Origin of the sequence: Streptococcus sp. M143 (assembly GCF_000162495.1) — a bacterium.
In the GTDB taxonomy this organism is placed as follows: Bacteria; Bacillota; Bacilli; order Lactobacillales; family Streptococcaceae; genus Streptococcus; species Streptococcus dentisani.
This window is the reverse complement of the sequence record NZ_GG730093.1, coordinates 109,861-224,147: the sequence shown is the minus strand read 5'-3', so window position 1 is coordinate 224,147 and position 114,287 is coordinate 109,861. Positions and strand designations below refer to the sequence as shown.

The 114,287-nt window shown below is 42.0% G+C and carries 124 protein-coding genes, 2 pseudogenes and 1 riboswitch (1 of these 127 running past the window's edge); of the genes and pseudogenes, 22 read left to right on the top strand and 104 right to left on the bottom strand.

Annotation, left to right across the window (positions count from 1 at the left end):
- The 3 genes from ruvB to HMPREF0850_RS05355 form a co-directional block, all read right to left on the bottom strand.
- Positions 1-558: the 5' portion of a Holliday junction branch migration DNA helicase RuvB gene (gene ruvB / locus HMPREF0850_RS05365; RefSeq protein ID WP_000086804.1), read on the bottom strand. Its footprint begins 441 nt before the window's first position; 558 of the gene's 999 nt are visible here — the first part of the coding sequence; it begins with the start codon at positions 556-558; the stop codon falls past the left edge of the window.
- 184 nt (positions 559-742) lie between these two features.
- On the bottom strand, positions 743-3,154 hold the full coding sequence (locus HMPREF0850_RS05360) for a flavocytochrome c (protein WP_000779590.1): 2,412 nt from the start codon (positions 3,152-3,154) through the stop codon (positions 743-745).
- 25 nt (positions 3,155-3,179) lie between these two features.
- Entirely contained in the window at positions 3,180-3,788 is a 609-nt protein-coding gene (locus HMPREF0850_RS05355) for an NADPH-dependent FMN reductase (protein WP_000779601.1), read from the bottom strand.
- A gap of 218 nt (positions 3,789-4,006) precedes the next feature.
- Here HMPREF0850_RS05355 and HMPREF0850_RS05350 point away from each other — a divergent pair, with 218 nt between their 5' ends.
- Positions 4,007-5,206, top strand: a complete 1,200-nt coding sequence (locus HMPREF0850_RS05350; RefSeq protein WP_000665261.1) for an L-lactate MFS transporter — start codon at positions 4,007-4,009, stop codon at positions 5,204-5,206.
- Positions 5,207-5,281: 75 nt separating this feature from the next.
- Positions 5,282-6,160, top strand: coding sequence for an AraC family transcriptional regulator (locus HMPREF0850_RS05345; protein ID WP_000785196.1), 879 nt, complete (start codon positions 5,282-5,284; stop codon positions 6,158-6,160).
- Positions 6,161-6,551: 391 nt separating this feature from the next.
- On the opposite strand, the gene HMPREF0850_RS05340 is transcribed toward HMPREF0850_RS05345, so the two are convergent.
- The 60 genes from HMPREF0850_RS05340 to uvrA all read right to left on the bottom strand — a co-directional run bounded on the left by HMPREF0850_RS05340 (position 6,552) and on the right by uvrA (position 54,195).
- Positions 6,552-6,968: a GNAT family N-acetyltransferase gene (locus HMPREF0850_RS05340; protein ID WP_000633852.1), complete on the bottom strand. Its 417-nt coding sequence runs from the start codon at positions 6,966-6,968 to the stop codon at positions 6,552-6,554.
- Between the two features lie 11 nt (positions 6,969-6,979).
- A complete protein-coding gene (locus HMPREF0850_RS05335; protein ID WP_001144883.1) occupies positions 6,980-7,675 on the bottom strand; it encodes a GNAT family N-acetyltransferase in 696 nt (231 codons plus the stop codon).
- Positions 7,676-7,868: 193 nt separating this feature from the next.
- A complete protein-coding gene (gene leuS, locus HMPREF0850_RS05330; RefSeq protein WP_000011805.1) occupies positions 7,869-10,370 on the bottom strand; it encodes a leucine--tRNA ligase in 2,502 nt (833 codons plus the stop codon).
- Positions 10,371-10,528: 158 nt separating this feature from the next.
- A complete protein-coding gene (locus tag HMPREF0850_RS05325; RefSeq protein ID WP_000049295.1) occupies positions 10,529-11,221 on the bottom strand; it encodes a histidine phosphatase family protein in 693 nt (230 codons plus the stop codon).
- A 236-nt stretch (positions 11,222-11,457) separates the two neighbouring features.
- The gene (locus tag HMPREF0850_RS05320) at positions 11,458-12,795 is read right to left on the bottom strand and encodes a PFL family protein (protein WP_000354877.1); all 1,338 of its coding nucleotides are present in this window, start codon (positions 12,793-12,795) and stop codon (positions 11,458-11,460) included.
- A gap of 9 nt (positions 12,796-12,804) precedes the next feature.
- Positions 12,805-13,071, bottom strand: a complete 267-nt coding sequence (locus HMPREF0850_RS05315; protein ID WP_000644108.1) for an ACT domain-containing protein — start codon at positions 13,069-13,071, stop codon at positions 12,805-12,807.
- A 263-nt stretch (positions 13,072-13,334) separates the two neighbouring features.
- Positions 13,335-13,721: a 50S ribosomal protein L17 gene (rplQ, locus tag HMPREF0850_RS05310; RefSeq protein ID WP_000331493.1), complete on the bottom strand. Its 387-nt coding sequence runs from the start codon at positions 13,719-13,721 to the stop codon at positions 13,335-13,337.
- An 11-nt stretch (positions 13,722-13,732) separates the two neighbouring features.
- The gene (locus HMPREF0850_RS05305; RefSeq protein WP_000568993.1) at positions 13,733-14,668 is read right to left on the bottom strand and encodes a DNA-directed RNA polymerase subunit alpha; all 936 of its coding nucleotides are present in this window, start codon (positions 14,666-14,668) and stop codon (positions 13,733-13,735) included.
- Between the two features lie 42 nt (positions 14,669-14,710).
- Positions 14,711-15,094 carry a 30S ribosomal protein S11 gene (gene rpsK, locus HMPREF0850_RS05300; RefSeq protein ID WP_001118385.1) on the bottom strand — a complete coding sequence of 128 codons (384 nt, stop codon included), beginning with the start codon at positions 15,092-15,094 and terminating at the stop codon, positions 14,711-14,713.
- A gap of 17 nt (positions 15,095-15,111) precedes the next feature.
- Positions 15,112-15,477, bottom strand: a complete 366-nt coding sequence (gene rpsM / locus HMPREF0850_RS05295; RefSeq protein WP_000090781.1) for a 30S ribosomal protein S13 — start codon at positions 15,475-15,477, stop codon at positions 15,112-15,114.
- Between the two features lie 17 nt (positions 15,478-15,494).
- A complete protein-coding gene (rpmJ, locus tag HMPREF0850_RS05290) occupies positions 15,495-15,611 on the bottom strand; it encodes a 50S ribosomal protein L36 (RefSeq protein WP_001808836.1) in 117 nt (38 codons plus the stop codon).
- Positions 15,612-15,635: 24 nt separating this feature from the next.
- The gene (infA, locus tag HMPREF0850_RS05285; protein ID WP_001029883.1) at positions 15,636-15,854 is read right to left on the bottom strand and encodes a translation initiation factor IF-1; all 219 of its coding nucleotides are present in this window, start codon (positions 15,852-15,854) and stop codon (positions 15,636-15,638) included.
- Positions 15,855-15,970: 116 nt separating this feature from the next.
- Positions 15,971-16,609: an adenylate kinase gene (locus HMPREF0850_RS05280; RefSeq protein ID WP_001050453.1), complete on the bottom strand. Its 639-nt coding sequence runs from the start codon at positions 16,607-16,609 to the stop codon at positions 15,971-15,973.
- Positions 16,610-16,755: 146 nt separating this feature from the next.
- Entirely contained in the window at positions 16,756-18,066 is a 1,311-nt protein-coding gene (gene secY, locus HMPREF0850_RS05275) for a preprotein translocase subunit SecY (RefSeq protein ID WP_000465383.1), read from the bottom strand.
- An 11-nt stretch (positions 18,067-18,077) separates the two neighbouring features.
- Positions 18,078-18,518: a 50S ribosomal protein L15 gene (gene rplO, locus HMPREF0850_RS05270; RefSeq protein WP_000766092.1), complete on the bottom strand. Its 441-nt coding sequence runs from the start codon at positions 18,516-18,518 to the stop codon at positions 18,078-18,080.
- Positions 18,519-18,661: 143 nt separating this feature from the next.
- Positions 18,662-18,844, bottom strand: a complete 183-nt coding sequence (rpmD, locus tag HMPREF0850_RS05265) for a 50S ribosomal protein L30 (RefSeq protein ID WP_000057241.1) — start codon at positions 18,842-18,844, stop codon at positions 18,662-18,664.
- 13 nt (positions 18,845-18,857) lie between these two features.
- On the bottom strand, positions 18,858-19,352 hold the full coding sequence (rpsE, locus tag HMPREF0850_RS05260) for a 30S ribosomal protein S5 (protein ID WP_000874204.1): 495 nt from the start codon (positions 19,350-19,352) through the stop codon (positions 18,858-18,860).
- A 17-nt stretch (positions 19,353-19,369) separates the two neighbouring features.
- Entirely contained in the window at positions 19,370-19,726 is a 357-nt protein-coding gene (gene rplR, locus HMPREF0850_RS05255) for a 50S ribosomal protein L18 (protein WP_000624044.1), read from the bottom strand.
- Between the two features lie 83 nt (positions 19,727-19,809).
- Entirely contained in the window at positions 19,810-20,346 is a 537-nt protein-coding gene (gene rplF / locus HMPREF0850_RS05250) for a 50S ribosomal protein L6 (protein WP_000086628.1), read from the bottom strand.
- Positions 20,347-20,538: 192 nt separating this feature from the next.
- A complete protein-coding gene (rpsH, locus tag HMPREF0850_RS05245) occupies positions 20,539-20,937 on the bottom strand; it encodes a 30S ribosomal protein S8 (protein ID WP_000245504.1) in 399 nt (132 codons plus the stop codon).
- Positions 20,938-21,150: 213 nt separating this feature from the next.
- Positions 21,151-21,336 (bottom strand): type Z 30S ribosomal protein S14, encoded by a 186-nt coding sequence (locus HMPREF0850_RS05240; RefSeq protein WP_001085697.1) that lies wholly within the window; start codon positions 21,334-21,336, stop codon positions 21,151-21,153.
- Positions 21,337-21,353: 17 nt separating this feature from the next.
- Positions 21,354-21,896 (bottom strand): 50S ribosomal protein L5, encoded by a 543-nt coding sequence (gene rplE / locus HMPREF0850_RS05235; protein WP_000013542.1) that lies wholly within the window; start codon positions 21,894-21,896, stop codon positions 21,354-21,356.
- 23 nt (positions 21,897-21,919) lie between these two features.
- Positions 21,920-22,225: a 50S ribosomal protein L24 gene (gene rplX / locus HMPREF0850_RS05230; RefSeq protein ID WP_000497690.1), complete on the bottom strand. Its 306-nt coding sequence runs from the start codon at positions 22,223-22,225 to the stop codon at positions 21,920-21,922.
- A 78-nt stretch (positions 22,226-22,303) separates the two neighbouring features.
- A complete protein-coding gene (gene rplN, locus HMPREF0850_RS05225; RefSeq protein WP_000616548.1) occupies positions 22,304-22,672 on the bottom strand; it encodes a 50S ribosomal protein L14 in 369 nt (122 codons plus the stop codon).
- A 25-nt stretch (positions 22,673-22,697) separates the two neighbouring features.
- Positions 22,698-22,958 carry a 30S ribosomal protein S17 gene (gene rpsQ / locus HMPREF0850_RS05220; protein WP_000440801.1) on the bottom strand — a complete coding sequence of 87 codons (261 nt, stop codon included), beginning with the start codon at positions 22,956-22,958 and terminating at the stop codon, positions 22,698-22,700.
- 24 nt (positions 22,959-22,982) lie between these two features.
- A complete protein-coding gene (rpmC, locus tag HMPREF0850_RS05215; RefSeq protein ID WP_000772918.1) occupies positions 22,983-23,189 on the bottom strand; it encodes a 50S ribosomal protein L29 in 207 nt (68 codons plus the stop codon).
- Between the two features lie 9 nt (positions 23,190-23,198).
- Positions 23,199-23,612 carry a 50S ribosomal protein L16 gene (gene rplP, locus HMPREF0850_RS05210; RefSeq protein ID WP_000960948.1) on the bottom strand — a complete coding sequence of 138 codons (414 nt, stop codon included), beginning with the start codon at positions 23,610-23,612 and terminating at the stop codon, positions 23,199-23,201.
- Between the two features lie 3 nt (positions 23,613-23,615).
- On the bottom strand, positions 23,616-24,269 hold the full coding sequence (rpsC, locus tag HMPREF0850_RS05205) for a 30S ribosomal protein S3 (protein WP_000529936.1): 654 nt from the start codon (positions 24,267-24,269) through the stop codon (positions 23,616-23,618).
- Positions 24,270-24,281: 12 nt separating this feature from the next.
- Entirely contained in the window at positions 24,282-24,626 is a 345-nt protein-coding gene (gene rplV, locus HMPREF0850_RS05200) for a 50S ribosomal protein L22 (RefSeq protein ID WP_000818137.1), read from the bottom strand.
- A gap of 11 nt (positions 24,627-24,637) precedes the next feature.
- On the bottom strand, positions 24,638-24,919 hold the full coding sequence (gene rpsS, locus HMPREF0850_RS05195) for a 30S ribosomal protein S19 (protein WP_000533766.1): 282 nt from the start codon (positions 24,917-24,919) through the stop codon (positions 24,638-24,640).
- Positions 24,920-25,022: 103 nt separating this feature from the next.
- Positions 25,023-25,856 (bottom strand): 50S ribosomal protein L2, encoded by an 834-nt coding sequence (rplB, locus tag HMPREF0850_RS05190; protein WP_000512905.1) that lies wholly within the window; start codon positions 25,854-25,856, stop codon positions 25,023-25,025.
- Positions 25,857-25,873: 17 nt separating this feature from the next.
- Positions 25,874-26,170 (bottom strand): 50S ribosomal protein L23, encoded by a 297-nt coding sequence (locus HMPREF0850_RS05185; protein ID WP_001055347.1) that lies wholly within the window; start codon positions 26,168-26,170, stop codon positions 25,874-25,876.
- Positions 26,170-26,793: a 50S ribosomal protein L4 gene (rplD, locus tag HMPREF0850_RS05180; protein WP_000024537.1), complete on the bottom strand. Its 624-nt coding sequence runs from the start codon at positions 26,791-26,793 to the stop codon at positions 26,170-26,172. The genes HMPREF0850_RS05185 and rplD overlap by 1 nt, the downstream gene beginning before the upstream one ends.
- 24 nt (positions 26,794-26,817) lie before the next feature.
- Positions 26,818-27,444, bottom strand: a complete 627-nt coding sequence (gene rplC / locus HMPREF0850_RS05175) for a 50S ribosomal protein L3 (RefSeq protein WP_000160197.1) — start codon at positions 27,442-27,444, stop codon at positions 26,818-26,820.
- 82 nt (positions 27,445-27,526) lie between these two features.
- Positions 27,527-27,835, bottom strand: a complete 309-nt coding sequence (rpsJ, locus tag HMPREF0850_RS05170) for a 30S ribosomal protein S10 (protein ID WP_001284513.1) — start codon at positions 27,833-27,835, stop codon at positions 27,527-27,529.
- 215 nt (positions 27,836-28,050) lie between these two features.
- Complete coding sequence (locus HMPREF0850_RS05165; protein WP_000725969.1) at positions 28,051-28,716, bottom strand: uridine kinase family protein; 666 nt, start codon at positions 28,714-28,716, stop codon at positions 28,051-28,053.
- The gene (gene nrdG / locus HMPREF0850_RS05160; protein ID WP_000220159.1) at positions 28,713-29,309 is read right to left on the bottom strand and encodes an anaerobic ribonucleoside-triphosphate reductase activating protein; all 597 of its coding nucleotides are present in this window, start codon (positions 29,307-29,309) and stop codon (positions 28,713-28,715) included. The genes HMPREF0850_RS05165 and nrdG overlap by 4 nt, the downstream gene beginning before the upstream one ends.
- A 5-nt stretch (positions 29,310-29,314) precedes the next feature.
- Positions 29,315-29,815 carry a GNAT family N-acetyltransferase gene (locus HMPREF0850_RS05155; protein WP_000423436.1) on the bottom strand — a complete coding sequence of 167 codons (501 nt, stop codon included), beginning with the start codon at positions 29,813-29,815 and terminating at the stop codon, positions 29,315-29,317.
- A 9-nt stretch (positions 29,816-29,824) separates the two neighbouring features.
- The gene (locus HMPREF0850_RS05150) at positions 29,825-30,325 is read right to left on the bottom strand and encodes a GNAT family N-acetyltransferase (protein WP_000423389.1); all 501 of its coding nucleotides are present in this window, start codon (positions 30,323-30,325) and stop codon (positions 29,825-29,827) included.
- A gap of 44 nt (positions 30,326-30,369) precedes the next feature.
- Entirely contained in the window at positions 30,370-30,510 is a 141-nt protein-coding gene (locus tag HMPREF0850_RS05145) for a hypothetical protein (RefSeq protein WP_000521625.1), read from the bottom strand.
- Positions 30,511-30,521: 11 nt separating this feature from the next.
- On the bottom strand, positions 30,522-32,729 hold the full coding sequence (gene nrdD / locus HMPREF0850_RS05140; protein ID WP_000636185.1) for an anaerobic ribonucleoside-triphosphate reductase: 2,208 nt from the start codon (positions 32,727-32,729) through the stop codon (positions 30,522-30,524).
- Positions 32,730-32,845: 116 nt separating this feature from the next.
- Positions 32,846-34,402, bottom strand: a complete 1,557-nt coding sequence (locus tag HMPREF0850_RS05135) for a hypothetical protein (RefSeq protein WP_001103705.1) — start codon at positions 34,400-34,402, stop codon at positions 32,846-32,848.
- A 36-nt stretch (positions 34,403-34,438) separates the two neighbouring features.
- Positions 34,439-34,582: a hypothetical protein gene (locus HMPREF0850_RS13015; RefSeq protein ID WP_000934021.1), complete on the bottom strand. Its 144-nt coding sequence runs from the start codon at positions 34,580-34,582 to the stop codon at positions 34,439-34,441.
- Positions 34,583-34,656: 74 nt separating this feature from the next.
- The gene (cls, locus tag HMPREF0850_RS05130; protein ID WP_000126971.1) at positions 34,657-36,189 is read right to left on the bottom strand and encodes a cardiolipin synthase; all 1,533 of its coding nucleotides are present in this window, start codon (positions 36,187-36,189) and stop codon (positions 34,657-34,659) included.
- A gap of 135 nt (positions 36,190-36,324) precedes the next feature.
- On the bottom strand, positions 36,325-37,269 hold the full coding sequence (locus tag HMPREF0850_RS05125) for a 3-oxoacyl-[acyl-carrier-protein] synthase III C-terminal domain-containing protein (RefSeq protein WP_000141189.1): 945 nt from the start codon (positions 37,267-37,269) through the stop codon (positions 36,325-36,327).
- Positions 37,270-37,283: 14 nt separating this feature from the next.
- Complete coding sequence (locus HMPREF0850_RS05120) at positions 37,284-38,546, bottom strand: F390 synthetase-related protein (RefSeq protein WP_000724364.1); 1,263 nt, start codon at positions 38,544-38,546, stop codon at positions 37,284-37,286.
- Positions 38,524-39,339, bottom strand: coding sequence for an MBL fold metallo-hydrolase (locus HMPREF0850_RS05115; RefSeq protein WP_000034624.1), 816 nt, complete (start codon positions 39,337-39,339; stop codon positions 38,524-38,526). Before HMPREF0850_RS05115 ends, HMPREF0850_RS05120 begins: the two co-directional genes overlap by 23 nt.
- Entirely contained in the window at positions 39,314-40,294 is a 981-nt protein-coding gene (locus HMPREF0850_RS05110; RefSeq protein WP_000757310.1) for an NAD-dependent epimerase/dehydratase family protein, read from the bottom strand. The genes HMPREF0850_RS05115 and HMPREF0850_RS05110 overlap by 26 nt, the downstream gene beginning before the upstream one ends.
- Positions 40,295-40,297: 3 nt before the next feature.
- Positions 40,298-41,566 carry a glycosyltransferase gene (locus HMPREF0850_RS05105; protein WP_009013846.1) on the bottom strand — a complete coding sequence of 423 codons (1,269 nt, stop codon included), beginning with the start codon at positions 41,564-41,566 and terminating at the stop codon, positions 40,298-40,300.
- Between the two features lie 87 nt (positions 41,567-41,653).
- Entirely contained in the window at positions 41,654-42,805 is a 1,152-nt protein-coding gene (locus tag HMPREF0850_RS05100) for an iron-containing alcohol dehydrogenase (RefSeq protein WP_000190427.1), read from the bottom strand.
- A 185-nt stretch (positions 42,806-42,990) separates the two neighbouring features.
- On the bottom strand, positions 42,991-43,434 hold the full coding sequence (locus tag HMPREF0850_RS05095; protein WP_000853127.1) for an SP_0198 family lipoprotein: 444 nt from the start codon (positions 43,432-43,434) through the stop codon (positions 42,991-42,993).
- A 90-nt stretch (positions 43,435-43,524) separates the two neighbouring features.
- Positions 43,525-44,775, bottom strand: a complete 1,251-nt coding sequence (locus HMPREF0850_RS05090; RefSeq protein ID WP_000464320.1) for a bifunctional folylpolyglutamate synthase/dihydrofolate synthase — start codon at positions 44,773-44,775, stop codon at positions 43,525-43,527.
- Between the two features lie 207 nt (positions 44,776-44,982).
- Positions 44,983-45,288, bottom strand: a complete 306-nt coding sequence (locus HMPREF0850_RS05085) for a DUF1292 domain-containing protein (RefSeq protein ID WP_000017625.1) — start codon at positions 45,286-45,288, stop codon at positions 44,983-44,985.
- A 15-nt stretch (positions 45,289-45,303) separates the two neighbouring features.
- Positions 45,304-45,723 (bottom strand): Holliday junction resolvase RuvX, encoded by a 420-nt coding sequence (ruvX, locus tag HMPREF0850_RS05080; RefSeq protein WP_002876031.1) that lies wholly within the window; start codon positions 45,721-45,723, stop codon positions 45,304-45,306.
- A gap of 3 nt (positions 45,724-45,726) precedes the next feature.
- Positions 45,727-45,993: an IreB family regulatory phosphoprotein gene (locus HMPREF0850_RS05075; RefSeq protein ID WP_000507060.1), complete on the bottom strand. Its 267-nt coding sequence runs from the start codon at positions 45,991-45,993 to the stop codon at positions 45,727-45,729.
- An 87-nt stretch (positions 45,994-46,080) separates the two neighbouring features.
- Complete coding sequence (locus HMPREF0850_RS05070; RefSeq protein WP_000724879.1) at positions 46,081-46,650, bottom strand: SP0191 family lipoprotein; 570 nt, start codon at positions 46,648-46,650, stop codon at positions 46,081-46,083.
- 63 nt (positions 46,651-46,713) lie between these two features.
- Positions 46,714-47,112, bottom strand: a complete 399-nt coding sequence (gene spx, locus HMPREF0850_RS05065; protein ID WP_000591165.1) for a transcriptional regulator Spx — start codon at positions 47,110-47,112, stop codon at positions 46,714-46,716.
- Positions 47,113-47,246: 134 nt separating this feature from the next.
- Entirely contained in the window at positions 47,247-49,907 is a 2,661-nt protein-coding gene (mgtA, locus tag HMPREF0850_RS05060; RefSeq protein ID WP_000858868.1) for a magnesium-translocating P-type ATPase, read from the bottom strand.
- A gap of 195 nt (positions 49,908-50,102) precedes the next feature.
- Positions 50,103-50,254: riboswitch (M-box (ykoK) riboswitch) on the bottom strand.
- Between the two features lie 55 nt (positions 50,255-50,309).
- A complete protein-coding gene (locus HMPREF0850_RS05055) occupies positions 50,310-51,371 on the bottom strand; it encodes a M24 family metallopeptidase (RefSeq protein ID WP_001042873.1) in 1,062 nt (353 codons plus the stop codon).
- Positions 51,364-54,195, bottom strand: a complete 2,832-nt coding sequence (uvrA, locus tag HMPREF0850_RS05050) for an excinuclease ABC subunit UvrA (protein WP_001152851.1) — start codon at positions 54,193-54,195, stop codon at positions 51,364-51,366. Before uvrA ends, HMPREF0850_RS05055 begins: the two co-directional genes overlap by 8 nt.
- Positions 54,196-54,331: 136 nt before the next feature.
- On the opposite strand from uvrA, the gene HMPREF0850_RS05045 reads away from it, so the two are divergent.
- The 5 genes from HMPREF0850_RS05045 (at position 54,332) to HMPREF0850_RS05025 (ending at position 57,977) form a co-directional block, all read left to right on the top strand.
- The gene (locus HMPREF0850_RS05045) at positions 54,332-55,276 is read left to right on the top strand and encodes a magnesium transporter CorA family protein (protein ID WP_000815620.1); all 945 of its coding nucleotides are present in this window, start codon (positions 54,332-54,334) and stop codon (positions 55,274-55,276) included.
- Between the two features lie 11 nt (positions 55,277-55,287).
- Positions 55,288-55,965: a DUF1129 domain-containing protein gene (locus HMPREF0850_RS05040; RefSeq protein ID WP_000077995.1), complete on the top strand. Its 678-nt coding sequence runs from the start codon at positions 55,288-55,290 to the stop codon at positions 55,963-55,965.
- Between the two features lie 15 nt (positions 55,966-55,980).
- Entirely contained in the window at positions 55,981-56,328 is a 348-nt protein-coding gene (locus tag HMPREF0850_RS05035) for a TfoX/Sxy family protein (RefSeq protein ID WP_000331825.1), read from the top strand.
- Between the two features lie 277 nt (positions 56,329-56,605).
- Complete coding sequence (locus HMPREF0850_RS05030; protein WP_000255135.1) at positions 56,606-57,640, top strand: S66 family peptidase; 1,035 nt, start codon at positions 56,606-56,608, stop codon at positions 57,638-57,640.
- Positions 57,641-57,713: 73 nt separating this feature from the next.
- Positions 57,714-57,977 (top strand): SemiSWEET family transporter, encoded by a 264-nt coding sequence (locus HMPREF0850_RS05025; protein WP_000166112.1) that lies wholly within the window; start codon positions 57,714-57,716, stop codon positions 57,975-57,977.
- Positions 57,978-58,048: 71 nt separating this feature from the next.
- On the opposite strand, the gene HMPREF0850_RS05020 is transcribed toward HMPREF0850_RS05025, so the two are convergent.
- From HMPREF0850_RS05020 to ruvA, 3 genes are read right to left on the bottom strand one after another with little or no spacing between them, the layout of a single operon-like run.
- A complete protein-coding gene (locus HMPREF0850_RS05020) occupies positions 58,049-58,723 on the bottom strand; it encodes a CPBP family intramembrane glutamic endopeptidase (RefSeq protein ID WP_000987439.1) in 675 nt (224 codons plus the stop codon).
- A complete protein-coding gene (locus HMPREF0850_RS05015; protein ID WP_001126066.1) occupies positions 58,724-59,284 on the bottom strand; it encodes a DNA-3-methyladenine glycosylase I in 561 nt (186 codons plus the stop codon). It lies immediately after the preceding gene.
- Between the two features lie 9 nt (positions 59,285-59,293).
- Positions 59,294-59,887 carry a Holliday junction branch migration protein RuvA gene (gene ruvA / locus HMPREF0850_RS05010; RefSeq protein ID WP_000273414.1) on the bottom strand — a complete coding sequence of 198 codons (594 nt, stop codon included), beginning with the start codon at positions 59,885-59,887 and terminating at the stop codon, positions 59,294-59,296.
- Positions 59,888-60,045: 158 nt separating this feature from the next.
- On the opposite strand from ruvA, the gene HMPREF0850_RS05005 reads away from it, so the two are divergent.
- On the top strand, positions 60,046-60,543 hold the full coding sequence (locus HMPREF0850_RS05005; protein WP_000761360.1) for a helix-turn-helix domain-containing protein: 498 nt from the start codon (positions 60,046-60,048) through the stop codon (positions 60,541-60,543).
- 150 nt (positions 60,544-60,693) lie between these two features.
- Here the strand turns inward: HMPREF0850_RS05005 and mutL are convergent, their stop codons facing one another.
- The gene (gene mutL, locus HMPREF0850_RS05000; RefSeq protein ID WP_000018193.1) at positions 60,694-62,643 is read right to left on the bottom strand and encodes a DNA mismatch repair endonuclease MutL; all 1,950 of its coding nucleotides are present in this window, start codon (positions 62,641-62,643) and stop codon (positions 60,694-60,696) included.
- A gap of 207 nt (positions 62,644-62,850) precedes the next feature.
- On the opposite strand from mutL, the gene HMPREF0850_RS04995 reads away from it, so the two are divergent.
- The gene (locus HMPREF0850_RS04995) at positions 62,851-63,291 is read left to right on the top strand and encodes a LytTR family DNA-binding domain-containing protein (protein ID WP_000861949.1); all 441 of its coding nucleotides are present in this window, start codon (positions 62,851-62,853) and stop codon (positions 63,289-63,291) included.
- Complete coding sequence (locus HMPREF0850_RS04990; protein WP_000745057.1) at positions 63,288-63,746, top strand: DUF3021 domain-containing protein; 459 nt, start codon at positions 63,288-63,290, stop codon at positions 63,744-63,746. Before HMPREF0850_RS04995 ends, HMPREF0850_RS04990 begins: the two co-directional genes overlap by 4 nt.
- Positions 63,747-63,785: 39 nt before the next feature.
- Here the strand turns inward: HMPREF0850_RS04990 and mutS are convergent, their stop codons facing one another.
- Together mutS and argR are read right to left on the bottom strand one after the other, a co-directional pair.
- Positions 63,786-66,320 carry a DNA mismatch repair protein MutS gene (gene mutS / locus HMPREF0850_RS04985; RefSeq protein ID WP_000206074.1) on the bottom strand — a complete coding sequence of 845 codons (2,535 nt, stop codon included), beginning with the start codon at positions 66,318-66,320 and terminating at the stop codon, positions 63,786-63,788.
- A 50-nt stretch (positions 66,321-66,370) separates the two neighbouring features.
- Positions 66,371-66,817 (bottom strand): arginine repressor, encoded by a 447-nt coding sequence (argR, locus tag HMPREF0850_RS04980; protein WP_001227366.1) that lies wholly within the window; start codon positions 66,815-66,817, stop codon positions 66,371-66,373.
- 147 nt (positions 66,818-66,964) lie between these two features.
- Between argR and argS the strand changes: the two genes are divergently transcribed.
- From argS to HMPREF0850_RS04965, 3 genes are all read left to right on the top strand, one after another.
- Positions 66,965-68,653 (top strand): arginine--tRNA ligase, encoded by a 1,689-nt coding sequence (gene argS, locus HMPREF0850_RS04975; RefSeq protein ID WP_000104869.1) that lies wholly within the window; start codon positions 66,965-66,967, stop codon positions 68,651-68,653.
- Between the two features lie 354 nt (positions 68,654-69,007).
- On the top strand, positions 69,008-69,253 hold the full coding sequence (locus tag HMPREF0850_RS04970) for a hypothetical protein (RefSeq protein WP_000084853.1): 246 nt from the start codon (positions 69,008-69,010) through the stop codon (positions 69,251-69,253).
- A gap of 197 nt (positions 69,254-69,450) precedes the next feature.
- Positions 69,451-70,713 carry an NRAMP family divalent metal transporter gene (locus HMPREF0850_RS04965; RefSeq protein ID WP_000084739.1) on the top strand — a complete coding sequence of 421 codons (1,263 nt, stop codon included), beginning with the start codon at positions 69,451-69,453 and terminating at the stop codon, positions 70,711-70,713.
- A gap of 83 nt (positions 70,714-70,796) precedes the next feature.
- Here HMPREF0850_RS04965 and nrdI read toward each other — a convergent pair whose 3' ends face one another.
- The 5 genes from nrdI to HMPREF0850_RS04940 form a co-directional block, all read right to left on the bottom strand.
- Complete coding sequence (nrdI, locus tag HMPREF0850_RS04960) at positions 70,797-71,267, bottom strand: class Ib ribonucleoside-diphosphate reductase assembly flavoprotein NrdI (RefSeq protein ID WP_000724245.1); 471 nt, start codon at positions 71,265-71,267, stop codon at positions 70,797-70,799.
- 78 nt (positions 71,268-71,345) lie between these two features.
- Complete coding sequence (locus HMPREF0850_RS04955) at positions 71,346-71,879, bottom strand: ABC transporter permease (protein ID WP_000729040.1); 534 nt, start codon at positions 71,877-71,879, stop codon at positions 71,346-71,348.
- Between the two features lie 60 nt (positions 71,880-71,939).
- A complete protein-coding gene (locus HMPREF0850_RS04950; protein WP_000278911.1) occupies positions 71,940-73,226 on the bottom strand; it encodes a response regulator transcription factor in 1,287 nt (428 codons plus the stop codon).
- A gap of 12 nt (positions 73,227-73,238) precedes the next feature.
- The gene (locus tag HMPREF0850_RS04945) at positions 73,239-74,909 is read right to left on the bottom strand and encodes a sensor histidine kinase (RefSeq protein ID WP_000800549.1); all 1,671 of its coding nucleotides are present in this window, start codon (positions 74,907-74,909) and stop codon (positions 73,239-73,241) included.
- Entirely contained in the window at positions 74,887-75,501 is a 615-nt protein-coding gene (locus HMPREF0850_RS04940) for a YesL family protein (RefSeq protein ID WP_000514452.1), read from the bottom strand. Before HMPREF0850_RS04940 ends, HMPREF0850_RS04945 begins: the two co-directional genes overlap by 23 nt.
- A 133-nt stretch (positions 75,502-75,634) precedes the next feature.
- On the opposite strand from HMPREF0850_RS04940, the gene HMPREF0850_RS04935 reads away from it, so the two are divergent.
- Positions 75,635-76,204 (top strand): MptD family putative ECF transporter S component, encoded by a 570-nt coding sequence (locus HMPREF0850_RS04935; RefSeq protein ID WP_000739517.1) that lies wholly within the window; start codon positions 75,635-75,637, stop codon positions 76,202-76,204.
- 174 nt (positions 76,205-76,378) lie between these two features.
- Here the strand turns inward: HMPREF0850_RS04935 and dltD are convergent, their stop codons facing one another.
- From dltD to HMPREF0850_RS04850, 17 genes and pseudogenes are all read right to left on the bottom strand, one after another.
- On the bottom strand, positions 76,379-77,551 hold the full coding sequence (dltD, locus tag HMPREF0850_RS04930; protein ID WP_000593507.1) for a D-alanyl-lipoteichoic acid biosynthesis protein DltD: 1,173 nt from the start codon (positions 77,549-77,551) through the stop codon (positions 76,379-76,381).
- 47 nt (positions 77,552-77,598) lie between these two features.
- Positions 77,599-78,753, bottom strand: a complete 1,155-nt coding sequence (gene dltB / locus HMPREF0850_RS04925; RefSeq protein ID WP_001105740.1) for a D-alanyl-lipoteichoic acid biosynthesis protein DltB — start codon at positions 78,751-78,753, stop codon at positions 77,599-77,601.
- Between the two features lie 171 nt (positions 78,754-78,924).
- Positions 78,925-79,617: a methionine ABC transporter permease gene (locus tag HMPREF0850_RS04920; RefSeq protein ID WP_000134269.1), complete on the bottom strand. Its 693-nt coding sequence runs from the start codon at positions 79,615-79,617 to the stop codon at positions 78,925-78,927.
- 1 nt (position 79,618) lies between these two features.
- Entirely contained in the window at positions 79,619-80,680 is a 1,062-nt protein-coding gene (locus HMPREF0850_RS04915) for a methionine ABC transporter ATP-binding protein (protein ID WP_000085650.1), read from the bottom strand.
- A complete protein-coding gene (locus HMPREF0850_RS04910; RefSeq protein ID WP_000231771.1) occupies positions 80,673-82,046 on the bottom strand; it encodes a M20 family metallopeptidase in 1,374 nt (457 codons plus the stop codon). The genes HMPREF0850_RS04915 and HMPREF0850_RS04910 overlap by 8 nt, the downstream gene beginning before the upstream one ends.
- Before the next feature lie 118 nt (positions 82,047-82,164).
- Positions 82,165-83,019: a MetQ/NlpA family ABC transporter substrate-binding protein gene (locus HMPREF0850_RS04905; RefSeq protein WP_000694540.1), complete on the bottom strand. Its 855-nt coding sequence runs from the start codon at positions 83,017-83,019 to the stop codon at positions 82,165-82,167.
- A 154-nt stretch (positions 83,020-83,173) separates the two neighbouring features.
- Entirely contained in the window at positions 83,174-84,016 is an 843-nt protein-coding gene (locus HMPREF0850_RS04900; protein ID WP_000724970.1) for an amino acid ABC transporter substrate-binding protein, read from the bottom strand.
- Between the two features lie 102 nt (positions 84,017-84,118).
- Positions 84,119-84,442, bottom strand: a complete 324-nt coding sequence (locus HMPREF0850_RS04895; RefSeq protein ID WP_000253911.1) for an AzlD domain-containing protein — start codon at positions 84,440-84,442, stop codon at positions 84,119-84,121.
- Positions 84,432-85,127: an AzlC family ABC transporter permease gene (locus tag HMPREF0850_RS04890; RefSeq protein ID WP_000659751.1), complete on the bottom strand. Its 696-nt coding sequence runs from the start codon at positions 85,125-85,127 to the stop codon at positions 84,432-84,434. The genes HMPREF0850_RS04895 and HMPREF0850_RS04890 overlap by 11 nt, the downstream gene beginning before the upstream one ends.
- 143 nt (positions 85,128-85,270) lie before the next feature.
- Positions 85,271-85,876 carry a hypothetical protein gene (locus HMPREF0850_RS04885; protein ID WP_000673208.1) on the bottom strand — a complete coding sequence of 202 codons (606 nt, stop codon included), beginning with the start codon at positions 85,874-85,876 and terminating at the stop codon, positions 85,271-85,273.
- Positions 85,877-86,066: 190 nt separating this feature from the next.
- The gene (locus HMPREF0850_RS04880) at positions 86,067-86,741 is read right to left on the bottom strand and encodes a CPBP family intramembrane glutamic endopeptidase (RefSeq protein WP_000676513.1); all 675 of its coding nucleotides are present in this window, start codon (positions 86,739-86,741) and stop codon (positions 86,067-86,069) included.
- 185 nt (positions 86,742-86,926) lie between these two features.
- A complete protein-coding gene (locus tag HMPREF0850_RS04875; protein WP_000720890.1) occupies positions 86,927-87,595 on the bottom strand; it encodes a CPBP family intramembrane glutamic endopeptidase in 669 nt (222 codons plus the stop codon).
- 115 nt (positions 87,596-87,710) lie between these two features.
- Positions 87,711-88,573: pseudogene (locus HMPREF0850_RS04870) on the bottom strand (XRE/MutR family transcriptional regulator).
- A gap of 109 nt (positions 88,574-88,682) precedes the next feature.
- On the bottom strand, positions 88,683-89,693 hold the full coding sequence (tsaD, locus tag HMPREF0850_RS04865) for a tRNA (adenosine(37)-N6)-threonylcarbamoyltransferase complex transferase subunit TsaD (protein ID WP_000655038.1): 1,011 nt from the start codon (positions 89,691-89,693) through the stop codon (positions 88,683-88,685).
- On the bottom strand, positions 89,683-90,120 hold the full coding sequence (rimI, locus tag HMPREF0850_RS04860) for a ribosomal protein S18-alanine N-acetyltransferase (RefSeq protein ID WP_000569806.1): 438 nt from the start codon (positions 90,118-90,120) through the stop codon (positions 89,683-89,685). The genes tsaD and rimI overlap by 11 nt, the downstream gene beginning before the upstream one ends.
- Entirely contained in the window at positions 90,117-90,800 is a 684-nt protein-coding gene (gene tsaB, locus HMPREF0850_RS04855; protein WP_000865684.1) for a tRNA (adenosine(37)-N6)-threonylcarbamoyltransferase complex dimerization subunit type 1 TsaB, read from the bottom strand. Before tsaB ends, rimI begins: the two co-directional genes overlap by 4 nt.
- 479 nt (positions 90,801-91,279) lie before the next feature.
- Complete coding sequence (locus HMPREF0850_RS04850; protein ID WP_000492020.1) at positions 91,280-91,495, bottom strand: hypothetical protein; 216 nt, start codon at positions 91,493-91,495, stop codon at positions 91,280-91,282.
- A 290-nt stretch (positions 91,496-91,785) separates the two neighbouring features.
- On the opposite strand from HMPREF0850_RS04850, the gene HMPREF0850_RS04845 reads away from it, so the two are divergent.
- Together HMPREF0850_RS04845 and rnjA are read left to right on the top strand one after the other, a co-directional pair.
- Positions 91,786-92,019, top strand: a complete 234-nt coding sequence (locus HMPREF0850_RS04845; protein WP_000639572.1) for a DNA-dependent RNA polymerase subunit epsilon — start codon at positions 91,786-91,788, stop codon at positions 92,017-92,019.
- A gap of 1 nt (position 92,020) precedes the next feature.
- Positions 92,021-93,703: a ribonuclease J1 gene (rnjA, locus tag HMPREF0850_RS04840; protein WP_000331971.1), complete on the top strand. Its 1,683-nt coding sequence runs from the start codon at positions 92,021-92,023 to the stop codon at positions 93,701-93,703.
- Between the two features lie 37 nt (positions 93,704-93,740).
- On the opposite strand, the gene mnmG is transcribed toward rnjA, so the two are convergent.
- The 10 genes from mnmG to HMPREF0850_RS04790 all read right to left on the bottom strand — a co-directional run bounded on the left by mnmG (position 93,741) and on the right by HMPREF0850_RS04790 (position 104,969).
- On the bottom strand, positions 93,741-95,654 hold the full coding sequence (mnmG, locus tag HMPREF0850_RS04835; protein ID WP_000221919.1) for a tRNA uridine-5-carboxymethylaminomethyl(34) synthesis enzyme MnmG: 1,914 nt from the start codon (positions 95,652-95,654) through the stop codon (positions 93,741-93,743).
- Complete coding sequence (locus HMPREF0850_RS04830; protein ID WP_000989471.1) at positions 95,644-96,075, bottom strand: NUDIX hydrolase; 432 nt, start codon at positions 96,073-96,075, stop codon at positions 95,644-95,646. Before HMPREF0850_RS04830 ends, mnmG begins: the two co-directional genes overlap by 11 nt.
- An 8-nt stretch (positions 96,076-96,083) precedes the next feature.
- A complete protein-coding gene (locus tag HMPREF0850_RS04825) occupies positions 96,084-96,539 on the bottom strand; it encodes an NUDIX hydrolase (protein ID WP_000068549.1) in 456 nt (151 codons plus the stop codon).
- Positions 96,540-96,679: 140 nt separating this feature from the next.
- Entirely contained in the window at positions 96,680-97,801 is a 1,122-nt protein-coding gene (mnmA, locus tag HMPREF0850_RS04820) for a tRNA 2-thiouridine(34) synthase MnmA (protein WP_001282949.1), read from the bottom strand.
- A 427-nt stretch (positions 97,802-98,228) separates the two neighbouring features.
- On the bottom strand, positions 98,229-99,620 hold the full coding sequence (gene argH, locus HMPREF0850_RS04815; protein ID WP_000042242.1) for an argininosuccinate lyase: 1,392 nt from the start codon (positions 99,618-99,620) through the stop codon (positions 98,229-98,231).
- Between the two features lie 27 nt (positions 99,621-99,647).
- The gene (locus HMPREF0850_RS04810; protein ID WP_000031900.1) at positions 99,648-100,844 is read right to left on the bottom strand and encodes an argininosuccinate synthase; all 1,197 of its coding nucleotides are present in this window, start codon (positions 100,842-100,844) and stop codon (positions 99,648-99,650) included.
- A 15-nt stretch (positions 100,845-100,859) separates the two neighbouring features.
- Entirely contained in the window at positions 100,860-101,666 is an 807-nt protein-coding gene (locus HMPREF0850_RS04805) for an ABC transporter substrate-binding protein (protein WP_001045255.1), read from the bottom strand.
- Between the two features lie 229 nt (positions 101,667-101,895).
- Entirely contained in the window at positions 101,896-102,525 is a 630-nt protein-coding gene (locus tag HMPREF0850_RS04800) for an ABC transporter ATP-binding protein (protein WP_000593112.1), read from the bottom strand.
- Positions 102,522-104,630 (bottom strand): bacteriocin-associated integral membrane family protein, encoded by a 2,109-nt coding sequence (locus HMPREF0850_RS04795; RefSeq protein WP_000724253.1) that lies wholly within the window; start codon positions 104,628-104,630, stop codon positions 102,522-102,524. The genes HMPREF0850_RS04800 and HMPREF0850_RS04795 overlap by 4 nt, the downstream gene beginning before the upstream one ends.
- 54 nt (positions 104,631-104,684) lie before the next feature.
- Positions 104,685-104,969, bottom strand: a complete 285-nt coding sequence (locus tag HMPREF0850_RS04790) for a lactococcin 972 family bacteriocin (protein WP_000737526.1) — start codon at positions 104,967-104,969, stop codon at positions 104,685-104,687.
- Positions 104,970-105,347: 378 nt separating this feature from the next.
- On the opposite strand from HMPREF0850_RS04790, the gene HMPREF0850_RS04785 reads away from it, so the two are divergent.
- On the top strand, positions 105,348-106,211 hold the full coding sequence (locus HMPREF0850_RS04785; protein WP_001268190.1) for a helix-turn-helix domain-containing protein: 864 nt from the start codon (positions 105,348-105,350) through the stop codon (positions 106,209-106,211).
- A 15-nt stretch (positions 106,212-106,226) separates the two neighbouring features.
- Here the strand turns inward: HMPREF0850_RS04785 and HMPREF0850_RS04780 are convergent, their stop codons facing one another.
- Entirely contained in the window at positions 106,227-106,850 is a 624-nt protein-coding gene (locus HMPREF0850_RS04780; RefSeq protein ID WP_000176935.1) for a LysM peptidoglycan-binding domain-containing protein, read from the bottom strand.
- 241 nt (positions 106,851-107,091) lie between these two features.
- On the opposite strand from HMPREF0850_RS04780, the gene sdaAB reads away from it, so the two are divergent.
- From sdaAB to HMPREF0850_RS04765, 3 genes are read left to right on the top strand one after another with little or no spacing between them, the layout of a single operon-like run.
- A complete protein-coding gene (gene sdaAB, locus HMPREF0850_RS04775) occupies positions 107,092-107,763 on the top strand; it encodes an L-serine ammonia-lyase, iron-sulfur-dependent subunit beta (RefSeq protein WP_001191182.1) in 672 nt (223 codons plus the stop codon).
- 8 nt (positions 107,764-107,771) lie between these two features.
- Entirely contained in the window at positions 107,772-108,644 is an 873-nt protein-coding gene (sdaAA, locus tag HMPREF0850_RS04770) for an L-serine ammonia-lyase, iron-sulfur-dependent, subunit alpha (protein WP_000500023.1), read from the top strand.
- Positions 108,645-108,665: 21 nt separating this feature from the next.
- Entirely contained in the window at positions 108,666-109,295 is a 630-nt protein-coding gene (locus HMPREF0850_RS04765) for an HAD-IA family hydrolase (RefSeq protein WP_000095110.1), read from the top strand.
- A 95-nt stretch (positions 109,296-109,390) separates the two neighbouring features.
- On the opposite strand, the gene HMPREF0850_RS04760 is transcribed toward HMPREF0850_RS04765, so the two are convergent.
- Entirely contained in the window at positions 109,391-111,241 is a 1,851-nt protein-coding gene (locus HMPREF0850_RS04760; RefSeq protein WP_001035730.1) for a nucleoside-diphosphate sugar epimerase/dehydratase, read from the bottom strand.
- 77 nt (positions 111,242-111,318) lie between these two features.
- Positions 111,319-112,149, bottom strand: coding sequence for a glycosyltransferase (locus HMPREF0850_RS04755; protein WP_001291464.1), 831 nt, complete (start codon positions 112,147-112,149; stop codon positions 111,319-111,321).
- Between the two features lie 222 nt (positions 112,150-112,371).
- On the opposite strand from HMPREF0850_RS04755, the gene HMPREF0850_RS04750 reads away from it, so the two are divergent.
- Positions 112,372-113,538: a CynX/NimT family MFS transporter gene (locus HMPREF0850_RS04750; RefSeq protein ID WP_000744863.1), complete on the top strand. Its 1,167-nt coding sequence runs from the start codon at positions 112,372-112,374 to the stop codon at positions 113,536-113,538.
- A 203-nt stretch (positions 113,539-113,741) separates the two neighbouring features.
- Positions 113,742-114,287, top strand: a pseudogene (locus HMPREF0850_RS13010) (hypothetical protein); the annotation flags it as partial.

Here is a 114,287-nt window from a genome sequence, read left to right as displayed (position 1 = left end):
CAAGTCAGCGTGGGCATAGTATTCCATATGACCTGTAATCCCAAAACGTGCCCGTAGCGGATTTGAGAGCATCCCCGCACGTGTCGTTGCACCAATCAAGGTGAATGGTGGCAAATCCAAATGGACACTGCGACTGCCCTCTCCAGCCCCAATCATGATATCAATGTAGAAGTCCTCCATGGCACTATAAAGCACCTCTTCCACCGACATGGGCAAGCGATGGATCTCGTCAATAAAGAGGACGTCCCCGGGCTCCAAATCATTCAAAATCGCTACCAGATCACCCGCTTTTTCAATGACAGGGCCAGACGTTTGCTTGAGATTGACTCCTAGTTCATTAGCAATGACAAAGGCCATGGTCGTTTTCCCCAAACCTGGAGGCCCAAATAAGAGCACATGATCCAGTGCTTCATCCCGCATTTTGGCAGCTTCGATAAAGATTTGCAGCTGGTCCTTGACCTTATCCTGCCCAATATATTCACGTAAATACTGAGGACGGAGCGTACGTTCTACTAACTCCTCGTCCCCCATTATCTCATTGTCTAAAATTCTACTCATGTTCCTATTATAGCAAAAATCCAAGCCACAAACAAAAAAGCCACCTGATTGGGTGGCCTCTTTAGGGAGATTATTATGAAAAAGAAAGGATTAGGATTTCATTAAATAAAGTTAGGAGGTCTTTATCTAATGGCTATATGATACACGAGGAGACTTAAAATTCCCTTAATTTTTAAATCAATCACTAACAATTTTCTTTAACAGCTGTTTGACCTGCAATACGTCCAAAAGTAAAGATATCCGTAAGCGAATTTCCTCCTAGACGGTTACCTGCATGGAGTCCACCTGCGACTTCTCCAGCAGCATACAAACCAGGGATAATCTGCCCGTTTTCATTCAAAACGTGTGTTGAAGTATCAATCTTGAGTCCACCCATTGTATGGTGAACGGCTGGTTTTCTCGGTGTTGCGTAAAATGGTGCAACCTCACACTTGAGATCAAAACTACCTTTATTGAATTCAGGGTCAAATCCTGCATCAACATAAGAATTGTACTTCTTGATTGTATCTGCTAACACCTGTGGATCCATACCAATCTGAACCGCTAACTCTTCTATCGTATCTGCACGATAGAGAGTGCCTGCTTTGACTTGGGCATCGATTTTTTCTTGGCTAGTGTTGTAGGCTGTTGCCTTGATACGTTCATCTGCGATTAGATAGAACAAGCCTCCATTATCAATCGCTGCTTGAGATAGCTTGTCTCGGCTACCGTACTCATCTACAAAGCGCTTCCCTTCAGTATTTACCATGATGAAGTTAGCTGGAGGAACTTGAAGTCCTGAGAAGAGGGCACCTGTTACTGGATCGGATACTGGCATCATTTGACTAAAGCCCATACCCACCAAATCTGCACCTACACTTTGCCCTAAAAGAATACCATCTCCTGTTACAGCTGGTGTATTAGATGTGGCAATATCATCTGCAATTTCAGTCCAGTAGGTATTGTATTTTTGTAGCATCTTTGTATTGGCACCAAATCCTCCAGAAGCTAGAACAACAGCATCTGCATTGACAATGATGGTTTGACCATTTCGACCTTCTGCTTTGACACCCTTGACAGCCCCGTCTTTTACAAGCAATTCTTTAACTGGAGAATCTGTCAAAATCTTGCCACCATGTTCTAGAACATATTTTTGTAGGACAGATATAAAGGCATACCCCATTGGTTGAACCGGCTTATGGCCACGACGCCAAAGGGCTCCAACTGGCATTGTCACTTCACTACGAACAAATTCAACGCCGATGTCTTCCAACCAGCGAACAGACTCTAGGGCTCGTTCGGTTAATACAGAAACCAAATCATACTGGCCATGAATTTCATTTCCTTGTAAATCTTTTCGTTTCCCACCGATATAGGTTTGGATACGATAGAGCAAGATAGAATCGAACAAATAGCTCGGATCCTGCAAATACTGTTCAACCTCAACTTTCAAGGCTCTAAAGTCCTCTAGATATTCTGGGTCAATCGTTGATTCATCTGTCGCAATCAATTCTTGAAGCGTATGAGCCTCACCTGGATGAGCTGCGAAGGTTCCTTGCCATGCTGGATCTGGTGCATTCATTGGACCACCTGCACGAACAGTATTTCCTCCAATTGCAGGGAATTTCTCAACAATAATCGGCTTCTTACCCGCTTGTAAGACTGCAGCAGCCGCAGCTAAACCAGCTCCTCCACCTCCAACGATGACAACGTCTGCCTGATAGGTCTTATCTTCTTTATCTAGGGCAGATGGCGCTTTTGAACGCTTGCGTAAAACATCTGGATTTGCACCAGCTTGTTTGACTGCGCGAGCAACTCCGTCCAAGACACCATTTGAAGTCACAGAAGCTCCTGACACCGCATCAACATTTAATGTTTGCCCCTCAATGATTTCTGCTGGAATACGGGTAAAGACGACATCTGCGATTCCTGAAGATTCTCCAGAAGAATCGATTTCAATTTTTTCAATACGGTCCTCAGAAACCGTTACATCCATCGGCAATTTACCATTATGGCCTTCAGTTGTAACATGGTAAGTCCCCGGTTCAAAGCGGACTTCTTCAGGAAGGTTTAGTTGGTTTGCAACAGATACAAAGCGAAGGAAGCGATAAAAACAACTATCTAGGAAATCAACGGTTCGCTCCTCAATCAAATCTCCATTATCATCAAACGCTCGATGCGCTCGACCAAGTAAAAACTCACTACCTGGCATGACTGTTGCATTTACCCCAGGAGCATCCAAAATCTGACGAAGATGAAGTTGGGCACGTGAAGAACCTTGAATATCGTAAGAAGCTCCGACAATCATTGTCGGCTTTCCGTCTAGTGGATGAATGTTAAAAGACAACCACTCGAGCAAGCTATTCAAACTTGATGGAATCGTATGATTGTGCTCGGGTGTCGAGATAATGACACCATCAGCTTCTGAAATAGCTTGATTAAACTTCTGAATAATAGGTGTATCTGTTTGATCATCTGTTTCATTGAACATTGGTACATCTGTTATTTCTAAAATCTCAATATCCGCTTTCTGAGCAAAATGTCTTTTCATAAATTGCAACAGGTTGCGATTATAGGATTTTTTTGCATTAGTCCCAACAATAGCTACTAATTTCATGGATTGTTCTCCTTTCTTGAAATACCTATGCTTTCAACCATTCTTCCCAGATGAATGATTTTTTTCGATTTGTATCTTCAGGTTTTACTAAAGCTTTTGTTAGTTCAACAAAATTTTGAAATTCTGAAAAATGTTCTTCCAGTTCTGCAACCTTTTCTGGATTGTTCAAATGACACTCATCATCTAGAACTTGCTCAGAATGACCTAGAAAGAACTCTGTACCAGGCATAACTCTTGCTTTAAGCTCCGGCGCATCTAAAATCTGACGTAAATGTGCCTGCGCTCTAGATGTTCCTAGCAAACCGAGAGAAGCTCCGACAATCATCGTTGGTTTGTTAACCAAGGCACGACTGGTATAAGCAATCCACTCTAAAGCAGAGGCCAAAGGTGCTGGTATCGTGTGGTCGTACTCAGGTGTTGAAATAATCACACCATCTGCGGCAAGAATTTTTTCTGAAAAAGCTTGAACTTCAGCTGGCGCTTGCTTGTCCTCAGGTTCGTTAAATGCTGGCAATTGTTTGATTTCCAATACCTCAATGTCGGCTTTATCCGAAAAGTGCTTTTGCATAAATTTCAAGAGTTTCCGATTGGTCGAGCGATCCGAATTGGTTCCAACGATAGCAACTAGTTTCATCTTGGTACCCCTTTCATTTATTTAATCTACTTTCATTATACTACTTTAGAAAATCTTGTAAATCCTTGATAATAAAGACCGTGTTATTCTATCAGATTATCGTACTTTAGTACAAGTTCGTGAAAAAATTAACAAAATATCTTCGTTAACTATTGACCGGCTTCCTTAACTATGATATAGTCTTGGTGAAAAAATATACATTTACGGAGGATGTTTTTATGAAAGAGACATTCAATCGTTGGCGGATTTTAGTCGCGTCTACAGCCATTCTTCTTTGCACAGGTGCCGTCTATTCCTTTTCTGTTTTTTCTGGACCACTTAGCAGTTCAACAGGCTGGTCCATGTCTGATATTATGTTAGCATTTGCTATCAACTCTGCAATTGGCCCTATCCCCATGATTCTAGGAGGTTATTTAGTTGATAAAGGATATGTAAAATGGACCATTGCCCTCGGCGCTCTCCTATTTGCTAGCGGATTTTACTTAACCGGCTATGCCAATTCACCAGCCATGCTTTATTTGACCTATGGATTAATGGCTGGACTTGGTCAAGGTTTTGCCTATTCAGGAGCCCTCTCCAATTCACTTCGCCTCTTCCCTGATAAACGTGGCTTAGCCTCTGGAATTCTGACAGGCGGCATGGGATTTGCTGCGGTTATTGCTTCTCCAGTCGCGAGCAATCTCATTCAACAACAAGATGCCTTCTTCGCCTTTCGGACAATCGGATTGGTTTATATAATCGTCATTATTTGTGCAATTTTCTTTATCAAGGCAGCTCCAAGCGGCTACCAACCAGCAGGTTGGAAAGCTCCAGTACAAACTAAGCAAGAGCCTACTAATAAAACCTGGAAACAAATGCTACAAAGTCCTCTGTTTTACATTATCATTAGCATGTTCTTTGTCGGCGCCTTTTCTGGTTTGATGATTGCCTCTCAGGCATCACCAATCGGTCAATCAATGTTTGGACTCTCTGCTGGTACTGCAGCTCTCTATGTCTCTCTTTATTCAATCGCAAACTCTAGTGGTCGTTTTATCTGGGGATCACTTTCTGATAAAATTGGTCGTTCTCAGACCTTATTGATTATCTATTCTGTCATTGTCCTAGCTTTATTCTCCCTAACTATCGTCCCTGATCAATTCGGGTTTACCTTAGGAATTATAGGGCTTGGTATCTGCTTTGGTGGTGTTATGGGGGTCTTCCCATCTATCGTCATGGAAAATTATGGTCCTGCAAATCAGGGAGTCAACTACGGTATCGTCTTCACTGGATATTCTTTAGCAGCATTTTTCGCTCCCAGAGTCGCTGTTCAAATGGCAATGGCTAATAATGGAAATTATAGTGTAGCTTTTTATGTTGCTATCGCTTTGGCCTTTATTGGACTTATGCTTACTATTTTTTATATGAAAAAGAAAGCTTAAAGCTAGAAAACTTCCTAGATAAGGAAGTTTTTTTGGTATAATAAAAGTAGTAATAGTATATTGGGAGGATATACCATGGCAGATCGTTCACGTTTCTTACGAGATAACCCATCTGACTTCCCATATGATTTTGAAAAACAAATCTTATCCAAAAAGTCTCCTGACACAATCTATCATTGTCATCCTGAACTAGAGATTATTTACGTTACAAAGGGTTCTGCCATCGTTCATATCAACTCAGAACGCTTTGAAAGTCGTGAAGGAGATATTTTTCTTATCCAACCGACCTCTCTCCATGCTATCTATTCTCATAAAGATCAAGAACTACTTTCTACCAGCTTTCGGATTCATCTAGATTATCTTGGTAGAAGTCAAATTGACAGCTTTAGCCAACGCTATATCCAACCCCTCCACTCTGGCCACTTTTGCCTCACTCCTCGAATATCATCAGTCGATAAGGCCTATGATCAAATTCAATCCTGCCTTCTTTCCCTCTTTTCTATCCTTGAAGAAAAAGGCATATACTACGATCTACTCATAAAGTCTAAACTATACGAATTGCTTCATCTTCTCTTTAAGTATAGATACGTCAATCGACACTATACAGATGATACCTACCAAAAATACCAAAAACTAAAAGAAGTGATTTGCTACCTTGAACAGCACTATGCAGAACCCATTCATATCGAACAACTAGCTGCAACATTTGGATATAGTAGAAATCACTTTATGAGTATTTTCAAGCAACATACTGGAGCCAGTTGTATGGACTACCTGCTCCAGTTACGTCTTGAAAAATCCTGTGAGAAACTCGTCCAAACCAACCTCAGCATTCAAGAAATTGCCTGTCAGGTCGGTTTCACCAACCTTTCTAACTTTAATCGTCAATTTAAGCAACACTATCACTTAACACCTAGACAGTATCGAAATCAACAACTTAGAAAGAAAACATGATTCTTTCTCCTTAGTCTTTTCTAAGGAGTTTTTTCAAACAAAAAAGCCACCTGATTGGGTGGCCTCTTTAGGGAGATTATTATGAAAAAGAAAGGATTAGGATTTCATTAAATAAAGTTAGGAGGTCTTTACTTAATGACTTATGATACACGAGGAGACTTAAAATTACCTTAACTTTTTTCTGATTTATCATTTTTTTAGAAAAATTTTTTCCAAATGAAATTTCCTTTCTCAAGCAACAAAAAAGCCACCTGATTGGGTGACTTCTTTAGGAGATTATGATGAAAAAGAAAAGTTTGGGATTTCATTAAATAAAGTTAGGAGGTCTTTATCTAATAACTATATAATACACGAGGATGCTTAAACTTTACTTAAGAAAAAACAAAATTTTTTATTTTTTTCGATCCACCCAAATCATTCCCGTACAATCATAAGTAGATAAGGTTTCAAAACCCAGAGAACGATAGAATCCCAAATTTTTTTCTGTCTGTTCGGTCACTAGTTGGACTTGATAGGCATCTTTAAAATCCTCTAAAGCCTCTTTCATCAAGTCGCTACCAATCCCTTGGCGCTGATAGCTAGGCAAAACGATCAAATCCTGAACAAAAACCGATGAAAAACCATCTCCGACCAAACGGACCAAGCCCACCACGGCATCACCATCAAGTGCCAGATAAATTGCTAATGAGTGAGACAAGGCCTTCTCCAGCATCTGAGGTTGATGTGTATAATTTGTCCAGCCGACTGCCTGATAGAGATGCAAAACATCATTTATATTTACTAATTCTTGCTTTCTAACGGTAATCATGTCATCACCTCTTAGATTTCTCTCAAACTCTTGTACTGCCGTCCATCTTTATCAAAGTTTTCAGGAGCCAGCCACATTTCCAAGCGAGTTTTGGATTGGGGCCAGTCCTTATCAATCATAGACAACCAATCCGTATCTCGAGTGCGCCCCTTATAAACGACGGCCTGGCGGAAGGTTCCTTCATAGACAAAACCCAAACGCTCTGCTGCTCGTCTTGATGGCAAATTTAAGGCATCGCATTTCCACTCATAGCGACGATAGTTCAGTTCCTCGAAAACATAGCGAGCCAAGAGATACTGGGCTTCTGTCCCTATCCTCGTCCCCTTAAGAGCCGGTGAAAAGGTGACAGCACCCACTTCTATTACTCGGTTATTCTGGTCAATGCGCATAAGCGAAAATGTTCCCAAGGCCTTACCCGTCTCCCTATCCAAGATAGCATAGAAAAAACGGTCCTTACGAGCCAACATCTGATTTAAAACGGCAACCAGTTCCTCCATATCTGCCACTGGCTCCTGAAAAAGGTAGGTCCACATCTCCCGAGGAGTATCTGGACCATAAACAGCTAGCAAATCCTCCGCATGCTTTTCCACAGAAAGAGCCTCTATCCGAGCATAACGTCCTTCTAAGAAATCAATCGAAGGTAATTCACCTGGAGTATAACCTTCCATTGACTCACCAATCATCTGATCATATTCATTTACTGGCATAGCTTTCTCCTTGTTTTGCTTTTCAAACTTTATAATTGCACATAGTATATCATACTTTCATGAAAAAATTCAAAAATCCTCCAGATTCTACCTCTGAAGGATTCCTATCTTATTTCACAACGATATTAACGAGTTTAGTTGGCTCAAACAGTTTGGGAAACTGTTTGAGGTTGCAAATGAGCAAATAAATTGGTTATTTCACAACAATATTAACCAATTTATTTGGTACACTAATCACCTTCACGATTTCCTTACCGTCAATTTCCGCTTTGACTTTTTCATCCGCTAGAGCGATTTCTTGCAATTCTTCGCGTGATAGGTCTTTAGCGACCATGAGTTTAGCACGAACTTTACCTTTGATTTGGACGACGATTTCGATTTCATCTTCAACCAATTTGCTTTCGTCCCATGTTGGCCAAGCTACATAAGAGATGGATTCACCTGTTGCAGCAACAGTTTGCCAGAGTTCTTCTGCCAAGTGAGGTGCAAATGGGGCAATCAATTGGATAAAGCCTTTGGCATAGTCCACATAGAGTTTGTCTTCCTTGTTAGCAGCGTTGACAAAGACCATGAGTTGAGCAATAGCTGTATTGAATTTCATGGACTCGATTTGCTCAGTGACAGATTTGACTGTTTCATTGTAAACCTTGTCGAGAGCGCCATTGTTTTCCGCAGCGATTTCTTTACTTGTAATCAAACGGTAAACACGGTCAAGGAACTTACGACTTCCTTCCAGACCTTCTTCTGACCAAGCGATGGAAGCATCAAGTGGCCCCATGAACATTTCATAGACACGAAGGGTATCGGCACCGTATTGTTCCACCACATCGTCTGGGTTGACAACGTTCTTGAGCGATTTAGACATCTTGGCTGGTGCCTGCTCCAGTTCTTCTCCTGTTTCCACATGGAAGAAGGAACCGTCACGTTTTTCAACCTTGTCAGTCGCCACAAGAGCGCCACGGTGGTCACGGTAGCTGGTTCCCAAAATCATCCCTTGGTTAAAGAGTTTTTGGAATGGCTCTTTAGTAGGTACAACACCGATATCGTAGAGGAATTTGTGCCAGAAACGAGCATAGAGCAAGTGAAGTACAGCGTGCTCTGCACCGCCCACGTAGATATCTACTGGCAACCATTGTTTGAGGAGATCCTCATCGGCCAATTTTTCTGTGTTATGTGGGTCGATATAGCGGAGGTAGTACCAACTTGAACCTGCCCATTGTGGCATAGTGTTTGTTTCACGACGACCTTTGACACCATCTTCACGAGTCACTTCAAGCCAGTCTGTCAAGTTAGCCAATGGGCTTTCCCCTGTACCTGAAGGACGGATATCCTTGGTGACTGGCAAGACAAGTGGCAATTCACTTTCAGGAACAGCTGTTGAAGTCCCATCTTCCCAATGAATGATTGGAATTGGCTCACCCCAGTAACGTTGACGACTAAAGAGCCAGTCACGGAGACGGTAGGTCACCTTCTCTTGACCACAGCCTGCTTCTTCCAACCAAGCTACAATTTTAGTAATAGCGTCTTCTTTGTTCAGCCCATCTAAGAAGCCTGAATTGACATGAAGACCGTCTTCAGTATAGGCAGCTTCTGCTACATTTCCACCTTCAAGCACTTCTACGATTGGTAGGTCAAATTGTTTGGCAAATTCCCAGTCACGTTGGTCGTGGGCAGGTACAGCCATTACCGCACCTGTACCATAGCTAGCAAGAACATAGTCTGCAATCCAGATTGGAATTTCCTTGCCGTTTACAGGGTTAATGGCATAAGCACCTGTCCAAACACCAGTTTTTTCCTTGGCAAGGTCAGTACGAGCCAAGTCTGACTTGAGGCTAGCTTGGTGTTTATAGTCCGCAACTGCATCAGCTTGCTCTGGGCTTGTGATGACATCTACCAGTTCATGCTCAGGAGCTAAGACAGTGAAAGTCGCACCGAAAAGAGTGTCAGGACGAGTGGTAAAGACGGTGAATTCCTTGTCTGTTCCTTTCACTTTGAAGGTGACATTGGCACCAGTTGATTTCCCGATCCAGTTGCGTTGCATGTCCTTGATAGACTCTGGCCAATCAAGTTCATCCAAGTCATTGAGCAAGCGCTCCGCATAGGCAGTGATTTTGAGCATCCATTGGCGCATCGGTTTGCGGACAACTGGATAACCCCCACGCTCAGATGTTCCATCTGGAAGGACTTCTTCGTTGGCAATGGCCGTTCCCAATTCTTCCACCCAGTTTACTGGCACTTCCGCTTCATAGGCCAAGCCTTTTTCGTAAAGCTTGGTGAAGATCCACTGAGTCCATTTGTAGTAGTTTGGATCTGTTGTGTTGACTTCACGATCCCAGTCGTAAGAGAATCCAAGCGCATTGATTTGACGTTTGAAGTTAGCAATGTTCTCCGCTGTGAATTCCGCTGGGTCATTTCCTGTGTCCATAGCGTACTGCTCAGCTGGCAAACCAAAGGCATCCCATCCCATTGGGTGAAGGACATTGTAGCCTTGCGCACGTTTGTAACGACTGAGAATATCCGTTGCTGTATAACCTTCTGGGTGTCCTACGTGCAGACCCGCTCCAGACGGATATGGGAACATATCGAGAGCATAGAACTTCGGTTTTGAGGCATCTGTTCCTGTCTTAAATGTGTGATGTTGAGCCCAGTATTTTTGCCACTTAGGCTCAATTTCCTTATGATTGTAAAAACTCATGCTATTTCTCCAATTTTATGATGTTACTATTATACCATTTTTGAGGGAATTTGAAAGACGAGAAAGAATCTTTTCCCCTCCATTATCAAGAAAGATTGGCTCTGAAAACACTCTTGCTAAGCTGAATAAAAAATAGCTCCTATGCGGAGCTACCTTGATCAATGCTTATTTTCTTCCATCTTCTCACGTCCCAGCTCCCGATAGCTACGGTCACCAACAATTTGGACCGTAAACTGACCGTTCTCGTATTCAAGAATGGTCACGCTACCATTATCGAGACCATGCGGATGCATGCCATTGATCAGATATACAATGGTACCAATCGTCATTCCATGGCTCACAACGAGAGCATTGCCCCCACCTTGTTCTTCCATTTCTTTGGCAATCGCTTCAAAGCCTTCCTTGATTCGACTACTGAGTTTTTCCCAACCTTCTGCCCAGCCAGCTGTATCAACCTCTACCAAACCTTCTGCTAGCTCTGCATAGGACAACTGATGAACATGGTCTACATTGAAAATTCTCGGAATCAACCCCATAAAGAGGTCCCCATCATAGGCTCCATCAAAACTACCAAAACACCACTCACGGATTCGCTTATCCATTCGATAAGGAATTTTCCCCTGCAAGCCAAGTTCTTCCAGGATAATTCCCATGGTTTGAATAGTGCGCCCTGAATCACTGGAATAAGCTCGGTCAAACTGCAAGCCAGACTCTCTCAAGCCAATTCCTAGCTCATGGATTCCCAACTCACCTTCTGTTGTCAGAGGTGTATCACTCCATCCTTGAGCACGTCCAATCGTGTTAAACATCGTTTTTCCATGACGGACCAAGTACAATCTTACTTTAGACATTTTCTATCCTCCATTTTCTTCTATTATATCATGGATCAAAGAAATATTCGGCTTTCAACAGTAAAGCCCGCTCTCGTAATTTTTCCACAAGAAAAGCTACCCTCATGGTAGCTTTTCTAGGAGATTATTATGAAAAAGTTTAGGATTCTAATTAAATAAAGTTAGGAGATCTTTATTTAATGATTATAGTATACACAGTCATCCTTAAACTCAACTTAAATTCTCTCCCTTTTTTATTAATTTTTAAAACTATGGATTGGCGCAGGAATTTGGCCACCGCGAGAGATGAAATCAACAGACGAAGCCTCGTTGACCTTCATAACTGGAGCAGTTCCTAGCAAGCCACCAAACTCAATCATATCGCCTTCTTTGCCCTTTGGAATAATACGGACAGCCGTTGTTTTCATGTTAATAACACCAATTGCCGCCTCATCCGCAATCATAGCTGCAATGGTTTCAGCAGGCGTATCTTCCGGAATGGCAATCATATCCAGTCCAACAGAACAGATAGCTGTCATGGCCTCTAGTTTCTCTAAATTCAGAGAGCCATTTTGAACCGCAGCAATCATCCCCTCATCTTCAGAAACAGGGATAAAAGCACCTGACAAGCCACCGACTTGGTTACAAGCCATCACTCCGCCCTTCTTAACTTGGTCATTCAAAAGAGCAAGGGCAGCCGTCGTCCCATGCGTACCAACTGTTTCTAGTCCCATTTCCTCAAGGACACGAGCCACAGAATCACCAACCGCAGGGGTAGGCGCCAAGCTTAGGTCGACAATTCCAAAATCAACACCCAGTCTCTCGCTAGCCATCTGACCAACTAATTGACCGATACGAGTTATCTTGAATGCCGTTTTCTTGACTGTTTCCGCTACTACATCAAAGCTCTGTCCACGAACTTTTTCCAAAGCACGCTTGACAACTCCAGGACCCGAAACCCCGACATTAATGATAACATCTGCTTCACCGACACCGTGGAAGGCTCCCGCCATAAAAGGATTATCCTCAACGGCGTTAGCAAATACGACCAACTTGGCAGCTCCCATATCCGATAAGCTCGCTGTTTCCTTGATAATACGTCCCATATCTGCGACCGCAGTCATGTTGATGCCTGACTTGGTTGAGCCGATATTGACAGACGAACAAACCTTGTCTGTCTCAGCTAGAGCTCGCGGGATAGAATTGATGAGGATTTCATCTCCTTTTTGGTAGCCTTTTTGTACCAAGGCCGAAAAACCACCGATAAAGTCAACACCAATCTCCTTGGCAGCCTTGTCAAGTGCCTTTGCCAAAACGACATAGTCCGTCGCATCAGTCGCTGCCCCAATCAGAGAAATCGGAGTCACCGATACTCGTTTATTGACAATAGGAATCCCAAGTTCTGCAGCAATTTCATCTCCTACAGCCACTAGATTTGCAGCTTTAGTGGTGATTTTTTGGTAAATTTTTTCAGCAGCACGTTCGATGTCTGGATCAATACAGTCCAAAAGGGAAATTCCCATGGTAATGGTTCTGATATCAAAGTTCTGCTCCTCAATCATGGCAATGGTTTCAGTAACTTGTCTAATATCCATGGCTACCTCCTAGATATTGTACATAGCATCAAAAATCGCTGCACTTTGAATATTGATTTTGACATTCAAGGTCTGACCGAAAGTTTCAAACTCATTTCTGAGAGAAGTAAAATCTTGTTTTTCATCACTTGATACGACTGCCATCATGGTAAAGTATTCATCCAAGACCGTCTGAGAAATATCATCAATATTCAAACCCAACTCTGCAATCTTCGTAGACACGCCTGCAACAATACCAGCCTTGTCCTTGCCAACCACTGTAATAATAGCCTTCATCCTTATACCCCATTTCTACGATTATGAGAAAACCTGAACGTTTTTGATTTTCTTTTTTCCTAGTATAGCATATTTCCATAGAAAATACTAAAAAACGCCTGCTTACGAAGTTGTTCTTAAACAAAAAACAATTTCGTAAACAAGCGTCTACCCTATCAAATGATGATGAGTGTTCCCGCTAGGACCGAAGTCCCAGCGGTAGACCAGAGCTAGACTAAGAGCACAAGACTCCATCATCATAACACTCAACAAAATTGATGATTTTATACTAATTCGATGATCGCCATTGGCGCTGCATCACCACGACGTGGTTCAGTTTTAAGGATACGAGTGTATCCACCGTTACGTTCAGCATAACGAGGTGCGATTTCTGAGAACAATTTTTGAAGTGCTGTAGTAGAAGTGTACTTATCAGTTGCTTCATCATAGTTTTCAGATGCGATTTCATTACGTACGAAAGCAGCTGCTTGACGACGTGCATGCAAATCACCACGTTTACCTAGAGTAATCATTTTTTCAACAGTTTTACGGATTTCTTTAGCACGAGCTTCAGTTGTCACGATTGATTCGTTGATCAAAAGGTCAGTTGTCAAATCGCGAAGCATTGCTTTACGTTGTGAGCTAGTGCGTCCTAGTTTACGGTAAGCCATGTATTCCTCCTTTATTTATCTTTTAATCCCAGACCCAAGTCAATGAGTTTGAGTTTCACTTCTTCCAAACTCTTGCGTCCAAGATTTCGTACTTTCATCATCTCTGCTTCAGATTTTTCTGTCAAATCATGCACAGTATTGATACCGGCACGTTTCAAACAGTTGTATGAACGCACAGACAAGTCCAGTTCCTCAATCGTACGATCCAAAATACGATCGTCAGATTCAGTATCAGCTTCTTTCATCACTTCAGTTGACTTAGCAATCTCAGTAAGATTTGTAAACAAATCAAGATGTTCTGTCAAGATTCGTGCTGAAAGCCCTAAAGCATCTTCTGGAATAATTGTTCCATTAGTCAAGATTTCAAGGGTTAATTTGTCAAAACCATCGTTGCTACCTACACGAGCAGGCTCTACTTGATAGTTGACTTTTGTAACTGGTGTATAAATAGAATCTACAGCAAGTGTTCCAACTGGTGCATTATCTTTTTTGTTTTCATCAGCAGGTACATATCCACGACCACTGTTAACAGTCATTGTCGCTTTTAGAGAAGAACCTTCACCGATTGTAAAGAGATAATGATCTGGATTTACAATCTCAATATCACTGTCAGTCAAAATGTCTCCAGCTGTAATTTCAGCAGGACCTTCAACGTCAAGCTCAATGATTTTTTCGTCTTCAACGTATGATTTCACTGCAATCCCTTTAATGTTCAGAATGATTTGCATCACGTCTTCACGAACACCTGGAACTGTGTCGAACTCATGCAAGACACCTTCAATGTTGATAGATGTCACTGCTGCTCCTGGTAGAGAAGCTAGTAGTACACGACGAAGAGAGTTACCAAGAGTTGTACCGTAGCCACGTTCAAGCGGTTCGATTACAAACTTGCCATAATCTTTATTTTCATCAATTTTTGTTATATTTGGTTTTTCAAACTCGATCATTTAGTTACTCCCTCTTAAACGAAAAGCAGTGTAATGCAATGATTATACACGGCGACGTTTTGGAGGACGAGCACCATTGTGTGGCACTGGAGTCACATCACGAATTGCTGTTACTTCAAGACCAGCGGCAGCAAGCGCACGAATAGCTGACTCACGACCAGAACCTGGACCTTTTACAGTAACTTCAACTGATTTAAGACCGTGTTCTTGTGCAGATTTAGCAGCAGCTTCAGAAGCCATTTGAGCAGCGAACGGTGTAGATTTACGAGAACCTTTGAAACCAAGAGCACCTGCTGATGACCAAGCAATTGCATTACCATGCACATCAGTAATCATAACAATAGTGTTATTAAATGTAGCGTGAATATGAGCAATACCAGATTCGATATTCTTTTTCACACGACGTTTACGTGTTGGTTTAGCCAAGACTTTTACCTCCTATATTATTTTTTCTTACCAGCAATCGCAACAGCTTTACCTTTACGAGTGCGAGCGTTGTTTTTAGTGTTTTGTCCACGGACAGGAAGTCCACGACGGTGACGAATACCACGGTAAGAACCGATTTCCATCAAACGTTTGATGTTCAAGTTTACTTCACGACGAAGGTCACCTTCAACTTTGATTGCATCCACTTCACGACGGATAGCATCTTCTTGATCTGATGTAAGGTCACGTACACGAACATCTTCTGAGATTCCAGCAGCAGCCAAAATTTTCTTAGATGTTGCAAGTCCGATACCATAAACGTAAGTCAATGAGATTACTACGCGTTTGTCATTTGGAATGTCAACTCCAGCAATACGAGCCATGTTTTCTCCTTTCTATCTTATCCTTGACGTTGTTTGTGTTTTGGATTTGCTGGGCAAATTACCATAACACGACCATTACGACGAATTACTTTACAGTATTCGCAAATTGGTTTGACCGATGGTCTTACTTTCATTTCTTATCCCTCCAAGTTTTTCGATTATTTAAAGCGGTAAGTGATACGTCCACGTGTCAAGTCATATGGACTCATCTCGACAGTAACACGATCTCCCGCTAAAATACGAATATAGTTTTTACGAATTTTACCAGAAACTGTTGCTAAAATCTGATGTCCATTTTCAAGTTCAACCGTAAACATTGCGTTAGGCATCGTATCGACTACTTTGCCTTCAACTTCAATCACATCGTCTTTTGCCACGCAAAAGCACCTCCATAAATTTCGATTCGATGCCTCTAAACACAGAGACAACAATTATAAGTCAGACTATTTCAGTATAACATTTGTAGCGATTTTTTGCAAGTGTGAAAAACGCTTTATTTCAAATTTGTCAATACTTTTTCGATGTCTTTGAACACATCATTGATATCTTGATTTCCTTCGATATCGTGAACCAAACCTTTGGCACGATAGTGAGCAATGATTGGTTCTCCTTGTGCGATATTGACATCCAAACGACGCTTAACAGTTTCAGGTTTGTCATCTTCACGTTGGTAATAATCTTCCTCTTTATAGTCAACTGGTGGGTTGAAAACTTTGTGGAAGGTTTCACCTGTTTGGCGGTGGATGATACGGCCACTCAGACGTTCCAAGAGACAGTCTGGATTCACTTCGATATTGATCACACCTTCCAATTCAATACCAAGTTCAGCCAATGTTTTGTCCAAGGCATAAGCTTGTTCAATCGTACGTGGGTAACCATCTAACAAGAAACCTGTTTCTTTGATATCATCCTGTGAAAGGCGTTCTTTAACAATTCCATTTGTAACTTCATCTGGAACCAACTCACCTTTGTCAATGTATGACTTTGCAAGTACACCCATTTCAGTTTGATTTGCCATAGCAGCACGGAACATATCTCCAGTTGAAATGTGTGCCACGTGGAATTGTTCCACAATTTTAGTTGCTTGCGTTCCCTTACCTGCTCCAGGTAAGCCCATAATCAAAAGATTCATGATCTGATCTCCTTATTTTGTATTTAAATAGAAGCAAAAAGCTAGTTTCAACTCCTATTTAAAAACAAAATAGAAGAGGGGAGACGAAAGTCTCTCTTATAGATAGACCTTCATACTCCACTCTCTAAGCAAAAGTAGTCTTGCTTTTATTCTGTTTTGTCCATGAAACCAACATACTTACGTTTCAATAGGTAACCTTCTAGCTGTTTGATTCCTTCGATACCTGTCGAAATAATGATCAAAAGACTAGTTCCCCCAAAAGCAACCGCTTCTGAGAGCCCAAAGACATCTTTTGCTACAATCGGCAAGATTGAAATAACACCAAGGAAAAGGGAACCGACGGTTGCAAGGCGACGAAGAAGTTTTGACATAAACTCTTCCGTTCCTTTACCTGGACGGACACCATGGATATAGGCTCCGCTCTTTTGCAAGTTTTCTGCTGCTTTCTCTGGATTGATCTGTACAAATGTATAGAAGAATGTAAAGAGAATAATCAGCAGTGCATACATGGCAACACCTGTTGGAGATGTTGTCGCAAGCATTTCTTGTGCTGTACGTACCCAAGCCCAATCATGACCTGTAGCGCTCAAAAACTGAAGAATGGCTGCAGGTGCTGCTGTAATGGAACTTGCAAAGATAACTGGGATAACACCAGCAGGATTGACCTTCAAAGGAAGGTAAGAACTGGATGGAGCACCTTGAGCAACTTTTGTATATTGGATCGGAATTTTATATTCTGCCTGTTGTACATATGTTGTAAAGTAAACAATCAACAAGACAGCGATAATGAGAATAACGACAAATATAATAGATGACGTCAACCGATCACTTGGAATATTGACAAAATAGTCCACGTAGATGCCATGAATCATCTCTGGAATTGAAGCCACAATCCCAGCAAAGATAATCATAGACACCCCGTTACCATATCCCTTATCAGTGATTTGCTCCCCGAGCCAAGTAACAATCATAGTACCTGCAGTCAGGATAATACCAATTGTAACAAAGACTTGAGGGGTTAGATCTGTCGTTAATAATTTTGCACCAGATAGAGTATTAAAACCAGCAGTGATTCCGATTGATTGCACAAACGCAAGTACAAGCGCAATATAACGAGTCGCTTGGTTTATCTTTCTCCGTCCTACTTCCCCCTGCTTGCCCCACTCTACAAACTTTGGAACAATATCCATTTGTAGCAATTGAACAACGATGGAAGCCGTGATATACGGACTCACACCGAGTGCAAAAACTGAGAAGTTCTTCATGGCATTCCCTGAAACTAAACTAAGCATGTTTAAGAAGGATAATCCACTCAAAGCTTCCAGACTTTTTGCATTCACACCTGGTACAGTAATACTAGTCCCGATACGGAAGACAAGTATGATAAAAACCGTAAAGAGAATTTTTGATCGTACTTTCTTAACCTTGAGGGCCTCTTTTAATAATTTAAAAAACATAGGTCACCTCTCTAGATGACTTCTACTGAACCACCTTTAGCAGTGATAGCTTCTTCAGCTGTTTTTGAGAATTTAGCTGCTTTCACAGTCAACTTCTTAGTCAGCTCACCGTTACCAAGAATTTTAACGCCTGATTTTTCAGCCTTTACAATTCCTGCTTCGATAAGAACAACTGGAGTAACTTCAGTACCATCTTCAAAAACGTTCAATTGATCAAGATTTACAATTGCGTATTCTTTAGCGTTGATGTTAGTGAATCCACGTTTTGGAAGACGACGGAACAATGGAGTTTGTCCACCTTCAAAACCAAGGCGAACTCCGCCACCGCTACGAGCTTTTTGACCTTTTTGACCGCGACCTGATGTTTTACCGTTACCTGATGAAGTACCACGACCAACACGGTTACGTACTTTACGAGAACCTTCTGCAGGTTTCAATTCATGAAGTTTCATTATTTTTTCTCCTCTTTTGTAAAATGCTAGCGCCGATAAGAGAGAAAAGGTTGTCCCCCATATCAACTCGCCTATACGATTGTCATCTTTGATGACCATATCTAGTTTTAGGGGATGGTATACTGCACATCCCCTAAAAATCATTAGTTTACTTCTTCAACTGTTACCAAGTGAGATACTGCTGTGATCATACCACGAATAGCAGCGTTGTCTTCTTTGATAACAGAGCTGTTTAATTTGCCAAGTCCAAGTGCTACAACAGTTTTACGTTGTGATGGAATGCGTCCGATTGGAGACTTAGTCAAAGTAATTTTAATTTGAGCCATTTTATCCCCTTTCTTATGCCAAATCAGAAACTGAGATACCACGAAGGGCAGCAACTTCTTCAGCGCGTTTCAATTGTTTCAAACCTTCAACAGTTGCGCGAACAATGTTGATTGGAGTGTTAGAACCAAGTGATTTAGATGTAATATCTGCCACACCTGCCAATTCCACAACGGCACGAACTGCACCACCAGCGGCAACTCCAGAACCTTCTACAGCAGGTTTCAACAATACTTTAGCTCCGCCAAATTCTGAAAGTACTTCGTGTGGGATTGTTGTTCCAACCATAGGAACTTCAATCAAGTTTTTCTTAGCATCTTCTACTGCTTTGCGGATTGCTTCTGGAACTTCTTGAGCTTTACCAGTACCAAATCCTACGCGACCGTTGTGGTCACCAACAACAACAAGAGCTGCGAAACGAAGACGACGTCCACCTTTAACAACTTTTGTAACACGGTTGACAGCAACTACGCGTTCTTCTAATTCAACTGCATTGTCTTTAAATGCCATTTTCTAGTGTCCTCCTATTAGAATTTCAATCCGTTTTCACGAGCTGCATCAGCCAAAGCTTTCACACGTCCGTGATATAGATATCCACCGCGGTCGAACACCACTTCTGAAATACCTTTAGCGTTTGCACGTTCTGCAACGAGTTTACCGACAGCAACGGCTTGTTCAGTTTTAGTTCCTTTTGAAACTTCTTTGTCAAGAGTTGAAGCACTTGCGAGCGTTACACCCGCTACGTCATCAATCACTTGAGCGTAGATGCCTGTATTAGAACGGAATACGTTCAAACGTGGGCGATCAGCAGTTCCAGAGAGTTTTCCGCGAACGCGACGGTGGCGTTTTTGGCGGAGTTTGTTTTTATCTGGTTTAGAAATCACAGTTTTCACCTCTTTAGTTTTAAATCGTGTGCTATGCACAAAGTTGGAAAATAGGTCGGTGCTTGAAGATCAACCACTCAACATTATTTACCTGTTTTACCTTCTTTAAGACGAACGTATTCGCCAACGTAACGGATACCTTTACCTTTATATGGTTCAGGTGAGCGAAGGCTACGTACGTAAGCAGCTGTTTGACCAACTACTTCTTTTGAAATTCCGCTGATAGCAATTGTTGTTGGGTTTGGAAGTTCAAAAGTAATTCCTTCTGGAGCTTCAACTTCGTCTGGATGAGATTTACCTACAGCCAAAACAAGTTTGTTTCCTTGAAGTTGTGCACGGTAACCAACCCCACGCATTTCAAGTACTTTCTTGAATCCTTCTGATACACCAACAACCATGTTGTTCAAAAGGGCACGAGTAGTTCCGTGGATTGTTTTCATTTCTTTTGAATCGTTTGGACGGTGAAGAGTTACTTCAGTACCTTCCACACGAATTTCAATATCTTTTGAGAACTCACGAGTAAGTTCTCCTTTAGGTCCTTTTACAGTTACAACGTTGTCATTGTTAGTGATTTCAACACCAGCAGGCAACACGATAACTTTATTACCAATACGTGACATGTTTATTTTCTCCTGTTAGATTGTCAGACCATGACGGTCAGTTTTCACGGGGTTAAAGATACTTACTAAGTTCAATAGCTAAATTGAACACGCTCTAAGAACTGTGCAAAATAGATAAGTTGGCTTGTTTGTAAACAAACTCCTCCAACTTCCTAATTTTGCTTTGTTCTTTACGAGCTTTGTATCTTGATTTTACCAAACGTAAGCGATAACCTCACCACCAACATTCTTTTGGCGCGCTTCTTTATCAGTAAGCAAACCTTCAGAAGTTGAAAGGATAGCAATTCCAAGTCCGTTAAGAACTTTTGGAAGATCTTCACGTTTTTTGTAGACACGAAGTCCTGGTTTAGAAACACGTTTCAAGTTAGTGATAACTTTTTCACCGTTTGGTCCGTATTTAAGGAATACACGGATGATGCCTTGTTTGTCATCTTCGATGATCTCTACGTTCTTAACAAAACCTTCGCGTTTAAGGATTTCAGCAATCCCTTTTTTGATGTTTGATGCAGGTACTTCAAGTACTTCGTGTTTCGCTTGGTTAGCGTTACGAATACGAGTTAGGAAGTCTGCGATTGGGTCAGTCATAACCATTTTGTTTTTCTCCTCTTACTAGTAGTTTGCAAGTTGCACTTGCTAGTTAATGATTGAGCTGGGCTCAGATAGTATTGACACATTCAAATGAGAGAACTCTTATTTGAACACGAGCTACAACCTGTGCAAAAAAGATAAATTTGTTTTGGAGCATCGCTCCTTCACCAAATTTTCTATTTTTGCTGTGGTTGTTACGCTCTTTGTATCATGATATTACCAAGATGCTTTTGTTACACCAGGAATTTGTCCTTTGTAAGCTAATTCACGGAAGCAAACACGGCAAAGTTTAAATTTGCGGTAAACTGAATGTGGACGACCACATTTTTCACAACGAGTATAAGCTTGAGTAGAGAACTTCGCTGGACGTTTGTTCTTAGCAATCATTGATTTTTTAGCCATTAGATTTACCTCCTATATTATTTTGCAAAAGGCATTCCAAGGCCTGTAAGCAATGCACGTGACTCTTCGTCAGTGTTAGCAGTTGTTACGATAACGATGTCAAGACCACGAGTTTTGTCAACGTCATCGAAGTTGATTTCTGGGAAGATCAATTGTTCTTTCACACCAAGTGTGTAATTCCCGCGTCCGTCAAATGATTTTGTTGGAACACCGTGGAAGTCACGCACACGTGGAAGTGAAACTGAAACCAATTTGTCCAAGAATTCGTACATACGTTCACCACGAAGGGTAACTTTTGCACCGATCGCAACACCTTCACGAAGACGGAAGCCGGCGATTGATTTTTTAGCTTTAGTGATAAGTGGTTTTTGACCTGAGATAAGTGCCAATTCTTCAGCAGCTTTTTCAAGACTTTTAGCGTTTGATACAGCTTCACCAACACCCATGTTCAAAACGATCTTATCTACTTTAGGCACAGCCATCACTGATGAGTAGTTGAATTGTTCTGTCAAAGCAGGAACTACTTCATTAAGATATTTTTCTTTTAAACGATTTGCCATTATACTTCTCCTTTCCTTCGTGATTAATCAAGCACTTCGCCTGATTTTTTGTTGTAGCGAACTTTCTTACCGTCTACAAATTTGTAACCAACACGACCAGCCACACCATTTTTGTCCAATACTTGAACGTTTGATACGTGGATAGCTGCTTCTTTCTCGATGATACCACCTTGAGGAAGATCATTAGTTGGACGTTGGTGTTTCTTAACGATGTTTACACCTTCAACGATAACTTTGTTTACTTTTGGAAGGGCAGTAAGGACAACAGCTTCTGTTCCCTTATCTTTACCAGCGATTACGCGAACTTTGTCGCCTTTTTTTACAAACATTAGGTTTCTCCTTGATTTTTCTTACGCCCATAAGGGCACCCTAGCTTGAAGCTAGGGGACTAGTTTGTTTTTTTAAAATTAAAGTACTTCTGGAGCAAGTGACACGATCTTCATGAAGCCACCTTCACGCAATTCACGTGCAACTGGGCCAAAGATACGTGTTCCGCGAGGAGTTTTGTCTTCACGGATGATAACTGCTGCGTTTTCGTCAAATTTGATGTATGAACCATCAGCACGACGAGCACCTGATTTAGTACGAACGATAACAGCTTTTACAACGTCACCTTTTTTAACCGCACCACCAGGAGTAGCTTGTTTTACAGATGCCACAATGACATCACCGATGTTCGCAAATTTACGTTTAGAACCACCAAGAACTTTGATAGTCAAGATTTCGCGTGCACCGCTGTTGTCTGCGACTTTCAAACGAGTTTCTGTTTGAATCATTTCAGTTTTCTCCTTTCAGGCTTGATTAGATGATGACCGCTTCTTCAACAACTTCTACAAGACGGAAACGTTTTGTAGCTGAAAGCGGACGAGTTTCCATGATACGTACGATATCGCCTTCTTTGGCAACATTGTTTTCATCATGTGCTTTGTATTTTTTAGAGTAGTTAATACGTTTACCATAGACTGGGTGGTTACGTTTTGTTTCAACTACAACTGTGATTGTCTTGTCCATTTTGTCAGATACAACACGTCCAACAAGAACTTTACGATTATTGCGTTCCATTGAAATTTCTCCTTCCCTAGTCTATTATTTCGCTTCAGATTGAACTGTTTTGATACGAGCGATTTGTTTTTTAACTTCTTTCAAGCGAGCTGTTTGTTCCAATTGACCAGTAGCAGCTTGGAAACGAAGTTCAAACAATTCTTTTTTCAATTCGTTTTCGCGCTTCGCGAGTTCTTCTTGAGAAAGACCACGAAGTTCTTTAACAAATTCTTTTACTTCATTAAGTTTCATGCCTTCTCCTTATTCTGCTTCACGTTTTACGAATTTACATTTAACTGGCAATTTGTGGCTAGCAAGACGAAGCGCTTCGCGAGCGATCTCTTCAGATACACCAGCAACTTCAAACATCACTTTACCACGTTTAACTGGTGCTACCCAACCTTCAGGTGCCCCTTTACCAGATCCCATACGCACACCGATAGCTTTAGCAGTGTATGATTTGTGTGGGAAGATTTTAATCCAAACTTTACCACCACGTTTCATGTAACGAGTCATGGCGATACGAGCAGCTTCGATTTGGCGGTTAGTGATCCAGTGGCTAGTTGTAGCTTGAAGACCGTATTCACCGAAAGCTACTTCTTTTCCACCTTTTGCTTCACCGCGCATTTTTCCACGGAATTCACGACGGTGTTTAACACGTTTAGGTACTAACATTGGTTATTTACCTCCTTTAGTGTTTTTACGAGCTGGAAGAACTTCACCACGGTAGATCCATACTTTAACACCAAGTTTACCGTATGTAGTATCTGCTTCTTCCCAAGCGTAATCGATATCTGCACGAAGTGTGTGAAGTGGAACAGTTCCTTCAGAGTATCCTTCAGCACGGGCGATATCTGCACCGTTCAAACGACCTGATACTTGAGTTTTGATTCCTTTAGCTCCAGCACGCATTGCACGTTGGATTGCTTGTTTTTGTGCACGACGGAAAGCAACACGTTGCTCCAATTGACGAGCAATTCCTTCACCTACAAGATGAGCATCCAAATCAGGTTGTTTGATTTCGATGATGTTGATGTGTACTTGTTTTCCAGTCAATTTGTTAAGTTTTGCACGGAGTGCATCAACGTTAGCACCACCTTTACCGATAACCATACCTGGTTTAGCAGTGTGAAGTGAAACGTTAACTTTGTTTACTGCGCGTTCGATTTCGATAGTTGAAACTGCTGCGTCAGCAAGTTCTTTTTGAACGAATTTACGGATTGCAAGATCTTCATGAAGGTAATCCGCGTATTCTTTTTCAGCATACCATTTGGCATCCCAATCACGGATGATGCCGACACGCATACCAATTGGATGTACTTTTTGACCCACGATTTTACCTCCTTATTTTTCTGCAACAGCTACAGTGATGTGAGCTGTACGTTTGTTGATCGGTGAAGCTGAACCTTTCGCACGTGGACGGAAACGTTTCATAGTTGGTCCTTCGTTTGCGAATGCTTCAGATACTACCAAGTTAGCTTTGTCCAAACCAAAGTTGTTTTCAGCGTTAGCTACAGCTGAGTTCAAAACTTTCAAGATGATTTCAGCAGCTTTGTTTGGTGTGAATGTCAAGATTGCAATAGCATCGGCTACGCTTTTACCACGGATGTTGTCAAGAACAAGACGTGATTTACGAGGTGAAACACGTACTGTACGAGCCATTGCTTTAGCTGAAGTAATTTCTGCCATTTATGTTCTCCTTATTTTCTACGTGTTTTCTTGTCGTCTGCAGCGTGACCTTTGTAAGTACGAGTTGGTGCAAATTCACCAAGTTTGTGACCTACCATGTCTTCTTGGATGTAAACAGGTACGTGTTTACGTCCGTCATAAACTGCGATAGTGTAACCAATGAAACTTGGGAAGATCGTTGAACGACGTGACCAAGTTTTGATAACTTTTTTCTTTTCGTCGTTAGCTTGAGCTTCAACTTTTTTCATCAAATGCTCATCGACGAAAGGTCCTTTTTTAAGACTGCGTCCCATTTTTATATTTTCTCCTTTAAATGTTGTACCACAGCGGCTTGCGCTCACATGGAGCGCTACCGAGCTGGCGGATTTCCTAGTTGCTTAGGCGACTAGTTTACTATTATTTCTCGTTGCGACGACGAACGATAAGTTTGTCAGATTTCGCTTTCTTGTTACGAGTTTTAAGACCAAGAGCAGGTTTGCCCCATGGAGTAGATGGCGCTTTACGACCAACTGGTGCTTTACCTTCACCACCACCGTGTGGGTGATCGTTAGGGTTCATTACAGAACCACGAACTGTTGGGCGGATACCTTTCCAACGGCTACGTCCTGCTTTACCAAGGTTTACAAGTCCATGTTGTTCGTTTCCGACAACACCAACTGTAGCACGACAAGTTCCAAGAATCATACGAACTTCGCCAGATTGAAGACGAACAAGAACATATTTACCTTCTTGACCCAATACTTGAGCAGAAGCTCCAGCAGCACGTACCAATTCTCCACCACGACCTGGTTTCAACTCGATGTTGTGGATCAAAGTACCAACTGGGATGTTAGCAAGTGGAAGAGCGTTTCCGACTTTGATATCTGCTTCTGGACCTGAAACGATGCGTTGACCAACTTCAAGACCTTTTGGAGCGATGATATATGCTTTCACACCGTCAGTGTAGTGTACAAGAGCGATGTTTGCAGAACGGTTTGGATCGTACTCGATTGTTTTAACAACTGCTTCAACGTTGTCTTTGTTACGTTTGAAGTCAACCAAACGGTAGAAACGTTTGTGTCCACCACCTTGGTGACGAACAGTGATACGACCGTTGTTGTTACGACCAGCCTTGTTCTTCAAAGCAACAAGCAATGATTTTTCAGGAGTGCTTGTTGTGATTTCAGCGAAATCCAAAGAAGTCATATTACGGCGACCGTTTGTTGTTGGTTTATAAACACGAATTCCCACGATATTTCCTCCTTAGATTATTCAGCTTCAGCAGCAAACAACTCGATTGCTTTTGAATCAGCTGTAAGTGTGATGATAGCTTTTTTAGTTTTGTTAGTAAAACCAGTATAACGTCCAACACGTTTAGCTTTTGGTTTTACGTTGATTGTGTTAACGTTGGCAACTTTAACACCTTCGAAAGCAGCTTCAACAGCTTGCTTGATCAAAAGCTTGTGTGCACGAGTGTCAACTTCAAATACATATTTACCTGCTTCAAGTTGAGCCATTGAGCTTTCAGTGATGACAGGTTTTTTGATAACATCATACAAATTCATTATGCAAGAACCTCCTCGATTTTAGAGATAGCTGCTTGTGTGACAAGAAGTTTGTCGCTATTTGCGATGTCAAGAACACTTGCAGTTGTAGCAGTTGCAACTTTCACATTTGGAAGGTTACGAGCTGAAAGAGCTGCGAATTCATTTCCTTCTTCAAGGATAACAAGAACTTTTGAATCGATGCTCAATGCTGCAAGAACTTTTGCAAATTCAGCAGTTTTTGGAGCTGTAAATGAAAGAGCGTCTACAGCTACGAATTTGTTTTCAGCAACTTTTTCAGAGTAAACTGATTTAAGAGCTAGGCGACGAACTTTTTGTGGAAGTTTGTAGCCATATGAACGTGGAGTTGGTCCGAAGACAACACCACCACCACGCCATTGTGGTGAGCGGATAGAACCTTGACGAGCACGTCCAGTTCCTTTTTGACGCCATGGTTTGCGTCCACCACCTGATACTGCAGAGCGGTTTTTAACAGCGTGTGTTCCTTGACGAAGGCTTGCGCGTTGGCTGATGATCACATCAAACACAACTGATTCATTTGGTTCGATACCAAATACTGCATCGTTAAGAACAACTTGGCCAGCTTCTTTACCAGTTTGGTCAAATAATGTTACGTTTGCCATTGTGACTGATTTCCCCTTTCTTTATTATTTACCAGCTTTAACTGCTGATTTGATAGTGATAAGAGATTTCTTAGCACCTGGTACGTTACCTTTGATAAGGATAACGTTCTTTTCTGGAACAACTTGTACAACTTCAAGGTTTTGAATTGTTACGCGGTCGCCACCCATACGTCCTGCAAGGTTTTTACCTTTGAATACGCGGTTAGGTGCAACAGGTCCCATAGAACCTGGACGACGGTGGTAACGAGAACCGTGAGCCATTGGTCCACGTGATTGTCCGTGACGTTTAATAACACCTTGGAAACCTTTACCTTTAGAAGTACCAGTTACGTCAACAACGTCTCCAGCTGCGAATGTTTCAACTGTGATTTCAGCACCAACTTCCAAGCCTTCAACGTTTTTGAATTCACGAATGAAGCGCTTAGGAGCCGTGTTAGCTTTCGCTACATGTCCTTTAGCAGGTTTGTTGCTCAATACTTCGCGTTTGTCATCGAAACCAACTTGGATAGCGTTGTATCCGTCTGTTTCAACAGTTTTAACTTGAAGAACAACGTTTGGAGTTGCTTCAATAACTGTTACAGGGATCAATTCGCCAGCTTCAGTGAAGATTTGAGTCATTCCCACTTTTTTCCCTAAGATTCCTTTTGTCATGAGAAAATAGTTCCTTTTCTATATTTTTTATTCAAAAAGTTTTTAACGAGCGTTTTTTATGCTCAAGGTTTCAAACTTTGGATTAAAGCTTGATTTCTACGTTTACACCACTTGGAAGATCCAATTTCATCAAAGCATCAACTGTTTTTTGAGTTGGGTTAACGATATCGATCAAACGTTTGTGTGTACGCATTTCAAATTGTTCGCGAGAGTCTTTGTATTTGTGAGTCGCACGAATGATTGTGTAGAGGCTACGCTCAGTTGGAAGTGGGATTGGACCCGCAACTTGTGCACCTGTACGAGTAGCTGATTCTACGATTTTTGCAGCCGCTGTGTCAAGCGTACGGTGTTCGTAAGCTTTCAAACGGATACGGATTTTTTTGTTTGCCATCTTTTTCTCCTTTTCGTCTATTTAAGATAATAGGCTAGCTCCACAAGAAAACCGACGCGCGTTGCGTGGCAATGCAACCGAGCGTGTCGCAACCTCTTGCATCAAAGCTAAGGCTGTAATTTACAGCACCATAATAGAATAACACAAAGCCCCTGCGATTGCAAGGGATTTGTGAGCTTTTTTTCGTTTTTTTAGGATGAAACTGTTTTCCTTTTTCATCTTTCCAAAATTACGGATTTATATCTATAAAAAACCGTCTTTTCGTGTGTCATTTTGACCTTGAATGTATCTTCTGATTGATCTACTAAAATGTCCGCTTTAGACTCGGTTTCTCTATAGTATCGCAGATATTGCTCCCGTCTCATCTGATGGCTAGCCAATATAAAGGAAGCATCGCGATTTCTCATAGTCGTATCTCTAGCTAGACGCCTCTTTAATTCTGTTTCTTCATCCGTGTAAAAACAGATGGTTTTATCAAAGAGTTCCTTGGGTAGAAAGCCCACAGACATCCCTTCAACAATCAGAATTGGTTTTGAGCCAGTTAAGACTTCGCTTGGCTTCCAAGGTTCATCAATCGTCAAGATGTCCATGCCAGCCTTTAAGGCGAGAATATCTCTCTGTAAACTTGCCAGTTCATGTGCCACTGGCAGACAAGCTGTCACCTTTTGATTTGGTGCTTGCTTTGGTACTACCAGGTGACGTTCTGAAGTGATATAGGGATCTGTTTCTAGTAAATTTACTGTAGTAGAATCTAAAGCTTGGTACAATTCCTGTGCAAAGGTTGATTTACCTGAAGCCCCATGACCGCAGATCCCTAGCGTCCTAATTCTTCCCGTTTCGATCTCTGAAACCAGTTGTTCTATCAGGTCTTTTTTCTTCATTCTCTCTTCACCTGCTCATAGCTTTCTTTTCCGTCATTAAGCTTGTCCCAAATCACTACTTGCCCACTTTTGAGGGATTTTTGCACATCGATAATTCGTTGATTGGACGAACCTCGAAACTGGAGCATGAGATTGCGCTTGCTTTTATCATACCGTCCATCGACAAGGATGTCAATCAATGATAAGAGTTCCAGTTTATCTGGAGTCTCCAGCATCATTTCTTCCCAAGTGTAGCCCGTCCAGGACCAGATGTCTTTGTCTGGCAATTCCTTTCGAATGCGTTTAACGAGTGGTAAGAGAATGCCTGTATTAAGAAAAGGTTCTCCTCCCAGCAAGGTCAATCCTTGAACATAAGGTTGGGCGAGATCTTCCATGATCTGTTCTTCTAATTCTGCTGTATAGGGAATGCCTGCGTTGAATGACCAAGTCGCAACATTATAGCACCCCTCGCAGTGAAACATGCAACCTGATACATAGAGAGAGTTGCGCACACCTTCTCCATCGACAAAGTTAAAGGCCTTATAATCAATGATCCGTCCTTTACTAAGTTCCTCACTTTTCCATTCACCTGGTTTTGGTGTATTCCATGTCATGCTGTCTACTCCAAGTCTATCCAGTAACGTTCTACGCCATTGCGAACATCTTCAAACACCCCGCCATTTGATACAATCACCGCTCTACTAACAGAGTTTCCCACACTACAGGTCACAAGTGCTTTTTTGATGTTCTTTTCCTTGGCAACTTGCAGACCTTGTCTGAGGGCTTCTTTGGCATAACCTTTACCTCTTTCAGAGGGGCGGATGGAATAGCCGATATGGCCAGCATAATTCAGTAAACCCTCATTCAGTCTCAATCGCAGATTCAAAAATCCTAGAGCACGACCTACATCATCAAATGATACAAATTGAATAGAAGGAACACGATTTTCAGGCAAGTTTATTCCCATCTCTTTTTGCATATTTATTTCCAACCACTCTTCATACACAAAGTTCTCTGTATCCCAGAAACCACCATCATGAGGTGACTGTACTTGTTCAAACTCCGCAATCATCTCTAAAATCGCGTCTTTATCTTCCAAAGTTGGTCGTCGTAATTCCATAAACTCTCCTCAATCTATATCAATCCAGTAACGCTCCGTTCCGTTTCGAACATCCTCCAACTCCCCTCCATTAGCTAAGATAACAGCTCGGCTTGCTGGATTTTCTGTGCTACAAGTCACTAAAGCTCGTTTAATATTCTTTCCCTTAGCAACTTGTAGACCTTGTCGGAGGGATTCTTTCGCATAACCCTTACCTCTTTCAGATGGACGAATGGAGTAGCCAATATGGCCCCCATTTTCTAGTAAGTAGTCATTTAATCGGAGACGAAGGTTGAGAAAGCCAAGAGCCTGGCCTGCTACGTCAAAACTAACCAGCTGGATAGCAGGAACCCAGTTTTCAGGAATATTGAGTCCCGCTTCCGCTTGAAGATTTTCTTCTAGCCACTCTTCATAAACAAAATTGTTGGCGTTCCAAAACCCACCATCGTGGGCTGATTGAGTCTGTTCAAACTCTGCCACCATCTCTAAAATCGCTTCTTTATCTGCCAATATCGGTCTGCGTAGTTCCATATTCCCCTCCCACCTAAGAGAAAAGCGAGAGCGGACTCTCACTTTTATTTTTTCTTGTTCTTGTTTAAAAACTGTTCTCTGAGGTTGAGCAAGCGTTCTTTTTTACCTGTTCCACCTTTCGAGTGTTTCTCGTGATAACGGGTCACTTGTGCGCGTCCCTTATCGTCTAATTGGTATTTCCCCATTCCACTTCCTTCTAATTTGTTACTTCATGTCCGGCTGTTTTAATGGTTGAACCGTTCATGTGTTTGACACGCGCAGCGATTTCCTTGTGGCGTCCGTTAACCATCGGACGCGCTTGAGGATTTCCCAGATAACCACACGTACGTTTGACCACATCTACTGTTTTAGGGTCGCTATTGCCACAGTTGGGACAAGCAAATCCTCGCTCAGTTGGTTCAAAATCCCCCTCAAAGTCACACTTGTAGCAACGATCAATCGGAGTATTGGTCCCTAGATAGCCGACACGGTCATAGGCATAGTCCCAAACAGCTTCCAAGGCTTTAGGATTTTGTTGAAGAACTGGATACTCACAATAATGAATGAAACCACCTGACGCACCTGCTTCTGGGTAAACTTTCTCAAAGTCTAATTTTTCAAACGGTGTTGGATTTTTACGAACATCGTAGTGGAAAGAGTTGGTGTAGTATTCCTTGTCCGTGATGTCCGGAATAGAGCCGAACTTCTCTGTATCCAAGCGACAGAAGCGGTCTGTCAGACTTTCAGACGGTGTAGAGTAGATAGAGAAATGGTAACCATATTGGTCAGACCACTCTTCCACACGACGTTTCATATCGCGAATGATATCCAATGTGAATTCCTTGGCTTCAGGATTGCTTTCCCAGCTGTTTCCAAAGAAGACTGTCGCTACCTCGTACAAACCGATGTAGCCCAGCGAAACTGTCGCACGGCGATTCTTAAAGAGTTGGTCAACACTTTCTTCTTTTCCGAGACGGCGACCGAAGGCTCCGTACTGATAGAGGATAGGGGCATTCGCTGGTGTTGCTTCCTTAGTTCTTTCCACACGGTAAACCAAGGCATCTTCCGCGATATTCATCCGCTCATTGAAGATTTCCCAAAACTTATTCAGATCTCCTTCAGACTCGAGGGCAATGCGAGGCAGATTGACCGTCACAACTCCTAGATTCATCCGACCTGAATTGACCTCGACACCATTCTCATCCTTCCATCCTTGGAGGAAAGAACGGCAGCCCATAGGAACCTTGAAGGAGCCTGTCAACTCAATAATCTTATCGTAGGACAAGACATCTGGGTACATCCGCTTGGTTGCACACTCGAGGGCCAACCGTTTGATGTCGTAGTTAGGTGAACCTTCCTCTAAGTTGAGTCCTCTTTTCAACGTAAAGATGAGTTTAGGGAAGATAGCTGTACGGTGTTCTGAACCAAGTCCCTTGATTCGGATGGTCAAGATAGCTTTTTGAATTTCCCGTTCAAAACGACTAGTTCCTAGACCAAAACCTAGTGAAGTAAAAGGTGTTTGTCCATTTGAAGTGAAGAGAGTGTTGATTTCATACTCAAGAGATTGCATGGCATCGTAGATGTCTTTTTGGGTTTTCTTCCAAGCATAATCTTCCCGTTTTTCAGGCAAGACCCACTCTTCCGCATCCTTGAGGTGTTTTTGGTAATTCTTCTCCGCATACGGAGCCAAGACTTCATCGATACGGTCAGCTGAGCAGCCCCCGTACTGGCTAGAAGCAACGTTAGCAATGATTTGTGAAATCTGAGCGGTCGCAGTCTGGATAGACTTGGGACTCTCTACCTCTGCATTTCCAATCTTAAAACCATTTTCCAGCATGCCTTTAAAATCAATCAAACAGCAGTTGGTCATCGGAGTGTAGGGGCTGTAGTCCAAGTCATGATAGTGGATATCCCCTTTTTGGTGAGCATTAGCTACGTGCTTAGGAAGCATTTGCAGCCCGATTGATTTCCCAACAATCCCTGCTGTCAAATCACGCTGGGTATTAAAGACATCACTGTCTTTATTGGCATTTTCATTGACAACTGCTTGATCTTTATTGAGAAGTTTATGGATACTAAAGTTTATATCTGTCGCTTTTGAGCGCTCAAAATCCCTTTGTGTCCGATAAGTGATATACTCCTCAGCCAGCGCATATTCTTTAGCTTCAAGGAGTTCATGTTCTACGACATTTTGAATTTCGTAAATCTTGACACCTTGAGGGAAGCGACTGTGAATTTCCGCAACAATACGCTCAAGCAGCCCATTTAGACGTTTTTCGACCAAGGGTGTCACATCCATGACTTTGTCAGCCGCCTTGTGGAGAGCTTTGTCAATCTTGTCTACATCAAACACTACACGTCTACCATCTCGTTTTTCAACGAACAAAGTGGGAACGGTTGCAAGGTTTTCTTCTAATACAATCATATCCAGGCTCTTTTCTATTTTTCTTCTTAAATGATATTATACCACTCTAAAAAGAAAAATCAATATCTTGTGTTAAAATTTCGAAAATTTTTAAAAATACACAAGATATTGATTTGTTATTTAGATTTATAAAGCTTGAATTCCTTACTATCCGTCTGAACAAGCTCGTATTTTTCACTAAGTAGGCTCTCTACATCCGACCACAAGGCAACCTTTTGATTGACCAAAATCATCTTCGGTTGATTTTCTTTCAAGTCATTGACTAGTTTCGTTTTATTCTCGTCGCTTGCAGTATAGAGTGTTGGTGTCACTAGAGAGCTTGGTGCCAAGCGTTCACTTGCGCGGTAGAAATCTGGCCGATTATCCCAAGCATAGACACGATCCTCGGAACTCGTTTGCTGTTTGACCAAGCTAGCAAGCTGCTCACGTTCCTGATAAGTACTTGGATGCGAAATATAGCGACTCAAAACAGGTAGGAAAAGTAAATAGACTATCGCAACTAATGGTAGATAGAAATTTCCCTTGAGGTAGCGACCAAAGAGTGATGAAGAGCGAACTCTTCGTCTACTACGACTGATACGATCAGAGCTTCCTTCTTTGATGTTGGTTAACAATAACAATGTCAGAAAGGGCAAAATCGCTGCCAAACGTGAGCCATGCAAAGGTTCCTTTGAAAGAATTAACAGAGCAAGAGTCACCAGTAAACCTAAACTAGCGCCTATTGAGATAGCAAATTGTTTGGCTGACTTGGTCTGAAACAATCCTGAAAAGATTACTGTCAGAATCCCAACACCGATGGATAGCAAGCCATAGAAAGCAGCATTCTCCATAAGATTGGCATTTGAAAATAGGCTAAGTGTATCTATTGGATACAAGGTATGGCTGATCGCATCACCAAATGTTCCTGTTAAGACTGTATAATAGCCAATTGGATAAAAAAGGAGAGAAAATCCTAGAGCTGATGCGAAAAATTGATACAATCCATGAGCAAATCGATGCTGGGCAATATTAAATCCAAACAAACTCAAGGCAAGTGTGGCTGCAAACAAAGCTGTGGGAATAGGTGATAGGAAGAAAGCTAATGCTAAACTCATCCCAACTCGCAAGAAACCTTTATCGTTACTTGGATCATCCAGATAGTCAGCCACTAGGCTAAAACTATAAAATAGAAAAGGCAAGGCCACAGCAACTGCATAGCTACCACCAAATCCCAGACTGCCCACAAGCAGATAGAAAACCAACAAAAGCTGTCTAGCCTGCTCTCCCTGACCTGTCAAGGTATCTGCGGATTTAAATAGAAAAACACCAGCTCCGAACAAGGCCAACCACTCCACCAAAGCAAAAAGAATACTCCCTTGAGAGAGATAGATTAGTACGTAATAAAGCAGTCCATTTGAACCATAATAATCCGTGTAAATCTGCCCACTCTGATGTAGCGCCCAACCAGTATAAAGATCTTGCATCTGTTGGGGGCTCACCAAACCAAAGATCAGAGGCAACATGACAGAAACAGCTGTAGCAGCCAGACTCCAAATTGCCACACTAAAAAACGGAAGTGGAGTTCGTTTCTTCTTACCTCGCTCCAGCCCAAATTCAGACTCTTGATCCAGCCGTTCCCGATACTGGTATCGAAATTCTTCTAGCTGTTCGTCTTTTTCCTCGTATACGTTCATTCAATTTCTCCTAGTAAGTTTATCTGTTTTAGTATATCAAAATCTTACAGGAATGTCAGCTAAGGATTGATATTTCCTTAACTTCTTATCTAGCTCAGCATAGCGTTCAATCTCTCGAAAACGGTGTAAACTGCTTGTTTGAAACTCTAGGATAAAATCATGTTCTTCTTGATTTAGCATTTTCATCCTCCTGCTTATCTATTCGCAAAAAGACAAAAATAAGATCCAGCCTTGGGCTAGATCTTGGTGGATAGTTAGAGCATGGGTGCAAACAACTGAACAATTTCCTTGATCAGGCTTTGATACCAGCTTGTTTTGATTGTGTGGGGATAGATTTCTTGAGAAACTTTAAAAATCTCTTTGAAGTCCCTCTCAATATCTATGATAGATTGCGTTCTATAAAGCAAAACGCCATTTTCATAGTGGTGAAGCAAGCTCCGATAGTCAAAATTGATGGTTCCCACAGTAGCTGCCTCTCCATCGACAAGCATTTGCTTACTATGAAGAAATCCGGGGCTGTACTCATAAATACGAACTCCAGCAGATAGCAAGTCTGGATAGGCTCCGCGAGTAACTAACTGAATAACCTTCTTATCTGGGATACATGGCGTCATAATTCGCACATCTACCCCTCTCAATGCTGCATTTTTGATACTCTCGGTTAGATCATAGTCAGCGATCAGATAAGGAGTCGTGATATAGACATAATCTGTAGCCTGATTGATAAGGTTTTGATAGACCGTTTTTCCAACCTGGGCTCGGTAGATAGGCTTTGGCCCACTACTGTAAGGAATGCAAAGCCCCATCCCATCTCTAGGTTGATTTTCGAGATGGTATTGGTCAAAGTCACTAATTTCCCCACGGTTGATATACCAAGTGGATAAGAAGAGTCTGGTAAAAGCCTTAACAGCCGGTCCATCTAGGCGAATACCGCTATCCTTCCAATAGCCAAAACGTTCGATATGGTTGATATACTCATCTGCCAGATTGACACCACCTGTATAGGCAATTTGACCATCGATAATCATGATTTTACGGTGATCACGGTTGTTATAAGCAACGGTCAAGCGTGGAATCACCTTGTTAAATTTGTGGGCTTCAATCCCTCGACCACGAAGCTCGATGGTGTAATCTCCAGGCAAGGTTGCCATACATCCAATATCGTCATAGAGAAGCTTCACCTCTACTCCTTGAGCTGCCTTTTCTTCCAAAATCTCCAAAATACTATTCCACATCAAACCTTCTTCGATGATATAGTATTCGAGAAAGATAAATTTCTCGGCTTTTTTGAGATCCTCTAGCATCTGGCGCCACATGCTTTCCCCTGAAGGGAAAAAATGGGTATCCGTTCGATTATAGACATCCGCATTCGTATCCATGCTAAGGAGAGATTTGATGACACCGTAAGCCGACTTATCCTCTTCCTTTAACTCCAAACGGAGAGCTCTGCTATTGTCCTCTCGGTCAACCATTGATTGGAGTTGCTTTAGCTGTTTCATTTCTTTTTTAGATAAACGGCGTTCTCCAAACATGATATAGAGCAATGGCCCAAACACTGGCACAAAGGCTACTAACAGCCATGTTACCTTACTCTCAGGATTCATGGACCGATTGACAATTGATACAATGGTCGCTAAGCTCACTAAAATGACTAGGATAATCCAGATAATTGGAGCCATTTGCCCTAGATAGAGAAATAAACCAAAGACGATAAACAACTCTGCCAACATGATGGTAATACTAAAACCATATTTGGACATGAGTAGCTGCATTTTTCTAGCTGTCATACATCCCCTTCCTTTTCTATCATTCTCCCTCACCGATTGATGAACTAATGTTTCTACTAGTATACCTCAGTTCAGGGGTAGATGGCAACCTTTTACCTTTGCTCAAGTTCCAGTCGTTCCGTGTTTAGATGATTATTACAATTTCAGAGCTAACATATTGACCGTCATACCAGCTGCAGTCCCCATAAGGTAGACGACATCTCCCTCCTTGATAAGCCCATGATCCAAAGAATAAGCCAAGCCAAACGGTACAGAGACTGACACCATATTTCCATAGTCAGTGACGAGATTGAGGTACTGACCCTCGGCCACACCTAGTTTTTCCATGATCAAAGGAAGAGCACGACTTGCTTGGTGAGGAATGATATAGTCCACGTCTGCCAAGACTAGCTGTGTTTTTTCTTGAAACTCTTCAAACATGACTGGGATTTTGCGAGCAGATAAGAGGAGGATTTTCTTCCCCTTCATGTCAAACATATAGTTGGTCTTAGTCGCTTCAGAGTACTCTTTTGGTTGAAAAGAAGTCAGACCTCCACGAATCTCCGTATCGTGAGCCCCTTCTGACCAAGTACGTTGGAGACTAGCAATGACCCCTTTTTCCTGATGACTTTTTTGGAAAATAAAGGCTGCCGCCCCATCACTAAAGAGTTCAAAACTTTCTTTTTGCTTGGGATTGAGCCCTAAACTACCAACCTCACTAGACACAATCAAGACACGATTGTATTCGCCCGCCTCAATCAAGTGGGACATGGTCGATAGAGCAGTAATAAAGCTGGTACAAGTTGTATTGATGTCCATTGCTGGAATTGAGAGTCCTTTTGCCACGCGCTCATGAATCAAAGCAGCCGTACAAGGAATGGGCTGAACACCCACCGCACTAGCTGATACAAGGCAATCGATATCTTTAATATCCAAATTTGCATGTTCAAGTGCACGCTGGATAGCTCCCTCTGCCAAGTCGAGTTGCGATTCTTCATTTTCAACTACACGATAACGTGTCTGGTCTTTAAATTGCACTGTATGCTTTGGAAGGCAAATGCCATAACCTGCGATTTCTACATGTCTTTTTACTTCTGTCATTGTCTTTTTTCCTTTCATAAACGTTGGATACGTTTGAGTTTACGGCTAGTATCCCAGTGATAATCTGAAAATTGTATTCGAGGAACTATGAACTCTTTTTGCTGGGCCAAGAGTTGGAACTGTGCTAAAATTGCTGTCTCTACGTCCTCATCTCGTTGGCTTAGACAAACTTCCACTAATTTCTCGGAATGTTGCTTAACTTGGTAATCTCCTACATTCTCCACAAAGAGGATGCAACGTCTGATAAAGTCTGGATAAATCGTTACCTGCCCCCCATTCTGCCCTTCAAAGTAGAAGATATCATCAGAACGTCCTTCGACCTTGTCAATCCGTGTATAGCAGGAGCCACAGGGACAAGGCTCCAGATTTTCAACCAAGATATCATTGAGCTGGTAGCGATAAACAGGCTGACTGCTTCGTTTAAAGTCCGTAATCACTGGATAAAAACGGCGGTCGTCTAGATACTGCTTTTCCACAAAGATAATGTCTTCGTTGAGATGCAGATTGCCAGCTGAGCAAGTGCAGGCTAGGAAGCCTTCAGTTGCCTGATAAACTTGGTCAATGATGGATAGTGAAAAGGTTTCAGCAATCCGTTCCCTATCACTATCTTCCAAGATTTCCGCCACCGAAACGATTTTTTGTGGGTGAATAGCTAACTCTCCATCCTTGAGACGCTTGCTCAATTCAATCAACATCGAGGCTGGCGCCACAATAATCGTTGGTTGATAGTTGTTGAGTCGCTCGATATGCTCATCTGTATGTTTGAAAATATCAAAATACTCTAGACGAATGAGCGCTGTATTGATGGTCTGATAGAGTTCATTATCAGCTCTCAGGAAAAAGGCGATGCGGTGTCCAAAAAGCTGCCCCTTGGGCAACATCTTTGCCAAGATAGCCGCAGCCCACATACTTCGCTCTTTCTCTGTTGTGATAAAGAGCCCCCGATGTCCAGACGTCCCCGAAGACAGACCGACGGCCACTTCCCCTTTAAGTTCAGTGAAGTCACGGGTCTTCTCACTTTCAATAGCCAAGCTCAAGGCTTCATCACGATCCACTCCTTGGGTGTTGAGCTCATTGAAATGTTCCATCATAAAAGCCTTGTCCATATGGTCAAAGTCGCTAGGAACCCCATTTTTAAAGTAAGGAGACTCTCGCTTTAAAAAGTCCATATAGTTGGTTAATTGCTTTTTCTGATAGTTTTCTAAAGCTTCTCGAGATTTGAAATGATGAAGCCATCGAGTTTGGATAAAGGTTTTAAGAAAGGTTATTTTTTTCATGTAAGATTGACTCTATCCTTTCTACAGGATCATGGCTAACAACTACCTCAATACCGTCCTTTAAGACATCCTCCAGAAACTCTGTCCCCCTGATATAGTCGGCCTTATTATCTTGAACCAAGGAAGGAATCAGGTGCATCTGCTTGGTATAAGGTAAGAGGTCAATTCCCCAACAAAGATCTGCTGCAATGAGGAGATTAAGGTCTGGAAAATATAGACAGGCTTGCCCCCTAGCATGCCCGTCAACAGAAGCAACTAGGATACTACCATCTCCGAAAAGATCACAAATCGGACGATAGGGAAATGCCGGGTGTTGCTGGTTAGCTCTGATAATGGTTAGATTTTTCTCAAAAGAAGCTAATAAAAACTCCTTGAAAATCAAGTCTTTCAACTTGGGTTTTTGGTATACCTCATATACTTCTTTTGTCAAGATAAAGGTTGCATGAGGAAAGAAACTAGCTCCTCCCAGATGATCTGGATGTAAATGAGATAGGATGACATAGTTAATTTCTTCTGGCTTGATTCCCTTCGCTTTCAGTAAATGTGAAATCTGGTCCTTCTCCGTCATTTGAACTGGCGTTCCCAAACGATAGAAACCATAGCGAAACCGGGTTTTAATATCATAGTGATAGCCAGTATCATATAGCAAATAGCCCTTGTCTCTGTGTTTAATCAGAAAGACACCTGCTGGGAAGGTCATCTTTTGATTCTTGACTCCCTTAAATAGCAAACCTGTGTAGCAGGTACAGTAGCCTGCTGGGAAATAATCAATGCTTTCGATAATCTTGGACATATTGTTCAATCCCTTCCGAAATACTGATTTGAGGGCGATACCCCAAGTCTCGCTCCGCCTTGCTGATGTCCAGCGTCTGACTATAACGGAGCAGATAATAGGTATAGCGTGTTAGAGCCGGTTCCCCTTTGAGTTTCAAGACCTTATACAGAAACTCTAAACTACTGGCAATAACTGAAAGAAGAGGAGCTGACACTTTTCTGTATGTTATTGGATAGCCCAACCCTCTCAAGGTTTCTTCTATCAAATCCTTAAAGGCTCTTGGTTCCCCATTAGTAATATTATAAACTTCGCCACTAGCTTGAGGGGCCTCTAATGCCAAGCGAATTGCCAGAGCGACATTTTCCACACAGGTCATATCCATGAGCTGACGACCGTCCCCTATCAAGGGAATGCCAACCTTCTGACTGAGTTTGAGAACACGGGGTAAAATACTTGTATCTCCAATCCCAAAAAGCCCACGAGGTCGTAAGATAATACTCGGAACATCGGGATAATCCTTAAACAGCTTCTCTGAAGCCAGCTTACTGCGAATGTAGTTGTTCAGATTATTTTCCTGAGGCGCATCGCTTTCTTTGATAGCTAGCTGGTCTCGAGGCGCAGCATAGATGCTAGGCGAGGACACATAAACCAAACGCTGAATACCAGCCTCTCGGCAAGCATCCAGAACATACTTGGTTCCCAAGACATTTGTCTGGTAGAAATCCTCCCAAGGCCCCCAAACGGTAGAAAGAGCACCCGCATGCACAACCATGTCCATCTCTTGACAAGCCTGAGCTAAGTCCTCTTGTTTGGTCAAATCTCCCTGAAAAAATGCCACAGTAGAAGTTTCTAAAGACTGACCCACCTTGCGATTCCGTCCAAAAGCGCGTACCTGATAACCCGACTGACTGAGCTCTTCAACAACATACTTGCCTAGAAAGCCCGTAGCACCTGTTACCAATACTTTCTTCATTTTTTACTTCTCCTTGTCCCCTAAGAGCCGATGTATTTCGCTCTTCAGAATCTCTGTTGGCTGATAGATTTGAGCTGCACGACTAAGTTTGTTCAAGTATGCCCAGTCATCTCTAGCCAACAACTCATCAAAGGCACGTCCAATCGCTTCCGTATCCTCTCGTTTAGCAGTCAAGGCAATCCCTGCCTCTAATCCACGAACTGCATAGTCATACTGATCATAGTCATGGGGGAGAATCAAGGCAGGCTTACCATAGATGATACACTGGTAAAAAATACCTGCACCACCATGATGAATCACATAATCCATCTGAGGAATGTACTCCTTATAGGGAAGATAGGATACCACAGAAACATTGTCCATGAGCTCTTCACATTGGAAGTCTTGTTCGCCAAATCCCAGAGTCACAAAGAAGTGACAGTCCGGATGTGCTTCTGCCAATTGTTGTGTCTGATAGAGGAGATTGTCTTTGGCCCATGCTAGCTGAGTGCCACAGGAGACAAGGACCTTCTTATAACCTGCATAAGGAGACAAATCGAGGGGATAATTTTCTGCCCTCTCAATCGAAGAGCCAAAAGGTCCCACCCAAAGATAGTGCTCTGGAAAACCACTTTTCAGCTCCAACTCTTTCATCCCAATTCCCAAGATGGAATAGGGTGAATAGATGGTTTCCTGACCTTTCTGATTATAAGGCTTAAAATCGTAACGTTTCAATCGTTCTCTCAATAAAAAGCTTACGATTCGTTTCCCTAAACGAGTCCCTTTTCTTCCTGTCCATTGCAGACCAGATTGGAAAGATGTTTTTGGACTGCCCATTCCTCCAAAGAAACAAGGCGGTCCATCTGTCGTTTCAATGGCAAACTGTGTCGCCATAGTGGTAATCCAAGGGATTCCCAACTGTTCCGCAACTAGTCCTCCAGAGAGGGTTATAAAATCCGCAATCACAATATCAGGTCTATTCTGCTGCCACTCTTGGACTAGTTGGTCAGACACCACATTGATCAAATCAAGACTAGCTGATAACTGTCGATAAGCAGAAATAAGGTTTAATTGTCCTTCATTGTTGGCTACACGCTCAAACTCATCTACACAATTTTCTAAAATAGGGATCACCTGGAATCCCATCTCCTCTGCAACAACTTTTCGTTGTGGTCCTGTAAATAATCGAATCTCATACAAGGGATCCTTCAACAAGGGTGCGAGCAGATTCAGGGTCGGGAAGAGATGCCCACTTAAGGGCACTACAACCACATCAATTTTGATTTTTCTCATATGTCTAGAATAGCAAATTTTTAAAAAAAGAACTACCAAAATGATAGTTCTTTCCAGCATTATTTAGCTTCTTTTTCACTTTATGAATCAGAAGAGTTCTTTGTAGAGAGCTATAGTTTCTTCCAAAGTCGGCATAAATGGATTTCCTGGTGCACAAGCATCAATCAAGGCATTCTTAGAAAGGTAGTCAAAGTCAAATTCCTTTTCTTCTATACCGAGTTCAGTGAGTTTCTTCGGAATGCCTACTGTTTCAGACAGTTTTTCAATCTCAGCGATGGCGTAGGCTGCACATTCTTGGTCTGTTTTCCCTTCAACATGAAGTCCCAAAGCCTTGGCTACATTGCGGAAAGCTTCTGGTACACGTTTGGCATTTTCACGTTCAACAACTGGGAGCAGCATGGCACAGCAAACGCCATGTGGCAAATTATATACTGCACCGAGTTGGTGAGCCATAGAGTGAACGTAGCCCAAACCAGCATTGTTAAAGCTCATACCACCGAGGAAGATGGCATTGACCATAGCCTCACGCGCTTCGATATCTTGTCCATTAGCTACAGCACGAGGAAGATACTCCTTGATGAGTTCAATGGCCCCGATAGAGAGTTTCTTGGTCACATCATAAGCACCCAGTGTTACCAAGGCCTCGACAGCGTGGGTCAGAGCATCCATACCTGTCGCTGCTGTCAAGCCTTTCGGTTTTGAAAGCATGAGTTCCGGATCATTGACAGAGATGAGGGCGAGGCTGTTTTTATCAACCATTACCATCTTGACCTTGCGTTCTTCGTCAGTAATGACATAGTTAATCGTGATTTCTGCTGAAGTTCCAGCTGTTGTATTGATCGCAACCACTGGCAACCCTTTTTTAGCAGACTTGTGAAGACCCTCGTAGTCTTGAGGTTTTCCACCATTTGTCGCAATGATAGAGATACAACTAGCCGCATCCTGTGGAGACCCTCCCCCAAGACTGATGATGAAATCACATCCATGCTCTTTCAGGGCAGCCACTCCATCTGTAACGTTCTTGCAAGTCGGATTTGGCTCCACATCGCTAAAGATCACATATTCAATCCCTTCAGCATCTAATGGTTTTAGGATCTTAGGTAAAATATCACTTTCCTCGATGAACTTGTCTGTCACCAAAAGGGCTTTCTTATACCCCAGTTCCTTGATATACGGACCTACTTCATTTACAACACCTTTACCAATAAGGTTAACTGATGGAACATAAAATGTAGCCATATGCTTTTCCTCCTGCGCCTTTGCGCTATTTGATTATTTACCATAAGTATACGACCTTATCCTTCATTTTATAAATGTTTGTAAGCGCTTTAAGTAAAAAAATAGTAAAGAACCACTGGTAACGTTTTTAAACAAAAAAGCTCCAAAAAGATAGCTTTCATCTCATTGGAACTTTTACTTAATCATTATTGTTTCGTTAATACTACTCGGTCAGATGCCTCTCGATCCATATCGTCAATAGTCATTTGATTACCATTAACTGCGTAAATCTTGACATCATCACCGATGATGACACGTTGATTTTCTGGCTCAAAGGTGACTTGCTTGATTTCCTTATCTCCATCTGGCTCGACCTCAGTCCATGTACCAGTTTTACCTGTTACAACAAGAGTGATCTGGTCATTCTCATCTTTTCCAGTATAGGTACCATCGATGTTCGTAGGTTGAGCTACAGTAGTGTCCTGACTTGAGGAGGCTTGTGGTTGACTAGTACTTGTTGCGGAACTAGAAGATGATTCTTGTTGAGTGGATGGTTGCTGAGCAGGGGCTTGTGCCTTAGGTTCACAAGCTGCTAAAAGACTAAGAATTGCTAGGGAAGCAATAGAAAGTGTGAATGTTTTCGTTTTCATAGCGACTTCCTTTCTTTTGTGCCAATATTTTGCTGGAAGAGTTTCCAGATGTACCTCCTACCTCCAGTATAGCAACTTAAACCTAGACGGTCAACTAATCCCATCGCTTCCTACTAAACTCGCTCGTACTTCCGAGATAAAGTAGAGGGATCCCGTCACGAAAAGCAGATCCTGGTCATTGGCTCTTTCTTCAAATTCTCTGATAAAATCGCCATAGGAAGGAATCAAATCGTAACCCGCCACATCCTTTTCATCCAGAGAGCCTTGGTAGTCAAAGCCTGTTACCTTAAGTTCCACCTGAGGCAACTGCTCAGATAGATAGCCTAACATTCCTTGATAATCCTTGCGTTTAAGGGCACCAAAAAGAATGCGAACTTGATAGCCTTGCTGGATTTTCCCTTGAATAAACTCGACCAGACGAATTAAGGCTGGAAGATTGTGAGCCCCGTCTAGGTAGATATGCGGACGAATCCGTTCCAATCGACCTGCCCAGCGAGTTTCTTTGAAGGCCTGTCTGACAAGTTCTTCTTCGACCCTTTCACCTCCTGACGCCATAAACAGAAGAAAAGTTTCTAAAGCCAAGGCGGCATTTTCTTGCTGATAAGCACCTTCCAAACCAATTTCAAGCTGTGAAAAACTTGCTAGGCTACTTGAAAAATCTCCTGCATTCAAGGTGAAGTCTTGCCCAGCTTGATAAAGGTCTACATCTAACTCTCTTGCTCTTTTGTGACAGACAAGCTCCGCTTCTGGAGCAAGCTTGGCAATGACCGCCTTCTTTCCAGCCTTGAAAATACCAGCTTTCTGCTCGGCTATTTCCTCTAGACTATCGCCCAAGGTCTCCTGATGATCTAGGCCAATGGAAGTAATAACTGCAATCTCTCCTATTACGACATTCGTTGTGTCAAGCAAACCACCAATCCCCACTTCTAGCAGGACTAGATCCACTCCCTGCTCTTTAAAGTAAAGCAAGGCAATCAAGGTCAACAACTCAAAGAAAGACAATTGATCATGTGTTTCCAAAAGAGTTTTCTCCATCTCCTTAACTTGTTCTGCCAAACGGATAAAATCTGCATCAGCTATTGCTTGCCCATTGATACAGATTCGATCATGGATACTGATGATATGAGGAGAGGTAAAAGTACCAACTTTTTTACCATGAGCAACAAACAACTCCCTCATAAAGGCAATAGTTGACCCTTTACCGTTAGTCCCTGTTACGTGGATAATAGGATAAGTCTTCTCAGGATTCCCCAGCAAATCCACCGCTTGCTGCATTCGTCCAAGACCAGATCTAAAGTTTAAACCAATCCGACTATGCAGCCATTCTTCTACTTCAAACATACATGTCTCCTTAACAAAAGTCCAATCAACTACTGCATCAAAGTATGATTACAAATAAAAAGCGAGGTCGAGACAAAAATCCCAACCTCTTACCTGGTTAGCTAATCACTAGCTACTATGAATTTCAACGTGGGCTAAAAACATCCACTGGACGTTCCAACTCTTCCAATTTCTAGGAGTTGGGCTGATACAGTCTCCCAGACTGTATCACTCCTCCATAAAGTTGTTGAAGACTTCTTCAATCATGTTCCATTCGTCTTCTGATTCTTCTGGGATTGGTTGCAATTCGCCTTCTGTTCCGTCTTCATTTTCGATGAATGAGTAAGCTTGGATTTCAACTTCACCGTTTTCATCTTCTTCTGCGTTAACTGGCACTAGAAGAACATAGTTCTTACCAAATTCTTCTTTCCCGTCGATGGTCAAAAGAATTTCAAACAAAGTTTCATTTCCTTGCTCATCTACTAGTGTAATCAATTCACGTTCTTCGTGATCGTGGTTGTGATCGTGTGACATAGTTTCTCCTCTGTCTTAAAATTTTCTATCTAAATAATTTTGCAAAATCAGCTGAGCAGCCAACTTATCAATAACTTTCTTGCGTTTGTTACGGCTGATATCTGCTTGTTCAATCAACATACGTTCCGCAGCAACGGTCGTCAAGCGCTCATCCTGATAGTCTACTGGCAAACCAAAGAGTTCTTCTAGCTTGGCACCATAGGCTTGACTGGCTTCTACTCGCGGACCGCTGGTATTGTTCATGTTTTTTGGCAAACCTACTACAAAGCGTTCTACCTTGTAGCTGTCAACCAATTCCTTGATACGGTCAAAACCAAACTGGCCCTGATCCTCATTAATCTGGATGATTTCAAGTCCCTGAGCAGTGAAGCCTAGTGGATCGCTAATAGCCACCCCTACTGTTTTTGAACCAACGTCCAATCCCATAATTCTCATAGATTATAGATCGACTCCTTGTCCCTTAAGGTAGTAGCGTACCAGTTCTTCAACAATTTCATCACGCTCATACTTACGGATTTGATTTCGTGCATTGTTGTAACGAGGAACGTAGGCAGGGTCTCCACTCAATACATAACCGACGATTTGATTTATCGGATTATAACCCTTTTCATTCAGAGAAGCATAGACATCTGTCAACGTTTCACTGATTTCCTTCTTGTTGGAATCATCCAATTTAAAACGTACAGTTTCTTCAGTAAATCCCATTCTAACACCCTCTTTCCTTAGAATAGTACTATTATAGCATATTTCCTTACGTTCTACAATTAAGTCAATCCATTTATTTGGATTTTCTTACTGTTCTGTCGCACCATTTGCCACTCTGTCTGCGATATATTGGCTTGGTTCATTTTTCAAAAGAGTCTCTAAGCCAAGATTTTTCAAATAATCTGTCTGTGACGCCTTTTTGACATCCAAGACTTGTAAATCATAGGTCGTTGTGGTCTGGATTTCAGTCTCACTGAGCAGTTTGGTTTCAAGTGTAAAACCTGCCAATTTGCGCGCTTCCTGAAGCATTTCATCCTTTTCTTCTGCTTCTAAAAGAGCTTTTTGAGTTTCTTCAAGACCGTGGTCAGCGATAAAGGATTTCAATTCCTCACTTAAGGGCCGTATCTGCCGAATAACCAATTTTAGAAATTGTTTCCCTTTATAGGTGATGGTTTGCGTTTGCTTGACGCCATCTCCTGACTCAGGGAAAATCAAAGTCTTGGTCACAACCGTATTCTTTTCCGCATTTTCCAAAACGGGCAGAGTAGACTGGAGCGTTTCGGATTCATGTTTTGAACTGGATGTCGTTTCCTTCTTTTGGCCACATCCTGCAAGTAGCAGGAGGAGAGTAGCTGCGCCAATTACTATCTTTTTCATAATTCCTCACATAATTTTTTGATAAAAAATGAACAAGGCTAGGAGATACCCCAGCCTCGATGTTTATAGAGCTGCACGCAAACGTGCTTCTGCATTTTCTACATTACGGACAGAGCGTGGTAAAAAGGCACGGATATCATCTTCTTTGTAACCGACCTGCAAACGCTTCTCGTCAACTAGAATAGGACTTTTTAAGATCCGTGGTGTTTCCATGATTAAGTTGAGTACTTCATTGACACTCAAATCTTCGATGTCAACTCCTAAAGCTTTCGCATAGCGGTTTTTTGATGATACAATGCTGGCAATTCCATTATCTGTCTTTGTCAGAATATCAAGTAGTTCTTCTCTCGTAATCCCTTCTTTACCAAGGTTTTGTTCTTTATAACTTAACTGGTGTGCGTTGAGCCAAGTCTTCGCTTTCTTACAGCTTGTGCAACTGGAGACGGTATAAATCTTAATCATGTGCCTACCCCTTTCGCTACATGTTACTATCAGTTTAATCTATTATACCATAAAAAACATCCGACTTGCGACCTATTTTTAAAAAAATTTAACTTTTTTAGCGATTTCCGTACTTTTTTCTTGACAAAATCAATTTATAGCCAACTTTTAAATTTTTTGATATAGATTCGTTTCACTACTGTAACACTGATCATATAGAAAACGATGATCAAAAGCAAAAAGAGGAAATAAATTGGTTCTAAAGGGGTTAAATGAAGCAGGCTAGCAATTGAAGAGTAGGGAAGGAAGGTCACAAAGCTAGCTGCTAGCAAGGTTGTTCCAAGAACAAACCATGATGGACGACTTTGTAAGAAAGGAAGCTTTGCTGAACGAAGCATATGGATAACCATGGTTTGGGACCACATGGATTCAATGAACCAACCAGTCTGGAACAAGATGATAAAGCCCCTTGCAGAATCTGCTCCATGAACATAAGCATGACCTGTCGCCATTGGGACAATGACAAAATAGAGCAAGATAAAGGTCAAAATATCAAAGGCAGAAGAAATCGGACCCATCCAAATCATAAAGCGAGTAATAGACTTGGCCTCCCACTTATGAGGCTTCTTCAAGAAGTCTTCATCCACATTATCAAATGGCAAGGCAATGCAAGAAAGATCATAGACTAGATTTAACACAATCAAGTGAATCGGAGCCATAGGAAGGAAAGGTAAAAAGATACCAGACACTAACAGAGAGAAAATGTTCCCGAAATTAGAGCTGACCGTCATCTTGATATATTTGGTCATATTAGCATAGACTTTCCGTCCTTCAACCAGCCCTTTTTCAAGCACCATCAAATCCTTATCTAGCAAAATGACATCAGCCGTTTCTTTGGCAATATCTACTGCTGTATCAACAGAAATCCCCACATCTGCCACTTTCATAGAAGGGGCATCATTGATTCCATCTCCCATATAGCCGACACAATGTCCATTCGATTTGATTTGTAAAATGATTCGTGCTTTTTGATCAGGAGAGAGTTTGGCAAAGACAGTCACCTTCTCAACTGCTTGGGCCAATTCCTCATCTGTCATGGCATCAATATCAGAACCCAACAAGATTTGATCAACGTCTAAACCAACTTTTTCGCATACTGCTTGGGTTACCTTCTCATTGTCCCCCGTCAAGATCTTTGTTTGAACACCGTGTTCTAACAAAGCTTGGATAGCAGGTGCTGCTGATGGTTTTGGTGGATCTAGAAAGGCAAGATATCCTGTTAGAATCATCTCTTTTTCATCTTCAACGGAGTAAGCAAAACCTTCTTTTAGACCTGTTTTATAAGCGACTCCCAAGACTCGCAATCCCTGTTGATTAAGTTGATCTACTTCTTTTAAGATTTCCACTCGGATATCATCCGTCAGAGGGCTAATCTGACCTTGATATTCCACATGGGTTGAAATCGCAAGCATTTCCTCTAGGGCACCCTTGGTTACCAAACTAACAACTTCGTTCTCATCCTTGACGATGACACTCATGCGTCTGCGTTCAAAATCAAATGGCAATTCATCTATTTTTTGGAAGCTAGTATCCAAATTTTGTAGAATAGCGTGTTCTTTAGCTTCTTTTTCAGTTCTACTGATAATGGCACGGTCCATCAAGTTTTTTAAACCGGTTTGAAAATAGGAATTGAGATAGGCACGTCTCAACACAGACAAATCCAAATCTCCATGTATATCCAAAGGATATTCAAGGACAATTTCGTCTTGGGTAAGGGTTCCCGTTTTATCCGTGCATAGGATATCAATAGCACCTAGATCTTGTATGGCATTGAGTTTTTTGATGACGACTTTTTCCTTGGCCATGATAATGGAGCCTTTTGCTAGACTGGCCGTGATGATCATGGGAAGCATCTCAGGTGTAAGCCCGACACCCACACTCAAGGCAAATACGCCTGCTTCTAACCAATCTCCATCTGTCAAGCCATTGGAGAGAAACACGATGGGAACCATGACTAACATCAAACGGATTAAGAGCCAAGAGATGCTGTTCATCTCCCGCTCAAAAGAGGTCGGTTCGTCATAGGTATTGAGGGTCTGCTCGATTTCTCCCATCATGGTGTCATCACCGACCGCTAGAATCAAAGCCTTAGCACTTCCTGATATCACGTTGGTTCCCATAAAGGCGAGCGCTTCTGCTTCTAGCAGACTATCAAAATTTGACTGACTCATTTTGGATAAGGCCAGTTTTTCAACCGAATCACTTTCACCTGTCAAACCAGACTGTTGGACAAAGAAATCTCGTGATTCAATTAAAATAAGGTCTGCTGGAATCATATCCCCAGCACTTAATTTGACTATATCTCCAACGACCAAATCTTCAATTGCGACCTCTAAACTCTGGCCTTCGCGAATAACTGTGGCTGTGTTCACAATCATTTTTGATAGATTGGTCGCGGCCTTGTCGCTTCGCAGTTCTTGGACAAATCGAATGCCACCAGAGATTAGAACGAGAACGACGATGATGATAGAGGTCGTCGGATCTTCTTGTCCAGGCTTCGCCAACCAGACATTGGTCACCATGGAGATCATAGCGATGACCAGCAGGATGATTGTAAATGGATTGATAATAGATTCGTAAATCTTTTTAAGGATACTGTCTTCTTGACCCTTGGTGATGGTGTTTTCACCATATAGGTCACGATTTTTCTCCACCTGCTCCTCAGTCAAGCCTGTTAGACTTGTCTTATAAAAAGATAGAGTTTCGTTTAAAGGTGTGTGAATAGCTACTGCTAATCTTTCTTTTGTAGTTTTCATTGGTTTCTCCTATCTGTATGAATGATGTGTTTCATACACAGAGACCAATCACTTTATAAGGGCAGAATGACACAAATCAGCGATTGGCTGTGTATGTGCGGTTCTGGATGATCGTCAATTTGCATCGTTTGTCTCCTTTCCTTGTTCTAAAACAGTAGAAAATCCCACCATAAAATGGCAGGATTAAAAAACTAATTATCTGTTTTTTCGTTCAAGCTTTAACTCCATAGGGCGATGAAATGAGCTTAGTCTTGGCCTTCGCGACCAGGACTGTTGACCAACGAGTAGTGTCTCCACTGCTTTGCGGTAGTCATCCGTATCCCTATGGTAGCCTCACCTACCGTTTTCGTTTATCAGTATAAACCTTTAAAATATAAAAGTCAATGATTTATCTTAATTTTCTTAAATAACAATTAATTCCTTCGGCGCTAGAGTCAACAATTCGCAACCGTTATCTGTAATTAAGATATCATCTTCAATACGAACGCCGTATTTCCCTTCAATATAAATACCTGGTTCATCAGTCAAGACCATACCAGATTTAATGACTTCTTTCGAAGTTTGGCTAAAATAAGGTTCTTCGTGGATATCCAGTCCGATACCGTGTCCAATACCGTGGGTAAAGTAGTCACCATAGCCTGCCTCGATGATAATATCACGAGGGATTTTGTCAAAGTCGCGGAAACCTAATCCTGCCTTAGCTTGATCAATCAGAGCTTGGTTGGCTTTCAGAACCGTATTGTAAATCTCTGCCTGCTCGTCACTGACATGACCTAAATAAATGGTCCGTGTCATATCACTGACATAGTGGTCGTAGAGGCAGCCGAAGTCCATGGTAATGGCTTCTCCAACTTCAACTGGTTTGTGCATCGGATGAGCATGGGGTTTTGAAGAGTTGATACCACTTGCTAAAATGGTATCAAAAGACAAGCCTGCCGCTCCTAGCTCACGCATGCGGAAATCAAGGAAGTTGGCAATTTCGATCTCAGTTTTTCCAGGTTTGATAAAGTCAAGCGCATCGCGAAAAGCTTGGTCTGAGATAGAACAAGCCTTGCGAATAGTCGCAATCTCTTTCTCATCCTTAATCATACGAAGTGCTTCTACAAACTGAGTCTGTGGAAGCAAGTCGATCCCTGCAAAAGCTGCCTGCATACGATGGTAATAAGAGACCGAAATCTCGTCCTCAAAACCGACGCGAGACAAGCCCATATCCTTAACAATGCCTGCAATGACAGCCAATTCATCACGGTCAGCCACAATCTCAAAACCTGTTACTTCTTGCTTAGCCGCAATGATATAACGAGAGTCTGTCACCAAGACTTGACGGTCACGGCTGATAAAGACTGTTCCATTTGAACCCCAAAAACCAGTCAAATAATAGACGTTTTTAAGGTTGTTGATGATGATACCATCTAGTTCTTTTTCTTGCATTTTAGCTAGAAATGCTTGCACACGTTTATTCATGATGTAACTTTCCTTTCAAATAGTGTCCTGTGTAGCTGGCTTCATTGGCCGCTACTTCTTCTGGGGTTCCTGTTGCAATGATGGTTCCACCACCGACACCGCCCTCAGGTCCTAAGTCAATAATATGGTCTGCCGTCTTGATGACATCCAGATTGTGCTCAATGATGAGGACTGTATTTCCATCGTCGACAAAGCGAGCTAAGACTTTAAGCAAGCGAGCGATGTCCTCAGTATGAAGCCCTGTCGTCGGCTCATCCAGAATATAGAAGGATTTACCTGTCGAGCGTTTGTGGAGTTCACTAGCCAACTTCATACGCTGGGCTTCTCCCCCAGAAAGGGTGGTAGCTGGTTGCCCTAGCGTTACATAGCCCAGCCCCACATCCTTGATGGTCTGAAGTTTGCGTTGAATTTTCGGAATATGTTGGAAGAATTCCACCGCATCGTTGACGGTCATGTCCAAAACCTGCGAGATATTTTTTTCCTTGTAGTGAACTTCAAGGGTTTCACTGTTGTAGCGAGTCCCATGGCAAACTTCACAGGCAACATAAACATCTGGCAAGAAGTGCATCTCAATCTTGATAATCCCGTCACCTGAGCAGGCTTCGCAACGACCACCCTTGACGTTGAAACTGAAACGCCCCTTCTTGTAGCCTCGAATCTTGGCCTCATTTGTCTGGGCAAAGAGGTCACGGATGTCGTCAAAAACTCCCGTATAGGTAGCTGGGTTGGACCTCGGCGTCCGTCCGATAGGGCTCTGGTCAATGTCAATCAAGCGGTCTACACGCTCAATCCCTGTGATAGTTTTAAACTTACCAGGCTTGTCTGAGTTGCGATTGAGTTTTTGAGCAATGGCTTTTTTGAGGATACTGTTGATTAAGGTCGATTTCCCTGAACCTGACACACCTGTCACCGCAATGAATTTTCCTAATGGGAAACGAGCGGTGATATTTTTCAAGTTGTTCTCACGCGCTCCTGTCACTTCGATAAAACGACCATTTCCGGAACGGCGCTCTGCTGGCACTGGAATCGCTCGTTTTCCTGATAAGTACTGGCCTGTGATAGATTTGCTGTTGCGAGCCACCTGTTTTGGCGTTCCTGCAGCAACAATCTCCCCACCAAAAACACCAGCACCAGGGCCGACATCAATCAGATAATCCGCCTCGCGCATGGTATCTTCGTCGTGTTCCACCACGATGAGAGTATTTCCTAAATCGCGCATCTTCTTCAGACTGGCAATCAGTCGGTCATTATCCCTCTGGTGAAGACCGATTGAAGGCTCATCCAGAATATAGAGCACACCTGAGAGGTTGGAACCAATCTGGGTTGCCAAGCGAATACGCTGACTCTCCCCACCTGAAAGAGTTCCTGCCGAACGTGACAGAGTCAGATAGTTGAGACCTACGTTATTGAGGAAGGTCAAGCGATCCTTTATTTCCTTGAGAATGGGACGGGCAATGATGGCTTCATTTTCAGACAAGGTCAGCTGACTCACCAACTCCAAATGGTCTGCGATAGACAGGTCCGATATTTCACCGATATGCGGCCCTTGCTCGCCACCTACACGAACAGACAAGGCCTGGTCATTGAGACGGTAGCCATGGCAAGTTCCGCAGGTCAGCTCATTCATGTAGAGACGCATCTGGGTGCGAGTGTAATCACTGTTAGTCTCATGATAACGACGCTTGATATTATTGACAACCCCCTCAAAAGGAATGTCAATATCGCGCACACCGCCAAATTCATTTTCATAGTGGAAATGGAATTCCTTGCCATCTGAGCCGTAGAGAATCAAGTTTTTATCTTCTTCTGACAAGTCCTCAAAAGGCTTATCCATATCCACTCCAAATGCTGTCATGGCCTGCTCGAGCATGTTTGGATAGTAGTTAGATGAGATAGGATTCCAAGGTGCCAAGGCTCCCTCGCGCAAAGTTTTGCTGGCATCAGGAACCACCAAGTCAACATCCACCTCCAGCTTGATGCCCAAACCATCACACTCACTACAAGAGCCAAAAGGAGCATTAAAGGAGAAGAGACGAGGCTCTAACTCTGGTACGGTAAATCCACAAACCGGGCAGGCATAGTGCTCAGAAAAGAGCAACTCCGAATCGTCCATAGTGTCGATAATCACATAGCCTTCTGCGATACGAAGGGCAGCCTCGATTGAATCAAAGAGACGGCTACGGATGCCCTCCTTGATGACAATGCGGTCAACCACGACATCGATATTGTGTTGCTTGCTCTTAGACAGCTCTGGTACTCCGGTCACATCGTAGACCTCCCCATCCACTCGGACGTGGACATACCCATCTTTCTGAATCTTCTCGATAACACTCTTATGTTGGCCTTTTTTCTTGCGGATGACAGGGGCCAAAATCTGCAAGCGTTGGCGTTCTGGCAATTCCAAAACCTTATCCACGATTTGTTCTACAGAAGAAGCCTTGATAGCCCCATGCCCGTTGATACAGTAAGGCGTCCCCACACGTGCGTAGAGGAGACGCAGATAATCATTGATTTCAGTCGTGGTTCCCACGGTCGAACGAGGGTTTTTGCTGGTGGTTTTCTGGTCAATGGAAATAGCTGGGCTGAGGCCATCAATGGCATCCACATCTGGTTTTTCCATATTGCCCAAAAACTGGCGAGCATAGGCTGATAGACTCTCTACATAGCGACGTTGGCCCTCAGCATAGAGGGTATCAAAGGCCAGACTGGATTTCCCAGAACCTGACAAACCAGTCACAACAACCAGCTTGTCTCTTGGAATCTCCACATCTATATTTTTTAAGTTATGGGCACGAGCCCCATGAATGACAATTTTATCTTGCATCTTTGTTCTTTCTAGTCCATTATTGCTTTCCATTATACCAAAAAATGTGAAATTCTATTACCCAAAAAGCTGTTTTTATAGTATAATAGTACGGTGCAAAAAATGAATCATTGAATAGTAGGAAAGGATAGGGGATATGAAACAAGTTTTTCTCTCAACAACAACTGAATTTAAAGAGATCGACACGCTTGAACCGGGTACTTGGATCAACCTCGTCAATCCTACACAAAATGAATCGTTGGAAATCGCTAACGCCTTCGACATTGACATTGCCGACCTTCGAGCACCACTCGATGCGGAAGAAATGTCCCGTATTACCATCGAAGATGAGTATACTTTGATCATCGTGGACGTTCCCATCACAGAGGAAAGAAACAATCGTACCTACTACGTTACGATTCCGCTGGGGATTATCATCACCGAGGAAACCATTATCACCACCTGCTTGGAATCCCTCCCCGTTCTCGATGTCTTTATCAACCGTAGACTGCGTAACTTTTACACCTTCATGCGTTCACGCTTTATCTTCCAGATTCTCTACCGCAACGCCGAACTTTACCTTACGGCCCTTCGTTCGATCGACCGTAAGAGTGAACAAATCGAAAGTCAACTTCACAAGTCTACTCGAAACGAAGAGCTGATCGAGCTCATGGAATTGGAAAAGACCATCGTCTATTTCAAGGCCTCACTTAAGACGAACGAGCGCGTGATTAAGAAATTGACTAGCGCAACTAGCAATATCAAGAAATACCTAGAAGACGAAGACCTACTCGAAGACACTCTGATTGAAACCCAACAGGCCATCGAGATGGCAGATATCTATGGAAATGTCCTTCACTCTATGACAGAGACCTTTGCCTCTATCATTTCCAACAACCAGAACAACATCATGAAAACCCTGGCTCTCGTGACCATTGTCATGTCTGTCCCAACCATGATCTTCTCAGCCTACGGGATGAACTTTAAGGATAATGAAATCCCTCTAAACGGTGAACCACACGCCTTCTGGTTAATCGTCTTTATCGCCTTTGCTATGAGTGTTTCGCTCACTCTCTATCTCATCCATAAAAAATGGTTCTAAGAGGAATCCCTATGTCTCAGATTGATTTACAGAAACTAACCAAGAAAAACCAAGAATTTATCCACATCGCTACCCAACAATTTATCAAAGATGGTAAAACAGACGCTGAAATCAAGGCTGTCTTTGAGGAAGTCATTCCTAAAATCCTTGAAGAGCAAGCCAAAGGAACGACTGCACGTTCCCTCTACGGGGCTCCAACCCACTGGGCTCATAGCTTCACTGTCAAGGAGCAATACGAAAAAGAGCATCCAAAAGAAAATGACGATCCAAAACTCATGATTATGGACTCAGCCCTTTTTATCACCAGTCTCTTTGCATTGGTTAGCGCTCTGACTACCTTCTTCTCTACAGATCAGGCTATTGGCTATGGGTTGATTACCCTCTTGTTGGTTGGACTTGTAGGAGGACTTGCCTTCTACTTGATGTACTACTTTGTCTACCAGTACTATGGACCAGACACAGACCGTAGCCAACGTCCTCCATTCTGGAAATCAATCCTCGTTATCCTGGCTTCTATGGTCCTTTGGTTGGTTGTCTTCTTTGCAACAAGCTTCCTACCAGCAAACCTCAATCCAGTCCTTGCTCCATTGCCTTTGGCTATCCTGGGAGCTACCCTTCTCGCTCTTCGCTTCTATCTCAAGAAACGTTTCAATATCCGAAGTGCAAGTGCGGGCCCATCACGTTATTAAGAAAAGTGAAAAGCTATGGCATATAGTCAATCTTTAGCTCAGCAGATTCGAAAAATTCTAGCACTCAAACTTCCTCCCCAAATTTTCGAAGAAGAGTTAGAAGAAAAGAAACTGTTTGGTGGCCTGGCCTTTATGATTCGTGGGAAAATGGTCCTTACAGTCAGTTCCAGAAAAGACGAGCTGGTTATGGTGAGAATTGGCAAAGAAATGGAAAAGCAAGTTCTACCCCGAACAGGAGCTCATACTACATTGATGAGAGGGCGACCTTATCATGGCTATATAGACCTAGATATCGAAGGCCAAAAAGAACTTCCTTACTGGATTGATTTAGCCCTCTCCTATAATCAAGAGTTGACCAAGTAACTCACACCTATCGAGATTAGAAAAACGGAAAGCAACTGCACAGGCGGTTGCTTTTTCACTTGCTTTCTTGAAATTCAATAGAACTTCTGAGTCTCATTCTTGTAGTTTTCTCTCATCTTTTGTGATAGAATAGGCTCATACTCAATGAAAATCAAAGAGCAAACTAGGAAGCTAGCCGCAGGCTGCTCAAAACACTGTTTTGAGGTTGCAGATGGAAGCTGACGTGGTTTGAATTTGATTTTCGAAGAGTATCAATCTATTTCTAGGAGGATGAGATATGGTTTCTACTATTGGTATTGTTAGTTTGTCTAGCGGTGTTATTGGAGAGGATTTTGTCAAACACGAAGTCGATTTGGGTCTCCAACGTCTCAAAGATTTGGGACTCAATCCTGTCTTTCTGCCCCATTCGCTAAAAGGGTTAGACTTTATCAAGGACCATCCTGAAGCACGTGCAGAGGATTTGATGCAGGCCTTTTCGGACGATAGCATCGACATGATCCTATGCGCCATCGGTGGGGATGATACCTATCGTTTGCTACCTTATCTTTTTGAAAATGACCAACTCCAAAAGGTTATCAAGCCAAAGATTTTTCTTGGCTTCTCGGATACCACTATGAACCACCTTATGTTGCACAAACTACGGATTAAGACTTTTTATGGGCAATCCTTTCTAGCAGACATTTGTGAATTGGACAAGGAGATGTTGCCCTATAGCTTTCACTACTTTAAAGAATTGATAAAGACGGGAAGAATCTCAGAAATTCGACCTAGTGACGTTTGGTATGAGGAAAGAACTGACTTCAGTCCCAAAGCTTTGGGAACAGCTCGTGTCAGTCATGTAAATACTGGTTTTGACTTGTTACAAGGAAATGCCCAGTTTGAGGGAGAAATTCTCGGAGGTTGCCTTGAATCTCTCTATGATATCTTTGACAACTTTCGATACGCAGACAGCACGGATCTCTGCCAAAAGTATACACTTTTCCCTGACTTATCCGACTGGGAAGGAAAGATTCTCTTGTTAGAAACAAGCGAAGAAAAGCCTGAGCCGGAAAACTTCAAAAAAATGGTGCAGACTTTAAAGGAAACTGGAATATTCGAGGTCATCAGCGGACTCTTGGTCGGAAAGCCAATGGATGAAACCTTCTATGACGACTATAAAGAGGCACTAATGAGCATCGTTGACAGCAATATCCCAATTGTCTATAATCTGAATGTCGGCCACGCCACACCAAGAGCCATTGTACCCTTTGGCGTTCACGCTTATGTGGATGCAAAAGAGCAAGTCATTCGCTTTGACTATAATAAAAAATAAACAATTTCTCCATTTTTATGCTTTTGTATTGATTTTCGCTAATTTCTATGATATCTTTTTGAAGGAGGTGTATATGACTAAACAAAAAATAAATCAAATTGTCGGTTCAATCGGGGCCTTTATCGGGATTATTGTATTTATCGCCTACATCCCACAAATTTTTGCCAATTTACAAGGCAACAAAGCTCAACCATTCCAGCCTTTATCCGCAGCAGTATCTTGTTTAATTTGGGTTATTTACGGGTGGACAAAAGAACCTAAGAAGGATTGGATACTAATTATTCCAAACTCAGCTGGCGTTGTCTTAGGTGGACTGACATTTCTCACTGCACTATAAAAATTACTAGCATATAATCAAAAAGCTGAGAGGAATTTCTCAGCTTTTTCTCTTGTATAACTACTAAAACGTCACATACTACTGATAACTAAAATAATCAAGGGAAGGCTATTGCCTAACATATGAACAACTAGAGGATAATAAATATTCTCTTTTTCTTTCACATAGATGATAGAAAAGGCAATGCCTCCACCTAGATAACCGACTGCACTGACCCACTCTGATAAAGCCAAACTGTGCATATGAGTCAGAGCAAAAACAAGTCCTACCAGAAGAATGCTTAACCAACTTGGCAGACTTTTCTGCAAGTGATGTAACAAGAGCTGACGGAAAAATAGTTCTTCCACCAAAGGTCCTATGATACAGGCGAAAACTGCTATCAGTATTGGTTGTTCTTGAAAGGTACTTTGAATATTCGACTGGTTTAGACCTTGTCCGTCTAGCCCCAAAAACTGTCTCAATATTCCTAAGATAAAGCCAAAGAAAGCAGTCATCAGAATGAGAAATAGCCAGCCTGTTAAGACGCCAAAGAAGAATTTTCTCTTAGTTTTTCTAATCTCATTCCATTGTTGGATTAATCTATCCTTAAATAAAAAAGAACCATACAGAGCTAATACTACATAAACTAGATAATTCGCAATAGCAGATGGCATCAAGAAAGCCAGCAATTTAACGCCATCAAACACAAAAAGAACTGTATAGAGAATCGAAAAAATCAGAATTCCCTTATATTTGTTAGACATCATTTAATTCCCCTTCCACTCACAATCATTCTCGTGGTCGTCAATCAGACCTGCCGCTTGTAAAAAAGCTAAAACTGCGACTGGACCTGTGAATTTGAATCCTTTTTTTTTGAGATCTTGAGATAACTTTTCAGACAAGGCTGTTTTAGCAGGTGCCTGGCGATAGTCAGGGACATCATTGATGATGGTTTTCCCCTCAACAAAAGACCAGAGATAGCTATCAAAAGAACCATGCACCTTCTGAACTTGTAGAAATGCTTGGGCATTGGCACGCGTCGCAAAAATCTTGGCTCGATTTCGGATGATGGCTGGATTATCTAACAGGGATTCCAACTCCCCATCTGCCATCTCTGCGACCGCTTGAATTTGATAGTCATGAAATGCTTCTCGGAAAGCCTGCCGTTTGTTTAGTACCGTTTCCCAAGACAGACCAGCCTGATAGGTCTCCATACAGAGCAGTTCAAAAAGAGCGCGGTCATCATGAAGGGGCTGTCCCCACTCCTGATCGTGGTAGGCGATATAGAGAGGATTGGTCATCTTGACCCACGAACAACGTTTTGGCATATTATTCTCCTATTTTACCAACATCTTAAGAGCTGACTTGATATAGTTCTCAGCTGTATCTGTCGTTCCTTCAAAGAATTTCTTGATTTTCTTGAGCTCCGTCGCCTTGTAGCCTAGTGCCAACATGGCCTCCATGGCTTCTTCCAGTTCTTGGTTTTCAGCACTGGCTTGTACTGCGACTTTGGCAGGAAGGTCATCACTAGCCACGACTACCTTGCCTTCCAAGTCCAGCACCATCTGTTGGGCTGTTTTCTTGCCAATTTTGGGGAACTTGGTCAAGTAGGTGATGTTCTTAGTCTCGATGGCTTGAACCAAGCCAGCATTGTCATCGGCAGCGATAATAGCAAGAGCTGATACAGGTCCAATCCCTGAGACCGAAATCAGACTGAGGAAGAGTTTTTTCTCATCTTCTGAGCGAAAGCCGTAAAGCAGATGGGCATCCTCGCGGACAACTTGGTGCACATAAATTTGAGTTTCTTGATTGACCTGACCTGAGTAAGCATAGGGATTAGATACATGCAAGATATAACCGATACCATTCGCCTCTAGGACTATGTATTTAGCAGTGATTTTGGTAATGATTCCTTTTAAATATTCGTACATAGTTTTTCTCCATTATTTTGCTTATCTAGTATACCATATTTCCCCAAGACAGATGGCAACAAAAGGTGCAACCTCTGGTTGACAAATAGTACAGGAGATTGTATTCTCATTATAAGTAAAAATTGTTAGGATAGAAGTAGAAAAAGGAGGATAGAATAATGAAACTCGCAGAAAAACTATTTGAGCTCAGAAAGGAAAAAGGTTGGTCCCAAGAAAAGCTAGCTGAACAAATCAATGTTTCTCGGCAAAGCATCTCCAAATGGGAGTCTGGACAAGTTCTTCCTGAAATCGAAAAAATCATTGAATTAAGCAAGATTTTTCAAGTGACAACTGACTATCTACTACTAGATGAAAACTCTGAAAAAGCTTCCACAGCAGTGATCTTGGAGGAAGACAAGGACAAATACTATAAAGAGGTTAAATCCTATGGTCTCTGGCAAATGATTTATATTTTCGTCTTGGCTCTGGCTATCTATCTCTTTTTAGCTGGTTCTAGTTTCCCAGCCGAATTCACCGCCTGGATCTGGCTGACCTTCGTTCTCTTGATTGCTTCAGCGATTGCTATCAACAAGGCTCTCAAAACCAAACAACGTTATCTTGATAAGGTGATTGGTCTTGAGACTCCTTCAAACCAAGACAACTCTACGAAACCTTGAGTCAATTGATTCATATTTTTCAGTACTTTTATAGGACTAGTCTTATCAAGCAAGTGTAAACCTCGTGTCAAGTTGCCATGTCCAATCAAAATTCCCACCATAGAAAAACTAAAAAGCCTTGTTCAAAAGGAACAAAGGCTTTTTGTGTTCTTAATACTTCCCCAACTCACGGAGGCTGGTATGATTTTCCTGAATGCGTCGGAACATTTTTTCCATATCCGACTTGGTAAAATGCACCAAAACGGGACGTCCGTGGGGACAGTTATATGGATTGTCACATTGAGAGAGCTGATAAAGGAGCTGTCTGGCTGAGTGGTCATCGATACGATGGTTGGCCTTGATAGACCGCTTGCAGGACATCATGATAGCCAGCTCTGCTCGGTATTTCTTGATCGAAACTTCCTTGGTCAAGAGTAGCATGTCGCACATTTCATAGATACCAGACTCGATTTCTTCCTCTGCCATCCAAATTGGATGTTCACGTAGGATAAATTGATTTTCTCCATACTCTGCTAGAAAGACGCCCACTTCCTCCAAAAGTGGCATTCTTTCCTTGAGACGAAGGGCATCATCCGCTGGAAATTCAAAGATGTAGGGCACTAGGAGTTGCTGCTGGCTCTGGTCAACATTGCCGATGCTTTCACGGTATTCCTCATACTTGACCCGTTCCTGAGCAGCGTGCTGGTCTATGATGTAGAGCCCATCTCGTCCCTGAGCAAAAAGATAAGTCCCGTGCATTTGTCCGAAAAACTCCAACTCTGGGAAACTTGATGATTCCTCTCGCTCCAGCTTGTCATAGGCTTTATCGAGGCTAGCTAGGTCTAACTCTGGATGATCTAGTTGGTCGTAGTTAGCAGGCTTTCTCTCTGCAAAATGTAATTTTGCGGGCTTGGTTAGCTGGTCCAAGGTTTCCTTGGCAAACAGGGTTAAATCCTGTCCTTCATCAGTTAATTCAACCTGATGATCAGCCACCTCAGCTTGACTAGGTTTTGAGAGTTCTGTTTTTTCATAGTAAAGCGTATTTTCTTTTAGTGGGAGAATGGTCTGCTCTACCTTTTGACGATTGCGCACAGTAGATTTGGCAAGATTTTCCAAGGCATCAGGGATCAAGGCTTGCTCTCTGAGACTGTTAGAAATAGCTTCTGAGACTAGCGCCATCAGTTCTTTTTCCTTGGAAATCCGCACTTCTTGTTTGGTTGGATGTACATTGACATCAGCCAGATAAGGATCGATATGGATGTGAATGACAGCCAGTGGAAAACGTCCCACCATGAGCTTGCTTCCGTAACCGTCAAGAATAGCGCGATTGAGCAAGAAGTTCTTGATATAACGCCCGTTGATGAAGAGGCTGATATAGTTACGGTTGGCTCGGGTCAACTCAGGCAAGGACACAAAACCTGAAATTTCGAAATCTAGGTCAGAATTCTCAATTTCAATCATCTTCTTAGCACTCGCCAAACCGTAAATCCCTGCAATAGCTTGGCGGAGTTGACCCGTACCAGCTGTTCGTGTCATTTCCTTGCCATCACTAATCAAGCTAAAAGAAATCTCAGGATGGGCCAACCCTAGACGGTTGACAATATCAATGATATGAGACAATTCCGCTTGCTGGCTCTTCATATACTTGAGGCGGGCAGGCGTGTTGAAAAAGAGGTCCTCCACACAAACTTTGGTCCCCACAGGACTAGTCGCTGGGATGACTTCCTCAACTTCACCCCCACGCGCAACGAGCTTGGTCCCATGACTCGCACCATCCACCGCCGTCAACAGAGTCAGCACACTAACAGAAGCGATAGAGGGCAGAGCTTCACCACGAAAACCAAGCGTCCGAATCCGAAAGAGATCAGCCTGATTTTTTATCTTACTGGTCGCATGACGACGGAGAGCCAATTCCACCTCATCGTGGGCAATTCCATGGCCATTATCTGTGATTTGGATTTTCTTGAGACCAGCTTCTTCAATCTCAATGATAATCTGGCTAGAACCAGCGTCAATGGCATTTTCTACCAACTCTTTAACTACACTGGCAGGACGTTCGATGACTTCTCCTGCCGCTATCTGGTTTGCCAGCACCTCTGGCAATTCAATAATATGAGACATCTTTCAGCCCCTTTCTGTATCTATTTTCCTAGAAATTGATCAGTGCTATTATACCATATTTCAGATGCTATCAGAAAAAGCAAATACCACATAGACTCCAAATCCCTCCACATAGACAAAAGCTCTTGCCAGAGGTCGTAAAATAGTGTTTAATAAAGGTGTACAGGAAGTGATCACAACCTTGTATAACTGAAAAGGAGGGAATTTATGAAAGTAGAACTACAGATTAAGGAGACGTACAAGGAAGAAAAGCTGATTGTCCAAGCACCTCAAGAAACTAAAAAAGTCCAAAAAGTCATCGAGTTCGCTAAAAATCTTGACCAAAAAGAAACAATCAAAGGTAAGATTGATGATCAGGTCTATCTAGTTGAAATTGGCAAGATTCAGCGTTTTTATACAGAGAATCGAAAGGTTCTTGCAGAAACTACCAGTCAGACCTACAGCATTGATTTGCGACTCTATCAAGTCCTTGAAATCTTACCGACCACTTTTATCCAAATTTCCCAATCTGAAATCGTCAATATCGACTCCATCTCTCATCTCAAGCTCACGCCCAACGGTCTGGTTGAAATTTTCTTGAAAAACGAAAGCTTCACCTACTCTTCACGCCGTTACCTAAAAACCATCAAGGAGAAATTAGAACTATGAAAAAACAGGTATTTCACGATGCAGCTGCTGGTGTTCTTATCGGCCTCATCCTCTCTATCCTCTTTTCACTCATGTATGCACCAAATACCTATGCCCCACTGAGTCCCGATTCTCTAGTCGGACAAGTGATGGTGGAACATCAGGTTCACGGTGCCTTGGTCTTGCTCTACTGTATGATCATCTGGTCAGCTATCGGCGTTCTCTTTAGCTTTGGCAGTCGCTTATTCAGCCGTGACTGGAGCTTGCTCCGTGCCACACTTTCCCATTTCTTCCTCATGCTGGCTGGCTTTGTTCCACTAGCAACTCTGGCTGGTTGGTTCCCCTTCCACTGGACCTTTTATCTCCAACTCATTCCAGAGTTTGCGATCGTCTACCTCATCATCTGGGTTATTCTCTATAAAAGAGAAGCAAAAAAAGTAGACCACATCAATCAACTCTTGGCTCATAAAAAGTAATAGAAAAATCCCACTCACAAAAATGTGAGTGGGCTCTTTTTATAACTTTTGTTTGAACTCAACTAAGACATTCATAGCCTGCATAGGTGTCATGTTGTACACATCCAGTTGAGCTAATTCTGCTAGGATAGGATGTTCTGCTGGCGTATCAAAGAGAGAAATCTGTTCCGTGACGGCGCTAGTTTGCCTCATCGGAGCTGGACTTTCTCCCCCTTGACTCTCCAGTTGCGTTAAAATCTTATCCGCTCTTGCTAAAAGTTCTCCTGGTAAGCCAGCAATCTTAGCAACATGGATACCATAGGATTTATCAGCAGGTCCTGGTTCGATCTTGTGAAGGAAGGTGACATGCCCACCCTGTTCTAAGGTTGCCACATGGACATTGACCAAGTGTTCCAAACTGGACTCCAGACTGGTCAACTCATGGTAGTGGGTCGCAAAGAGGGTTTTGGCTCCGATATGTTCATGAATGTATTCGATGATGGACTGGGCAAGAGCCATCCCGTCATAAGTCGCAGTTCCGCGTCCCAATTCATCGAAGAGAATGAGTGAGTTCTTGGTCGCATGCGAAATGGCATTATTGGCCTCCATCATCTCTACCATGAAGGTTGATTGACCTGAAACCAAATCATCTGCTGCTCCGATACGGGTAAAGATGGCATCGAAGATAGGCAAATGGGCGCTCTCTGCCGGCACATAAGAACCCAGCTGGGCCATAACCGCAGTCATGGCTAGCTGGCGCATGTAGGTAGACTTCCCGCTCATGTTGGGTCCTGTAATCAGTTGAATGCTGGTATCTTCTGACATCTGGATACTGTTTGGAATATAGGACTGCGCTCCCATAACCTTTTCGACGACAGCATGGCGCCCTTTCTGGATATCAATTTGTGAATTGTCTCCAAACTCAGGTCGGATCAAATGCTGGGTTTCAGCCACAACCGCCAGACTTTGCAAGACATCAACGGTTGCAATTCCTTGGGCTAGAGCCTGCAAACGCTGGATGTACTTGCTGACTTCCTCACGGATACGCATAAAGATTTCATACTCTAGGTTGGCTGACTTCTCACGCGCCTCCAGCATATCTCCCTCGATACGGGCTAATTCCTCGGTGCCAAAGCGTTCTGAGTTTTTCAGCGTTGCCTTGCGGAAAAAGTGGGCTGGCACATTTCCCAGTTGCGAATTGGTCACATGGAAATAGTAACCGTCCTTTTTATTGTAGTCAATCTTAAGCGTGCTGATGCCTGAGTTTTCTCTCTCCTTAGCCTCAATCTCAGCAATCCAACTAGTCCCTTCTCTGAGCACTCGGCGGTATTTATCCAAGGTCTCATCAAATCCCGTACGGATAATGCCGCCTTCCGTAATCACATGAGGAGCTTCAGGAGCAATCGCTGCGCTAATCAAGCTCTCCAACTCAGGAATGGCATCTAACTGTGCGATGAGATAGGCCAGAGCAGGTTGCTCCATCCCCTCTAAAATCGCTCGAATCCGTGGCACACTGGATAAGGTAGTCGCCAACTGCAAGAGATCCTTGGGATTGGTCTTGCCAAAAGAAACCCGACTAGCCAAACGTTCGATGTCATAAACACCCTTGAGGCTGTCCGTTAAATCACTGCGCTCAAAGAAGTGATCAAGAAAGACCTGCACCACCTCTTGACGCTGAACGATTCTCTCCTTATCAATCAAGGGACGATGGATCCAAGAACGCAAAAGGCGCATGCCCATAGCTGTTTTAGTTTCATCCAAAAGCCAGAAAAGACTGCCTTGCTTTTTGCCTGAACGAGCATTCTCAACCAAATCCAAACTAGCCTTGGTCGCATAGTCCATCTGTAAGAAATCTTTGATTTCATAGCGGATAACTGGTTTGAGGTGATTCAATTCCCGCATCTGAGTCCGGTGAACGTACTGGAGCAACTTACTAGCTGCCGCTTGCTCCACAGCAGCCAAACGTGAATCCAGTAAATGGACATCCTCAAAACCTTCTTTCTCGTAGGAAAGTACCAGATTCATCTGACGGCTGAGGATTTGTTCTTCTTCCTCAGATAAGTCATATCCTAGCACCACTTCTCGGGCCTTGAGATTACGGATTTCCCCACAAACGAGGGTAAAGTCCAATAGACCCGTCACATAAAAATCACCCGTCACCAGGTCCATATAAGCTAGACCAAATTGATTGCCATCACGATCTAGAGCAACCAGAAAGTTATTCTGACTATCGGGCTTACTGCTATCGACGACCGTTCCAGGTGTGATGACCTGAACCACCTCGCGCTTAACCACCCCAACTGCTTGTTTGGGATCTTCCATCTGCTCAGCAATGGCAACTTTATAGCCCTGCTCAATCAGAACATCGATATACTGCTGGGCAGAATGATAGGGAACACCAGCCATGGGTATCGGATTTTCTGCATTTTTATTACGACTGGTCAGTGAAATCTCTAAAATCTGCGCCGCATTGACCGCATCTTCGTAAAACAGCTCATAAAAATCACCCATCCGAAAGAGCAGAAAAGCATCTGGATATTGCTTTTTAATATCCACATACTGCTGCATACCAGGTGATAGTTTTTCTGTCGTCATATTGGCTCTCTCCTTGTCAAAAATAAGGCTTGGGAACAAGTCCCAAAACCCTATTTATCCTTCATCAAATCTAGCAGACGCTCTTCCATGAGCTTGGCAACATGCTGGTCTCGACAAATAACCAGTAAGGTATTGGCACCAGCAACCGTCCCTAAAATCGCCTCGTCCTTATTTTCATCAACAATATTTGCTAACACGGCCGCTTCTCCCAGCTTGGTATGAAGTACCAAAGTAAACTCTGCTCTCGCAACCCCTTCTAAATGATGCGACAAAAACTCTACCAAATCAATCTTTTCTGTTTCATTCGCTAGCACATAATATACCATACCATTTTTCTTAACCTTGATCAAGCCGATTTCGCGCAAATCGCGAGACAAGGTCGTTTGCGTCACAAAGACATTCCGAACTTCTAGGCGATCTTGGATATCCTTTTGTGTAGCTAGTTTTTCCTCAGTGATCATCTTTTTAATCAACTGGTGTCGTTCTTTTTTTCTCATATCAACCTCTTACATGAATATTTATAACCGATTTCGGGTTTATTTTTAGATATAATTATACCAAAAAAACTGAATAATTCAAAAAAATCTTTCTTCTTTCACTAAATTTATGATAAAATAGAATAAAAGTCCAAAAGGAGCCTACTTATGAGTACAAAAAAACTGATTGCTAGTGAATTGGCTAGCGTCATCGATAGCCTAGATCAAGAGGCTATTTTAAATTTACTAGAACAACCAAAAAACTCTGACATGGGAGATATCGCTTTCCCTGCTTTCTCACTTGCAAAAGTCGAACGCAAAGCCCCTCAAATGATTGCTGCTGAAATCGCTGAAAAAATCAACAGCCAAGCCTTTGAAAAAGTTGTTGCAACTGGCCCTTACGTCAACTTCTTCCTTGATAAATCTGCCATTTCTGGAGCAGTTATCAAAGAGATCATCGAAAAAGGATCTGACTACGCTCAACAAACGGAAGGCAAAGAGCAAAATATCACGATTGACCTATCAAGTCCAAACATCGCAAAACCTTTCTCAGTAGGTCACTTACGTTCAACTGTTATCGGAGATGCTCTTTCTAATATCTTTAAGAAAATGGGCTACAACACTATTAAAATCAACCACCTTGGAGACTGGGGTAAACAGTTTGGTCTTCTCATGGTTGCTTATAAAAAATGGGGAAGTAAGGAAGCCGTAGAAGCTAATCCAATTGACGAATTGTTAAAATTGTACGTTCGCATCAATGCTGAAATCGAAAACGACCCAGCTCTTGATGAGGAAGGACGTCTTTGGTTTAAAAAATTGGAAGACGGTGATCCAGAAGCAACTCAACTCTGGCAATGGTTCCGTGACGAAAGTTTGGTTGAGTTCAACCGCATTTACAAACTGTTGAACGTTGAATTTGACAGCTTAAACGGGGAAGCCTTCTATAATGACAAGATGGACGAAGCCGTGCAAATCCTTGAAGAAAAAGGTTTGCTAGAAGAATCACGCGGCGCTAGCATTGTCAACCTAGATGATGTCGAACTGCCACCTGCTATGATTAAAAAATCTGACGGTGCAACCCTCTACATCACACGTGATATTGCGACAGCTATCTACCGTGCACGTACTTACAATTTTGTTAAGAATATCTATGCGGTTGGTCAAGAGCAGTCTAACCACTTTAAACAGTTAAAAGCCGTCTTGAAAAAAATGGGATTTGACTGGAGCGATGATATGATTCATGTAGACTTCGGTTTGGTAACCAAGAACCGTCAAAAGCTCTCTACTCGTAAGGGAAATATTATCCTGCTCGAACCTACTCTTCAAGAAGCTATCAGCCGTGCTAAAGCACAAATTGAAGCGAAAAATCCTGATCTCGAAAACAAAGAGCAGGTTGCCCAAGCTGTCGGAGTAGGAGCTGTTAAATTCTACGACCTCAAGACTGACCGCCGAAATGGTTACGACTTTGACCTCGAAGCTATGGTTTCCTTTGAAGGAGAAACTGGTCCATACATCCAATACGCTTACGCTCGTATCCAATCTCTCCTTAGAAAAGCAGACTTCCAACCAAATGCTCAAGCAAATTACAGTCTAAATGATGCTGAAAGCTGGGAAATTATCAAACTTCTCCAAGACTTTGCCCGTGTCATCAAACGCGCATCTGTTAACTATGATCCATCGCTCATTGCCAAGTATGCAATCAGCTTAGCTCAAGCTTTCAATAAATACTATGCCCACACTCGTATTCTGGATGAAAGCCCAGAGCGCGACAGCCGTCTAGCCCTCAGCTACGCAACAGCTGTTGTTCTCAAAGAAGCCCTTCGTTTGCTTGGAGTAGAAGCACCAGAGAAGATGTGATTCAGTACTAACAATTGGAACTAAAGTTCCTAATTGTTAGACGCTAGCCGCTTATGCTTATATGCGAACTAGCTAACTGCTTCACTAGTCATGACCCCTAAATATAATCGATTTAGAGGCCATGACGTCGTAACTATGGTGATTTGGCTAGGCGCTTCACTAATTCACATAAATAAACAGCGATTTGTTTATGTCATAATAATAAAAAACTAGACCTTTCAAGTATATCATCGAATTATCTAGTCTCTTGTGCGGGATGCCTGCCATGCAATTCTAGTCACCTAATAGAAAAGCGAAATGTTTCTTTCGCTTTTCTTATGTCATCAACTTTTTTATCAAATCAGGAGAAATTTTATGAGCCAGTATGCTTATATCTTAGTTCTTATCAGTCTTGTCGTTCTTTTTCTCATCAATAAGTACGAAAAAGAAAAACTTCAACAACTCCTTCAGGAACAGCTTCTGAAGGACGAAGCTTTCAAAACAGACATACGCGAAAGGATCCAAACAACGGAAAATATCAATGATGTGATTGACTACATCAATAAAGGTTACCGTTTGGGACTCCTGCTTTCTAAGGAAATCACTGAGCAACTGAAATAAGGGAATCCGAGAAGCTTTCTTCTCGGATTTTTTACTCCCATCAATACCATTTCCTTGTGATAATCATATCTTTCATATGATTTTTCTGAAATTTTCTAAATTTTTCAAAAATTCTCTTGCATTTTTCATAAGTTTCTTGTAGAATAGTAGCTATCTATTCAGATTATTCTGAAAATTCAAAAATAGGAGTGTTTATTATGTCACAAGTTACTTCATCACACCAGTCTACCTGGGCAAGCAAACTAAAGGCAATGGGGCCAGGAATCCTAATGGCTTCTGCTGCCGTTGGAGGTTCTCACATTGTATCCTCTACTCAAGCTGGTGGTTCTTATGGTTGGTCACTACTCCTCTTGGTTATCTTGGCCAATGTTTTTAAATATCCATTTTTCCGTTTTGGTGCCGAATATACTGCCGACACTGGCAAAACCTTGGTGGAAGGCTATGCTGAAAAAGGAAAACTCTATCTCTGGATTTTCTTTATCCTCAATGTCTTTTCAGCTATGGTCAACACAGCTGGTGTTGCCATTCTGTGCTCAGCTATCATCGCCAGTGCCTTCCCAATGATCGGTCTTAGCATCACTCAATGGTCCCTCATCCTTGTTGCGGTCATTTGGGCTATGTTACTCTTTGGTGGCTACAAACTATTGGACGGTATGGCAAAATGGATCATGTCTGCCTTGACTATTGCAACTGTTCTTGCCGTCATCATTGCTGCCGTTAAGCACCCAGAATACAGCTCTGATTTTATCGAGAAAACACCTTGGCAAATGGCAGCCCTACCCTTTATCGTTTCCCTTCTAGGTTGGATGCCTGCCCCTATTGAAATCTCAGCTATCAACTCACTCTGGTCTGCTGAAAAGAAAAAGACCGTCAACTTTAATACAGAGGATGCTCTTTTCGACTTTAACGTTGGTTACATTGGAACTGCTATCCTAGCTGTATTCTTTGTGGCACTAGGAGCACTTATTCAATATCCTACAGGGCAAGCGGTTGAAGCTGCTTCTGCCAAATACATCTCGCAATTTGTGGGCATGTACGCCTCTGTCCTTGGTGAATGGTCTCGTTATTTGATTACCTTCATCGCTTTCCTCTGTATCTTTGGGACAGTCATTACTGTCATCGATGGATATTCACGTGTCAATCAGGCCTCCCTTCAACTCTTGGCAAATCAAAAAGAGGATAATCGTAAATCTTTGAACATCTGGATGACCATCACAGCTATCATTGGTATCGTCATCATCAAGTTCTTTGCCGGTCAAGTTTCAACCATGCTCCGCTTTGCCATGATTGGATCTTTTCTTACAACACCATTCTTTGCCCTTTTGAACTATGTGTTGGTCACAGGTGAAAATAAAAATCTTCCTTCTTGGTTGAAACTCCTCGCCATTGCAGGATTGATTTTCCTCTTTGGCTTTGCTATTTTCTTTATCTATGCACTTGCCATCGGAAAAGCAGGTTAATTCCAAAGCAGCACCCTCGTCTGGGTGCCTTTTTCTGCATTCAAAAGGCAGTTGAGAAAATCCAACTGCCTACTTGAACGATTCTAACTTTCTGAACCCAATCCATATAAGTCCGCGATAATCGCTGCGACCTTTTTAATATCTCCCAGCATTCCACGCATTTCAAAGTCTGCTAGGACCGGGAAGCCAAAGCGCTGGCTATACTGCTTGGCTGTCAGGCAGTATTGATTGTTAAAATTGCGATTACCAGATCCCACTACCCCAAAACACTTACTAGCATTGTCTCCATAGGCGATAAAGTCGCCCACTGGAGTCGTAAGAATCTCAACATCGCCGTTATCGACACCATTTCCACCTTCCAGATAGGTCGGCAAGAAAGCGACATAGGGATGCTCCATTTCAAAGAATTCTTGGCCTTCCTTGACCAAATCCTTGATATGAATCTTTTGGACCTCAATCCCTTCGTACTGGGACAAGAGATAGTCCTTAAGTCGAGTTACAAAACTCTCTGTATTCCCGCTCAAACTGATATAAACTAAGGATATTTTTTTCATGCTGACCTCTATCTTTTATGTTTACGATATAAAAAGAACTAACAAGATTGTAACTTGATAGTTCCCTTTTGTCAATACTTAGGCAGCCTCTTCTGTTTCGACTTCCTCAGACAAATCTTTTTGTTGACGCCACATCTTGTAAAAGACAATGGCAAGGAAGAGGACATTGATAACAACAAATAAAATCGTTGTTCCCTTTCCAAGGACTTCTGTCCCTAGTCGCAAAGTTTCATCACGGATAGCTTGTACAGCATCTTGCATACCCATATAAGTATAAATCGAACCAACAATGGCAAGCAAAACATAAGCAATGTAAGCATAATTTGCATATTGCAAATGATTACGAACCAAGAGCACAATACCTGCGACTACTAAAATCGCAGATAAAATAATCAAAACGATGTTAACAGTCGAATGCGATAATTCAGCTGTCTTATGTAGATAATTAATCGTATCCTCTAGTTGCTGGGCGCTAGCACCTTGAACTTGAGCTTGACTGGCACCTAGTGTTTCTTTACTAGGAACTGGACTTAGTATTCCAAACAAAGACATAGCTGAAATCAATGCTGATAGAACTAATAAAACCCAAAGATAAATTGGTTTCTTTTTCATAATTTTTCCTCCTTAAGGTATTTTGAACATTATAGCATTTTTTGTATGTAAATACAAGTTTTACAGGGAACTTTCGACTTGTTTGCGATAAGCTTTTGGTGATTTTCCGCACAATTTACGGAAGACCTTGTAGAAATATCCAACATTGCTGTAACCAACAGCATAGCAAACATCTTCAATACTATCATTAGTTGAAAGCAAAAGCTGTTGCGCTGCCTTAATCCGCTGTTTGTTGAGCAATTCTGCGAAGGTTGAGTTGGTTTCTCGCTTGATTAACTGACCGAGGTAGACAGGATTGATAAAGAGATCCTTGCTGATATCCTTAAGCGAGAGCTCTTTCTGATAATCACGCCCAATCACCTCCAGAACACTCACCACATTTTCATTCATGCGGTACTGGCCAAAGAACTTGGTCAAGGTTTCTTTGATATAGGCAACCAATTCTTCAAAGGTGTTAATGGCATGGATAGCTTTGACAATCTCGGTCATATCATCTGCTTTTAGGTGTTCAAACAAATGAAAGACATCCATGACAAACTGGGTGAAGAGCTGTTTGGTGATAGCCACGCGCGGTGTGTTCTCTAAGACAACCTTCTCCAGTAGGGTTAATTCTTCAATGATTTGATTGATATTTCCTTGGATAATCACGCGATAAATCGGTTCGTAATAAGCAAATAGACTCTCGGATTTTTCTAGATTGACAGAACCGTAAAAGAGGGCTTTTTCTGCGTTGATCTTCCATTTTTCAAAGGCTTGTTGGTAGGGCGCTACAAAAGGCGTTACTACAATTCCATCTAGTGGTTGATCAGAGATAAAAATCTGCCAGTCTTGACCTAAAACATAGTAAGGAATAGTGAAGGATCCTTGCTTTTCCTTGGAAAGGCCTATCCACCAGTTGTCTTTACTTGCTAAGGAGTTGACAAAGCCTTCCTCATCCAATTCTTGACTGAGGGTCTGACTTTGCTCCACCTTTTCCTGAAGCTGTCGCGCAATTTTTTCTAATAGATGACTCAACTCCACCTTATCCACTGGCTTCACCAGATAATCCACGACACTAAGATTCATGGCTTTTTTGACGTACTCAAACTCCTGATAACCTGACAGCAAGATATAATAGGTATCTGGAAGCAGCTCCTTCATTTCCTTAATCATCTCCAGCCCTGTCTTATCTGGCATATTGACATCGGAAATGATCACATCTACTGGATTTTCCTTGACATAATCTAAAGCATCATCAGCATGATTGGCTGTTGCGACGACTTGCATATCCCATTTTTCAAAGGGGATTAATCGCTTGAGCCCCTCTGTCACCATATACTCGTCGTCTACTAATAAAACTTTATACATTTCCCTTCCTTTCTATTCATTTTGAATAGTAATACGGTAACGAACACCTTCTTGCTCAGCTGACTCTACACTGATTTGGTAGCGATCCCCAAAATAGAGGACAAAGCGTTCGTGTACATTGACTATTCCAATTGATTGTCGCTCTCCGCTATAGCTTGCCTCGTGCTCAAAACTTCTCTGAGTTAGTTTTTCTTGCAAGCTAGCTAGTTTCTCAGCAGTCATCCCGCGACCATTGTCTACCACTAGGATTTCAACAAAACCTTGGCCCTTCAAAACCTTGATACTGATCACATTGTCTGTTCGGCGATGGTCAATACCGTGGGCAAAGTAGTTTTCTACCAATGGTTGGAGTGTAAACTTGGGAATCTTCATATTTTCTAATTCTGGCGCGATCTTAAAGCCATAGGCAACTGACTTTGGATAACGCACCATACAGAGATAGCTGTATTTGCGACAAAATTCTAATTCTTGTTTCAGCGTCGTTTCCCGCTCGTTGGAGATATTATTGCGTAGTAAACTGCTAAATTCATAGATAATATCCGCCAGTTCATCTTGGCTTTCCATGACGGCATACATGCGCAGAAACTCTAAGGTATTGTACATAAAGTGAGGATTGATTTGAGCTTGCAGGGCTCGCATATTGGCATCTTTTTGACTGAGCTCTAGCTGGTAAATATCGTGGATATTTTTTTCCAGGCGATCCAACATATCATTGGTGGTTTCTGCGATGAGGAGCAATTCCTGATCTTTTTCAGAAGTATCGATGCGAAGTCCCTCTTCTCCTTGAGCAATCACCTCGATAGAATCTACTAAATCTACGACCTGCCTTTGGTAATTGGAGAAGGTCTGCCTCAAGGTCACATATAAAATAATAATAAAGAGAACACTCAAACCAACAATGACAGCAGAACTGGTCAAAGTGCCCTTAAGAACAAAATCCTTAGGAACTGCTGATTGGACTTGATAGCCATGTGATGTCAAACCAACAATCCAATTTTCCCGTTCAGCTACTACATTTTCCCCTATATGAAACAATTCAGTATCAAAAGGGGAGGTGATCGTCACGGCCACAGGAATCAGACCGCGAGTATTATCAATTGCTTGGTAAAGTACATCTTGCGATAAAGAAATGTAAATAACACCTAGAGACTGATCGGAGTTAGGATCGAGTACTGGTATGGCAAAACTATTGGCTGCTGGTTTGAAATCCTCAGCAAGAATTTTCTCCCCGCTACGTTTCTCTCTAGTAGAAACGTAGACTTCCTTGTAGTCTTGCAAAACAATTGCAACACCTGTCACAAAGTCATTTCTTACATACAAATCATCAATGTTTTCATACAAGGATACTGAGACATAGGGAGACGCTTTACGTTGCAACAGCCAGTAAAAATAATCCGATGTACTCAAACTAAAATACTTATAAATCCCTTCAATCCGTGCTCGATTTTCAACCAGTTCCTGCGCTAGCTGAGTCGACTCCCTGTGGTAATATTCAATCTCACTCACTGTTCGAGTCGTTACACGTTGAGCTACTCGCTGGGCTTCTTTTTCACGCGAATCCCAGTCAGCATAGGAGAGCATAACCGCAAAGCTTGCAATGATGACAATCATCACCAAGGTATAGATACGCAAGAGGGAGTGGAGCCAGAACGGCTTCATTTTATTTTGTCGCCAATTTTTCATGGATACTTTCATATACGGGTTCCAACATATCACTGATAAAGAAATGCCATACACCAATTCCTACGAAAAAGAGGAGGGCAGGCATATAGTAACCAATTCCTACAAGCATGACCGTACCAAATAAAATCTTGGCGATTGCCGGCAAATTCATAAAAATTCCGATAAGAGCGAGTTTTACAGTATTTCGATAAGAGAGCTCATAGTGAACTTGGAGTTTCAATGAAACGGTATAAGCCAAAAAAACAAAGGCAACAACAAGGATATTGAGAAAGGTTGCCAAGAGATGGAAGATAGTCTGATGAGGCAATTGAACCAAAAGGTACAAACCATAGACTAAGACTAGATCTACAAGTACAAAACTATAGAAAGCTAGGTTGCTCTTGACAAAGTTACTCTTATACAATTCCCAAGCTTCTTTCAAACTATAAGCTCGATAAATATAACCGTGCTCCGCATATAAACTCATAAGAGTTGCACTAGCTGGTGCCAAACCAAAGACCACACCTCCTGCTAGTGTCAATAACCAGAAAAAAGCCGTCGCAATCATTCCTAAAAAGAAACGATTAAAGACGAATTCTAGAAACTTTCCCATGATATCCTCCTTAAAACAACTATGTAACTATTATATCATATTTCAAACGTTTTCAAAAACATAGAGCACCCATTTACAATCCTCTAAAAGCGTGATACAATTGATTTTGACAGTTTTATATAAGGAGATTCTCATGAAGAAAAATATCTTAACTACCCTCTTAGCCGTCGTCCTCTACTTCCTCTGTCTAGGGATTGGAGTAGTACTTGGACACTTGGTGGATTCAACGGGCAATATGTTCTATGCGCCTGCCTTTTCTGCCCTTGTCGGGGGTAGCGTCTACATGTTTCTTTTGGCAAAGGTTCCTCGTTTTGGAGCGATTACCACTCTCGGACTCTTTATGGCTCTCTTTTTTCTAGCTAGTAAACACGGCGCTGGCGCTTTTCTACCAGCTATCGCCTGTGGTCTTGCAGCAGATGCCATCGCTCATCTCGGCAATTACAAAGATCGAATCAAAAACACCCTCTCCTTCCTCGTCTTTGCTTTTAGTACAAGTGGCCCTATCTTCCTCATGTGGATCCGTCCCAAAGCTTACGTGGCTACCTTACTCGCTCGTGGAAAGTCCCAGGAATACATTGACCGTATCATGGTCGCTCCAGAGTTAGACAAAATCCTTCTCTTTGTCGCAAGTATTCTCCTTGGTGCCTTGATTGGTGCTATGATTGGGCAGTTTCTAAGTCAAAAAATAGCCGATAAACTATAAGGTAAAAGCCCTGAAGACTAGTAACACCTAGCTCCAGGGCCTTTTTGTATACAATCTTAAAATTCACTATAGATAAATTCTTGGATGTTCGAAAAATCTGTCACAAAACAATAAATCACGATACTTAAGATAACTGTATAGAAAAATAGTGTCCACAAGATTAAACGATGTGTGTTAGTCAGCTTGGTTTGCAAATTTGTAAAGTTCTTTTTCAACTTCCATCCATCCTTTCACTCCAACGTGCATCACGTCAAATAAAAAGTAATCATCATACTCTCTGTTTCCATAGTTTAATACGGTTGCACCATGGCTTTTTGCGACATTTTCTATTTTTTTATAAGTTTTTTCCCGCATCTCTCTTGAGACACCAGTGTAGTCATTCCATTTCCCGTTTACTGGGAAAATAATAACCTCAACTTCAATGCCCAATTCCTTAGCAACTGTCAAGAAGAGTTCCATATCTGAATACTCTGGTGACTCCAGGTAGCTCAAATCTTTATTGGAATCTTTCAACGATGCATAGCGATCTTTTAAGTAAGTATTGTAGTAGTTATTATCAACAGCATAGTCATTGTTGTCTGTTTTCTTTTTGACCTCTTCCACAAACTGATCCGTCAACTTCTGCCAATCATAGTCTGGGGTTTTATCTCCTAGTGAAGGATAATCTGATTTGGCATGTTTTTGATAAAAAGTCTGTTTGAGCTTAAAGGAATACATCGCGTTCTCGAACTCTAATAGTTTTTTATCAACAATGGTTCCTTTTCCATCTATGAAATAACTTTTATATTTTTTGTAGATGTCATTTTGTTGCTTGTTCCCTTTGGTAATCTCGATAATGCGATTGATTATTTTTTCTTTCGTTTCTTTGCTAATCTTGTCATTATCTAGCATGTGGAAAATATGTTCCTGAGAAGCCTTGTTCAAAAAGGCATCTTGATGAGTCCCATCTTTTTCAAACCACTGAACAGACTCTACTATAGCTACTTTTCGCTTAGTCATAGATCCTTCAATAGAACCCAAGGTCGTAGCCTGAATGATGTTTTGAGAATAACTGGTCCCAATCTGCATGATATTAAAATCGTTGTAGTTAAAAATTTTATTGGGATGATAGTCTTCATTTATCGTCGCAACCAACTCAGATGACCCCAATAAAACCAGTGTATTGGGAGTGATATTGCTTGTTAAAATATCTCTACTTTTATACTTTTCATACGAAGTGCTATAACGAATACTGTTATCCTTGACTTTATAATAATCATCAATCTTCTTGACATACGTCACATTTAAAAGGGCAAGCGTCGCAATTACGAGCACAAGCGATAGTAAAAATGCTTTTAATTTAATCATTTCGTTTTATCCTATCCCTTCGATCTGTCCGATCTCTTTTCAATCTCTTATCTCTTTAAAATCGTCAGTAAGATTTTATAGGGTTCACCTGAAAAGATAAAGAAACCAACCATAACCAGATTCATGGTCACAAACCAACTTAATAGCTTATACCATTTTTTGTTTTTATTTTTCTTATAAAAATTGCTTTTCTTTTGATACACTTCAAATCCAGCCATCAAGACGCCATGGTAAAAACCATAGACAATGTAGCTAACACTAAGACCATGCCAAAAACCCATGACCAACATATTGACCATATAGGCATAGGTTGCATTGTGTAGCCTATTTTTAAACCATTTTTTCCTGATAACCTGCATCAATACTCTTGAAAATACAAAATCTCTCAACCAGGTCGACAAGGTGATATGCCATCTGGTCCAGAAATCCTTGATATCGACACTCAAGAAAGGTTTGTTAAAGTTCATTGGTGTCTGAATACCTAGAATATTACTACTTCCAACGGCCATTAGACTATAGCCCGCAAAGTCGAAGAACAGATACAAGGTATAGAGGTACATATATTTAATTGAGTAAACGACTGTGCCAGTATTATTTAGAGTGAGTAATATCTGGTAAACATAGGTTGATAAAACAACCTTGTAAAGAAGGCCTAGAACGATACGATAAATACCGTCCCCAGCTAACTCTAGATACTCTTTCCGAGGCATGACCTCGTTTATCTCTTTTAAAAATCTCCTACTCCGATCAATCGGACCAGCACTAACTGTTGGGAAAAAGAGCAAAAACTGTAGATAATCTTTTACACTGATTTTTTCTTTGATCAAGCCATCCGATATTTCTAGCATGATCTGAATGGTCTTAAAGGACATGTAGGAAATTCCAATAAAGGCCAACAAATGTAGAGAAGTCAGGGCAAAGACTTTATTGATCACCAAAGGAAGAATGGAAAGGAAAACCAGTGGTTTCAGCCACCTTGCTTCTATCCTCTGTGCTAGAAAAACCAGAAAATATTGGTAAACGATAAAGGCGAGCAAATAGACTATCATCGCTCGACTCTTGCCATAAATAGCTCCTGCGAATAAGAGGGAGAGCGCCAAAATATAGTAGTCCTTACGTTTTTCAAAAAAGTTTACCACAAAACCAATCAGTAAAACTACAAACAAGAGAAGGAAAAACTCATTCCCCTCGAAATAATTCATATCAACCGAACTCCTTTTTCATTTTCTTATCTTGCTTCAGAACTTATCTTTCTAGTTTTTTCCTATCCTATCACTAGAGAGAATTAGCTTTATCTATTATACCATAATTTAAAAACTTTAAATGCCCCTGTTGGCAGCTACCTAGAACAAAAAAGAGCCCTTCGGCTCTTTTTATTTATGACTTAGTTTCTTGGTCAAGAAATCTCCCAAAAACTGGATCGTAAAGATAATCAAGATGATAATGATGGTTGCTAAAACTGTCACATCGTGATTGAAACGGTTAAATCCATAAGCGATGGCTACGTTACCGATACCACCAGCTCCGACCGCACCAGCCATGGCTGTTTCCCCAACAAGGGAAATCAAGGTCACAGTCGTCACACGAATCAAATCTGGAAGACCTTCCGATAGATAAACACCCACGATATCCCAGAAGGTCGCTCCACTAGCCTGCGCCGCTTCAATCACACCGCCATCCAGCTCAGCCAAGACAACCTGCACCTGACGTGCAAAGAAGGCAAATACCGCAAAAGAGAGTGGGACAAGGGCTGCATTTGGCCCGATACTAGTCTTAACAATCAAGTGAGAAAGTGGTGACAAGATGGCCAAAAGGATGATAAAGGGAACCGCACGGAAAATAGAGGTAATCTTGTCTAAAATCCAGAAAACGACCTTGTTCTCCAAGACACCACCTGGTGCTGTCAAGACAAGGAAAAGACCTGCCACCAGCCCCAAGAACCCTCCGATAATGAAGGAAAGAACTGTCATATAAAGAGTTAGGTAAATGGCTGTTCCCCAGCCTGCCTGACCAGACCAGCCCATTTTATAGACATTTGGTAAGTATGTTTGAATAAACTCTGTCATTTTACTGTCCTCCCTTCAATACTTTTAACTGCACACCAGCTTGACGGATAGCTTCTTGAGCACCTACTAGCGCTGCTTTTTCACCTGATAAGACCACCACTAATTCTCCAACAGGAATGCCATCGAGAATTTCTATATTCCCATAGAGGATATTAGCCGTTACTTGGTAATGTTTGTACAATTCATTCAAAAGTGGCTCGTCTGTCGAAGCCCCTGCATACTTGAGCTGCACTAAGATACTGTTCTCGGATAAATGCTCTACGATTTCTTGCTTCTCAATCTTAACCATGGCTTCATCAATACCTGTGGCTGTTGAGATAAAGTCTTGGGTCAAAGGTTGTTTAGGATCTGAGAAGATTTCAAGAACACTGCCCTCTTCAATCAAACGGCCATCCTGCATAACTGCCACACGGTTGGCAATGTCTTTGACAATCTGCATTTCATGTGTAATCAAAACAACCGTCAAACCTAATTTTTGGTTCAAATCTTGCAACAATGCCAGAATCTGCTTAGTTGTCTTAGGGTCAAGGGCAGACGTTGACTCATCTGAAATCAAGATTTTTGGATCATTGGCCAAGGCACGCGCGATAGCCACACGCTGTTTTTGTCCTCCAGAAAGTTGAGAAGGGTAGTTTTCAGCGCGATCTGCCAAACCAACCAAGTCTAACAACTTAGCTACCTTGGCTTTCTTTTCTTCCTTGCTGAGTCCAGAATGCTTAAGGGCAAAGGCTACATTCTCCTCTGCTGTCTTTTGGCTCATGAGGTTGAAATGCTGGAAAATCATCCCAATGTCTTGACGCTTACGACGTAACTGCTCTGCTGTCAAGGTCACCTTGTCGTCAAAAATGACGTCATCATCAATGGTAATTTTCCCTGCAGATGGCTTTTGCAAGAGATTAATCACCCGTACAAGAGTGGATTTCCCTGCTCCAGAATATCCAACGATACCGTAGATATCCCCTTCTTGGATGTGAATGGTCACATCCTTGACCGCTGTGATGGTTCTCTTCTTTTGGTGAAAGGTCACATCGATCTGATCTAACTTGATAATATCTCTACTCATAGCTTCTAATCAGCTCCTCTACTAATTCAATATGGGTGTAGTAATCGGCGATTCGCACATTTTCATCTCCACCGTGGTCTCGGCTATTGGCATTCCCTAGACCGAATGCCACCATGGATACTTCTAGGGCATCAAAGACCGTATGCATAGGTCCTGTCCCCGCTGTTGTTGGCAAGACTGAAACGCCCTGTGGATAGAATTTCTTGGCCAACTCGATTACATTGAGAATAGCTGGCGCACTCATATCGCTTCGATAGCTCATCTCTCCCAAGGTATAGTATAATTCTACCTTATCAAAGCCATTTTTGTCTAGCTGTTTCCGAATTTTTTCCAGAACATCATGCGGTTCTAAGCCAGGAACCAAACGAACCTCTAGCTTGGCACTAGCTTCTGCTGGCAAAATCGTTTTAACCCCTTGCCCCTGATACCCTGACTGAATCCCTTCGATATTGAGGGCTGGCTCGAAAAAGAACCGTTTTAGAAAGGCTGCACGATCCTCTTGTAAGAGAGGCAATTCCAAGCCATAAATGCGACTGATTTCCTCAGGATTACGTTGAGCGTAGGTATCTACCAAGGCTATCTCCCGTTCATTTGGCTCTTGAACATCCTCGTACAAGCCTTCTACCAAGATACGGCCATCTGCAGATCGCAGGCTACTTAAGGCCTGGATGAGATACCACGGTGCTGACTCCACGACACCACCATAACTCGAGTGGATATCCACATCAGCACTTTTCACATTAGCATCAAAGGTTACAATTCCCTTATTACCACCCGAAATTTCTAGCTGTTCCAAGGCGTTCTTGGTACCTTGTTCCCAGACTAGCAAGTCCGCCCCACGAAGTTTGTCTGCGTGTTTCTCTAAATACTTATCTAGATCCATGGAAGCAGACTCCTCCGCTCCCTCCATGATAAAACTGATATTGACAGGCAGGTCATCATGGTGTTGCATATACTTTCTCAGAGCACTCAACCGAGCTGTGATATGACCCTTGTCGTCGTCAACTCCACGCCCATACATGAAGCCATTTCGCACCGAAAGAGTAAAAGGATCCTCTGTCCACACCTGATCCCCATCCGCTGGCACAGTGTCATAGTGATTATAGAAGATCAAAGTCTTAGCATCTGGACGCGAACTCTTGAAATGCGCCATGACAAAAGGCGCCGTGTGGCTCTCATCAATCTCCACTTCAGCTCCTACACGCTTGAAAATCTCACCCAGATAGTTTGCGACTTCTTTGAGTCCAACCTGCTGGGCAAAGACTGATTTCTTGGAAATCAAGGTGCGCAAGACTTCAAAATAATGTTGGGCCACATGATCCTTCTCAAATTTTTCAATCTGTTCTTGTTCGCTAGGAAAAACCATTTTCTCTCTCTTTCTACTATGTACTTGTGTCCTTGGAACGACTGCAAGTGCTCCTTTAAATTCAACTCTCTATACAAAAGCAAGAGGTGGAAACTCTCTCCCACCTCCCTGTGTCTTATTACCAAACTGGTTGGTCCAAACCGTCTGATGTTTCTTCGATAACTTTTTTCACTTCATCAGTGTGGTAAGCTGCGATAATTTTCTTGATGGCATCAGCTTTAGGTGATGATTCCCAATCTTTTTTCGCAACGATGATGTTGTACCATTGTTTTGAGTTTTCATCAGCTTGTTCTTTGAAGAGTGCTTTCTTGTAGTCCAATTTTGCTTCTGTAACGAAGGTATTGTTTACAACGGCAGCATCAACTGATGACAATGAACGAGCTGTTTGGCTAGCGTCCAATTCAGTAATCTTCAAGTTCTTTGGATTTTCTTTGATGTTTGCGATAGTAGCAAGTTCAGTTCCTGAAACATCCAATTTGATCAAACCAGCTGATTGAAGCAAGTAAAGTGCGCGACTTTCGTTTGTTGCATCGTTTGGTACGGCGATTTCACCCTTATCTGGGATTTCTTCTACTTTAGTGTACTTGTTTTCTTCCCCATTTTTACCTGAGTAAAGGCGGATTGGTGAGATGTACGTATCTGCAATCGCTACAAGGTCTTTCCCATTTTCCTTGTTCCAGTTGTTCAAGAAGTTGTAATGTTGGAAGGCGTTCAAGTCTACTTCGCCATCAGCAGTTGCCTTGTTTGGTTGAGAGTAGTCAGTGAACTCTGTGAATGCCAATTTAATACCATCTTTTTTAACCAATTCTTGGATTTTATCCCAACGTTTTTCTTCAGAACCACTGCGGTTAACTGTTGCAATTTTAACAACTGTTTCGTTATCTGCTTTCTTTTCTGAATTTCCGCAAGCTGCAAGAGCCAAACCTGCGACTGTAGCAAGAGCTGCTACACTGAGCCATTTTTTGATTTTCATGATTCTATCTCCTTTAAAAATAATACCGTAATAGTATCTCATACTTTATTTGATTTCGCAAATTGTTATTAGATAGGCAGACATATAGTTTAAAACTATATGTCTGAAAATTGAGAAATCATCCGCCTTTCTCAGACTGGATGATTTCATAAGACTATTTAATGTCAGCTTCTGCTGGAAGGTAAGTATCTCCGAAGAATTGTTTAGACAACTTTTCAAGAGTTCCGTCTTTATAGAGTTCTTGGATACGTTTGTCTACAAATGATTTCAACTCATCTTGACCTTTAGCAAGAAGTGGGTAAACATAAGGTTGTTGGTCGCTTGGAAGTTCAATCACTTTCAAGTTGTCCAAACCTTGGTTCTTGATAACTGTTTCAACACCGATTTTATCAAAAATCTTATAGTCAAACTGACCATCGCTCAAACGAGTCAGGATTTGTTGAAAGTCAGCTTTTGTATAGTTAAGAACAGTCGGGTTATCTGTGTGTTGTTTGTTGTATTCTTCCAACTGTTTAGCTGTTGTTGTTCCTTGCACGATTTCAGTAGATTTTCCACCGATATCATCAAGCGATTTGATGCTGTTGTCATCTTTCTTAACTACGAGAACGTTAGGATTTTGGGCAATTGGTGCTGCATAGAGGTATTTATCCGCACGTTCCTTAGTATAGCTAAGATTGTTAACAGCCATATTGTAGCGTTCAGCATCAAGTCCCGCAAAAACACCTGACCACTCTGTCTTTTCAAACTTGACATCGTATTTGTCAGAGTCTTTAAAGATAGCACGGACTACTTCAATCTCGTAACCAGTCAATTCACCATTTTCTTCATAGATAAATGGTTTTGGTGATCCGTTAGTTGCAACGATAATTTCTTTTTTACCAGATGTTGCTTCACCAGATGCAGCATCTTTCTTCTCACCACCTGAGCAAGCTGCTAGTACACCTGCGGCAACAAGTCCTAGAGCAGCAAGAGATGAATATTTGACGATTTTTTTCATGTCATTTCCTCCAAAATAGAATACTGTACTATCTTAACAGAAAATATTTTTTTTCGCCATTATATGATATCTATCTCGGTGATAGGTTTTTTTTATGGCTGACTAAAAGACTAGACGCAAGACTGCAATCAAGACCACTCCAAAAAGAACCGTACCCACTAGATTGCGGTAGCGAAAGGCTATCCAAGCCGTTGGAAAGACTGCTAAAAAGTCCAGCCATTTGATCTGGGGAAGGCTGCCAACCTTTCCAGTCACTACGCTTGAAAGGATCAAGGCAAAGATAATGGAAACAGGTAAGAACTTCAAAAAACGCTCGACGATAGCTGGCAACCCCTTGTACTTAACCAAGATGAAAGGAATCATACGAGGAATCCAAGTTACCAATCCAGAAAAGACGATTGCCATTAAAATATACTTACTGACCATCTAAGACCACCCCCATGGTACAACCTAGCAAGGTCGCAAACAAAACAGCTAGCGACTGAGACACTACTATCAAGAGCAAAAAGAAAGACACCGCAACAACGGCTAGGATTAGCAGCAGATTGCGGACAGGAACCCGTCTTTGCATAATCTGAAATTGCGAAGTAAAAATCCCGATAAACATCCCAACAAGGGCAAAGTCCAAGCCAAAGACCTCAGGATTTGGAAGAAGCCCACCTAAAGCTGTCCCCGCAACTGTCCCAATAAACCAGGCTACATAACTATTGAGATTATTCCCGTGCATCCACATGGGATGGACCTTGTCTGTATGGGCTAATTCTCCCATCAAAACCCCATAGGTTTCATCTGTCAGGAGACTGGACATGCCGATATTTTGCCAGAGACTAGTATGACGAAAATAGGTCGATGCATGCAAGCTCAGCAAAAAGAGTCGCAAGTTGATCAAGAAGACCGTCATAGCAATAGCTGCCACAGGCGCTTGTACTGCAATCAATGCCAACATGGCAAACTGGGCGCTCCCAGCATAAACAAAGAGGCTCATCAAACCCATCTCAACAGGTGTCACATAGGGCGCGCCGATAATTCCACAAGCCAGACCAATGCTGACATAGCCAAGGGCAGTCGGCATGGCCGCCTGAACACCTTCCCAAAATCCTTTTTCTTTCATCTCTCTCCTCTTATTCTCTTCGTTTGAGGCTGTTCAAGGTCACAGCCACAGCAAGGAATATTATAACACATTCAAAGAAGAGAAAAAAGTTTAGAGTTTGAAACTAGTAGCTAGCAAAAAATGCTGAAATCCCATGAGTGTTATTAATGCATCCTAAACTGATCCACCCGAATAGTATACTTTTTATCTTCAATTTCTTTAGCATCTTCGTCTTCTGTCGGATAAACATCGATCCAAAATTCTCTCCTTTGTCCTTTCAACTTGACTTTATAGCGATAGCCGTCATCATAAAGTCCTACCATATCGGTTGTCATGGACTGGTAATCTGGAAGAGCTTCAATTTCTTTTTTTATAGTCTGGGATAGATTGTTGAGCACTACTTGTTGTTCCACCTTTGAAGTTACAGGAATATGAACTGTCGCTTTTTCCAAGCGATGTGATTTTGAAAATGTGAATCTTGCTCGACCTGTATAACCATTCAAAGCAATATTTTCGTAATCATAGAAAAGGCGGCCTGTTTTATAGAAGTAGGGGTCTTCTGCACGCCAAGTGTCCCGATAGGCCATCTCTGTTTCCTCCTCCACTTCGCTAGCCTCACCAAATACTTCTTCAAAAGATTTAGGAGACATGCCGAACGAAAGGGAATCAAACAAGACCAGTTGTGTCTGTTTAACATTCTGGCAAGCTGATAAAAGCATGAGGAAAGCTCCAAGAGCAAGCAAACTACTGATTATTTTTGTAAATTTCATATTTCTACTATACAAAAAAACTCTAGAATTGACAAACTTTGATAGAGTCGGATTCCGTGATTAGATTTTAAAATTACTTTTTCATTTAAGGTAACAAAGAATTGAGCAAGGACTATTATTAGATATTTTAGATAAAGAAAAAGACTGGGAAGCCAGCCTTATCTATGTGATGTAAAAATTTCTGCCAAGCCTAACACCCAAACACCAATAAGCTGACGATGATTAAAAAGCTATTCCACAAGATGTGGAGTGCCATTGACCAATAAATTGAACGTGTATAGCGAAAGAGCATACAGAGTAGCAGACCTGCTCCTGCATAAATGATGAAGTCTGTTAACACCCATCCATACTGCAAAACATGGATAAGACTGAAGAAAGTTGAGGAAACAATTATATCAACATAGCGCTTTTTAAATTTAGATAGGGCTGTCATCAGAAGGCCACGGAAGACTAACTCCTCAGCTATCGGAGCAATAAGACTGCCATAGAGAAAACGCGTTATAAAGTAACTAATTCCTGTCAAATTAGCTGCTTCTTTCACTATTGCACTCCCATTTTGCGTGCTGGGAAAGATCCGAGTCGTTATATTTACCCACAAAAACATCAATATAAAGGAAAGAAAGAAGATACCCAGATAGGACCAACGAAACTGGAAGCGACCGTACTCTTTCCAACGTTGACTCTTGACAAGAACCACAGTAGCAGCAATTCCCTCAATTACTATCAATAAAATTTGAATCCCATAAAATCCAAAGTCGGATAACTGGTTCACTGAATCTAATTTTGCTACAAGATTAAAAATTGAGTAATAGGACACAAGCACCAAAATGGTCCCTAGATAAAATTTCGTTTCTTTCCCTTTCATAGTTGATCCTTTTAAGTTTTATTTACGTCGTCTTTCAGCCAAACCTACCCAGAGTCCTTTCATCCAATCAAAAGCTCCGTAAGGGCTTGGTCCAGCACTACAAACTGACTCTATTAGAACTTACTCATGAATTTTTTATGTTACAGCTAGTATTTTCTTTATCTAATTAGGATTCTTGAAAAATTCTAAAACAACAAGGGGAGAATTTGACCAATGCCATTGTAGACTATATGCAGTCCAATAGGCCAATAAATAGACCTGGTTACTCTAAATAAGACTGCAAATATGAGACCACCACCCATATAGAAAAAAAAGTCTGTCAATACCCAACCGTGGTTACTAATATGCAAGATCCCGAATAAAGCAGCCGAACCAAGCACATCCAGTCCCCATTTCTTAACTTTTTCCAGAGCGGTCATCACCAATCCACGATAGATTATCTCTTCAAAAATGGGACCTGCAATTACAGGATAGAAAAAATACATCAAAAATGCCGTTGCTCCTGTAAAAGTCGGAATGGCGAGTTGATAAGAAATTTCATTTTTGGCAGGGGGGAAAATAAAAAATGTGACGAAATTCCAAATAACGAAAGCAAGAAGAGCTAAAAAGGAATAAAAAAGATAGGAACCCTTAAATTTTCTGCTGTTGATTTTCTGCCATTTCCCTGACCAAACCATAACAATAATAGCAAGCAGAACCACAAGAAAATTCAACATCATATCCGACAAATAATAGGCAAAGTCAGATAGACCAGCAGCAAGGTCGCTATGTAAAAGCAAACGAATGAAGAGCTGGTCAGCAATGACAAGCAGAATAGCTATAAAAAAGTAATAGCGTGAAATTATCTTTTTCATTCTATTTTCTCCTATACTATGAAATAAGGACAGTATAACACGGAAATTAGCTCATTTTAGAAAATCGCATATTTGATATTTTTTCTCATGGAAATTTCACATTCGCGATAGTAGATTAATCGATAAGTTCTTTATATTGCTGTAAGCGTAGTTCAAAAAGGGCTGTTAATTGTGGATTTTCTAATATTTGCAGAGATTGGATAAAGTGTTCAATCTCTTTTTGATTGCTTCCCTTGGTCTGAAGGAAAACACTCAATTTCTTTAAAAATTGCCACAATAATTTCTCAAAAAAATCATACGGACGAAGCATGCTCTCCAACTCAGACTCAAAGATTGGGATGTAAGAGAAAAGCTTACGCTCCATGAGCTCTAATACGATATTCAGATAGCCACTTTTCATATACAGTCTATTGTGTGCCAATTCTTTAAATTCCTTGGATTTTTCAAGTAAAGAGGTTGATAAAAAAATCAGATCTTGATTGCTCAAGAAGGGCATGGTGTTACAAAATATATAGAGTTCAAACCAGGTCCAAGACTCGATAGCATAAAGGTAGGTGGTCAAAAACTCACGATCCTCCTCTTCGAGCAGATAGCTTTTATCCAAGGAATGGATAGCATTTTTAATCACAATAGCGTTTAAACGACGATAGGTCTGTGCCATCTGTTCCTGCTCGACTTCCTCTAATAGTTTCTCTAAGCCAGCTATATCTTGATGGGCAAAACGATCTACAACCTTTCGTCCAAATCGCATATGTGGGATTCCTGATAATTATTAAGCTTGTGTCCAAACTCATCGAAGGTCACATTTATCCCTTGGATAGCTAGTATCAGTTTATCCGCAGACAGCATAGACTGCCCTAGTTCAAACTTGGATAGCTGGGATGCTGTTAGTCCATCACAAGCCACATCTGACTGCTTGAGTTTTCTCGCCATGCGCAGTTCCTTGTAAAATTCTCCCAATTCTTGTTTTTCAATCATGACCAAACTCCCCTTTAAAGATTCCCTTTACTATTCTATTCGTAAAAAATTTTACTTTTTTACATATTATAAAATATTTTAGCAAAAAAGCCAGCCTCAAGCTGACTCTTTATTCTATGGTATCAAAGGCGAGACTCGGTTTGGCGTTGAGGTCCAAACCTGCGAAGTTTTCTTTGTTCCACTCGCTGACACTAGCATAGGCAATCATACCTGCATTGTCTCCGCAAAGGCGCAGAGGCGGGATGATGACCTTGACATCTGTGATTTCGTCTGCCAATCGTTCTCTGAGACCTTTATTGGCTGCCACGCCACCGGCTACGACTAGGGTTTTAACAGGGTATTTTTCTATGGCTTTCTTGGTTTTGGCCATAAGAATATCCATGACTGCTGCTTGGAAGGACGCTGACAGGTCTTCCTTGGACAAGCTTTCTCCCTTTTGCTCGGCATTGTGGTGAAGATTGATAAAGGCAGACTTCAAACCTGAGAATGAAAACTCTAGATTGTCCTCCTTAATCATGGCACGAGGAAAGTCATAAATATCCTGCCCCTGATGAGCTAGCTCATCAATCTCGCGACCTGCAGGATAGGTCAAGCCCATGACACGGCCAACCTTATCATAGGCCTCACCAACCGCATCGTCTCGTGTCTCCCCAACAATCTTATAATCACCAGCCTCGGAAACATAGACCAACTCCGTGTGCCCACCACTGACCAAGAGAGCTAGCAAGGGAAACTCCAAAGGCTCAACGCTCTGAGCCGCCATGAGGTGACCAGCCATGTGATTCACGGGGATCAGCGGAAGTCCATGTGCCCAAGCAAAGGCCTTAGCAGCTGATAAACCAACTAGTAAGGCTCCAACCAAGCCCGGTCCATAAGTAACGGCAACGGCTGTTACGTCCTCTTCGGTAATTCCTGCTTCTGCTAGAGCCTCCTCGATACAGGCTGTAATGACCTCTACATGGTGACGACTAGCTACTTCTGGCACTACGCCCCCAAAACGTTTGTGACTCTCAATTTGACTAGCAATGACATTGGACAAGAGCTCATCATCGTTTTTCAGTACGGCGACACTGGTCTCATCACAGGATGTCTCAAATGCTAAAATATATCTATCCTTCATCTATTTCTCTCTTCATGATGATGGCGTCCTCGACTGGATCATGATAGTAGGCCTTGCGCTCAGCGATGACCGCCATCTTTTCTTTCTTGTAAAATGCTTGCGCTCGTCCATTTGACTTTCTGACTTCGAGGAAAATCTCCTTATCTGTCGGCAATGTTGCAAACAAGACTGACGCAATTCCCTGACCCTGATAGGCTCCTTTGACAGCAATTTGCAGGACTTCTGCTTCAAAGAGATTCTCCTGCACGGCTAGAAAACCAATCACTTCTGCCCCATCATAAGCCAGAGCATACCATGTCTGGTCTTGGGATAGGTCTGCTTGGATTTGTTTCAGCGTCCAAGGACTGACTGGGTAAACAGCTGCCATGACAGCATAGATGGCTTGAGCTAGTTCAGGCTGTCCTTGAATTCGTTTGATTTCAATCATAAGCGTTTAATGTAAGACTCGCCAGACTCGGTGTGGTTCTTGAGCCAGTTTTCCTCAGCCTCAACTCGTTTGAGGTAATTTGGCACAAAGTCGTGCAAGGAGTCTGCTTTCTTGTCCCAAGCCCACAAAGCTAAATTAGCTGCATTTGGCAAGGTTTCTTGGTAGCTAGCTTGTGGTAGCTGTTCTTGGATCTGCTCCACAAAGGCACCAACTTCTCCGACAAAGGTCACCTGTTCAGCATCCTTGACTTTTTCTAGCACTTCCGCAAAGGATAGGTGTGCTTCTGGCGTGACAGGTTTGGCATTTTCATAAAATCCTGCATAAACATTGTTGCGACGCGCATCCATCAAAGGAACAAACAAGCCTTCTTGTTGGCGTGGCACCAGAGCCAAGAGACTAGACATGCCAACCAACTCAATGTTCAGAGTGTGAGCCAAGGTCTTAGCAGTCGCTACTGCAATTCGCAAACCTGTGTAGCTACCTGGTCCTTCAGCCACCACGATTCGATCCAAATCCTTGGGTGTCAAATCCAGACTGGCCATCAAAAAATCAATGGCAGGCATGAGGGTAATACTGTGATTTTTCTTGATATTAATCGTCGTCTCGGCAAGAACCTGCTTGTCCTCTAAAATGGCTAGAGAAAGAGCCTTGCTGGACGTATCAAAAGCTAATACTTTCATAACACATTCCTATCTTTTTGTCTGTTTACTATTATACTACAAAAGCTGACGCATGGGAATTTTCTTTGTTTTGAAACAAAAGAGCCTGTCACTTAGACAAGCAATTAAGCACAAAAAATTCAAAAAAATTTTACATTTTTCCTATCTTTTCCGAATATATGAGTGAACAAGGAAATTGAAAGGATCTTCGTAAAAAATTTGGATCAGTCATGCTAGATAAAAGGCACATTTTTAGAAGGGTAAATTTTATTCTCTTCATCTCTTACAGTTTGCTCATCATTTTCAATGATTTAAACATAATCGTTACACCCTTACCAGTTGATTCATCTGTTTACATTGTTTTCTTTTTATGTTTCAACTCGATTTTCGATGCGAGAAATCATCATCGTAAACATAAGGATATCACCTGAAAATAGAAAAATCCGCCCCATCTATCAAGACGAGGTGGTTTTTCTGTATATTTAGATGAATAATTGAGCTCAAACATTTAAACCAAAATGAAAAACGAGCCAGACAACATAGGTGACAAGAAGGAGAAAAATTGAATAGAGTGTCACAAAAGCAAGCTTCCAAAGGAATTTTGTTTTGCGGTGTTCTAGATACGTAAAAATAAGATTTCCACCGTATACACAGGCTACAAAGACTATAAACATCAAGAGGCGAACCCCAATCGCAAATTCAAACAAACTAAACATCCTTAATCCTCCTTGTTTTAAAAGCTATAGGGAATATTCCCATCCATAAACTTCCCTTTCTCTTTCCATTATAACACCTAAGCGCTCTCCAACCAAATTCTACCTGTCTTTTTGCTCCTTCTTCCCCTCCCGACTTTCTCTATTTCCGTCTTTTACTAATTTTTCATTTTGTGGTATAATTGAAATAATTGTAACGAATCAAGGTCAATCTAGACACAAAATGGAATGAAATCAAGCAAATCTCTACTAAAAGTTTGGAATAAGCTGACCTGTAAATAGAAAGGAACTATATGATTTACAAAGTTTTTTATCAAGAAACAAAAGAACGTAGCCCACGCCGTGAAACAACACGCGCACTTTACCTAGACATTGATGCCAGCTCAGAACTTGAGGGCCGCATCGCTGCTCGCCAACTTGTCGAAGAAAATCGCCCAGAGTACAATATCGAGTATATCGAACTCTTGTCTGACAAATTGCTAGATTACGAAAAAGAAACTGGCGCTTTCGAGATCACGGAGTTCTAATATGGCCTACACTCTTAAACCTGAAGAAGTCGGCGTTTTTGCCATCGGTGGTCTGGGAGAAATCGGGAAAAACACTTACGGAATTGAATACCAAGACGAAATTATCATCGTCGATGCTGGGATTAAATTCCCAGAAGATGACTTGCTGGGTATCGACTACGTTATCCCTGACTACTCTTACATCGTGGACAATATCGACCGCGTCAAGGCTGTTTTGATTACACACGGACACGAGGACCACATCGGTGGGATTCCTTTCCTGCTCAAGCAAGCAAATGTCCCTATCTACGCTGGACCACTTGCCTTGGCTTTGATCCGTGGAAAACTCGAAGAACACGGTCTCTTGCGCAATGCCAAACTTTACGAAATCAACCACAACACTGAGTTGACCTTTAAAAATCTCAAGGCAACTTTCTTTAGAACTACTCACTCCATTCCAGAGCCTTTGGGGATTGTCATTCATACTCCTCAAGGGAAAATCGTTTGTACGGGTGACTTTAAGTTTGACTTTACTCCAGTTGGAGAGCCTGCAGACTTGCACCGTATGGCTGCCCTTGGTGAAGAAGGTGTGCTCTGTCTCCTCTCTGACTCGACAAATGCGGAAGTGCCAACCTTTACCAACTCTGAAAAAGTCGTTGGCCAGTCCATCATGAAGATCATCCAAGGCATTGAAGGACGTATCATCTTTGCATCCTTTGCCTCAAATATCTTCCGTCTCCAACAAGCAACGGATGCCGCTGTTAAGACTGGACGCAAGATTGCGGTCTTTGGTCGTTCTATGGAAAAAGCCATTGTCAACGGAATCGAACTTGGCTACATCAAAGCTCCTAAGGGAACCTTTATCGAGCCAAATGAAATCAAAGACTACCCTGCAGGCGAGGTTCTTATCCTCTGTACAGGTAGTCAAGGGGAGCCGATGGCAGCCCTCTCTCGTATCGCTAACGGAACCCACCGTCAGGTGCAACTCCAACCCGGCGATACCGTTATCTTCTCTTCTAGCCCAATCCCTGGAAATACTACTAGCGTCAACAAGCTGATTAACATCATCTCAGAAGCTGGTGTCGAAGTCATCCATGGTAAGATCAACAATATCCACACCTCTGGACACGGTGGTCAGCAAGAGCAAAAACTCATGCTCCGCTTGATCAAGCCCAAATACTTCATGCCTGTTCATGGTGAATACCGTATGCAGAAAGTCCATGCTGGACTAGCGGTGGATACCGGTGTCGAGAAGGACAATATCTTTATCATGAGCAATGGTGATGTGCTTGCCCTTACTGCTAATTCTGCTCGTATCGCAGGTCATTTCAATGCTCAAGATATCTATGTCGATGGAAATCGTATCGGTGAAATCGGTGCTGCTGTCCTCAAAGACCGTAGAGATTTATCCGAAGACGGTGTCGTTCTAGCAGTCGCAACTGTTGACTTCAAGTCTAAAATGATCTTGTCTGGTCCAGATATCCTCAGCCGAGGCTTTGTCTACATGAGAGAGTCTGGCGACTTGATTCGCCAAAGCCAGCGCATCCTCTTCAATGCCATTCGTATCGCATTGAAAAATAAGGACGCTAGCGTGCAATCTGTCAATGGCGCCATTGTCAACGCCATTCGTCCTTTCCTCTATGAAAATACGGAACGTGAACCGATTATCATCCCGATGATCCTCACACCAGACGAAGAAGAATAAATCAACAAAACAGCCCCGTCTTCGGAGCTGTTTTTCTCTATGCTTTCTTTTCTTGATTTTTAGAAATACTACGATTTTTACCTTCAAGATACACCATCAAAATTGAAATATCTGCTGGATTTACTCCCGAAATACGGCTGGCTTGGCCGATAGTTTCTGGATTGATAAGTTTGAACTTCTGACGGGCTTCTGTTGCGATAGAATCAATATCATCCCAGTCAATATTGGCTGGAATGCGTTTTTCTTCCATGCGTTTCATCTTGGCAACCTGATCCATGGCTTTGGAAATATAGCCTTCGTACTTGATTTCTGTTTCAATCAATTCGATAATCTTGTCATCCAAGTCCTCAGCAGCTGGCCCGATGAAGGCCACCACATCTTGGTAAGACACTTCTGGACGGCGAAGGAATTCCTTAGCTGTCACGGCATCTGTCAACGGCTTGAAGCCCATCTCCTCAACCTTGGCATTGGTTTCCTTGACTGGCTTAAGTTTGATGCTGTCGAGACGCTTCATCTCATTGTCAAATTGATTTTTCTTGATTTCAAAACGAGCCCAGCGTTCATCATCCACAAGTCCAATCTCACGTCCCATCTCTGTCAAACGCATATCGGCATTGTCATGACGGAGGATGAGACGGTATTCAGCACGACTGGTCAAGAGACGGTAAGGTTCAATGGTTCCCTTGGTCACCAAGTCGTCAATCATCACCCCGATATAGCCATCACTGCGCTTCAAAATCAACTCAGGCTTGCCTTGGATTTTCAGAGCCGCATTGATACCCGCGATAATCCCTTGACCAGCTGCTTCTTCGTAACCTGACGTTCCATTTGTCTGACCAGCAGTGAAGAGTCCTGAGATTTTCTTAGTTTCCAAAGTCGCACGCAATTGATGAGGCAAGACCATGTCGTACTCAATGGCATAACCAGTTCGCATCATTTCAGCATTTTCCAAACCTTTGATGGAATGAACCAAGTCACGTTGGACATCCTCAGGCAGACTGGTTGAAAGACCTTGGACATAGACTTCCTCTGTATTGCGCCCTTCCGGCTCAAGGAAGAGTTGGTGGCGTTCCTTGTCCGCAAAGCGCACAATCTTGTCCTCAATCGATGGACAGTAGCGAGGCCCCACCCCCTTGACCACACCTGTAAACATAGGCGCACGGTGGAGGTTGTTTTGGATAATCTCATGGCTGGTACCGTTGGTATAAGTCAACCAGCATGGCACTTGGTCCTTGACATAATCTTCATCACGTGAAGTGTAGGAGAAGTGATTAGGCGCTTCGTCTCCTGGCTGAATCTCTGTCACATCGTAGTTGATAGAAGAAGCCTTGACACGTGGAGGTGTTCCTGTCTTGAAACGACCGATTTCGAGGCCCAACTCCTTGAGGTTGTCAGCAAGGTTAATCGAAGCCAGACTGTGGTTTGGGCCTGACGAATACTTGAGATCTCCGATGATGATTTCCCCACGGAGTGCAGTCCCTGTAGTCACGATGACAGCCTTGGCAGCATACTCTTGGTGGGTAGCTGTACGCACACCAACAACCCTGCCATCCTCGACCAAAATCTCATCAATCATGGTTTGACGAAGGGTCAGATTCTCTTGATTTTCAACTGTCTTGCGCATCTCCTTAGAGTAAAGCTCCTTGTCAGCCTGCGCACGAAGGGCACGGACAGCTGGCCCCTTCCCTGTGTTGAGCATCTTCATCTGGATGTAAGTCTTGTCAATGGTTTTGGCCATCTCGCCACCGAGGGCATCGACTTCACGCACGACAATCCCCTTGGCAGAACCACCGATAGAAGGGTTACAAGGCATGAAAGCCAGCATTTCAATGTTGATGGTCGCAAGCAAGACCTTACAGCCCATACGGCTGGCTGCTAGAGATGCTTCTACCCCCGCGTGCCCCGCACCGATTACAATAATATCGTATTCTTCCGTAAAATTATAAGTCATTTCTTAACCTTTCAAAAATTTCTCGCAAATAAGGAACTAACTTCTCCTCCTCTAGAGCTTGATCCATAGTAACCCATTTAAAGTGTGTATGCTCTTCAGGATCTAATCTGATAATTGGCTTCTCCCCAACCCACTCTGCTTTATAAACTAAGCGAGTAAAAACCGTATCCTTAGAGGTATCCAGTTGACTATCTTCGTGAAGAAGTTTGAGCGAACTGCTATCTAGCCTAACTCCCGCTTCTTCAATGCATTCTCTAAGAGCACCATCTCGCGGAAGTTCACCCTTTTCAACCCCGCCACCAGGAATATCCCAGTAAGTTGGATAAACGTTGGGTTCTCCTCTTTTAATTTCCGAACGCTGAATGAGCAAATAATCACCACCACTATGAACAAGTACATGGGCAATAAGCTTAACCATCATTTTCTCTCCTATTCCTCAAGATGAATGTGTCTTAGTTGGCCGTCCCAATCTGGTAGAGCTGTTTTTAAAAAGGCTGGAACTAGCTGGATATTCTGGAGCTTATCCAAGTCAATCCACTCACAAGGCTGCGTTTTTTCGTCTTCCTGCATGGTCAATGGAGCTTCTTCAAGCAAATTCACCAGGTAATGAAACTCGATGTTGTGATAGGAAACACCGTCTTGTTCAAAACGATTTTCAACCACGAAAGCTAGCTGCCCAGCTTGAGCTTTGACACCCAGTTCTTCCTTCACTTCACGGACTACCGCTTCTTCCGTGCTTTCATTGACTTGAATCGCACCGCCGATGGTGTAATACTTGCCCTTATCTTTGGTGACTAGGAGTTTGCCATTTTGGAGAATCAAGGCTGTCGCCCGAACACCAAAAACAGTATTTTCCACTTTTGTCCGAAAGTCTTGTTGAGCCATTTTTATCCTTTCCCTTAAACGACACAAAAACAGTCAAAACTCGTAAGGAGTGCAGGGCAAAAAAGCCTGCAACATCCATGAGCTTTGACCATCATTTCTATTGCTTTTATTATTGTAGCAAATTGAGAAAATTTGTCAATCTAAATGTACTGACAAACTTGTCCATCGCGGTAGGCGTTGTCAATCAAGCCACCACCGAGACACTCTTCGCCATCGTAAAAGACAACTGCCTGTCCTGGCGTAATAGCGCGCTGCGGTTCCGCAAAGATGACCTCTGCCTTGTCTCCTTTGACATGGACGGTCACCTTAGAGTCAGGCTGACGATAGCGGAATTTAGCCGTACATTCGAGCGTAAACTCCTCTGGCATCTCACGAGTAAAGTGAACCTGACTGGCTTCTAGACTTGTTGACATGAGCGAATCATGATAGAAACCTTGGCCGACATAGAGGATATTTTGGCTGAGGTCTTTTCCGACAACGAACCAAGGTGCATTATCACCACCGTGTTGCCCACCGATACCAAGACCACCACGCTGGCCAATCGTATAGTACATAAGGCCTGCATGCTCACCCATATCACGTCCATCCATGGTCATCATGCGACCTGGCTGGGCTGGCAGATAGTTGCTGAGAAATTCTTTAAAGTTCTTTTCTCCGATAAAGCAAATTCCTGTCGAGTCTTTCTTTTTAGCAGTGGCAAGTCCTGCTTCTTCTGCTAGTTTTCGTACCTCAGGCTTTTCCAGATGTCCCAAGGGGAACATGGTTTTTTGGAGTTGTTCTTGCGAAAGCTGGCTGAGGAAATAGGTCTGGTCCTTGCCAGTGTCCACGCCACGAAGCATGTGAACGATGCCATCCTCATCACGCGCTACACGGGCATAGTGCCCAGTCGCTACATAGTCTGCCCCCAAGGTCATAGCATAGTCCAAAAAGGCCTTAAACTTGATTTCCTTGTTGCACATAACGTCTGGATTTGGCGTGCGTCCCGCACGGTATTCCGCTAGGAAATACTCAAAAACGCGGTCCCAGTACTCTTTTTCAAAATTGACAGAGTAGTAGGGAATACCGATCTGGTCTGCCACCGCAGCCACATCCTTGTAATCTTCGGTCGCCGTACAGACGCCGTTTTCATCTGTGTCGTCCCAGTTCTTCATGAAGATACCAATCACATCGTAGCCCTGCTCCTTGAGAAGAAGAGCCGTCACCGACGAATCAACACCACCACTCATCCCCACAACAACACGTGTTTTAGAGTTATCACTCATGGTAAGTCTCCCATCTATTCGTTTATTCATACCCTCAAAATTCTATTTACTATGACTTTCAATAGAATTTCTTCGAGTATAGTCTTTTCGTTTGCTTTTAGGAGTAAAATGGTCTGGGAGACCATTTTAGCCTATCATCTTAAAATGAAAATATGATAGGCAACGAGTCGCAGGCATAACTTGAGTTCGCTCAATCAGTCTGGAAGACTGATTGAGGTTATAAATCAGACAAGCTCAGCTTGCATCTCATTGCGAGTTAACGACGTAATAAAAGATAAACGAAATGACTAGTTCACGATTGAAGGTCGTGTGTGCTTCAACGATTGAAGGTCGCTTGAGCAGTATTCATTATAACACGCTTGGTTGGAGAAGACAAGAAAGAGGCTGATAAATCATCTCAACCTCTCTTTCTTCCTTTGCAAACGAATCAATTTTCCCCTTTAAGTTCTTTCTTCGCTTGTTCTATCTGGTATTTCACTTGCTCAAAGCCGGTTCCTCCTAAGGAATTCCGTCTCTGAACAGCGGTTTCTGGACGCAAGTAGATATAAATATCCTCTTCAATCAAGGGATGGTAGGTTTGCAACTCCTCCAAATCCCAATCTTGAATATTTTTACCATGCTTGATTGAGTCTAAAACCAATTTCCCTACTATTTCATGCGCTTCTCTAAAGGGAAGACCTTTTTCTGCCAAATAATCTGCCAGTTCGGTCGCATTCGAAAAATCATTCTCTGTGGATTGCTGCATTTTGGCCTCATTAACCTGCATGCTCGATAGCATACCTGCCAACACATCCAGAGAATTCAAAATCGTTTCTACTGTATCAAACATGCCTTCCTTGTCCTCTTGCAAATCCTTATTATAGGCCAGAGGCAAAGACTTCATGACGGTCAATAGTCCAAGCAAGTTCCCGTAAACCCGTCCTGTCTTCCCTCGAATCAATTCGGCCATATCAGGATTTTTCTTCTGGGGCATGATAGACGAACCCGTTGAAAAGCTATCAGACAAGCTAATGTACTGATACTCAAAACTGCACCAATTGATGATTTCCTCACAAAAACGGCTCATATGCATCATCAAAATGCTGGCATTTGACAGGAATTCTAAGATAAAATCACGGTCACTAACGGCATCCAAGGAATTGGTATAGGGCTGTTGGAAGCCCAATAAATCACTCGATAATTGACGATTGATTGGAAAAGTTGTCCCTGCCAAGGCAGCCGCACCTAGTGGAGATAGGTCCGTATGTTTCAAGTTAAATGCAAAGCGCTCGCTATCCCTTTGGAACATATTGTAATAAGCCATGAGATGGTGGGCAAAGCTAATCGGTTGGGCGTGCTGCAAATGGGTATAGCCTGGCATGATGGTTTCCACATGTTTTTCAGCCAAATCCAGCAAAACACTGTTCAGATTCGCCAACTTATCCAAGACATGGCCAAGCTGCTCCTTTAGATATAAGTGCATATCCGTTGCGACTTGGTCATTCCGAGAACGAGCCGTGTGTAGTTTCCCAGCCAGAGGACCGATTTTCTCTGTCAGCAACACTTCCATATTCATATGAATATCTTCATTTGCAATATCAAAATGAAGCTCCCCTGCCTCTAAATCTCGCAACAAAGCTTTCAGACCATCTTGGATCTGCTCTGCCTCTTCCAAGCTCAAAATGCCAGTCTGTCCTAGCATTTGAACATGAGCTAGGGAACCCATCAAATCAAATTTTGCCAGCTGGTGGTCAAAGGAAATACTCGCACCGAACTGCTCTACCCAATCTTCCACAGTGCCTTCAAATCGACCACCCCATAATTTTGTATTTTTCGACATATCCTGTCGTCCCTTTCTATCGCGTCACTACTCAACATTTTTCTGAACTTCTGAATAAACCTTAGTCGGAAGCCCCCAAAGCTTGATAAATCCAACAGCCGCATCTTGGTCAAAGGTATCCGCACTGGTATAAGTCGCCAAATTTTCATCGTAAAGAGAATTTGGTGATTTCCGAGCCACTACCTGAGCATTCCCCTTATAGAGTTTAACTTTTGCAGTTCCATTGACAACTTTCTGTGTCTCCTTGACATAGGCAATCAAAGCCCGAGTTGCTGGGCTAAACCATAAGGCATTATAGATGAGATTGGACAACTCATTTTCGATAATAGGTTTGAAATGAGCCACTTCTCTCACAAGAGTCAAGTCTTCAATCTCCTTATGAGCTGCCAATAAAGTCACAGCGCCTGGGCACTCATAAATCTCTCTTGACTTAATACCGACTAGGCGATTTTCCACATGGTCAATACGACCGACACCGTGTTTGCCCGCAATTTCATTTAGCTTTTGAATCAAATCCGCTACTTTCATCTTCTCACCATTGAGGGAGATGGGCACCCCGCAGCTAAACTCAATGTCAATAAATTCTGGACTGTCTGGTGCCTCTTCTGGAGAAGATGTGATTCCAAATGCTTCTTCTGGTGCTTGGTTCCAAGGGTTTTCCAGAACACCACATTCATTTGCACGTCCCCAAAGATTTTGATCGACAGAGTAAGGATTGTCAAAGTCAGCTGGAACTGGGACGCCATTTTCTTTGGCATATTGGATTTCTTCTTCACGAGACCATTTCCACTCACGAACAGGCGCAACTACCTTTAGATTGGGATCCAAAGCTGCGATAGAGACTTCAAACCGAACTTGGTCGTTTCCCTTACCTGTACAACCATGGGCAATTGTGGTTGCCCCCGTCTGATGAGCTATTTCAACGAGTTTTTTTGAAATAAGAGGGCGACTCAGAGCAGATACCAAGGGATACTTCTGTTCATAGTAAGCATGAGCCTGAAGGGCCACTAAAACATAGTCATTTGCAAATTCTTCCTTAACATCAATGACATAAGACTCTACAGCCCCAACCTTGAGAGCTTTATCGTGGATGAACTCCAAATCTTTTCCTTCACCCACATCCATACAAACAGCGATCACATCATAGTCTTTTTTTAACCATGTAATAGCAACTGATGTATCCAATCCACCTGAATAGGCTAAAATGACTTTTTCCTTACTCATTTCTCTTCCTTCTTTCTATTTTTCGATAGAGGCTTTAAAAGCATCGTCAATCAATTTGTCCAACTCCCCAGAATCCTTCAACTTCTGGATGGTTTTGTCAACCGCTTCTTTCAATTCCTTACTATCTTTTTTCATCGCAACAGCGTAGGAATCTTCTTTGTCATTGTCAAAATCAAACTCAGCGATGGCTAGGTCTGGATTATTCTCTACAAATCCTTTCGCCACTGGTTCCTCAAAGATAACCGCATCCAGTTGCCCTGATTTCAAATCTGTTATCAAATTTCCATTTTTAGGAAGTGAAACGAGAGAAGAATCCTGCAAGGTTTCTTTAGCCAGAGTTTCCTGGATAGAACCTTTCTGCGCTCCAACCTTTTTCTGAGCCAAATCCTGGACTGATTGGTAATTCGTTAATTCAGATTTTCTTACGATAACCTTATTTTTCGAAGTGTAGTAGGGAATTGAAAAATCGTAAACTTGACTTCTCTCTTCCGTTTTAGAAACACCTGATATGGCAAGATCGGCCTTACCTGAATCAAGACTAGCTAGTACATTGTCAAAACTCATTGGAGAGAACTCCACTTCTACACCTAGTTCTTTTGCGATGGCTTTGGCTAGCTCAACGTCTGAACCTACAATCTGATTTTTCCCATCGACCAATTTCTGGTATTCAAATGGAGCAAACTCTGGATTTAGGGCCACCACCAATTTTCCTTTAGCCTTAATGGCTTCAACACCTTGGGATTGAGTGTTACTACAAGCAAATAATAAGGGAAACATAAGCAAACCAAACATCGTCATCAACACCTTCTTCACTTTATTCATAGAAGAGCCTCCTTTAATTTTTATACTTTATTATTGTATAAATAATACTCTTCTCGTTCTCGTTTGTCAAGGAAAAACTGTATTTTATTTCATTAAAATTAAGAAAAAGCTTATTATATGATATATTTTTACACATAATAAGCTTATTTATACTATTTAATTTTTTTAAAAATACAATTGTCCAATTACAAGTAAGATGAAGAGAGCAACGAACTCTCCACATTCTCTTTCACAATTCAATGACTCGATGGCACTGTTGAGCTACATAGGCATCGTGGGTAACGATAATGACCGTTTTACCTTCCTTGTTCATATCTAAGAGAAAGTTCAAAACCAAATCTCGATTTTCAGGATCTAGAGAACCGGTTGGTTCATCTGCTAAAAGGAGCTGGCTGGGTTTTAAAATGGCTCTAGCAACTGCGATTCGCTGCTGTTCTCCTCCAGATAACTCTGAAACCTTTTGATGTAGAATTAATGGCAACCCCACTCTCTCTAAAATTTCTTCTATCTTTTTGACTTTGTCCTTCTTGGATAATTTTACATACTTTAGAGCGAGCATGAGATTATACTCTACCGTTTCATTATCAATCAGAGCAAAGTTTTGAAACAGATAGGAGATATGTTCGCGGATAATCGCTTGCGACTTAACAGAATTGACAGGTACATTTTGCTGACCGAAAATTTCATAATGTCCACTGTAATCGCCATCTATCAAACCCAAGAGATTTAACAAGGTTGACTTGCCACTGCCACTTTTTCCAACAATGGCAACTAAATCTCCTTGGTTAATTTTTAGAGATAAGTTCTCCAAAATAACTTTTTTCCCAATGGTTTTCGTAACATTTTCCAACTTTATCATAAGTGATCCCCTTTCAATAACTGCACTACATTTCGTTTTTCCATCTTAGAACCCAAGAAAAGCACAAACAGGATATCTAAGCCTGTAAATCCTGCAAAAAGTAGGAGAGGGAAAAGTGCCTGTGTAAAGAATAGCAAAATCATAAAAGGAAGGTTATAAACAGCTAATAGAAGACCCAGCAAGGAGCGATACCGATCTATCAATTTCCAGCCCATAAACTTCTTGGTGATAATGTCTGTTCGCTTCAATAAGAAAGTTGTTACTAATAAGAAGTAGGAAATCATCATACTAAGAAGACCAACCAAAGCAAAGAGTATATTGAAATTCCGAACAGCATCTCGATAAGAATCTACTTTATCTTGTTGAATGACTTGAATAGATGAAAATTTTAAATAATTCCCATCTGATAATTTCTCAACTAACGCTGTTACCTCTTTTTGATGTTGAGCCGTATTTTCGATTTTAATCGGGTTATTTAAACCTGTTGTAGACAGGGAGGCTTTTTCATCCCACATCATATCGGAATCATTGACCAAGCTAATAATTGGATTGTAGAGATTTTCCTTTCGCTTTTCGTTATAGGGGAAGAATGACCAATCACCCTCATAGTAAGCAATCTCGATATCCATCTCCTCTATCGTTCGTTTTTGCTGCTCTTCATACTTCATCGAAAGATAGGCAATTAATTTCCCCAAGAGCTGATTCTTATCTTCTTCACCTTTCGTACTTGCTGGCATCAAAATAACTTTTTTAGTGCCGGTATCGGGTAACTTGAATCCCTTGCTCTTTAGAAAATTGCGATTAGCATAGTAAACATCCACCGTATCTGTTAACTGATATTGCTGAATCTGTTCTAATTTGACAAAATTTTTTACAGGAAGACTGCTACTTTGCACATAGCCCGCCTGCGTTTTTTCTACCAAATCCTGATAAAATCGATAGAAATAATCCACTGCTTGCCCTGAGCCTGCCAACTGCTCTTGCCACAGGTTATCATTGAGTTGGAAAGTTTCCAAGGTCAGATAATTTCCTTGACTGATCCACTGTTTCTGGTAATCCAACTCTTTGTTTTCTTGCTCCAAACTTTTTCCTACCCCAACTAGCAAGACTGTCAGTAAAATGGTAGTTCCAATTTTCATCAAATAATTAAAGAGTAAACCAAATTTAAAAGATGAAAAACTTTTCAGCAGAGAGCTGATTGTCATTTTTTGGATCAAGAGATAGGTCAACCAACTGATAAAGAGATAAAGCTGCAAAAGCAAAAAATGAGACAACCACAGCATAGGGAACAAATCTTTCGGCTTATAATCAAGCAAGAAAAACACCCCTAGATTAATCACAAGCGCCCCACCTAGGAGGAGGTAGAGGTTGCCTTTCACAACATCAGCTAAAACAGCCCGATCTTGAAAACCAAGTAATTTTTGTACCCCAACTCTTTTCATCTCCATCATTGGCTGATACACTGTTACTAAGACAAGAAGCAAAATAGCCAAGACAAAAATAATAGCAGATAAGAGCAAATCTCGATTTAAGACTTCCACTGCACTTTTGTAGGTTGGCTCTAGCAAGGTAGTCTGGTCAGTCTTGAAAAAATCACTCCACTTCTGTAAAATCTGATCTCTATCCATCTCTTGAGCCGAACTAATCGTGTAGCGACCATTTAAACTACGAGATGTATCCTTGATGTAGGCTTGAAAAGTCATAAGCTGAATAGGCTTGGCTTTTAGAAAGGTCGGAATCGTACCAAGTTTATTGGAAATTTCTTTATTACTGTAGACTCCTTCACCATCTGTGGTAAAACCAAGGGAAGAAATCCCAAACTCTTGGTAGGGGAAGGTATCTTTATCAAAAACACCAGACTTGATTACCTCATCACCACTGTCTGTTTTGATGATGGATACTTTGTATTCCTTTGATACATACTCAAAAAATCGAAGAACAGATTCTGCAGGTTCATTGACATCTTTCAAGTATACATCCAAAGAACTCGCTGTCTTTCCCATTTCCTGAATCCGAACTACTTCTCGTGTATAGTTTACATTAAAAACAAAGAAAGTGGTACACAGAAGCAGTAGTAACATACAGAAATTACTGATTTTTTTCATAAAGATACCTCCAATAAAGTTCTCCCTCTCCTAATAGGAGAGGGAAAATTTCACTTAAAATCCATAGAAATATTCTAATCCTGTTGGCGGAATTTTAGTAAGGGAAGCTTGTGCCCAAACCCTAGGACCCTGACGATCCTTAGAGATTCTACCTCCATGTCGGACAGTTGCTGTATGAGAGCGAGTAGAATGTAAATAATCAGAATATCCAAAAGTTCCTGTCCAACCTACTCCATAGTTCCATTGACCACCATCTACCCATACTGCTAAAGCATTTGTCGTAGCAAGCAGACCACATGCCATTACGGTTGCGACACCAATTTTTACTAATTTTTTCATGATATTTTCCTCACATCTTATATCTTGAACTGTTTCACAGAAACAGATGAATTGGTTCATTTGTAAACATTGAAGTCCATTGGACTCACCTTCCTTTCGTTTTACTTAATCAAAATTTTATAAGAGCCATCCCCAAGGGAAGAAAATAACCATCCATAACATAAATAACAACAGACGATATACTTTTTTATACATTTGATACCCCCTTAGTACTTCATCATCTTGATTATAAAATACAATATACCTTGTCGTAAAATTTGTTAACCTTTTTCACAAATTTATTTTAGATTTCTTTTTTACTTTTTATATTACTATGATACAATATTTTTAATCAGTTTCAATTTATTGTTAACTTTTTTCACAAATAAGGAGGGAATCATGCGCTACGATTTTGGAAATGTTTATAAAGAAATCCGTGAGTCAAAAGGATTGACTCAAGAAGAGGTCTGTGGGGGTGTTCTCTCAAGAACCAGCCTATCAAAAATAGAAAGTGGCAAGACAACTCCAAAATATGAGAATATGGAATTTCTTCTCCAGCAAATTAATATGAGTTTTGAAGAGTTTGAATATATTTGCCATCTCTACCACCCAAGTGAACGATCAACTATCATGCAGACTTTTCTAAAAATGGCTTCTATTAGTGGTACGAGCGACTTAAGTAAATTACTCAAAAAATGCCAACATTATCTAAAAACACATCATGATTTTCCCATCCAGCAGTTGCAAGATATGCTCGAAATCGTTATCTACATCCGTGAAAATGGGATAGAAAAATTGTCAAGTAAGGTTGACAACATTGTAAACAGATTATGGGATAAGATTGAGAAACAAGATACTTGGTATGAGAGTGACCTCAAAGTCCTTAATACCATTCTCTTTGCTTTTCCTATGGAGTATATTCATCAGATTACCGAAAAAATTCTCGAACGACTAGAGGTTTATAAACACTATAGTCCTGTCTTTCAGCTTCGTATGATGTTGCTTCTGAATCTCTCAACCCTTTATCTTTACAATGGTGATAAGTTGCTTTGCAAACAGCTTTGCTACACTCTCTTAGAGGAGGCAAAAGCAAGCAAACAGTACGATACACTTGCGTTTTCCTATATTCGTATCGGCATTTGTGCTAATGATGCTCAGTTGATACAGAATGGACTCTCCTTAGCTAAACTAGTAGAAGATGAACACTTACTAACAGAGCTAGAGCGAGAAGTTAACATCTTTGTAAACAAAAAAGAGCCCTAAAGGACTCTTGTATTCTTAATACCAACCGTTGTTAAGCCAGAAGTTCTTAGCAGCTGTCCATGAACCGTAACGTCCTGCAACGTAGGCATCTGCTACACGTTCTTGGTTTTCAGCTGAGTAGTCACCGTTCAAGTATGAATCTGTCAATTGGTAACGTCCGATGTAACGTCCGTTTGTAGCAGTGTAGCTACCACCTGATTCTTTTTGAGCGATCCATTCTTTGGCTTCTGCTTCAGAACCACTTACAGTAGAAGCTGCTGCAGTGTTGCTTTCTGCTGCTGGAGTTGCAGGTGCAGCTGGGGCTTCATAAGTTGTTGTTGCTGCTGGAGCTTCTTCAACTGTTTCTGTAGCTACTGGAGCTGTTTCTTCCGTTGTTGCTGCTGGAGCTGCAGTAGAAGCTGTTCCTTCAATAACCAAAACTTGGTCAACATAGATAAGATGAATATCTTTGATGTTGTTTTTTGCCGCCAATTTTTCAACAGTAGTGTTGTACTTCTCAGCGATTTCTGAAAGAGTATCACCTGATTTAACAGTGTAAGTTACAGTTTCTTGTGCAGAGGCAAGGGCTGGTACAAAGAAAGCAAGCAAAGCTGCTACTCCTGCGATAGTTGTTTTGATTTTTTTAGTTGTTAATGTCATATCTAAAAATTCTCCTTCTATTGAATATATCTATGATACCTTTTAAATGTTACCGTTGTTTAACGGTTATATGTAGAAATATTACAAAAATGTTTTATATTTACCGTTTTACGGAGGTTTTTGTCACAAAAGACCTTGTTTTATACTATCTTTAATCATTTTGAGGTTTTGATAAGGGAAATAAGCGCGGAGGTTCATTCTTTGATATAATAGATATAAGAATCTTTGTAAGGGGAAACAGATGCAATCACTTCGTTTTCAATCTGTCTTTGATATTATCGGGCCTGTCATGATTGGCCCATCAAGTAGCCATACAGCTGGTGCCGTTCGTATCGGAAAAATCGTCTCCTCCATCTTTGGCGATATGCCAACAGAGGTAGAATTCCAATTATTTAACTCATTTGCCAAGACCTACCGTGGTCATGGAACGGATCTTGCTCTCGTCGCTGGTATTTTAGGTATGGATACGGATGATCCCGACATCCCAAACAGTCTCGAGATTGCCCATAAACGGGGCATCAAGATTGTCTGGACCATTCAGAAAGACAGCAATGCTCCTCACCCTAACACCACTAAAATCACTGTAAAGAATGACCATAAGTCCATTAGTGTGACAGGGATTTCCATCGGTGGGGGAAATATCCAAGTTACGGAACTCAATGGTTTTGCCGTCTCTCTCAACATGAATACCCCGACCATCATCATCGTGCATCAGGATATTCCGGGGATGATTGCTCATGTTACAGAAGCCCTCTCTCGTTTTGATATCAACATCGCCCAGATGAATGTGACTCGGGAAAAAGCTGGAGAAAAAGCCATCATGATTATCGAAGTCGATAGTCGAAGTTGTGAAGAGGCGATTGAAGAAATCCGAAAAATCCCTCATCTTCATAATGTCAATTTCTTTAAGTAGGAGGAAACATGTTTTATTCTATCAAAGAATTGGTCGAGCAGGCGGATCTAGACTTCCAAGGAAATGTCGCAGAACTCATGATTGCAACAGAACATGAACTGACCGGCCGGGAACGTGCAGAAGTGCTCCTCCTCATGGAGCGCAATCTAGAGGTCATGAAAGCCTCTGTCGAGCTCAGCCTCAGTGAAAACAAATCCCGCAGTGGGCTAACGGGTGGCGATGCAGCCAAGCTAGATCGCCATCTCAAAAGTGGCAAGGCCTTGTCTGACTTTACCATCCTATCAGCTGCCCGAAATGCCATCGCGGTCAACGAACACAACGCTAAAATGGGCTTGGTCTGCGCCACTCCAACCGCAGGAAGTGCTGGCTGTCTGCCTGCCGTTCTTACTGCAGCTATTCAAAAACTTGACCTTAGCCACGAAGAACAGCTGGATTTCCTCTTTGCTGCGGGTGCCTTTGGATTGGTTATCGCAAACAACGCTTCTATTTCAGGTGCTGAAGGTGGCTGCCAGGCCGAAGTTGGCTCTGCCTCTGCCATGAGTGCCGCAGCCTTGACCTTGGCTGCAGGTGGAACGCCCTATCAAGCTAGCCAAGCCATCGCTTTTGTCATTAAAAATATGCTAGGTCTCATCTGTGACCCCGTCGCTGGTTTGGTCGAGGTTCCCTGTGTCAAGCGCAATGCCATGGGAGCCAGCTTTGCCTTTATCGCGGCTGATATGGCCTTGGCAGGTATCGAGTCTAAGATCCCTGTTGACGAAGTCATCGATGCCATGTACCAAGTCGGATCCAGCCTCCCAACTGCCTTCCGAGAAACGGCTGAAGGTGGACTCGCTGCCACCCCTACTGGCCGTCGCCTACAAAAAGAAATCTTCGGAGAATAACCTTATCTAATAGGAGAAACTATGTCATCAATCTCAGCCATCTTTTTCGATCTAGACGGAACCCTCGTTGACAGTTCCATCGGGATCCACAATTCCTTTACTCATACCTTTGAACAACTGGGAGTTCCGACTCCTGATGCTAAAACAATTCGTGGTTTCATGGGTCCACCGCTTGAAACTAGTTTTGCAACTTGTCTCCCAAAGGAGCAAATCTCGGAAGCTGTTCAAACCTACCGTTCTTACTACAAGAAAAAAGGGATCCACGAAGCGCAACTCTTCCCCCGAATGACGGAATTGCTTCAAGAACTCTCGCAAAACTATCCTCTCTATATCACCACAACAAAGAATACTCCTACTGCTCATGATATGACTAAAAATCTGGGAATCCATCATTTCTTTGACGGCATTTACGGTTCTAGTCCAGAAACACCACACAAGGCGGATGTTATCCGTTACGCCTTGCAAACGCATCAACTCATTGCAGACCAAGTCCTCATCATCGGGGATACCAAGTTTGATATGATTGGAGCCCAAGAAACTGGCATTAAAAAGTTTGCTGTCACTTGGGGATTTGGAGAAGAGGCTGATTTGCTCAGCTATCAACCCGACTGGATTGCCCATACAATCGATGATATCATCAGTCAGCTATAACAAGCTAATAACTTCAAACTACAGAGTAAAAAGACCAAGGTTCTGTCTATACAAAACCTTGGTCTTTGATTTATGTTTAATTGTATGAGTCACTCTTACTCAATATGAGTTGTTTCATTTGCAAAGGAAATGATCGCTTCTTTAAGCTCATCTCCACTGAGTGAACGGAACTCCTCAATTTTCTGATTGATGGCTTCTAGTGGCATGACATTTACCTTACCAACGAAAATCTTGTCCATGACTTGGTTATCAACCAATTCGGTCGAAACCAAGAGTTCCTCATAGAGTTTTTCACCCGGACGAATACCGACCTCAACGATTGGAATTTCACTTTCCGTGTGCCCGCTTAAAAGCACCATTTTCTTAGCCAAATCATAGATCTTGACTGGTTTGCCCATATCGAGGATAAAGACTTCTCCGTCCTTGGCATAAGCGCCAGCATGGATTACTAGACGGCTAGCCTCTGGAATAGTCATGAAGTAACGTGTCATGCGGAAGTCTGTCACCGTTACAGGGCCACCTTCAGCAATCTGACGTTCAAAGACAGGAATCACGCTACCACGGCTACCGAGAACATTCCCAAAACGGACTGCACAGTAGGTTGATTTGCTACGTTGGTTAAAGCCAGTAACAATCAATTCTGCCACGCGCTTGGTTGCGCCCATAACATTCGGTGGATTGACCGCCTTGTCAGTCGAAATCATGACCATCTTAGGTACTTTGGCTGCATCAACAGCCTTGGCAACATTATAGGTTCCTAGGATATTGTTCTTGAAGGCTTCTTTTGGATTGCGTTCCATCATCGGAACGTGTTTGTGAGCGGCAGCATGATAAACGATGGCTGGTTTGTACTGTTCAAACACTTGTAGAAGACGGTCATAGTCCTGAATATCTGCAATAACAGGAACATAATCAATCCCTTGGAATGTACGGATCAATTCATGATAAACGAGGTAGATGGAGTTTTCACCATGCCCAAGCAAAATCACGCGTTCAGGATTGAAGCGACTGACCTGACGACAAATCTCCGAACCAATCGAACCACCTGCTCCTGTCACCAAGATGGTCTTGCCTGTAAGCTCTGCACCAAGACGGGATTCGTCGAGACGGATTTCCTGACGCCCCAAAAGGTCTGTGATGTCAATCTTCTGGAAACCGCTACCTGGTTGGTGAAGTCCCTGAACAACTGTTTCAACCTTGGGCATCTTGTAACATTTGATACCGAGTTTATTACACATCTGCAGGATACGTTCGTACTCTGACGGATCAAGCGAAGGGATGGCTACGATGACGCGCTCGATTTGGTGGCGTTTGGCCAATTCAGGCAGATTATCATAAGAACCCAAAACGGAAATTCCACCTAGTTTTTGTCCCTTTTTCTTCTCATCATTATCTAAAATTCCCACTAACTCAAGGTCACTAGTTGGGTGTTGGTAGCTGTTCATAAAGAGGGCCCCACCATCACCAGCACCAATCAAGAAGGTACGGCGGTGTTCGCCCTCCCCACTACCCTGCTTGCGCTTAGAATAAATCAGCTGCCAAGTGATACGAGGGAGTAAGATGAGGAAGGTACTCAATAAGATAAAGAGTATGATGAACCGGATAGAAAATAGAGGAAGAAAGGCGTAGCAAAGTCCGTAAGAGACAATGCTACTGACGGTTACGCCAAAAAAGATTTTTAAGAAATCTGTGATTTTACTATAGCGACTAATACTCGCATTGAGCCCCCAAAATCCAATCATGATTTGATAGAAAAGGAAAGCCAAACCAGTATAGATAACATAGTCTACAGGTGCTGGGTTAATCAAGCCATAAAAGAGAATGTAAGACACGATGATGGAAACCACCATACTAATAATATCAAATACACCCCAGAACACCTGCTTTTGCTGTTTATTTAAAATTTCAACCAGATCAATTACATAATCTGTTAGTTTTTTATTCATAGGAATTTACTCTTTCTTAAAAGAATTTAAATATATTGTTATTATAACATTTTTTGGCTATTTTATCTTTTACAATACTATTTATTTTTTCTTAATAATTTTACAAAAATAAACTGACGTACAAAGCCTGGACAAAGTGCAACAATGGCCTGAATGGCTACACTTTTAGCATATTCCATGTAAGAAATTTGCCCTCGCTCAAGCATCCGTTGGCGAGCTTGACGATAGAGTTTAAGGTAACGCAAGCCACCTCGACGCTCAAACATCCCTGCACCGACACGAACCTTACACAAGATTTGAGCTAGGTTCCCAGTCTTGGCACCTGCAGCAATCATATTGAGCCAAAGGAGGTCATCCTCCATGTAAAGGCCATCTTCGTAGTTGCCCGCCTTGAGGACCATGTCCTTTTTAAACATGACTGTCATATGGTTAAAAGCGCTTCTCATTCTCTGATAAGCCACAATGTCTGCGTGCTGAGTAGGAACACGACGGTAAGAAACAATCTCGTCAGGATTGTCAATGAACTCTGCGATATGCCCGCCTAAGAGGTCCAGATTTTCCTGCTCCATTAGTTGGACTTGCTTTTCAAAGCGGTCAGCTACCGCTATATCATCTGTATCCATGCGAGCGATGATATCATACTGACACTGTAAAACACCGTATCGAAGAGCCAAACCTAAACCTTGATTTTGCTCTAAGGGGCAACGCTTAACTGGAATCTCTGACTGCGCTTCCACTTCATCTAGCACTTGATAGAGTTCGGGCGTGAGCGGCCCGTCCTCAACAAGAACAAGCTCACTTGGTTCCAAGGTCTGGTTTTGAATACTCTTGATAGCATCTCTTAAAAACGTCGGATTTTCCTTTACATAGACCGACATCAAGACGCTGATTTTTTGCTTTTCAGACACAGTTTTTCTCCAATTTATAGATTTCCTTCCACTATTTTATCACAAAATTTCCTAGTTTCCTATTTTTATATCAAATCAAGGAAAATTCTAGTAAAGAAATCCGTCCCCTTTCACTCTATTTTCAGTTAAATCGTTCTAACTTTCTTAGCAGTCCTCTCCTTGACATTGTAAGAAAAAAACCTTAAAATAAGCTGTTATTAAAATCATCCTATCGAGGTTTTTATGAAAAAACAATCACTCTTTTTTGTTCTAGGAATTGTCTTAATCGGGACTGTTTTACGCTCTCCTTTTACTGCTCTTCCAACCATTTTAGGGGATATTGCTCAGGGACTAGGAGTTGAGGTCAGCTCTCTTGGGATTTTAACCAGTCTCCCTCTCTTGATGTTTGCTCTTTTCTCTGCTTTTGCGAGTCGCTTGGCACAAAAAATCGGGTTGGAACATCTCTTCACCTACTGTCTCCTTCTCTTAACTGTTGGCTCTGTCATTCGGATTTTCAATCTTCCCCTTCTCTATCTAGGAACTCTGATCATCGGAGCAAGCATTGCGATCTTCAATGTACTCCTCCCAAGTATGATCCAGGCAAATCAGCCTCAAAAGATTAGTTTCCTAACAACTCTCTATGTCACTGCCATGGGAATTTCGACAGCTATCGCTTCTTATCTTTCGGTCCCTATCACCCAAGCTAGTTCTTGGAAGGGCCTCATCCTCGTTCTCAGTTTTCTCTGTCTGGTCACTCTGCTAGTCTGGTTGCCAAATCATCGCCACAACCACCACCTAGAAAGCCAAAAAGAAAAGCAAGTCAAAGAGAATATTCTAAAAAGTAAAGATGTCTGGGCTATCATTATCTTTGGCGGGCTTCAGTCCTTGCTCTTTTATACAAGTATGACTTGGTTGCCAACTATGGCTGTTAGTGCTGGTATTTCTAATAGTGATGCGGCTCTTCTGGCTTCTATCTTCTCGCTGATCAGCATTCCTTTTTCCATGACTGTCCCAAGTCTAACGACTCGTCTGTCAGATGGTCATCGTCGAATCATGCTGGCAATTATCTCTATCGCTGGTATGACAGGAATTGCCATGCTCTCGTATCCAACCAATAATTTCCTCTACTGGTTAGTCGCCCATCTCTTAATTGGAACGGCCTGTAGCGCCCTCTTCCCCTACCTCATGGTTTGCTTTTCTCTTAAAACCAGTTCGCCTGAAAAGACAGCCCAGCTGTCAGGACTAGCGCAAACAGGGGGCTACATCTTAGCAGCTTTTGGTCCTACCTTGTTTGGTTACAGTTTTGACCTTTTCCAATCTTGGATCCCAGCCGTCCTTGCTCTTCTTACTGTTGACATCATCATGACCGTCTCGCTCTTTATGGTGGATCGGGCTGATAAGATACTTTAATTTTTCTAAAATACTTCTCAGATATAAACAATGCAAAGCTAGACTCTGTCTGGCTTTTTTGATACTTATATCAACAAAAAGCATCATCCATCTGTTAGCAGAAAGATGGCATTTTTGATATAATAAGATGTATAGAAACTAATTGTCATAGGAAAAATAAATTGGTTTATAAGATAGCTACTATTTTAAGTGAGGTGCACAGGATGGATGAACTGAAATACAATTTGGATCAAAGTTTAGCAGAGTTAGATAAGCTCGTTGGCTTATCAGCCAAGGAGACAGATAAGACTGCCTGTGAAACTCTAGCAGAAAAAGCAAGAATAATTTATGAACAATATCCTGAATCAGAAGACATTGCGTTGCGGTATGCCAGGATTTTGTTCGATTTGTCAACCAAGCAAACTGAGTTAAAGGAGATCGAGGCTACTGTCGAAAAATTAGAGAAATTGCAGCAACAATTCCAGGATTCGCCTGATATAGCTTTGCCGTATGCCATGATTTTGGTTAATTTATCAACCGAGCAAACTGAGTTGAAGGAGCGGAAGGCTACTGCTGAAAAATTAGAGAAATTACTGCAACAATTCCAGGATTCGCCTGATATAGCTTTACGTTATGCCAGGATTTTGTTCAATTTGTCAACCAAGCAAACTGAGTTGAAAGAACTAGAGACTACTGCTGAAAAATTAGAGAAATTACAGCAACAATTCCAGGATTCGCCTGATATAGCTTTGCAGTATGCCATGATTTTT

Coding starts and splice junctions, on each gene's coding strand:
- HMPREF0850_RS05360 (WP_000779590.1), bottom strand. CDS start 3,154: ATGAAATTAGTAGCTATTGTTGGGACTAATGCAAAAAAATCCTATAAT.
- HMPREF0850_RS05355 (WP_000779601.1), bottom strand. CDS start 3,788: ATGAAACTAGTTGCTATCGTTGGAACCAATTCGGATCGCTCGACCAAT.
- HMPREF0850_RS05350 (WP_000665261.1), top strand. CDS start 4,007: ATGAAAGAGACATTCAATCGTTGGCGGATTTTAGTCGCGTCTACAGCC.
- HMPREF0850_RS05345 (WP_000785196.1), top strand. CDS start 5,282: ATGGCAGATCGTTCACGTTTCTTACGAGATAACCCATCTGACTTCCCA.
- HMPREF0850_RS05340 (WP_000633852.1), bottom strand. CDS start 6,968: ATGATTACCGTTAGAAAGCAAGAATTAGTAAATATAAATGATGTTTTG.
- HMPREF0850_RS05335 (WP_001144883.1), bottom strand. CDS start 7,675: ATGCCAGTAAATGAATATGATCAGATGATTGGTGAGTCAATGGAAGGT.
- leuS (WP_000011805.1), bottom strand. CDS start 10,370: ATGAGTTTTTACAATCATAAGGAAATTGAGCCTAAGTGGCAAAAATAC.
- HMPREF0850_RS05325 (WP_000049295.1), bottom strand. CDS start 11,221: ATGTCTAAAGTAAGATTGTACTTGGTCCGTCATGGAAAAACGATGTTT.
- HMPREF0850_RS05320 (WP_000354877.1), bottom strand. CDS start 12,795: ATGGATATTAGACAAGTTACTGAAACCATTGCCATGATTGAGGAGCAG.
- HMPREF0850_RS05315 (WP_000644108.1), bottom strand. CDS start 13,071: ATGAAGGCTATTATTACAGTGGTTGGCAAGGACAAGGCTGGTATTGTT.
- rplQ (WP_000331493.1), bottom strand. CDS start 13,721: ATGGCTTACCGTAAACTAGGACGCACTAGCTCACAACGTAAAGCAATG.
- HMPREF0850_RS05305 (WP_000568993.1), bottom strand. CDS start 14,668: ATGATCGAGTTTGAAAAACCAAATATAACAAAAATTGATGAAAATAAA.
- rpsM (WP_000090781.1), bottom strand. CDS start 15,477: ATGGCTCGTATTGCTGGAGTTGACATTCCAAATGACAAACGCGTAGTA.
- rpmJ (WP_001808836.1), bottom strand. CDS start 15,611: ATGAAAGTAAGACCATCGGTCAAACCAATTTGCGAATACTGTAAAGTA.
- HMPREF0850_RS05280 (WP_001050453.1), bottom strand. CDS start 16,609: ATGAATCTTTTGATTATGGGCTTACCTGGAGCAGGTAAGGGAACGCAA.
- secY (WP_000465383.1), bottom strand. CDS start 18,066: ATGTTTTTTAAATTATTAAAAGAGGCCCTCAAGGTTAAGAAAGTACGA.
- rplO (WP_000766092.1), bottom strand. CDS start 18,518: ATGAAACTTCATGAATTGAAACCTGCAGAAGGTTCTCGTAAAGTACGT.
- rpmD (WP_000057241.1), bottom strand. CDS start 18,844: ATGGCTCAAATTAAAATTACTTTGACTAAGTCTCCAATCGGACGCATT.
- rpsE (WP_000874204.1), bottom strand. CDS start 19,352: ATGGCATTTAAAGACAATGCAGTTGAATTAGAAGAACGCGTAGTTGCT.
- rplF (WP_000086628.1), bottom strand. CDS start 20,346: ATGTCACGTATTGGTAATAAAGTTATCGTGTTGCCTGCTGGTGTTGAA.
- rpsH (WP_000245504.1), bottom strand. CDS start 20,937: ATGGTTATGACTGACCCAATCGCAGACTTCCTAACTCGTATTCGTAAC.
- HMPREF0850_RS05240 (WP_001085697.1), bottom strand. CDS start 21,336: ATGGCTAAAAAATCAATGATTGCTAAGAACAAACGTCCAGCGAAGTTC.
- rplE (WP_000013542.1), bottom strand. CDS start 21,896: ATGGCAAATCGTTTAAAAGAAAAATATCTTAATGAAGTAGTTCCTGCT.
- rplX (WP_000497690.1), bottom strand. CDS start 22,225: ATGTTTGTAAAAAAAGGCGACAAAGTTCGCGTAATCGCTGGTAAAGAT.
- rplN (WP_000616548.1), bottom strand. CDS start 22,672: ATGATTCAAACAGAAACTCGTTTGAAAGTCGCAGACAACAGCGGTGCA.
- rpsQ (WP_000440801.1), bottom strand. CDS start 22,958: ATGGAACGCAATAATCGTAAAGTTCTTGTTGGACGTGTTGTATCTGAC.
- rpmC (WP_000772918.1), bottom strand. CDS start 23,189: ATGAAACTTAATGAAGTAAAAGAATTTGTTAAAGAACTTCGTGGTCTT.
- rplP (WP_000960948.1), bottom strand. CDS start 23,612: ATGTTAGTACCTAAACGTGTTAAACACCGTCGTGAATTCCGTGGAAAA.
- rplV (WP_000818137.1), bottom strand. CDS start 24,626: ATGGCAGAAATTACTTCAGCTAAAGCAATGGCTCGTACAGTACGTGTT.
- rpsS (WP_000533766.1), bottom strand. CDS start 24,919: ATGGGACGCAGTCTTAAAAAAGGACCTTTCGTCGATGAGCATTTGATG.
- HMPREF0850_RS05185 (WP_001055347.1), bottom strand. CDS start 26,170: ATGAATTTGTATGATGTTATCAAAAAACCTGTCATCACTGAAAGCTCA.
- rplD (WP_000024537.1), bottom strand. CDS start 26,793: ATGGCAAACGTAACATTATTTGACCAAACTGGTAAAGAAGCTGGCCAA.
- rplC (WP_000160197.1), bottom strand. CDS start 27,444: ATGACAAAAGGAATCTTAGGGAAAAAAGTGGGAATGACTCAAATCTTC.
- rpsJ (WP_001284513.1), bottom strand. CDS start 27,835: ATGGCAAACAAAAAAATCCGTATCCGTTTGAAAGCTTACGAACACCGT.
- HMPREF0850_RS05165 (WP_000725969.1), bottom strand. CDS start 28,716: ATGAAGAAAAAAGACCTGATAGAACAACTGGTTTCAGAGATCGAAACG.
- nrdG (WP_000220159.1), bottom strand. CDS start 29,309: ATGACATGGAATACACCAAAACCAGGTGAATGGAAAAGTGAGGAACTT.
- HMPREF0850_RS05155 (WP_000423436.1), bottom strand. CDS start 29,815: ATGGAATTACGACGACCAACTTTGGAAGATAAAGACGCGATTTTAGAG.
- HMPREF0850_RS05150 (WP_000423389.1), bottom strand. CDS start 30,325: ATGGAACTACGCAGACCGATATTGGCAGATAAAGAAGCGATTTTAGAG.
- HMPREF0850_RS05145 (WP_000521625.1), bottom strand. CDS start 30,510: ATGGGGAAATACCAATTAGACGATAAGGGACGCGCACAAGTGACCCGT.
- nrdD (WP_000636185.1), bottom strand. CDS start 32,729: ATGATTGTATTAGAAGAAAACCTTGCAACCGTTCCCACTTTGTTCGTT.
- HMPREF0850_RS05135 (WP_001103705.1), bottom strand. CDS start 34,402: ATGAACGTATACGAGGAAAAAGACGAACAGCTAGAAGAATTTCGATAC.
- HMPREF0850_RS13015 (WP_000934021.1), bottom strand. CDS start 34,582: ATGCTAAATCAAGAAGAACATGATTTTATCCTAGAGTTTCAAACAAGC.
- cls (WP_000126971.1), bottom strand. CDS start 36,189: ATGACAGCTAGAAAAATGCAGCTACTCATGTCCAAATATGGTTTTAGT.
- HMPREF0850_RS05125 (WP_000141189.1), bottom strand. CDS start 37,269: ATGACAGAAGTAAAAAGACATGTAGAAATCGCAGGTTATGGCATTTGC.
- HMPREF0850_RS05120 (WP_000724364.1), bottom strand. CDS start 38,546: ATGAAAAAAATAACCTTTCTTAAAACCTTTATCCAAACTCGATGGCTT.
- HMPREF0850_RS05115 (WP_000034624.1), bottom strand. CDS start 39,339: ATGTCCAAGATTATCGAAAGCATTGATTATTTCCCAGCAGGCTACTGT.
- HMPREF0850_RS05110 (WP_000757310.1), bottom strand. CDS start 40,294: ATGAAGAAAGTATTGGTAACAGGTGCTACGGGCTTTCTAGGCAAGTAT.
- HMPREF0850_RS05105 (WP_009013846.1), bottom strand. CDS start 41,566: ATGAGAAAAATCAAAATTGATGTGGTTGTAGTGCCCTTAAGTGGGCAT.
- HMPREF0850_RS05100 (WP_000190427.1), bottom strand. CDS start 42,805: ATGGCTACATTTTATGTTCCATCAGTTAACCTTATTGGTAAAGGTGTT.
- HMPREF0850_RS05095 (WP_000853127.1), bottom strand. CDS start 43,434: ATGAAAACGAAAACATTCACACTTTCTATTGCTTCCCTAGCAATTCTT.
- HMPREF0850_RS05090 (WP_000464320.1), bottom strand. CDS start 44,775: ATGTTTGAAGTAGAAGAATGGCTGCATAGTCGGATTGGTTTAAACTTT.
- HMPREF0850_RS05085 (WP_000017625.1), bottom strand. CDS start 45,288: ATGTCACACGATCACAACCACGATCACGAAGAACGTGAATTGATTACA.
- ruvX (WP_002876031.1), bottom strand. CDS start 45,723: ATGAGAATTATGGGATTGGACGTTGGTTCAAAAACAGTAGGGGTGGCT.
- HMPREF0850_RS05075 (WP_000507060.1), bottom strand. CDS start 45,993: ATGGGATTTACTGAAGAAACTGTACGTTTTAAATTGGATGATTCCAAC.
- HMPREF0850_RS05070 (WP_000724879.1), bottom strand. CDS start 46,650: ATGAAAAAGATAGTAATTGGCGCAGCTACTCTCCTCCTGCTACTTGCA.
- spx (WP_000591165.1), bottom strand. CDS start 47,112: ATGATTAAGATTTATACCGTCTCCAGTTGCACAAGCTGTAAGAAAGCG.
- mgtA (WP_000858868.1), bottom strand. CDS start 49,907: ATGAAAACTACAAAAGAAAGATTAGCAGTAGCTATTCACACACCTTTA.
- HMPREF0850_RS05055 (WP_001042873.1), bottom strand. CDS start 51,371: ATGAATAAACGTGTGCAAGCATTTCTAGCTAAAATGCAAGAAAAAGAA.
- uvrA (WP_001152851.1), bottom strand. CDS start 54,195: ATGCAAGATAAAATTGTCATTCATGGGGCTCGTGCCCATAACTTAAAA.
- HMPREF0850_RS05045 (WP_000815620.1), top strand. CDS start 54,332: ATGAAACAAGTTTTTCTCTCAACAACAACTGAATTTAAAGAGATCGAC.
- HMPREF0850_RS05040 (WP_000077995.1), top strand. CDS start 55,288: ATGTCTCAGATTGATTTACAGAAACTAACCAAGAAAAACCAAGAATTT.
- HMPREF0850_RS05035 (WP_000331825.1), top strand. CDS start 55,981: ATGGCATATAGTCAATCTTTAGCTCAGCAGATTCGAAAAATTCTAGCA.
- HMPREF0850_RS05030 (WP_000255135.1), top strand. CDS start 56,606: ATGGTTTCTACTATTGGTATTGTTAGTTTGTCTAGCGGTGTTATTGGA.
- HMPREF0850_RS05025 (WP_000166112.1), top strand. CDS start 57,714: ATGACTAAACAAAAAATAAATCAAATTGTCGGTTCAATCGGGGCCTTT.
- HMPREF0850_RS05020 (WP_000987439.1), bottom strand. CDS start 58,723: ATGATGTCTAACAAATATAAGGGAATTCTGATTTTTTCGATTCTCTAT.
- HMPREF0850_RS05015 (WP_001126066.1), bottom strand. CDS start 59,284: ATGCCAAAACGTTGTTCGTGGGTCAAGATGACCAATCCTCTCTATATC.
- ruvA (WP_000273414.1), bottom strand. CDS start 59,887: ATGTACGAATATTTAAAAGGAATCATTACCAAAATCACTGCTAAATAC.
- HMPREF0850_RS05005 (WP_000761360.1), top strand. CDS start 60,046: ATGAAACTCGCAGAAAAACTATTTGAGCTCAGAAAGGAAAAAGGTTGG.
- mutL (WP_000018193.1), bottom strand. CDS start 62,643: ATGTCTCATATTATTGAATTGCCAGAGGTGCTGGCAAACCAGATAGCG.
- HMPREF0850_RS04995 (WP_000861949.1), top strand. CDS start 62,851: ATGAAAGTAGAACTACAGATTAAGGAGACGTACAAGGAAGAAAAGCTG.
- HMPREF0850_RS04990 (WP_000745057.1), top strand. CDS start 63,288: ATGAAAAAACAGGTATTTCACGATGCAGCTGCTGGTGTTCTTATCGGC.
- mutS (WP_000206074.1), bottom strand. CDS start 66,320: ATGACGACAGAAAAACTATCACCTGGTATGCAGCAGTATGTGGATATT.
- argR (WP_001227366.1), bottom strand. CDS start 66,817: ATGAGAAAAAAAGAACGACACCAGTTGATTAAAAAGATGATCACTGAG.
- argS (WP_000104869.1), top strand. CDS start 66,965: ATGAGTACAAAAAAACTGATTGCTAGTGAATTGGCTAGCGTCATCGAT.
- HMPREF0850_RS04970 (WP_000084853.1), top strand. CDS start 69,008: ATGAGCCAGTATGCTTATATCTTAGTTCTTATCAGTCTTGTCGTTCTT.
- HMPREF0850_RS04965 (WP_000084739.1), top strand. CDS start 69,451: ATGTCACAAGTTACTTCATCACACCAGTCTACCTGGGCAAGCAAACTA.
- nrdI (WP_000724245.1), bottom strand. CDS start 71,267: ATGAAAAAAATATCCTTAGTTTATATCAGTTTGAGCGGGAATACAGAG.
- HMPREF0850_RS04955 (WP_000729040.1), bottom strand. CDS start 71,879: ATGAAAAAGAAACCAATTTATCTTTGGGTTTTATTAGTTCTATCAGCA.
- HMPREF0850_RS04950 (WP_000278911.1), bottom strand. CDS start 73,226: ATGTATAAAGTTTTATTAGTAGACGACGAGTATATGGTGACAGAGGGG.
- HMPREF0850_RS04945 (WP_000800549.1), bottom strand. CDS start 74,909: ATGAAAAATTGGCGACAAAATAAAATGAAGCCGTTCTGGCTCCACTCC.
- HMPREF0850_RS04940 (WP_000514452.1), bottom strand. CDS start 75,501: ATGGGAAAGTTTCTAGAATTCGTCTTTAATCGTTTCTTTTTAGGAATG.
- HMPREF0850_RS04935 (WP_000739517.1), top strand. CDS start 75,635: ATGAAGAAAAATATCTTAACTACCCTCTTAGCCGTCGTCCTCTACTTC.
- dltD (WP_000593507.1), bottom strand. CDS start 77,551: ATGATTAAATTAAAAGCATTTTTACTATCGCTTGTGCTCGTAATTGCG.
- dltB (WP_001105740.1), bottom strand. CDS start 78,753: ATGAATTATTTCGAGGGGAATGAGTTTTTCCTTCTCTTGTTTGTAGTT.
- HMPREF0850_RS04920 (WP_000134269.1), bottom strand. CDS start 79,617: ATGACAGAGTTTATTCAAACATACTTACCAAATGTCTATAAAATGGGC.
- HMPREF0850_RS04915 (WP_000085650.1), bottom strand. CDS start 80,680: ATGAGTAGAGATATTATCAAGTTAGATCAGATCGATGTGACCTTTCAC.
- HMPREF0850_RS04910 (WP_000231771.1), bottom strand. CDS start 82,046: ATGGTTTTTCCTAGCGAACAAGAACAGATTGAAAAATTTGAGAAGGAT.
- HMPREF0850_RS04905 (WP_000694540.1), bottom strand. CDS start 83,019: ATGAAAATCAAAAAATGGCTCAGTGTAGCAGCTCTTGCTACAGTCGCA.
- HMPREF0850_RS04900 (WP_000724970.1), bottom strand. CDS start 84,016: ATGAAAAAAATCGTCAAATATTCATCTCTTGCTGCTCTAGGACTTGTT.
- HMPREF0850_RS04895 (WP_000253911.1), bottom strand. CDS start 84,442: ATGGTCAGTAAGTATATTTTAATGGCAATCGTCTTTTCTGGATTGGTA.
- HMPREF0850_RS04890 (WP_000659751.1), bottom strand. CDS start 85,127: ATGAAAGAAAAAGGATTTTGGGAAGGTGTTCAGGCGGCCATGCCGACT.
- HMPREF0850_RS04885 (WP_000673208.1), bottom strand. CDS start 85,876: ATGAAATTTACAAAAATAATCAGTAGTTTGCTTGCTCTTGGAGCTTTC.
- HMPREF0850_RS04880 (WP_000676513.1), bottom strand. CDS start 86,741: ATGAAAGGGAAAGAAACGAAATTTTATCTAGGGACCATTTTGGTGCTT.
- HMPREF0850_RS04875 (WP_000720890.1), bottom strand. CDS start 87,595: ATGAAAAAGATAATTTCACGCTATTACTTTTTTATAGCTATTCTGCTT.
- tsaD (WP_000655038.1), bottom strand. CDS start 89,693: ATGAAGGATAGATATATTTTAGCATTTGAGACATCCTGTGATGAGACC.
- rimI (WP_000569806.1), bottom strand. CDS start 90,120: ATGATTGAAATCAAACGAATTCAAGGACAGCCTGAACTAGCTCAAGCC.
- tsaB (WP_000865684.1), bottom strand. CDS start 90,800: ATGAAAGTATTAGCTTTTGATACGTCCAGCAAGGCTCTTTCTCTAGCC.
- HMPREF0850_RS04850 (WP_000492020.1), bottom strand. CDS start 91,495: ATGTTTAGTTTGTTTGAATTTGCGATTGGGGTTCGCCTCTTGATGTTT.
- HMPREF0850_RS04845 (WP_000639572.1), top strand. CDS start 91,786: ATGATTTACAAAGTTTTTTATCAAGAAACAAAAGAACGTAGCCCACGC.
- rnjA (WP_000331971.1), top strand. CDS start 92,021: ATGGCCTACACTCTTAAACCTGAAGAAGTCGGCGTTTTTGCCATCGGT.
- mnmG (WP_000221919.1), bottom strand. CDS start 95,654: ATGACTTATAATTTTACGGAAGAATACGATATTATTGTAATCGGTGCG.
- HMPREF0850_RS04830 (WP_000989471.1), bottom strand. CDS start 96,075: ATGATGGTTAAGCTTATTGCCCATGTACTTGTTCATAGTGGTGGTGAT.
- HMPREF0850_RS04825 (WP_000068549.1), bottom strand. CDS start 96,539: ATGGCTCAACAAGACTTTCGGACAAAAGTGGAAAATACTGTTTTTGGT.
- mnmA (WP_001282949.1), bottom strand. CDS start 97,801: ATGAGTGATAACTCTAAAACACGTGTTGTTGTGGGGATGAGTGGTGGT.
- argH (WP_000042242.1), bottom strand. CDS start 99,620: ATGTCGAAAAATACAAAATTATGGGGTGGTCGATTTGAAGGCACTGTG.
- HMPREF0850_RS04810 (WP_000031900.1), bottom strand. CDS start 100,844: ATGAGTAAGGAAAAAGTCATTTTAGCCTATTCAGGTGGATTGGATACA.
- HMPREF0850_RS04805 (WP_001045255.1), bottom strand. CDS start 101,666: ATGAATAAAGTGAAGAAGGTGTTGATGACGATGTTTGGTTTGCTTATG.
- HMPREF0850_RS04800 (WP_000593112.1), bottom strand. CDS start 102,525: ATGATAAAGTTGGAAAATGTTACGAAAACCATTGGGAAAAAAGTTATT.
- HMPREF0850_RS04795 (WP_000724253.1), bottom strand. CDS start 104,630: ATGAAAAAAATCAGTAATTTCTGTATGTTACTACTGCTTCTGTGTACC.
- HMPREF0850_RS04790 (WP_000737526.1), bottom strand. CDS start 104,969: ATGAAAAAATTAGTAAAAATTGGTGTCGCAACCGTAATGGCATGTGGT.
- HMPREF0850_RS04785 (WP_001268190.1), top strand. CDS start 105,348: ATGCGCTACGATTTTGGAAATGTTTATAAAGAAATCCGTGAGTCAAAA.
- HMPREF0850_RS04780 (WP_000176935.1), bottom strand. CDS start 106,850: ATGACATTAACAACTAAAAAAATCAAAACAACTATCGCAGGAGTAGCA.
- sdaAB (WP_001191182.1), top strand. CDS start 107,092: ATGCAATCACTTCGTTTTCAATCTGTCTTTGATATTATCGGGCCTGTC.
- sdaAA (WP_000500023.1), top strand. CDS start 107,772: ATGTTTTATTCTATCAAAGAATTGGTCGAGCAGGCGGATCTAGACTTC.
- HMPREF0850_RS04765 (WP_000095110.1), top strand. CDS start 108,666: ATGTCATCAATCTCAGCCATCTTTTTCGATCTAGACGGAACCCTCGTT.
- HMPREF0850_RS04760 (WP_001035730.1), bottom strand. CDS start 111,241: ATGAATAAAAAACTAACAGATTATGTAATTGATCTGGTTGAAATTTTA.
- HMPREF0850_RS04750 (WP_000744863.1), top strand. CDS start 112,372: ATGAAAAAACAATCACTCTTTTTTGTTCTAGGAATTGTCTTAATCGGG.